This window comes from Sphingosinicella sp. YJ22, assembly GCF_011320075.1.
GTDB lineage: Bacteria > Pseudomonadota > Alphaproteobacteria > Sphingomonadales > Sphingomonadaceae > Allosphingosinicella.
This window is the reverse complement of record NZ_JAANPA010000004.1, coordinates 1-100,920: the sequence shown is the minus strand read 5'-3', so window position 1 is coordinate 100,920 and position 100,920 is coordinate 1. Positions and strand designations below refer to the sequence as shown.

Genomic DNA, 100,920 nt, shown 5'->3' with positions numbered 1-100,920 from the left:
CGCGGCGGCGGCCAGGGCCAGCTTCACGACGGCGGCCGGGTCAGGTCGACGACCATGATCCGATCGAGCCCCGATTCCGGCAGGTAGACGGCATCGCGGGTGCCGAGGATCTGGCGGACATTGGCGTTGGGGCCGCTGCCCGGATAGCTGGTCCACTGCTCGGTCGCCGGGTTGAAGGCGAGGGTGGCGTTGGCGGCGAAGTCGGTGATCCACACCTGGTCGCGCGGATCGACATAGACGGCATAGACGCGCGGCCGCTCGCCAGCGGGCCGCCAGCTGCGCCATTGCCGGGTGCGCGGATCGTAGCGGGTGAGCTGCCCGCCATTCCATTCCGAGATCCACAGGTCGCCGCGGCTGTCGGCCCAGACCCGACGAGCGCCCTGGTCGGCGGTCGGTAGCTCGATCACCGTCGCGGCTCCGGTCGCGCGGTCGACCTGGGCGAGGTGGCTGCCGGCGAGGCTGACATAATAAATCTCGCCGTCCGGAGTCGCGGCGATGCCATAGGGACCGCGGCCTTCCGGCGCGTTCCACACCCGCATCGCACCGGTGCGCGGATCGAGCCTGCCATAGACGCCGGTCTGGCCGGTGAACCAGATGACTCCGTCGCGGTCGAACGCGGCCGTGTTGAGATTGGCGTTGGGGAATTCGGCGGGCAGGCGCCAGGTCGTCACTTCGTCGGTCTGCGCATTGACCCGGACGACCGCGTTGAGGCCGCCGTCGGTGATCCAGGCATGGCCGTCCGGGCCCTGGATGACGCCGTGAGGCGCGGCGCCTTCGCCCAGCGGCACTTCGCGCACCGCGCCGGTGCGGGGATCGAGGATGCCGAGCGTGCCGCGGCGCTGCCCGGTATACCAGACGAGGCCGTTCGGTCCCGGCGCGACATCGTGCGGGCGGCTGCCCGGCGGCACGTCGAACACGCGGACGTTGGCCGGCAGGTCGGTGCGCGCCGGTGGGCGGGGCGCGGACTGCTGCGCGGGCGCCTGGGCGGGCTGGGCCTGGGCCGGGACGGTCAGAAAGGCGGCCAGGGCGGCTGTCACGGCGAAACGGCGCATCGCGATCCTCGTTTATCCGGGGCTGGACTGGCGATTGTAGCCTGGTGCGGCGGCGGCTCAAGGGGGCGGCCTACCGCTTGCCCGCTCACCCCGCCGCGCCTAAGTCAACCGAATGAGTTCGACGAACGATATCCGCCGCTCCTTTCTCGACCATTTCGGCCGCGAGGGGCACCAAATCGTGCCTTCGGCGCCGCTGGTGCCGCAAAACGACCCGACCCTGATGTTCGTCAACGCGGGCATGGTGCCGTTCAAGAACGTGTTCACCGGCCTCGAAACCCGGCCCTACACGACCGCGACGTCGAGCCAGAAGTGCGTTCGCGCCGGCGGCAAGCACAACGATCTCGACAATGTCGGCTACACCGCGCGCCACCACACATTCTTCGAGATGCTGGGGAATTTCTCCTTCGGCGACTATTTCAAGGAGCGCGCGATCAGCCTCGCCTGGGACCTGCTCACCAAGGAGTGGGGGCTTCCGGCCGACCGGCTGACCGCGACCGTCTATCACACCGACGACGATGCCTTCGAATTGTGGAAGAAGATCGCTGGGCTGCCCGAGAGCCGCATCATCCGCATCCCGACCAAGGACAATTTCTGGGCGATGGGCGACAACGGCCCGTGCGGGCCCTGCTCGGAGATCTTCTACGATCATGGCGAGCATATCCCCGGCGGCCCGCCCGGAAGCCCGGACGAGGACGGCGACCGCTTCGTCGAGATCTGGAACCTCGTGTTCATGCAATATGAGCAGGAGAACAACGAGATCGTCCGCGACCTGCCCAAGCCGTCGATCGACACCGGCATGGGCCTGGAGCGAATCGCCGCGGTGCTCCAGGGCGTCCACGACAATTACGACACGGACACGTTCAAGGCGCTGATCGCCGCGTCGTCGGAGCTGACGAAGAGCGACCCCGCCGGTCCCGGCAAGGCGAGCCACCGGGTCATCGCCGATCACCTGCGCGCGTCGGGCTTCCTCATCGCCGACGGAGTCCTGCCGGCCAATGAGGGCAGGGGATATGTCCTCCGCCGCATCATGCGCCGCGCCATGCGCCACGCCCACCTGCTCGGCGCCGCCGAGCCGCTGATGCACCGCCTCGTGCCGGAGCTCGTCTCGGAGATGGGCGGCGCCTTCCCCGAGCTGGTCCGCGCCCAGCCGCTGATCGTCGAAACCCTTCAGTCGGAAGAGACCCGCTTCCGCCAGACCCTCGCCAACGGCCTCAAGCTGCTCGACGAGGCCACGGGCGGCATGAACAAGGGCGACACCCTTCCCGGAGCGGTCGCGTTCAAGCTCTACGACACGTTCGGCTTCCCATACGACCTCACCGAGGACGCGCTTCGCGCCCAGGGCCTTGCCGTCGACCGCGCCGGCTTCGACTACGCGATGGCCGAGCAGAAGGCGCAGGCCCGCGCCGCCTGGAAGGGCTCGGGCGCCAAGGCCTCCGAGGACGTCTGGTTCGACATCGCCGAGGACCAGGGCTCGACCGAGTTCACCGGCTATGCCGGCACCGAGGGTGAGGGCGTGATCACCGCCATCGTCAAGGACGGCGCGCGCGTCGACACCGCGAACGCGGGCGATGACGTCATTCTGCTGACCAACCAGACGCCTTTCTACGGCGAGAGCGGCGGTCAGATGGGCGACGCCGGAAAGATCAGTGGAGACAATGGCTTCGAGGCGGATGTTGCAGACACGTCCAAGCCGCTCGGCCGCCTTCACGCGCATCAGGCGACGGTGAAGGCCGGCTCGGTCAAGGTCGGCGACGCGGTCAAGCTCGTCGTCGATGCTGAGCGCCGCAACCGCATCCGCGCCAACCATTCGGCGACCCACCTCGTCCATGCCGCTCTGCGCCACCGGCTCGGCGGTCACGTCACCCAGAAGGGCAGCCTCGTCGCGCCCGACCGTTTCCGCTTCGACTTCTCGCATCCGAAGGCGCTGAGCGCCGAGGATATCGAGGCGGTCGAGACCGAGGTGAACGCCCATATCCGCGAGAACCAGCAGGTCACGACGCGGCTGATGAGCCATGCCGACGCCATCGACGCCGGCGCCGTCGCCCTGTTCGGCGAGAAATATGGCGACGAGGTCCGCGTGCTCAGCATGGGTTCGGGCGACGAGGGCAATTACTCGGTCGAGTTGTGCGGCGGCACCCACGTCAACGCGCTGGGTGACATCCAGCTGTTCAAGATCGTCTCGGAAAGCGCGGTCAGCTCCGGCGTGCGCCGCATCGAGGCTCTGACCGGCGAGGCCGCGCGCCGTTGGCTGCTCGACCGCGACAACCGCCTGCGCGAAGCCGCCGCGACGCTCAAGGCCTCGCCCGACGAGGTCCCGGCCCGAGTCGCCGCGCTGATCGAGGAGCGCCGCCGGCTCGAGCGCGAGCTCGCCGAGGCCAAGAAAGCGCTCGCGATGGGTGGCGGCACTGCCAAGGAAGCCGCCGGTCCCGAGCAGGTCGCCGGCACCGCCTTCATCGGTCAGGTGCTGGACGGTATCGATCCCAAGCAGCTCCGCGGCCTGGTCGACGAAGCCAAGGGTCGCGTCGGCAGCGGCGTCGTCGCTCTCGTCGCGGTCAATGAAGGCCGAGCCAGCGTCGCCGCCGGAGTCACCGACGATCTGACGTCACGCTTCAACGCCGTCGACCTCGTCCGCGCTGCCGTCGCCGCATTGGGCGGCCAGGGCGGCGGCGGCCGCCCCGACATGGCCCAGGGCGGCGGCCCCGACGGCAGCAAGGGCGAAGAGGCCCTTGCCGCGGTTCGCGAGACGATCACGAAGGAAGCTGTGACGGCGTGAAGCCACGTATGCGGATTAAGTCCGCCTAGAGGCTCATCCGCCGGGTATATTCCTCATTCTCGCGGTGGAAAAAGGCTTCTGCCTGCTTCGCCTTGGCGGGATGTTTTCGGAACTCGTCGAGAACTCGCGCGAGGCGCTGGAGTTCGGCTCGGACCTGCGGCGCGGCGAGCGGTCCCCTTTGTGACGCAGGCTCCTCTCCGCTGAGAAAACGCGTCAGGCTGTCCAAGGAGATCGCCTCCTCCACTCCAGTGAAATGGACCGAGGAGAGGAGCCACTGGTCGCGCCTGTCGTAGATGTTGGCAATCGTTGCGATGTCGGTGACGGCCTCGCAATGGTCCGCCGCGAGGTCTCGAAGCTGCCGGGCACCACGGCCGGTAACCGCTTGCAAGACGTCATCCTCTCCATCGACGAGACGAACCAAACGCTTGGTCCACGGCCAGTGCATAAGGAGAGTCTAGATCATCGACCGAAAGAGACCTAGGCCCCAGCGCTCTTCAGAGAGGGCGGCTCCCAGCCGAAGATGCTTCGGCCGCCATAATCGTTCGAGCGCGCCCGCTCCTCGGCCATGAAGGCGTCGAGCGAGGGGCCGGTCGCGTGGCGCTCGAGCCGGCGCGCCTGTTCGTCGAGGCGGCGGATGGCGCCGAGCTTCTCGTCCTGGCCGAGCCTGGCCTGCTCGACCGCGGCCTTCAGGACGCCGATCGTCTTGTCATAGACCTTGGTCGGCACGGGGTAGGGATGGCGGTCCTTGCCGCCATGGGCGAGCGAATAGCGCGCCGGGTCGGAGAAGCGGCAGGGCGCCCCGTGGATCACCTCGGCGACCATGGCGAGCGACTTCACCGTGCGCGCGCCGACCCCGGGGACGAGCAGCAACTCCGGGAAGTCCTTCGGTCCCGCCTCGGCCGCCGCGGCGAGGGTGCCGTGCAGGCGGCGAAGGATGACGTCATCGGGCCTGACGTCATGATGATCGGGCAGATCGAGGTGCGGCAGCGCGCCCTGCGCCGGAGGCGGTGACGGCGGCCGAAGCAGCGCCATCTCCTTCGCCAGCCGATCCGGGCCGAGATCGGCCAGCAAATCGAGCTGGGCCTGGCGCGAGGCCGCGGCGCGGCGATCGGCCAGGTTGACGATCTCGCCCTGCCTCTGACCCTCGATCGCCGCGTGGGGCGCGTCGACGAAGCTGGTCAGCCCCTCCGACAGCCAGTGGTAGCGCCGCGCCTTGCGGCTGTCGCCGTTCATGCCCTGCTGGACCACCGTCCAGGCGCCGTCGTCGGTGACGATGAAGCCGTGGAGATAGAGGTCGAAGCCGTCCTGCACCGCGGCGCTGTCGACCTTGGCGACAAGCCGGCTCGCCCGCGCCAGCTCCAGCCCGTCGAAGCCGGCGCGGTCGCCGGCCGCGGTCAGCTCCGCCGGGGTCGCGCGTGAATGCTTGCCGCGCCCGCCGCAGACCTGGATCCCGAGCTCGCCGGCGCGCGGGTTGAGGCCGCGCTTGAGCGACCCGATCACGCTGGTGGTGATCCCGGACGAATGCCAGTCCATCCCCATCACCGCTCCGAACGACTGGAACCAGAAGGGGTGGGCGAGGCGGCGCAGAAGCTCGTCGCGGCCATATTCGAGGATGATCGCCTCGGCGATGACGGTGCCGAGCCGCGTCATGCGCTCGCCGAGCCAAGCGGGCACGCGCCCGCCGTGCAGCGGCAGATCGGCGCTGCCCGCCCGCCTAGCCATGTCGCGCCTGGAACATAGGAGGAACGATAGCAGGCCCGTACTTCCTCGTCACCCCCCGGCTCGATCCGGGTCCATCCTCTCTGGGCCAGCTGGAAAAACCCAGGTGGAAGCCGGATCAGGTCCGGCATGACGAAGGGGAGGGCGGCTAGGCCGACTTTTCCTGAACGGCGTCGCGAAGTCGGTGGCGCCGCAGCGTCGGTTCGTGGTCCATCTCGCCCATCTCCATGATCTGCTGGCGCATCTCGGCGCGCTTCTCATGGATCGAGGCGATGACCGGGCCCATCGCCATGCCGATGTCGACCAGCACCGCCTCGGACAGCTGCAGCGAGCTCTCCAGCGTCTCCGGGACCGCATCGGTGGCGCCGGCGCGATAGAGCTCGGCGGCGTGGGCGGCGTCGCGGGCGCGCGCCACGATGGTGAGGTCCGGCACCCAGGCGCGGGCGCGCTTGACCAGCCGAATCGACAGCACCGGATCGTCCATGGTGAGGATGAGCGCGCTGGCATGGCCGAGATTGAGCCGGTCGATGAACTCGCTGCGCGTGGCGTCCCCGAAGATGACCGGATAGCCTTCCTTCAGCGCCTGGGTGACGTTGTCGATGTCGGAATCGATCGCGACATAGGGCCGGTCGTGAACCGCCAGCATGTCGGCGACGAGGCGGCCGACGCGGCCGAAACCGATGATCACCGCGCGCGGCTGTTCGCGGCTCGGCACGTGCTTGCCGCCGTCGCTCTCCTCGGCGCGGTTGGCCCGGCGAGCGAGGTCGCGCCCGACCCGCGCCAGCAGCGGCGTCAGTGTGAGGCCGAGTGCGGTCACGATCTGCCAGAAGGACGCGACGTCGGCGGCGATCAGCCCTGCGGTCGCCGCCGCGCCGAGCACGATCAAAGTCGTCTCCGACGGCGACGCCATAAGCACCGCCGCTTCCGCGGCGACGCCCTTGGAGGTGCCCGAGATGCGCAGCAAGGTGCCGGTTACCATCGTCTTGACCAGCATCACGCCGATCAGGGCGATCAGAAGCAATTCCCAGCGCGCCGCGATCTGCATGATATCGAGGCTCATGCCGACGGTGATCAGGAACACGCCGAGGCCGAGGCCGCGGAACGGCGCGGTCATCACCTCGACCTCGCCATGATATTCGGTCTCGGCGATCAGGATGCCGGCGAGCAGCGCTCCGGCATAAGGCGACAGGCCGACGGCGGCCGTCATCAGGCTGGCGACGATGGCGACGACCAGGCTGGCCGCCAGGAACAGCTCCGGGCTCTTGGCCCGCGCCGCCTGAGCGAACAGCCGGGGCAGGAGCCAGCGCCCGATCACCAGGATGCCGACGATGACCAGCGCGCCCTTCCAGACGATGTTGAGAAGCTGGCTGACGTCGCTCCCCGACCCGTAGGGTCCGAGGAAGCCCAGCGCGAAGATGATCGGGACGAGCGCCAGGTCCTCGAACAGCAGCATGGCGAGGGCAGACCGCCCGACCGCGCTCGACGTGCCGACCAGCGGCAGCACCACCGCGGTCGACGACATGGCCAGCGCGAGGCCCAGCGCGACCGCGCCGGTCCAGGCATAGCCGACGACGAACAGGGCGCCGCCGATCAGCACGGCCGAGCCGATCAGCTCGGTAGCGCCGACCCCGAACACAAGCCGCCGCATCGTCCACAGTCTCAGGAAGGACAGCTCGAGCCCGATCGAGAACAGCAGCAGGATGATGCCGAACTCGGCGAACGGAGCGATCGCCTCGGAATTGGTGATGGTGACGTAGTTGAGCCACGGCAGCTGGCCCGCCATCGCCCCGAGGCCCGCCGGGCCGACCAGCGCGCCGACCAGGATGAAGCCGATGACCGGGCTGACCCGGAAGCGCGCGAAGGCGGGAATGACGATGCCCGCCGCGCCGAGAATGACGAGGGCGTCGCTGAGACCTGAAGTCCCGAAACCATGCGTGATGTCGGCTGCCATGGGGCTTTCTTGCAGGATGAAAGCGGCTTGTCAGCAGGCGCTTGCATCGGCGCCGTAACGAGCGCCTTAATCGGGCATGGCGGATCGGCGAACCGACCTGATCATCGTCGGTGGCGGCCCGTCCGGGATGATGGCCGGCCTGCTCTTCGCCCGGGCCGGTGTCCGCACGCTCGTGCTCGAAAAGCACGGCGACTTCCTGCGCGATTTCCGCGGCGACACCGTCCACCCGTCGACGATGGAGATACTAAGCGAGCTCGGACTGCTTGAGAGCTTCCTGGAGCGGCCGCACAACCGCCTTTACGAGGCGCGCGGGACCATCGCCGGCAAGGAATTTCGGCTCGGCGACCTGAGTCATCTCCGCACCCCGGCGCCGTTCATCGCGATGATGCCCCAGTGGGATTTTCTCGATTTCCTGCGCGATGAGGCGGAGCGCTACCCGACCTTCGCTCTCGAGATGAAAGCGCCGATCGCTTCGTTCGTTGAACAAGGGGATCGAGTCACGGGCGTCCGCCTCGCCGACGGCCGAGAGCTGGACGCTACGCTGACGATCGCGGCGGACGGCCGGTCGTCGCTGGCCAGGGAGATGCTCCCGCTGAAGAATCTCGGCGCGCCGATGGACGTCTTCTGGTTTCGAGTGCCGAAGCCGCCCGGCACCGAATTCACTCTGCGCGGAATCGTCGCGCCCCGCACCCTAATGGCGCTGATCGACCGCGGTGATTATTGGCAAGTCGCCTATATCTTCGCGAAGGGCATGGGCGCCGAGCTGCGTGCCGGCGGCATCGAGGCGCTGCGGGCGCGGATCGAGAAGGCCGCGCCGATCCTCGGGCCGCTCGACAAGGTTCTGACCGATATCGAGCAGATGCATTTGCTCACCGTGGAGCTCGATCGGCTCGAGCGGTGGCATCGGCCGGGCCTGCTCGCCATCGGTGATGCGGCGCACGCCATGTCGCCAGCGGGCGGCGTCGGAATCAACCTCGCCATCCAGGATGCGGTGGCGGCGGCGAACATCCTCGCTGGGCCGTTCGCTGCCGGAAAGGATGTCGATCCACTGCTCCGGAGGGTGCAGGACCGCCGCTTTTTACCGACGCGGCTCATTCAGGGAGCGCAGAAACGCGCTCAGGACGCGGTCATCGGTCCAGTGCTCGATCCAGCGACGAGGACTCTGCGCGTTCCGCTCGCGGTCAGGCTGCTCGATCGCTTCGCGCTGCTGCGGCGGATCCCGGGCCGGTTCATCGGCCTCGGGGTCCGCCGCGAGCACGTCCGCTCGCCCGACGCTGGGCTCAGGCGGGCTGGGCTTCCCGCGCCATCGCCGTCTCCAGGTTGACCCGGATCGCCTCGAAGAACTGCTCGGTGGTCATCCAGCTCTGCTCGGGGCCGATCAGGATGGCGAGGTCCTTGGTCATCTTGCCCGATTCGACGGTCTCGATGCAGACGCGCTCCAGGGTCTCGGCGAAGCGCGTGACCTCCGGCGTGCCGTCGAGCTTGCCCCGGAACTTGAGGCCGCCGGTCCAGGCGAAGATCGAAGCAATCGGGTTGGTCGAGGTCGCTTTGCCCTGCTGGTGCATGCGATAATGGCGGGTGACGGTGCCATGCGCCGCCTCGGCCTCGACGGTCTTGCCGTCCGGGGTCATCAGGATCGAGGTCATCAGGCCCAATGAGCCGAAGCCCTGCGCGACCTGGTCCGACTGGACGTCGCCGTCATAATTTTTGCAGGCCCACACGAACTTGCCGCTCCACTTGAGCGCGCTCGCCACCATGTCGTCGATCAGGCGGTGCTCGTAGACGATCTTCGCCTCGCCGAACTTCTCCTTGAAGCCTTCGGTGTCGAACACTTCCTGGAACAGGTCCTTGAAGCGGCCGTCATAGGCCTTGAGGATGGTGTTTTTGGTCGACAGGTAAAGCGGCCAGCCGCGGCCGAGCGCATAGTTCATGCTCGAGCGGGCGAAGTCGCGGATCGAATCGTCGAGATTGTACATGCCCATCGCGACGCCGGCCGAAGGGAACTCGAACACCTCGTGCTCGATCTCCTGGCCGTCCTCGCCGACGAACTTCATGGTGAGCTTGCCCGGGCCGGGCACCTTGAAATCGGTCGCGCGATACTGGTCGCCATAAGCGTGACGGCCGACGACGATCGGATCGGTCCAGCCGGGGATGATGCGCGGCACGTTGGAAATGACGATCGGCTCGCGGAAGATCGTGCCGCCCAGGATGTTGCGGATCGTGCCGTTGGGCGACTTCCACATCTTCTTGAGGCCGAACTCCTCGACGCGCTGCTCGTCCGGAGTGATCGTGGCGCACTTCACACCGACGCCGTGCTGCTTGATCGCATTGGCAGCGTCGATGGTGATCCGGTCGTTGGTCTCGTCGCGCTTCTCGATGCCGAGATCGAAGTAAAGCAGGTCGACGTCGAGATAGGGCAGGATCAGGCGCTCGCGAATCCACTGCCAGATGATCCGGGTCATCTCGTCCCCGTCGAGCTCGACGATCGGATTCTTCACTTTGATCTTGGCCATGTGCTCGCTTCCCCGAAATAGAAATCTGGCGCGCGTCTACGGTGACGCCTCGCGCCGATCAACCGCTGCGGCGGATCAGTCTTTCCACGCCCAGTAGAGCTGCGCGGGCGGCACATTCCACCATTCCATCGCATGTTCGATGCGCTTGAACTGCGGCGTGAGGAACTGCTTCACCTTGGGCGAATATTGATAGACCAGGAAGGCGCCGCCCGGCCGCAAGATGCGGTGGGTGGCGGCGGCGATGGCCGGGCCGATGCCCTTGGGGAGGGTCGAGAAGGGCAGTCCCGAGGTGATGTAGTCGGCCTTGTCATGCCCGTTCTCGCGGACGATCCGTTCGACGTCCGCGGCCGAGCCCAGCACCGCGACGAAACGGGGATCGTCGATGGTCTGCTTGAGATAGTCGATGAAATCCGGATTGGTGTCGATCGCGATCAGCATCCCGTCGGCGGGGAGCTTCTCCAGGATGGGCCGGCAGAAGGTGCCGACGCCGGGGCCATATTCGACGAACAATTTGCAATTGGCCCAGTCGCAGCGGCTGATCATGTGCTCGACGAGGCGGCGAGTCGAATAAGCGACGGCGCCGACCATGACCGGCCGCTTGATGAATCCGCGGATGAACATGCCCCAGGGCGACGGCGGACGAGCATTGCGGCGGCGCTCGCCGGTTGAGGGGTGAGCCATTGTGGTTCCCGTTTCAGAATCGTGGTTTTGCCGGCGCCTCCTGCTCGTCAATTCGCGCCGATTCAAGCATATGCTGTACGAGACGCCGTTCCCGGGGGCTGGGAATGGGACGCCGGGGCCGCTAGAGGCGCGCCATGCCATCGCTCGACAAGCCGCCCATCGTCACCACGAACGTGAAGTGGCGGTTCCCCGCCATCCACCGCGAATCCTACAAATTCATCGCGATCGTGGCGGTGCTCGCCCTGGTCACGCTGTTCTTCACGCCGCTTTTCATATGGCCGCTCATCGGCTGGCCGTTCCTGCTCCTGGCGCTGGCGATCGCGTCCTTTTTCCGCGATCCGATCCGGGTTACTCCGCAAGGGGAGGGGCTGGTCGTCGCTCCGGCGGACGGTCTTATCACGATGATGGAGCGGGTGCCGCTGCCGCCGCAGCTGCGCGGCGCCGAGGCGCTCGGCGAAGGCACCTTGGTGCGAATCTCGATTTTCATGAGCGTGTTCGACGTGCACATCAACCGCGCCGCCGTCGCCGGCGTTGTGCGCCACGTCAGCTATGTGCCGGGTAAGTTCCTCAACGCCGACCTCGACAAGGCCAGTGAAGAGAATGAGCGCAATTATATCGTGTTCGAGCAGGCCGACGGCCTCCGCGTCGGAATCATCCAGATCGCCGGCCTCGTCGCGCGCCGAATCGTGCCATTCGTCAAGCCGGGCGACCGGGTTGTGGCGGGCGAGCGAATCGGGCTGATCCGGTTCGGCAGCCGGGTCGACGTGTTCGTCCCGGAAAGCCATGCCCCGCGCGTCGCGCTCGGCCAGCGCACGGTCGCGGGAGAGACGGTGCTCGCCGCCCCCGGCGAAGGCGCGGTGTCGGGAATCGCGCAGTGAAACGGCCGAGACGCCGGCGGGGCGGCATTCCGCTCCGAGCGATCCTGCCCAATCTGGTGACGGCGCTCGGCCTCTGCTCGGGCCTCACCGCGATTCGCGCGGCGCTGCTCGGGGAATGGGAGGCGGCGGTCTTGCTGGTGCTGGTCGCCGCCGTGCTCGACGGAATCGACGGCGGCATCGCTCGGCTGGTGCGCGGCGAGACCCGATTCGGCGCCGAGCTCGACAGCCTTGCCGACGCCATCTCCTTCGGCGTCGCGCCGGCGCTCATCCTCTACACCTGGTCGCTGAACGGGATCGGCCGGTTCGGCTGGCTGGTCGCCTTGCTGCTCGCCTTGTTCTGCGCGCTTCGTCTCGCCCGCTTCAACGCCGGCATCGACCGCACCGACCCGCCGCATCGCCCGCATGGCTATCTGACCGGCGTGCCGGCGCCGGCCGGCGCGCTGCTGGCCCTGCTGCCGCTCTATCTGTGGTTCTGGAGCGGGCTGCCCGAGCTGCGTATGCCGGCCCTGGTGGCCGGCTGGACCACCATCGTCGCGCTGCTGCTGGTCTCCAGCCTCGCGACCTTCCGCCCGCAATTCCGCCTGCGCCAGCGAATCCGCTTCGAAGCGGTGGTGGTCATGGTCGCGCTGGCTGCGGCGCTGGTGGCGGTGCCGTGGACGACCCTGGCGCTGCTCGCGATCGGCTATCTCGTCAGCATTCCGCTCAGCGTGCGCAGCTATCTGCGCCTCCGCGCACGGCTGGCCGCGACCGGCGGGATCGGCATCGCGTCGGCCCCCGAGAGCGAGGACCCCGAACCGCCCGCCGCGCAGGACACCTTGTTGTAAGCGGGCAGAACCCTTCCTAAGGTCCGCCCATGCCGTCGCTCGACAAGCCGGATCCGCCGCCCCCCGCGAGCGTCCAATGGCGGATCCCACCGGTCCATCCCGAAGGGCGTCGGTTCCTGGTCGCCGCCGCCGCGCTCGCTCTGTTCTGCTGGTGGGTGATCGACTGGGACACGCTGGGCTGGTTCGTGGCTTTCTTCGGCCTCGGCATCGCCGCCTTCTTCCGCGACCCGGTCCGCACCACGCCTCTGCGCAAGGGCGCGATCGTCGCTCCAGCCGACGGCACGGTGACCATGATCGCGACCGTGGTGCCGCCGAGCGAGCTGCTCGACGACGGCGCGCTGGCGCCCGAGCCGGTGGTGCGAATCTCGATCTATATGAGCCTGTTCGATGCCCACATCCTCCGCTCGCCGATCGAAGGGATGGTGAAGAGCCTCGTCTATGTCCCCGGAAAGACGATCAATCCCGAGCTCGACAAGGGCAGCGAGGACAATGAGCGCCAGCATATGCTGGTCGAGGGGGTGGACGGCACACGCGTCGCCTTCACCCAGATCGCCGGGCTGATCGGCCGCCGAATCGTCTGCTGGGTCAAGGAGGGCGAGAAGGTCGTCGCTGGCCAGCGCGTCGGAATCATCCGCTTCGGCAGCCGCACCGACGTCTATCTGCCGGCCGCCACCGGCAGCCAGGTACTGCTCGGTCAGCGCACCATCGCGGGGGAGACGATCCTCGCCAGGACCGGCGTCTCGGAGCTGATCGAGGGCATCGCGCAGTAACTGACCCGACGGACGATCGCCTGAAGGTGGGGCGCCGGCCGTCGCTGCTGCCAGGGCAGGCTGGCGAGAATGAGCGCCCGATGCTCGTCGACCACCGACCAGAGCAAGGCGACGCATGCCCCCAGCACGCCTGCGAAGAACAGGATCGCCAACAGATGCATCACAGCCTATCCCCAAATTTGTCCACAGCCTGAAACAGTTCAGCCGCGTCTTTGCTCCATCATGGTTGATTCGGCCGGGCGACGCGGCTGCGACTGGGACGACCTGCGGCGCGATCAAGGCGTTGATTTTCCCCGGCGCTGCGACTAAGTGCGCGCCCATCCCACATGCGGAGCCACCATACCGGTGCCCTGGATACGTCCGGGGTGACAGGCACCGCAGAGGCAGAACCGGAAGGAGACTACCTATGGCGTCCACCGACGTCACGATGCAGCAATTGCTCGAGGCTGGCGCGCATTTCGGCCACCAGACCCACCGCTGGAACCCGAAGATGAAGCCTTACATCTTCGGCGATCGCAACGGCGTCCACATCATCGACCTGTCGCAGACCGTCGGCCTGTTCGCCCGCGCTCTCGACTTCGTCCGCTCGAGCGTCGGCGCCGGCGGCAAGGTGCTGTTCGTCGGCACCAAGCGCCAGGCCCAGGACCCGATCGCCGAGGCGGCCCGCCGCTGCGGCCAGCATTATGTCAACCACCGCTGGCTCGGCGGCATGCTGACCAACTGGAAGACCATCTCGGGCTCGATCAAGCGCTTCAAGGCGCTCGAGGAGCAGCTCGCCGGCGACACCGCGGGCCTGACCAAGAAGGAAGTCCTCCAGCTCACCCGCGAGCGCGACAAGCTCGAGCTGTCGCTCGGCGGCATCCGCGACATGGGCGGCCTTCCCGACGTGATCTTCGTGATCGACGCCAACAAGGAAGAGCTGGCGATCAAGGAAGCCAACGTGCTCGGCATCCCGGTCGTTGCCATCCTCGACACCAATGTCAGCCCGAACGGCATCGCCTTCCCGGTCCCCGGCAATGACGACGCCAGCCGCGCCATCCGCCTCTACACCGACGCGGTCGCCGACGCGGTGCTCGCCGGCAAGCAGGGCGGCGCCGCCGCCCGCGGCCAGGACGTCGGCGCGATGGACGAGCCGCCGGCCGAAGCCGCGCTAGCCGACGCCTAAACACCTGACTTCCCCTCCCGCTTGCGGGAGGGGATCGAGGGGAGGGGCTGTTTCGACAATCCCTCCTCCAGCCCCTCCCGCAAGCGGGAGGGGAGGATCATGCAAAGAGGATATGAGACATGGCTGAAGTGACCGCCGCGACCGTCAAGGAACTGCGCGAGCGCACCGGCGCGGGCATGATGGACTGCAAGAAGGCGCTCGCCGAGACCAATGGCGACATGGAAGCCGCGGTCGACTGGCTGCGCGCCAAGGGTCTTGCCGCCGCCGCCAAGAAGTCGGGCCGGGTCGCCGCCGAGGGTCTGATCGGGGTCGCCGTCGAGGGCAATCGCGGCGCCGTCGTCGAGGTCAATTCCGAGACCGACTTCGTCGCCAAGAACGACCAGTTCCAGGACTTCGTCCGTACCGTCGCGAGCCTTGCGCTGCAGGGCGCCGACGACGCCGCGAGCCTGCTCGCCGCCGCCTATCCGGGCGGCGGGACGGTCGAGGAGAAGCTGACCAGCAACATCGCCACCATCGGCGAGAACCAGTCGGTGCGCCGCACCGCGGTGCTCCAGGTCGGCCAGGGCCGGGTCGTGCCTTACGTGCACAACGCCGCCGCTCCGGGCCTCGGCAAGATCGGCGTTCTCGTCGCGCTCGAAAGCTCGGCCGACCAGGCCGAGCTCGAGACGCTCGGCAAGCAGCTCGCCATGCACATCGCCGCGGCCAACCCGCTGGCGCTGCGCGGCGAGGATCTCGACCCGGCCCTGGTCGAGCGCGAGCGCGCCATCGCCACCGAGAAGGCCAACGAGTCCGGCAAGCCCGCCGACATCGTCGCCAAGATGGTCGAGGGCGGCATCGCCAAGTTCCGCAAGGAGAATGCGCTCCTGTCGCAGCTCTTCGTGATGGACAACAAGACCAAGGTCGAGGACGTGATCGCCGCCAAGGGCAAGGAGCTTGGCGCTCCGGTCACGCTCAACGCCTATATCCGCTTCCAGCTCGGCGAGGGCATCGAGAAGCAGGAGAGCGACTTCGCCGCCGAAGTCGCCGCCGCGTCCGGCGTGGCCCAGAAGGCCGAGCCGGTCGCCTGAACCCATGGCGCCCGGCCGGCGAGGCCGGGGCAAGATGCTTGGCAGGGTGGCGTCTCCTTACTAAGGTGCGCCACCCCAGCCCGCAGACGCCGAACGGACCCGAAAACCCTATGCCGCGCCCGCGCTTCAACCGCATCCTTCTGAAGCTGTCCGGCGAGGCCCTGATGGGCGAAGGGCAGTTCGGAATCGAGCCAGAGACGGTCGGCCGCCTCGCCGAGGAAATCAAACAGGCCAAGGAAGCCGGCCACGAGCTGTGCCTGGTCATCGGCGGCGGCAACATCTTCCGCGGCCTCGCCGGCGCCGCCAAGGGCTTCGACCGCGCCACCGGCGACTATATGGGCATGCTCGCGACCGTGATGAACGCGCTCGCCATGCAGAACGCCCTCGAGAAGATCGGCGTCGACACCCGCGTCCAGTCGGCGATTCCGATGGCGACCGTGTCCGAACCCTATATCCGCCGCCGTGCCGTGCGCCACATGGAGAAGGGCCGGGTGGTGATCTTCGCCGCCGGAACCGGCAATCCCTATTTCACCACCGACACCGCCGCTGCCCTCCGCGCCGCCGAGATGAATTGCGACGCTTTGTTCAAGGGCACCAGCGTCGACGGCATCTACAGCGCCGATCCGAAGAAGGTGGCGAGCGCGCAGCGCTATGATTCAGTGACTTACAACAAGGTCCTCAGCGAGGATCTGAAGGTGATGGACGCCAGCGCCGTGGCCTTGTGCCGCGACAACAACATTCCGATCGTCGTCTTCAACATCCGCGAGCAGGGCAATCTCGCCAGCGTGCTCGACGGGGCAGGGGTGGCGACGATCGTCCAGAGCGACAAGAATGAGGGAGGACAAGATGCCGGCCTATAACAAGGACGACATTCAGCGCCGCATGCACGGCGCCGTCGAGGCGCTGAAGCACGATCTCGGGGGCCTGCGCACCGGCCGCGCCTCGACCACTCTGCTCGATCCGATCCAGGTCGACGTCTACGGTGCCAACATGCCCTTGAACCAGGTCGCCACGGTGTCGGCGCCCGAGCCGCGGCTGCTGTCGGTGCAGGTGTGGGACAAGTCGAATATCAGCGCGGTCGAGAAGGCGATCCGCAATGCCGGCCTCGGCATCAACCCGATCACCGACGGGCAGAATATCCGCCTGCCGATCCCGGACCTGACCGAGGAGCGGCGCAAGGAGCTCGCCAAGCTGTCGCACCAATATGCCGAGAAGGCCAAGATCGCGGTCCGCAACGTGCGCCGCGACGGCATGGACGCGCTGAAGACCGACGAGAAGAAGAAGGAAATCAGCGAGGACGACCACAAGCGTCTCGACGCCGAGGTCCAGAAGCTGACCGACGAGGCGGTCAAGGAGATCGACCAGGTCGTCGCCGCCAAAGAGAAAGAAATCCTCCAGAAGTGAGCGTCCGTCCGGCTTCAGCCGCCCCTCCCGCGATGGCGGGAAAGCCGCAGCCGGACGCCGCCGGGCCGCGCGACCCGCGCGTGCCGCGCCACGTCGCCATCATCATGGACGGCAACGGCCGTTGGGCGAAGGCGCGCGGGCTTCCGCGCGGCGCCGGCCACAAGCAGGGCGCCGAGGCCGCCCGCCGCGCGGTCCGCGCGGCCGGCGAGGCCGGGGTCGAGTGCCTGACCCTCTACGCCTTCTCGTCGGAGAACTGGCGCCGCCCGGAAGAAGAGATCAACGACCTCACCGGCCTGCTTCGCTTCTACATCCAGAAGGAGCTGGACGGCTTCCACAAGGAAGGCGTGCGGCTGCGCGTGCTCGGCGACCACAACGCCTTCGCGCCCGACGTCGCCAGGATGGTCGACAAGGCGATCGAGCGGACCAGGGACAATGGCCGGATGACGGTCGCGGTCGCGCTTAACTACGGCGCCCGCGGCGAACTGGTTCGGGCGATGCGGACCCTCGGCGGGCGGATCGCCGCCGGCGCGCTGGCGCCGGACGCGATCGACGAGGCGATGGTCGATTCGGTGCTCGACACCAGCGGCTTGCCGCCGCTCGACCTGCTCATCCGCACCTCGGGCGAATATCGCCTGTCCAATTTCCTGCTGTGGCAGGCGGCCTATGCCGAGCTGATCTTCACCGACACCCTGTGGCCGGATTTCGGCGCCGACCAGCTTCGCGCCGCCCTCGACGAATATGCGCGGCGCGAGCGCCGCTACGGTGGCCTGTGAGCGAGCGTCCGCCCGAGCCGAACGCGGTTCCGCCGCTCGCCGGAACGCCCGGCCACGTGCCCGATCTGCCGACCCGCTTCGTTATGGGCGTTCTGATGATCGCGGTGGCGAGCGTCGCGATCTGGTTCGGCGGCTGGCCGCTCAGGATCCTCATCACCATCGCCGCTGCGATCACCCTGGCCGAATGGGCCGACATGCACCGCGTCGCCTGGCCGTGGACCTGGCTCGGCGTCGCCTTGCTCGCGCTGCTGCTGCTCGGCGGTGGCGAATATCTCTATCCCGCCGGGGCGATCGACACGATCCGCCTCGACAGCGGCGAGGAGATGTGGGCGATCGACGACGCCACCTTCACGCCGGTCTGGTACGCGATGGCCGCGGCGCTCGCCACGGGCCTTCTGCTCGCCCTCGCGAGCCGGCGGCCGACGCTCGGATGGGGCTTCGTCTATGTCGCGGTTCCGGCGTTCGCCTTGCTGGTGATGAGCTGGGCGATCGGCTTCGGCCTCATTTTCTGGGTGATGATCGTCACCTGGGCGACCGACATCTTCGCCTATTTCGCCGGCAAGTCGATCGGCGGTCCCAAGCTGGCGCCGCGGATCAGCCCGGCCAAGACCTGGGCGGGCCTGATCGGAGGGGCGGCCGGCGCCGGGATCTGCGGCTGGCTCGCCGCCGACTTCTTCGCGCTGGGCGCGCCGTTCACCTGGCTCGGCGCGGTGATGGCGGTGATCGCGCAGAGCGGCGACCTCTACGAGAGCTGGGTCAAGCGGCGCTGCGGGGTCAAGGACAGCGGCACCATCCTGCCCGGACATGGCGGCGTGCTCGACCGGGTCGACGGGCTGATGGCGGTCAGCGTCGCGACCCTCGCCGTGCTGATGGCGGGGCTGTGGACCGGCTGAACCATGGCGAGGCGAATCACCATATTGGGTGCGACCGGGTCGGTCGGCCGCTCGACCCTCGACCTGATAGAGCGTGAAGGGGAGGGCGCGTTCGAGATCGTCGCGCTCACCGCCAACAGCGACGTCGCCGGGCTCGCCGAGCTCGCCCGCAATTTCCGCCCCGAGCGCGCGGTGATCGGCGACCCGGCCCGTTTCGACGAGCTCAAGGCAGCGCTCGCCGGCACCAATGTCGCTGTTTCGGCCGGCCGCGAGGCGATCATCGAAGCGGCCGGAGCGCAGGCCGACTGGACCATGGCGGCGATCGTCGGCACCGCCGGGCTCGCCCCGGTGATGCGCGCGCTCGAAGGCGGCGGAATCGTCGCGCTCGCCAACAAGGAGGCTTTGGTCTCTGCCGGCGCCTTGATGACCGAGGCGGCGCGGCGCTCGGGCGCGACCCTGCTGCCGGTCGATTCCGAGCACAATGCCGTATTCCAGTGCCTTCACGGCGCGCGCGCGGCCGAGATCCGCCGGATCATCCTCACCGCCAGCGGCGGCCCGTTCCGCACCTGGACCCTGGACGAGATGCGCGCCGCCACCCCCGAACAGGCGGTCGCCCACCCCAATTGGTCGATGGGCGCCAAGATCTCGGTCGATTCGGCGACCCTGATGAACAAGGGACTCGAGCTGATCGAGGCCTACCATCTGTTCCCGGTCAAGGCGGACCAGCTCGAGGCGGTCGTCCACCCGCAGTCGATCGTCCACAGCCTCGTCGAATATTGCGACGGCTCTCTGCTCGCCCAGCTCGGCCCGGCCGACATGCGGGTGCCGATCGCCTACACGCTCGCCTGGCCGCAACGCATGGCGACCCCGTGCACCGGCCTCGATCTCGCCACGATCGCCCGGCTCGACTTCGAGGCGCCGGACTTCGAGCGCTTCCCCGCGCTGGCCCTGGCAAGGCAGGCTTTGGCCGAGGGCGGGGCCAAGCCGGCGATTCTCAACGCAGCCAACGAGGTGGCCGTCGCATCCTATCTTGCGCGGTCGATCGGCTTCCTTGATATCGCCGCAATTGTAGGGGACGTCATGGCCGCCTACGATCCGCCCACGCCGGCGACGATCGAGGCGGTACTGGAGATCGATGCCGAGGCGCGCGCCGTCGCGCGCCGGGTGACTGGAAAGATCCACGTTTGAACGACCCGAGCTTTCTGCTGATCGTTGCCGCGTTCCTCGCGGTGCTGGGGCCGCTCGTGTTCATCCACGAGCTGGGCCATTATCTTGCCGGCCGCATGTTCGGCGTGGGGGCCGAAACCTTCTCGATCGGCTTCGGCAAGGAAATGTTCGGCTGGACCGACAGGCGCGGCACGCGGTGGAAGGTCGCGGTCCTGCCGCTCGGCGGCTACGTCAAGTTCAAGGGCGACATGAACGCCGCCTCGACACCGAGCGACGAGTGGCTCGCCTTGCCCGCGGCCGAGCGCAGCCAGACCTTCCAGGCCAAGCCGGTGTGGCAGCGCTTCATCATCGTCGCCGCGGGCCCGTTCACCAACTTCCTGTTCGCGATCCTCGCCTTCATGGCGATCTTCGCGGTCAACGGCTACCCGACCGCGACCGCGACGGTCGGAGCGCTGGTGCCGAACACGCCCGCCGCCGCGTCGGAGCTTCGGCCCGGCGACCAGATCGTCGCGATCAACGGCCGCGGCATCGATACCTTCGCTGATCTCAGCTCCTACGTCTCGCTGCGACCGAACACGCGGATGGAGCTGACCGTCGTCCGCGACGGCCAGGAGCTGCCGCTGGCGATCACCTCGGCCGAGAAGTCCGTCGAGGACGAATTCGGCAACAGCGCCCGCATCGGCCATCTCGGCATCGCGCCCGGCGTCGGGGCCAGCCTCGAGCGGCTGCCGCCGCATCGCCTGTTCCTCGCCGCCGTCGACCGCACCATCGGAACCGTGGAATCGATGATCGTCGCGCTGGGCCAGGTCATCACCGGCCAGCGCTCGGTCAAGGAACTGGGCGGTCCGCTCAAGATCGCCGAAGTGTCGGGCCAGCAGGCGACGCTCGGCTGGGTTGCCTTCTTCTGGTTCATGACCATCGTGTCGATTAATCTGGGATTCATCAACCTGTTGCCAATTCCTCTGCTCGACGGGGGTCACCTCCTTTTCTACCTCATCGAGGGCGTGAGGCGGAAACCGCTCGGCCCGGCGGCGCAGGAATGGGCATTCCGGACAGGGTTGATGGTGCTGCTGGCGCTGATGATCTTCATCACGTTCAACGATCTGGTCTCGTTCGGCTTCTTCCAGAGGCTGGCGGGTTGATCGGTTGGGCCGCTTCGGGCAGGGCAGCCGACGACAGGGAGAAGCCGGCCGTTCCGCCGGCGCGTAATACTAGGGCGGGAACCACGTGACGTCTCATCAAGCTTTTCCAAAAGGCCGCCACTTCTGCACCCTGCTGCTGGTCGGGACCGCGCTCGGCGGCTTCTCGGCCGCGGCCCACGCGCAGGACGGCCAGGCCCAGACCCAGCAGCCCGCGGCTCAGCAGGTTCCCACCATTCCGCTCACTCCGCCGGCGGTGGCGCCGGCCCAGCAGGTCGTGCGTTCGATCAACGTGACCGGCAACCAGCGGCTCGAGGCGGAGACGGTGATCTCCTACATCACGCTGCGTCCCGGCGAGGCTTATGACCGCAGCCGCATCGACCAGGCGCTTCGCGAGCTGTACGCGACCGAGCTGTTCGCCGACGTCCAGATCGCCGGCGTCGAGACCGGCAACATCGTCATCCAGGTCCGCGAGAACCCGGTCATCAACCGCATCATCCTGGAAGGCAACCGCCGCCTGAAGGACGACAAGATCACGCCGGAGATCCGGCTGGCGGCACGCCAGATCTTCACCCGCAGCCGCGCCCGCGCCGACGTCGCGCGCATCATCGAGCTCTATCGCCGCCAGGGCCGCTTCGCCGCACGAGTCGAACCGAAGATCGTCCAGCTGGACCAGAACCGAGTCGACGTCGTGTTCGAGATCGAGGAGGGGCCGCGTTCGCAGGTCCGCCAGATCAACATCATCGGCAACGAGGCCTATGGCGACAGCCGACTCGTGGCCGAGATGGCGACCCGCGAGGCGCGGGGCTTTCCGTTCAGCATCCTGGGCGGCGGCAACGAAACCTACGATCCCGACCGGATGGCGTTCGACCAGCAGAAGCTGCGGCAATTCTACCTGACCCAGGGCTATGCCGACTTCCGCGTCGTCTCGGCGGTGGCGGAACTGACTCCGGACCGGCGCGACTTCATCATCACCTACGTGGTCGAGGAGGGCCCGCGCTACAAGTTCGGCGAAGTCACGGTGAACAGCGAAATCCGCGACTTCAGCAGCGAGTCGCTGCAGGAAGCGCTGCCGATGCGCACCGGCGATTTCTACAATGCCCGTCAGGTCGAGGACACGGTCACCCGCCTCAATGAGCTCGCCGGCCTCTACGGCTACGCCTTCACCGACGTCAATCCGCGCTTCAGCCGCAACCCCGAAACGCTCACCATGGACGTCAATTTCCAGGTGAACGAAGCGCAGCGCACCTATGTCGACCGGATCAACATCTCCGGCAACACCAACACCGCCGACAAGGTGATCCGCCGCGAGTTCCGCCTCGCCGAGGGCGATCCGTTCAACTCGATCCGAGTCCGTCGCTCGCGCGACCGCATCAACAGCCTCGGCTACTTCCAGGAAAACCTGGAGATCGAGCAGCAGGAGCTCGGTCCCGACCGGATGGCGCTCAACGTCGAGGTCGAGGAGCGCGCCACCGGCGAGCTCCAGCTCTCCGCCGGCTTTTCGAGCATCGAGCAGATCCTGGTCAACCTGTCGGTCCAGCAGCGCAACTTCCGCGGCCTCGGCCAGCAGCTGCGTGCGGCGATCAACTATTCGAGCTATTCGCGCTCGTTCGAGCTGGGCTTCACCGAGCCCTATCTATTCGACCGCAACGTGGCGGTCGGCTTCGATCTCTACCGGCGCGATCTCAACAGCTTCAGCTTCGTCGGCAACGAGCGCCGCAGCACGTTCGACGAGGTGACCACCGGCGGCCAGGTCCGCGTCGGCATTCCGCTCACCGAGCGGATGCAGCTGGCGCTTCGCTACAGCCTCAACCTCAGCGAGATCAGCCTCGCACCGCAGCTCTACTTCACCGACCCGGACGGGACCGGCCCGCTGCCCGCGAGCTGCGACCCGCTTCTCGCCGGTCGCTACCTGTGCGACCTGCTCGGCGAGCGGGTGGTGTCGAGCCTCGGCTACACGCTGGTCTATTCGACGCTGAACAACAGCCTGCGGCCGACCAGCGGCTTTCGCGCGCTGCTCCAGCAGGACTTTGCCGGCCTCGGCGGCGATGTCCGCTATCTGCGCACCCGCGCCAGCGCGGCCCGCTACTGGAGCGTCGGCAGAGGCTTCGTGCTGTCGGCGAGCGCCGAGGGCGGCGCCATCTTCAGCTTCGAGGACGGTGCGCCCGGAGTCGACCCGATCCTGCTCACCGACCGCTTCACGCTCGGCAGCCCGCAGATGCGCGGCTTCGACATCCGCGGCATCGGCCCGCGCGTTCTGCGCCGGCCTTACGCCTTCGACGAGGATGGCGATCCCGTGGTCGACGCGGACGGCAACTTCGTCCTGGACGATAACGAGCAGCTGACCCGCGACGAGGCGATCGGCGGCCGTTATTATTATCTCGCCCATCTCGAGCTCGAGATTCCGGTCAGCAACGCGATCCGCGAGCTTGGCGTCCGCCCGTCGGTTTTCGTCGACGTCGGCGCGCTGTGGGGTGTGCGTCAGCCCAACCTGCTCGACATCACCCCCGGCTCCGAGCTGACTCTCAACTCCTGCCAGGCGGCGGACGGCACCATCATCCGGCTCCAGCCGGGCACGACGTCCTGCCCGCCCGGCTCCAACCCGTTCCGCCTGGGCGTCGAGCCGTTCCGCGAGGTGTTCGTCGGCGACACGCCGTCGCCGCGCGTTTCTGTCGGCTTCGGCGTGAACTGGAACTCGCCGTTCGGACCGTTCCGTATCGACGTCGCTTATCCCCTGCTCAGTCAGGAAGGCGACGACACGCGTATCTTCACCTTCAACGTAGGAACCGCTTTCTGATGAAGACCAAGCTTCTTGCCGCGGCCGTTATTGCCGCCGCTCTTCCCACCGGCGCGATCGCGCAGCAGCGCGTCCCGGCCGCCGTGGTCGCCGTCGTCAACACCGACCGCGTTCTTCGCGAATGCGTCGCCTGCGTGTCGGCGACTGCCGCGCTCCAGGCACAGGACACCAATTTCCAGCAGCGCCGCCAGGCCCTGCTCGGACCCCTCCAGCCCGAGGAGCAGGCCCTGCAGGCCGAAGTTACCCGGATCCAGGGGCTTAGCGGCGCCGCCCGCACCGCGGCTGAAAACGCCCTGCGCCCGCGTGTCGAGGCGTTCAACCAGCGCCGCCAGACCGCCGCTCAGGAGCTTCAGACCCTCCAGCAGAATTTCGAGAGCACCCGGGTCCATGTCGGCGCCCAGCTCAACCGTGCGCTCGAGCCGATCTACAGCCAGGTGATGACCGCCCGCGGCGCCAACCTGATCATCTCGACTGACGCGCGCCTCGGCAACGCGCCGGCGCTCGATGTCACCAACGACGTCCTCGCGCAGCTCAACCGAGCGCTCCCGGCGGTCAGCATCACGCCGATGCCGCAACAGGCTCCGGCGGCCCAGCCGGCCCAGCCGCAGCCGCAGCAGCCGCGCCCGCAGGGCCGGTGACGGAAGCGTCGAACCAGAGCGCTCCCGCTGATGCGGGGGCGCTCGACGTCCGGGCGGTGATGGCGGCTCTGCCCCATCGCTACCCGATGCTTCTCGTCGACCGAGTCGAGAGCCTGGTCCCGGATGAGCGGATCAGCGCGATCAAGGCGGTCACGATCAACGAGAGCTTCTTCCAGGGTCACTTCCCCGGCCGTCCGATCATGCCGGGCGTCCTGATCGTCGAGGCTCTGGCGCAGGCCGCGGGCGTGCTCGCGGTCCAGTCGCTCGGACTCGCGGGGTCGGGCAAGCTGGTCTATTTCATGGCCATCGACGGCGCCAAGTTCCGCACCCCGGTCGAGCCGGGCGTGCTTCTCCGCCTCGACGTCAGCTTCGTCCAGAAGCGGGCCCGCGTGTGCAAGTTCGAAGGCAAAGCCTATGTCGGCGACCTGCTCGCTGCCGAGGCCAATTTCACGGCGATGATCGCCGATCCGCCGACGGCCTGACCGGTTCGGCAGCGGCTCGCCAGTGGCTGCCGTCCCGCTCGATCCCGAACACCTCGCGAATGACGCCGCTGCCCATGACCTGATCGGGGCCGCCGTCGGCCGCGATCGCGCCCTTGCTCATCACGATCAGCCGGTCGGCGTAGCGGCGGGCGGCGTCGAGGTCGTGCATCGCGACGACGGCGGCACGATCGGCCTGCGCCACTTCCGCGCGCACCACGTCCATCAGCCGAATCTGCCACAGCGGGTCGAGATTGGCGGTCGGCTCGTCGAGCAGCAGCAGCTTCGGGCGCGGCGCGAGCGCGCGCGCGATCAGCACCCGGCTGCGCTCGCCGGTCGAGAGATGGTCCACGGTGCGAGGCTCGATTCCGTCGAGTTCGAGCAGCGCGGCATAATCGTCGATCTGCTCCGGTGAGGCACCGCCGAGCGCGATGAGGTCGCGCGGATGGAGCGGCCAGCGCAGGTCGCGGCTCGCCGGCAGGTAGGTGGCGAGGGCGGCGCGCCGTGCGGGGGACGTACGTCGCAAATCCTCCCCGTTGATCAATGTCCCGCCCGAAGAGCGGCCAATCCCGGCGAGCGCGTGGAGCAGGCTCGTCTTGCCGCTGCCGTTGGGGCCGACGAGGCAGGTGAGGGTGCCCGCCTCCAGCCGCAAATTGGTGCGCTCGAGGCGTCCCGCGAGGGCGAGGCCGAGCCCGTCGACGAGGCTCATCGCGCCATTCCCCAGCGCATCCGCGCCACCAGCCACAGGAAGAAGGGTGCGCCGACCAGGGCGGTGACGACTCCGATCGGCAAGGTGCGGCCGAGCGGGGCGAAGCGGCTGGCGAGGTCGGCGAGGATGAGCAGCAGCGCTCCGATCGCCGCCGCCGGCAGGATCGCCCGACCGGCATGGCCGCCGGTCAGCCGCCGAGCGAAGATCGGTGCGACGAGCCCGATGAAGCCGATCGCACCGCAGATCGCCACGCAGGCGCCGACGCCGAGCGCGCTGAGGCAGATGATCTGGAGCCTGAGGCGGCCTAGATCGTGGCCGAGCGACTCGGCAACCTCCTCGCCCAGCGCCAGCCGATCGAGGGGGCCGGCGAGCCGCGCCAGCCACAGAATCGCGACGGCGGCTGGGACGGCCGCGAAGCCGAGCTGGGGCAGGCTTCGGTCGATCAACGACCCCATCAGCCAGGAATAGGCGTCGTAGAAGGCGAAGGGGGAGGGGGCGAGAGCGAGCGCCAGGGTGGTCAGCGCTCCCGCGAGCGCGCTGATCGCGAGGCCGGCGAGGAGCAGGGTCGCGGTCTCGGCGCGGCGACCGGCGAGGCCGATCAGAAGCAGAAGGCTGGCAAGCGCCCCGGCAACGGCACCGATCGCCATCGCGAACGAGCTCGCCGCGCCGATGATATAGGCGGTCACAACCGCGCCCAGTGCCGCGCCGCTGGTGGTGCCGGTGAGGTCCGGCGAGGCGAGGGGATTGCCGAACAGCGCCTGGATCGCCGCGCCGGCGGAGCCGAGCATGGCGCCATAGACGAGCGCCAGCGCCGCCCGCGGCAGGCGCAGCTCGAGAAGGAAGGTCAGGCCGAGGTCGCGGTCTGCCGCGAGGAGCGCCTGCAGGCTCGACCATGGCAGCAACAACGACGCCGCGAATCCAAGCAGCGCCAGCACGCCGACCGACAGAATGACGCCATGCCTCATGCCGCGACCTCGCCGCGCAGGCGCACTATCTCGTCGACGAGAGGCGGGCCCATGCAGGTCCAGCGCCGGCCGTCGGTGGCGATCGTGCGGCTGTCCCGCGCCGCCCGCGCCAGCGGGTGGTTCAACCATGCTTGGCCTTGCGAATATTGCTCGGCGCGATAGTCGCTGCGCAGCAGCACGGCGGGCGGCCTCACCAGCAACGTCTCCAATTCGATGCGGTCGCCGGCGACGGGGCGCTGGCGAAGACCGGCGAGCGCCATCCACTGCGCTTCCAATCCTTCGGCGGCGACCGTGCGCCCGCCGCCGCCGACCCACAAGGTGTCGACGGATTGCTCGGGAGCGGATCGGCGCAGCGCCTCGATCCGCGCGATCGCCGCCGTGCCTTCCGCCTCGCGCCCGAGCGCTGCGGCGACGGTGTGGATCGACGCCATGACGTCGTCGATGCTCTGCGGGAACGGCAGGTCGACAGCCTCCACCCCCAGCCGTGCGGCGATGCCGAGGCGGTCGCCGCCTCCGCCCATGGTCAGCACGAGGTCCGGCCTCAGCGCCGCGGCCGACGCGAGCGTGCCGTCATTGGCGCGGTGCCGTCGCGCCTTGCGCCACAGGGGCGTCTCCTCCGGCTTGTGCGCCAGATGCGTGACCGAGGCGATCTGCGCCGGCGTGCCGAGCAGCAGCAGCAGCTCGTCGGTGCACAGGTTGAGCGACACCACGCGCACGGGCGGGCCGCCGCGCGGGCCCGGTGCGGGTTCGGGCGGCGGCGCGGCGCAGGCGGCGAGCGCCAGGCTAATCGCCGAAGCTAAGCCGAATGCCCGCATATACCGACCGTCCCGGAGTCGCATAGCCGACCACGTCCTGATACTGTTCGTCGAACCCGTTCTCGACCCGCGCATAGGCTTCCAGCACCTCGCTGATCCGGTAAGCAAAGCGTGCGCTGGCAAGTACATAGGCGCCGAGCTTCACAACGGGTGCGGGAAACAGGTCGAAGTCGCGGTCGGTCCGCTCGCCGACATAAGCGAGCGATCCGCCGAGCGTCAGCGGTCCGATCCGCCAGTCGCCCGCGAGGTTGGCGGTGTGCTCGGGCCGCCGCACTTCGCGCAGCGCAGCCCCCGCAGTCTCCGGCTCGCGCGTGTCCGTATAGGTATAGTTGGCCGAGACCCGCAGGCCCTCGCTCGGGCGCCATTCGCCCGACAGCTCGATTCCGCGCCGCCGGCTCTCGCCCGGCGCATTCACCACCGTGTAATTGGGGAAGATGCTGAAATCCTCGACGATCTCCTCACGGAGGTCGTTCGAGAAGGCGATCGCCTCCAGCGAGAAGGCGGGGCGCCGCCAGCGAAGTCCGCCCTCGAATCCCTCCGAGCGCTCGGGGCGCAGGTCCGAGTTGCCGATGAAGCCCGAGCCCGGGCCGAAGCCGAACAGGTCGACGAAGCTCGGCTGGGCGATGCCCTCGCCATAGCCGCCGACCAGCGCCACGCCGCCGCCGAGGTCGAGCTCGGCGTGGAGGCGAAGGGTCGTCGCGTCCCGGAACGCGCTGAAATCGTCGTGGCGAACGGCGACGTCGGTGGTGAGGAGGTCGCCCCATTCGGCCCGCCACTCGCCGACGAAGGCGGTGCGCCCGCGCTCGAGGTCGCGGTCCGAAGCGCCGCCGAACTGCAGATCGCGGGTGCCGAACGCCTCTTCCTCATGCTCGGCCGCGACGACGATGGTATGGCGCGTCGTGCTGACCTCAAAACGCCGCACCGCCTGCGCGCCAAGGCGGGTGCGTCGGCCGTAGCTGGCATTGGTCGGCGTGTCGGCGAGGCGGTTGCGGTTCTCACTGTCGAGATGCTGCCCCTCGATCTGCACCTGCCATGGCGTCACGGCGTCGCCATAACCGAGCCAGATCCGGCCCGCCTTCGTGTCGACCTCAGACACGTCGGCGGTGTCAGCCCGCTGAAAGGTGAAGGGGTCACTGGCGTCATATTCGGTTTCGTGGCGGACATAGCGGCCGACCGCGCCCGCGTTGAAATCCCCGAAGCGGACCGCGCCCCGAAGCGCGGCGGTCAGGGTCTCGAAACCATCCCGGTCGCCGGTTCCGCCACCGAGGATGTCGATGCCCTCGCCGCGAGCGAAACTGAGCGTGCTGGACAGGCCAGCGTGCTCGCCCCCGGTCGCGAAGGCGCCGGACGCGCGCAGGAAGTCGCTGCTTCCGAGCTCGACGCTGGCCGTGCCTCGCCGTGTCCCGAGCGGATCCGGGCTTTCCATTGCGATGACCCCACCCAGGGCCTCGGACCCCCACAGGGCCGATTGTGGCCCGCGCACCAACTCCATCCGGCCGAGCCCGTCTGCGCTGAAGGTCTCGAACCGCGCCTGGTTGCCCGCGGCGAGGTCGTTGAAGGCGATCCCGTCTATGAAGACGAGCGTGTGGTTGGCCTCGGCACCGCGCAGCCGCACCTGGGTCAGCGCGCCTTGGCCGCCCGACACCGACACCGACGCGCCGGGGGCGAGGCGGATGAGGTCGCTTGCCTGGGCAGAGCCGAGCGCCTCGATCCGAGCGGCATCGAACAGCGTGACGGAAGCCGGCGCATCGTCCTCCGCCACCGGCACGAGCGAGGCCGTGACGACGACCTCCTCGTCGGCGACAGGGGTTGCAGCCGCGTCCGGGACCTGCAGCGATGCAATGAGCAATGCGGAAATCATCTGTTCCTCCTTCAAGCGACACACAGGTGTCGCCTCGGAGGAACCGGCGCGGCGTCATGCCACGGCGGCGCCACGCGCTGGCGGCTGGTCCCGGCCGGACGCGGACGACGGCGAAGGCAGGTCTCCTGGCTCGCGGCTCAGACGCGCCATCATCCTTTGCGGATGACGGGCTCGCCGCTTACAGTTGCGGGCACAGCGCCGGTTTCGCACCGGCTTCCCATTTTCATCCCCGCTTGCGCGGGGACACCTTCGCGGGGAGGGCGGCTACGCCCGCCGCTCCACCTTGTCAATCGATGGGCGAGCCGCTAAAGGCGCCGCTTCCCAGACCAGTAGGCTGGTCGGAAACCAGCCGAAATCCCGGAAAGAATTCGATCCATGAAGACCGATACGCATCCCGACTACCACATGATCAAGGTGCAGATGACCGACGGCACCGTGTTCGAGACCCGCTCCACCTGGGGCAAGGAAGGCGACACGCTGCAGCTCGACATCGATCCCACCGCTCACCCGGCCTGGACCGGCGGCTCGGGCAAGATGCTCGACACGGGCGGTCAGGTCGCGCGCTTCAACAAGCGCTTCGGCGGCCTCAAGCTCACCGGCAAGAAATAAGCTCCTGCGAGCGCGAGGGGGAGGCGTGATCCCGGTCCTGACGACCGACCGCCTCGTCCTTCGCCCGCACCGGGCCGAGGATCTCGATGCCGTCGCCGCGATGACCGGCGACGCCGCGGTCATGCGCTATATCGGCGGCGTGCCGCAGCCGCGCGAGGACAGCTGGCGCCGAATGCTATGCGGCCCGGCGATGTGGATGCTGCTCGGCTACGGTTACTGGATCGTCGAGCGCCGCGCCGACGGCGCGGTGATCGGCCAATTGGGCTTCGCCGACTTCAAACGGGCGATGGAGCCGACCATCGAGGGCCTGCCCGAGCTCGGCTACCTCTTCGCTTCGACCGCCCACGGCCAGGGCTATGCCTCGGAAGGCGTCGCCGCGGCGCTGGGCTGGGCCGACGCTACGCTGTCCCACGACCAGATCGTCGCGATCATCGACGAGGCCAACGCACCGTCGATCCGGGTCGTGGAAAAGGCCGGCTTCACGCATCGCGAGCCGGCCTCCTATCGTGACGACACCATCCTGCTGTTCCGCCGGTTCAGGCGGAACGGCTGAGAACTACTGGCGCTCGCGCCACTCGCGGGCGGTGAGGCACACGCGGCGGGTCGACATGCGGCTCGACGAACCGGCCTCGACCCGGCGGCAGATCAGGCGCTCGCCATTGGCGTTGCGGCCGCCCTCGGACGCGCCCTCAGGGAGATTCTGCTGGCCGGTCTCGATATTGCTGCCGTTGCTTCCCGACGCGCCGGTGACCTGGGCAAGAGACGGGGTGGCAATCAAAAGTGACGCAACCGCAACAACCGCAAGCTTCATGACGAACTCCCCGCCCTTCAAATAAAGACGCTTTCCTACGTTTGTAATACAGCCGAGGTCAAGCGCCTCTATTCACTCGACAAAGTTATCGCCCAGAGGCGGGCTCGGCCGGTCGGACACCTGGCGCTTGCCGTCGATGACGATCGGCGAGGCGAGGCCGGGAACCCCGTCGAGGTCGAGCTTCAGCCCGCGGTGACGCACCTGCGGGTCGTCGAACACCTGGGCGATGTCGTTGATCGGCCCCGCGGGGATGCCGGCCGCTTCCAACGCTTCCGAGAATTCGGCGCGGCCGCGCGTCCCAATCGCTTGCTGAAGCAGCGGAATCAGTTCGGCGCGGTTGGTGACTCGGCCGGGATTGGTGCTGAAGCGTTGGTCGGCGGCCAGCGAATCGAGGCCGAGGAGGGCGCACAGCCGCTCGAACTGCCGGTCATTGCCGACCGCGACGATAACCTCGCCGTCGCGCGCGCTGAACGCCTGATAGGGGACGAGGTTGGCGTGGCCGTTGCCCATGCGGTGGGGGACCTTGCCCGACACCATCCAGTTCAATGCCTGGTTGCCGAGCACCGCGACCTGGGTGTCGAGCAGGGCCATGTCGATATGGGCGCCTTCGCCGCCGCGATCGCGCTCGCGGAGCGCCGCGAGGATCGCGACGGTGGAATAGACGCCGGTGAAGATGTCGGCGAAGGCGACTCCGGCTTTCTGCGGCGCTCCGTCGGGCTCGCCGGTCAGCGACATGATTCCGCCCATGCCCTGGATGATGAAGTCGTAGCCGGCGCGCGGCGCATAGGGCCCGTCCTGGCCGAAGCCGGTGATCGAGCAATAGACCACGCCCGGGTTGGCGGTTCGGACGGAGTCATAGTCGAGACCGAAGCGCTTCAATCCGCCGACCTTGAAATTCTCAATGATCACATCGGCTTCAGCCGCGAGTTTGCGAATGCGGTCGAGGTCCTGGGGATCGTCGAAATCGACCGCGACCGAGCTCTTGCCGCGATTGCAGGCGTGGAAATAGGCGGCCGCGCCGTCCTCGGCGAAGGGCGGGCCCCATTGCCTGGTGTCGTCGCCCGCGCCCGCGCGCTCGACCTTCACCACCTCGGCGCCAAGGTCGGCGAGCAGCTGCCCCGCCCACGGCCCGGCGAGGATCCGCGCAAGCTCGAGGACCTTCAATCCCGCAAGCGGCTTATCCATCAGAAGGCGGAAATGCCCGTGATCGCCCGTCCCAGGATCAGGCCGTGGACGTCGTGGGTGCCCTCATAGGTGTTGACCGTCTCGAGGTTGGCGGCGTGGCGCATCACCTGGAACTCGGCGGAGATGCCGTTGCCGCCATGCATGTCGCGGGCGATGCGGGCGATCTCGAGCGCCTTGCCGCAATTGTTGCGCTTGATCAGGCTGATCGTCTCGGGGATCAGCTCGCCGGCGTCGAAGCGGCGGCCGACGCGAAGCGCCGCCTGCAAGCCGAGGGTGATCTCGGTGACCATGTTGGCGAGCTTCAGCTGCACGAGCTGCGTGGCGGCGAGCGGACGGCCGAACTGCTTGCGGTCCAGCGTGTAGAGGCGCGCGGCGTGATAGCAGGCCTCAGCCGCGCCCATCGCGCCCCAGCCGATGCCGTAGCGGGCGCGGTTGAGGCAGCCGAACGGGCCCTTCAGCCCTTCGACGTTGGGAAGGAGATTCTCCTCGGGGATCTCGACCCCGTCCATGACCACTTCGCCGGTGATCGAGGCGCGCAGGGAGAGCTTGCCCTCGATCTTGGGCGCCGAGAGGCCCTTCATGCCCTTTTCGAGCACGAAGCCCTTGATCTTGCCGTCATGGGCGTCCGACTTCGCCCACACCACGAAGACGTCGGCGATCGGCGAGTTGGTGATCCACATCTTGGCGCCCGACAGGCGATAGCCGCCGTCGACCTTCTGCGCGCGGGTGCGCATTCCGCCCGGGTCGGAGCCGGCGTCCGGCTCAGTCAGGCCGAAGCAGCCGACCCATTCGCCGCTGGCGAGCTTGGGAAGATATTTGCGCTTCTGCTCCTCGGTGCCGTAGGCGTTGATCGGGTGCATGACGAGGCTCGACTGCACCGACATGGCCGAGCGGTAGCCGCTGTCGACCCGCTCCACTGCCCGGGCGATGAGGCCGTAGCTCACATAGTTGAGCCCGGCGCCGCCATATTCGGGCGAGATGGTCGCTCCGAGCAGTCCGAGCGCGCCCATCTCGTTCATGATCTCGCGGTCGAACTTTTCCTCGAGATAGGCCTCGGTCACCCGCGGCTGGAGCTTCTCCTGGGCATAGCTCTCCGCGGTGTCGCGGACCATGCGCTCCTCGTCGGACAGCTGTTCGTCGAGGCCGAAGGGGTCGGCCCAATCGAACGCGGTGATCTTCCCGGCGGCGTGCGTGCTCTTCATCTGCATGGCGCGCGATTAGCCCTTTGCCGCGTGCGAGGGAAGGGCGGGCGGGCTAGTCCGCGGGGCTTTCGGTCGCCCCCTCGTCGGCTTCGGCATCGCCGCCTTGCTCGCCGCGGCCAAGGGCCTGCGCGATCATCTGGCGTGCCGCGGCGGCGGCCTGCGGGTTATGCGGGTCGGCCGAAACCGGAGCGAGCAAGCTCACCACCCGTGCCGCGTCGCCGCGCTGCAGCATGAACGCGGCGGCGGCGAACCGGATCTCGGTCACCTGCGGCGCCAGCTCGTGGGCGAGGATGATAAGATTGGCGGTGTTCTCCGTATTGCCTTCGGGGCCGCCGCGAACCGCCTCGAAATAGCGGTAGAGAGTCTGGAAGTGATTGGGGTCGGCGCGGTGCGCCCGCACGAACCATTGGCGGGCGAGCAGCTCCTCTGCGGCCGGATCCTGCGCGTCCTGCGCCGCGGCCAGGTGCAGCCGCCCGCGCAGGTACATGAGTTCGGCGTCGTCCGGTATCTCGGCGATCAATCCGTCGAGCAGGCGCGCCGCCGACGCCCGGTCGCCGTGGAGCAGCTCGGCATGGGCGAGGACTCGGCGCGCGAACGGGTCGCCGGGGTGGCGCGAGGCGGCGGCGCGGATCGCTTGAAGCTGGCCGGCTTCGGCGGATTCGCGAATGCCGACGCGCAGCGCGGCATGGCTGAGGATGAGATCGTCCGCCGCCCGGGGCAACGTGGTTACGGTGACCGGCGGCGGGGCCGCGGTGCTGCCCCGGCGCATCCGCCGGAAGTTGATCGAGCCGTCGCGGATATAGTCGCGCAGCTCGCGTTCCACACGCCGCGCATCCATGCCGGTCGCCTGCTGGATCGCTGCGACGGGGTCGCTTCGCCGTGCCGCGACCAGATAGCGGCCGAGCGCCGCCTGCCTCTCGGGATTGCTGTAGAAATAATGGGTGAGCAGCCAGCTCTGGCTGTAGAACATCGACACGCCCTCGGGCGTCAGGCCGCTCGGCCTGCCGCCCAGCAGACGGTCGAGCGGCAGCCAGCCCTCGTGGACGAGCCAGGAGGTTCGGCCGCGAGAGAAGTTGCCGATGTCGATCGCGTCGCGGGTGAACCGCACCGTCGAGAAATATTCTGCGAAGCCCTCGACATACCAGGCGGGGTAAGCCCCCGGCGCCTGCTGAAGCATGAAATGGTGCGCATATTCGTGGAACAGCACTTCGTTGAGCGAGCCGGCGTTGTCCACGCTGACAAAGGCGCCGATCCCCTCGGGAGAGGCGCTGTAGAAGCCGGCGACGTTGCGGTTGAGGTCGCGGATTCGGGTCAGCGCGCGATTGTCGTCGACCAGATAGACGTGGAGCTTGGCCGGGGCGGGCGGGCCGTTGACGTTGGTGACGGTGCGCAGCAGCCGGTCGAAATCCTCGAGCAGCAGAATACGCTCGCGCAGCCGCGCTTCCGATCCCTCGCCATAGACGATGAAATTGGGGCTTTCGGCGCGACGCCACTCGGCCTGTGCCGCCGCCGGCAGCAACAGGGCCAGCATCGCTAAAGTCAAACGAATCAATCGCATAGTCGCCCCCCCCGAAGGCTCGGGAGGCTATAGCCACATGGGCGGCCAATCAACCATTGCGGGTGATCAGGTCTGCTTTACGATTGCGGATCAGGACGCGGCGAGCACGTCGCGATAGGGCACGAACATCAGCCGCTCGCCGCAGTCGAGGCGGACGCTGACATAGCCGCCGACCGGCACCCGGCCCTCGCGCAGGCGCCGGCGGAACACCCGGCGAACCTTCTCGCGGGCGACCTCATAGGCCTTGCTCGCGTCGGGGCATTCGCAGCCCTCGCGGTCGGGGAAGAAGTCGCCATTCTCGCAGAGATCGAAGAAATATCTGCGCACGCGCGAATCCTGGCTGGTCTGGCTCATTGCCAGTTGAATGATCGATTCACAGGAGGGTTCCGCGCGAACTGATCGACTGTGGCGATTACGGTATCGCCGCCAGCCGCGCCCGGTCGGCCTCGTCGATCGCCACCAGCGACGTGCCCTTGCTCTCGCGCATGATCAGCGCGGAGATCAGGCTGACCGCTCCGGCGGCGAGGATGTAGAAGGCGATCGGCTGCCACGCGTCATATTCGCGCAGCAGCCAGGCGCCGATCAGAGGCGCCCACGAGCCGGCGACGATCGCGGTGACCTGATAGCCCAGCGACACGCCCGAATAGCGCACCCGGGTCGGGAACATCTCGGTCATGATCGCCGGCTGCGGCGCGTACATCAACGCGTGGACGACGAGGCCGAGCATGATCGCGGCGAGGATGGTGACGGTGTCGCCGCTGCCGAACATGGGGAAGGCGATGAACGGCCACGCCATCGTCGCCGCAGCGCCGAGGATGTAGACCGGCTTGCGCCCGAACCGGTCGCTCGCCCGCCCGACCAGCGGGATCGTCATCACGTGCAGGATGTGGCCGAGGAACAGCAGGGTCAGGATCCGCGTCGAGTCGACGCCGACATGGGCGAGATAGGTGATCGAGAAGGTGACCACCATGTAATAGAGAATGTTCTCTCCGAACCTCAGGCCCATCGCGGTGAACACGCCGCGCGGATAGCGGCGGAACACCTCGACGAGGCCGTAGCCGGCGTCGGCTTTGCTCTCGATCTCTTCCTTGGCCGCCTTGAAGATCGGCGAATCGCTGATCTGGGTGCGGATGTAATAGCCGATCACCACGATTACGACGGACAGCCAGAAGCCGACGCGCCATCCCCAGCTCATGAACGCCTCTTCGGTCAGCGTCGCCGACAGGGTCAGAAGCACGATGGTGGCGAGCAGGTTGCCGATCGGCACCGCGGCCTGTGGAAAGCTGCCCCAGAAGCCGCGGCTGCGGTTGGGGCTGTGCTCGGTGACGAGGAGGATGGCGCCGCCCCATTCGCCGCCTAGGGCGAAGCCCTGGATGAAGCGCAGCAGGACGAGCAGGGCAGGGGCCCAATAGCCGATCGTCGCGAAGCTCGGCAGGCAGCCCATCAGGAAGGTCGAAGCGCCGATCAGCACGAGGCTGAACTGGAGCAGCGACTTGCGGCCGACCTTGTCGCCGATATGGCCGAACACGATGCCGCCGAGCGGCCGCGCGATGAACCCGACCGCGTAGGTCGCGAACGCGGCGATGATGCCGTCTAGCGGGTTGCCGGTGGCCGGGAAGAAGAGGGTCCCGAACACCAAGGTCGCGGCGGTGCCGTAGAGGAAGAATTCGTACCATTCGACGACCGTCCCGGCCATCGACGCGCCAACGACCTTGCGCAGATAGGGCAGGTCGGCCAGTTCTTCGTGCTTCATCACCGCGTCCCGTACATGCGGTCGCCGGCGTCGCCCAGCCCCGGAACGATATAGCCGTGGTCATTGAGCTGTTCGTCCATGCCCGCCGCCCAGATCGGCACGTCGGGGTGGGCGGCGCGCAGCGCCTCCACGCCCGGTCGGGCCGCGAGCATGCACACGAAGCGCATGTCGCACACGCCCGCTTCCTTCAGCCGGTCGACCGCGGCGATGGCGGTGTGGCCGGTGGCGAGCATCGGATCGACGACGATGACCAGGCGCTCGGCGCAATCCTCGGGCGTCTTGAAATAATATTCGACCGCCTGGAGCGACGTCGGGTCGCGGTACAGGCCGATATGAGCGACGCGTGCCGACGGCACGAGATCGAGCATGCCTTCAGCCATTTGCAGGCCGGCCCTCAGAATCGGTGCGAACACCAGCTTCTTGCCGGCGATGACCGGCGCGTCGGTCTCGGCGATCGGTGTCCGCACCCGCGCCAGCTCGGTCGGCAGATCTCGCGTGACCTCGTAGCAGAGCAGCGTGGCGATCTCGCGGACGAGGGCGCGGAACACCGATGTCGGCGTGTCCGCGGCGCGCAGCTTGGTGAGCTTGTGCTGCACCAGCGGGTGCGACACGATCGTGAGGCCGTCCATCGTCAAAACACCGTCCCGTCGCTGATGATGTGGAAAGGGGGTCCGCCGTCGGCGCGGCGCTGCTTGGCGATTCGCCGGCCCGCGGCCCAGCTGCCGCCCTCGAGCATGCGCGCCAAAGGAAAATCCGCTTCCTTGACGCCGAGCAGATCGCGCACCTGCGGCGCCATCCGGTCGAGCAGGGCCACGGTCATCGCGCGCCAGGCGACGATGAGCGGATCCGAGACATGATGCGCGCGTTCGGCGTCGCTTGGATCGGTGAGCTGTAGCACGCCGGTGTCAACGAACAGGCCGCCGTTGCGATATTCAGCGAGGCCGGTGAGCCCGTCGATGTCCACGACCTCGATGCCCGCGTCCTGCAACGGCTCGATCAGCGAATAAGCCAGCCATTGCGACAGCTTGTGGAGCGGCACGAGACCATCGGTGACGTCATCGCGTCGCATCGCCGGATGCCGCCAGCAGTCGCCGAGCGCGACTCCGTCCAAGACAAGCCGGTCTTGCCAGATCGGCCCCAGCGCCTCGAGCAGAAGCTGGAGGATCGCCGCCGCCGGAAGCCTCCCGCCCGCGGCGCGTGACGCCAGAACGTCATAAAGTCCGCCAGGCCGCGCCGCGCCTTCGGCCGCAAACAGATCCGGTCGGGCCAAGACCTGGGCGCCGAGCCGCCGGATCAGCGCCGCGCGCCCGTCGAGGCCGACCAGCGGATTGACGTCATCGACCTGGAAGCCGGCCGCAAGAGACGCCGCCTGGAGGTCGGCGAGCGCGCCTCCGTCGGCGCGGAGCGGGGAGGCGGCTTCCGCGGAAAAGGCGCCGGCCTCGAACATGCGCTGGCTCGCCACCGCCAGCCCCTCGGACCGCGAATAGGTGAGGCCGCGGTCCCGGTACCGCCAGTCCGGCCCCGCGCCCGCGTCGAGCAGCACCGACAGGATGACGAGGTCGAACGCCGCCCGCGCCCGCGCCGCCCGCTCGTCGCTTGGCGGCAGCTGCGGATCGCCGGCGATGAAGTGACGCCAGCGCGCGTGAAACGGGATGTCGAGCTCCGGATAGCTCTGGCGGGTCACCTCGACGGTGAGCTCGGCGGCGTCGCCGAGCCGCGACGGATCCACCCGCCAGCCGTCGACCTTGCCGTCGAGGGCGAGCTCCAGCATCTCGTGCCCCCGCTCGCGGACCGCCGCCGCACTCAGCAAGCGGCGAAGCGCTTCATGGTCGTGGGTCATGTGACGTCAGAATTTCCCGAGGTCGCGGCCGACCACCTTCTTGAGCGCCTCCTCGCTCGGCGCGCCCTCGGGCGTGAAATAGCCCGCGGCCTTCTTCGCTTCCATCTCGACGCTGGCGTCGGGGGGCACCAGCTCGGCGGGGATCGGGACTCGCTCGCCGATATCGATCCCGCCGCCGACCAACGCGTCATATTTCATGTTCGACATCGACACAAAGCGGTCGATGCGGCTGATCCCGAGCCAGTGGATGACGTCGGGCATCAGCTGCTGGAAGCGCGCGTCCTGAACTCCGGCGACGCATTCGGTCCGCTCGAAATAGGTCGCCGCCTGGTCGCCGCCGGGCTGACGCTTGCGGGCGTTGTAGACGAGGAATTTCGTCACTTCGCCGAGCGCTCGGCCTTCCTTGCGGTTGTAGACGATGAGGCCGACCCCGCCGTCCTGCGCCGCCCGCGTCGCTTCCTCGATGCCGTGGGTGAGATAGGGCCGGCAGGTGCAGATGTCGGAGCCGAACACGTCGGAGCCGTTGCACTCGTCATGGACGCGGCAGGTGAGCTTCTTCTCGCCCAACGCCTCCGGGTCGCCGAAAATATAGAGCGTCATGCCCCCGATCGGCGGCAGGAACACGCTGAGGTCCGGGCGCGTGACCAGTTCCGGATACATGCCGCCGGTCTGCTCGAACAGGCAGCGGCGAAGGTCGCCCTCCTTGACCCCGAACCGCTCGGCCACGCCCGGCAGCCACCACACCGGATCGACCGCGATCTTGGTGACCGACACGTCGCCGGCCTCGTGGACGATGTCGCCGTCGACCGCGAGCCGCCCGGCGGTGATAGCCTCCTTGATCTCGTGCAGGGTCAGCCGCGCCTTGGTGATCGCGATCGACGGGCGAAGGTCGACGCCTTGCGTGATCAGCTCGGCGAAATCGTGCGCGACGCGGTGGCCCCAGGGGTCGAGCGAGACGATCTTGCCCGGATCGGCCCATTGCGGGTGCGGGCCGATCTCGCACACCGGCGAAGTGTCGTTGAGATCGGGCCGCGCCTGCGGGTCCATCGCCCCGGACGAGATCGCGAGCGCGCGGTAGATCGAATAGGAGCCGCCATGAGCGCCGATCGCGTTGCGGTCCGCGCCGGCATTGACCGTCGCGATCACCGGCCCGCGCTCGGCCGCGCTCTCCGCGCCCCAGCGAAGCGGGAAGCGCGCCGGCCCCCGCGACCCCGGGTGCGACGTGAGCCTGATGTGACCGCGATTCCCTTCCGCCATCCCGCATTCCCCCGCCGGCGGCCTCTCATGGGCCGTCCACTACAGGGAGGTTACGGTAGCGCGCGGTTCCCCGCTAGTCTGCTATTTCACAAAAGAATCAGGAGGTTGGCGGATGGGGTGGGATTCGAACCCACGGTGGGCTTGCACCCACGGCGGTTTTCAAGACCGCTGCCTTAAACCACTCGGCCACCCATCCGTCCGTTCTGGCGCAACGCATTCAGCGAAGGGCCATGTCAAGTCTTTCATGGAACAACCAGTCCGTGACATAGTCCCGGGAAGAGGTGAGTGAATGCTGCTGAATACCCTGTCCTTCCTGCTTGCCAGCTTCACCATCGGCGGCGGCGCCGCCGATCAGGCCCAGGGCGTGCGGTCCGCCATGCTGGTCGGCCGCAGCGTTCCGGCCGCGGTTGCAAGCGGTCCTCGACCGGCGGCGGTGCCGGCCCTCGCGGCCACCGTGACCGCCGCCTCGACCACGGCGATCCAGGTCAGCGGATTGAGCGACGACGGCTTCCGGGCCTATCTGCCGCGTCTACGCCAGGCCGCGCTCGCCGAGGGCGTCCGCCCCGAGACGATCGACCGAATCTTCCCGACCCTTGCCTTCTCGCCGCGTACCGTGCAGCTCGACCGCCAGCAGCCGGGCGGCGCGCCGGGCACTGCGAGCCCGCCGTTCGCGCCCTATCTCGCGCGCCACGTCACCCCGTCGCTCGTCGCCCAGGGGCGCAGCCGCTACGCCGACAATATCGGTGCATTGAACGTCATCCGCCAGCGCTACGGAGTCGATCCCTCGGTCGTCGTCGCGATCTGGGGCAAGGAGACGTCGTTCGGCCGGATCATGGGCGATTTCGACCTTTTGAACAGCCTCGCCAGCCTCGCTTATGACGGCCGCCGCCGCGATCTGTTCACCACCGAGTTCGTCGCCACTTTGAAGATGGCCGAGCGCGGCTTCTCGCGCTCGACCCTGAAGGGCAGCTGGGCCGGCGCCACCGGTCAGTCGCAATTCCTCCCCTCGGTCTATATCCGCCTCGGAGTCGACGGCGACGGCGACGGCCGCGCCGACATCTGGAACAGCCATATCGACGCGCTCGCCTCGATCGCCAATTACCTCAGCAACGCCGGCTGGAGGCCGAACGTGCCGTGGGGCGTCGAGGCGCGGGTTCCGGCCGGCTTCGACCGCGCCGCGGTGCGCAACAATCTGCGCGCGCCGCGTTGCGCCCGCGTGTTCGACCGTCACAGCCGCTGGCTGAGCATGGCCGAATGGCGCCGCCTCGGAGTCGTCCCGACCGGCTCGGCCCGCATCGCCGACACCGAGATGGCCTCCTTGCTCGAGCCCGACGGTCCCGGCGCGCCCGCTTACCTGCTGACGCAGAACTACCGGGTCATCCTCGATTACAATTGCTCGAACTTCTACGGCCTCACCGTCGCACTGCTGGCCGACCGCATTTCGCGCTAAATCGCAGGTTTCCGCCTTGTCGCAGGCGGCGCTTCCCGGCAGGAGAGGGGACCCCTCCTTTGTCCTGGTGATGCCGTCTCGATGAAGCTCCGACTGCTCGTATCCGCCGCGTCCGTCCCGCTCCTCGCCATCGCCGCCAGCGCCCAGGCGCCGACCGCTCAGGCACCCGCCCAGGCCCAAGGTCAGGCGCCTGCGCCGGCCGCGGCGCAGGGGCCGACGAGCGCCCCGGTCGCCTATATGGTCGACCTGTCGTCGGGCGCCGTCCTGTTCGCCCGCGATGCCGAGCGGCGCATGCCGCCGGCGTCGATGGCGAAGATGATGACCACCCATGTCGCCTTCGACCTCATCGACAAGGGCGAGCTTCAGCTCAACCGCATGTGCACGGTGCGGCCGGAGACGTGGCAGCGCTGGCACGGTCCTGCCGCGGGCTCGACCATGTTCCTGTCGGCGGGGGAGCAGGTCAGCGTCGAGAATTTGCTCCACGGCATCGTGACCCTGTCGGGCAACGACGCCAGCGTCGTCCTCGCCGAATGCATCAGCGGCACCGAGGCGGGCTTCGTCGACCTGATGAACCGGCAGGCCCAGGCGCTCGGGCTGCGCAACTCGCATTGGGGCAATCCGGTCGGCTGGCCCGACGGCGGAGTCACCTACACCACCGCCCAGGACCTCGCCACGCTCGCCGTGTCGACGATCCGCGACCATCCCCAGCTCTACCGCCGCTTCTACGGCCAGACCGAGTTCACCTGGGGCCGCACCATGGGGTCCGGCCAGGCGATCACCCAGGGCAACCGCAATCCGCTGCTCGGCCGAGTCGCCGGCGCGGACGGCCTCAAGACCGGCCATACCGAGGAGGCCGGCTACGGCTTCACCGGCTCGGCCGAGCAGAATGGCCGCCGCCTGGTCATGGTCATCGCCGGCCTCGACAGCTTCAACGGCCGCTCGGCCGAGGCGGTGCGCTTCATGGACTGGGGCTTCCGCGCGTGGCAGGCGCGCCCGCTGTTCCAGCAGGGCGCGCGCGTCGGCGAGGCCCGGGTCCAGCTCGGCAGTGAGGACAGCGTCGGCCTGGTCGCGCCGCGCAACCTCGCCGCGACCATTCCCGCCGGTCTCGGCCGCAACCTGCGCGCCTCGATCGTCTATAATGGCCCGGTCAGGGCCCCGATCGCCCAGGGCCAGCATATCGCCGATCTCGTCGTTCAGGCGGATGGCGTGCCGACCATGACCATGCCGCTCGTCGCCGAGGCGGCGGTCGAGGAGGCCGGCTTCTTCGGCCGCATGTGGGCGGGCCTCAAGCATATCCTCGGCATGGGATGACTCGCGGCCGCTTCATCACGCTCGAGGGTGGGGAAGGGGTCGGCAAGTCGACGCAGGGCAGGCGCCTCGCGGCGGCGCTTAGGACGCGCGGTCTTGACGTCATCGAGACCCGCGAGCCCGGCGGAAGCCCCGGCGCCGAGGCGATCCGCACCCTGCTGCTTTCCGGCGCGGTCGACCGCTGGAGCGCGGAGGCCGAGGCCCTGCTGTTCGCCGCCGCGCGCTCCGACCATGTCCTGCGCACGATAAAGCCCGCGCTCGAGGCGGGGCAGTGGGTGCTGTGCGACCGCTTCCTCGACAGCTCGCTCTCCTATCAGGGCATGGTCGGCGGAGTAGGGGAGGACCGAATCCGTGCCCTCCATGACGTCGGCAGCGGCGGCTTTTTGCCCGACCGCACCTTGCTCCTCCACGTGCCCAACGAGGAGGCGGCGAAGCGCACCAGCCGCCGCGACGGCGCCAATCCCGATCGCTTCGGCGCCCGCGACCAGGCCTATCATGACGCCATCAACCGCGCGTTCGAAGAGCTCGCCGCCGCCGATCCCGACCGTTTCCGGCTGATCGAGGCGAGCGGAAGCGAGGATGACGTCACCGCGCGCCTCGTCGCCGCGCTCGAGGACCTGCTGTGACCGATCTCTACGGCCATGACGAGGCGGTCGCGATGTTCCGGACCGCGCTCGAAAGCGGCCGGCTCCACCATGCCTGGCTGATCACCGGCCCGCGCGGCATCGGCAAGGCGACCTTTGCCCGCAAGGCGGCGCTTCGGGTTCTCGCCCAGGGCGCCGGCCCTGTGCCGCGCCCGGGCCTCGACGTCCCCGACGATCATCCCGCCGCGAAGCTGATGGCCGCCGGCAGCCATCCCGATTTCATGACCCTCGAGCGGCTGCCCAAGGACAGCGGCACCGAGCTCGCCCGCTCGATCACCGTCGCTCAGGTGAGGGGGCTCAGCCGGCTGTTCGCGACCACCTCGTCGCTGTCGCCGTGGCGAGTCGTCCTGATCGACTCGGTCGACGACCTCGAGCCGTCCGGCGCCAATGCGCTGCTGAAGAGCCTCGAGGAGCCGCCGCCCCACAGCCTGTTCCTGCTGGTGAGCCACGCGCCCGAGCGGCTTCTGCCGACGATCCGCTCGCGCTGCCGCACCCTGCGCCTCGGCCCGCTCGGCCAGCGCGACATGGACGCCGCGCTTCGCACGATCCTCACCGACGCGACTCCGCGCGAGATCGCCGGGCTCGCCGAGGCGGCGGGCGGCGCGCCCGGCCGAGCGCTGGCCTATCAGGGCCTCGACGTCGACAAGCTCGACTCCGCGATGCGCGCGATCGCGCAGGGCGGCGATCCCACCAACGAGCATCGCGCGGCGCTCGCCCAGAGCCTCGCGCTCAAGGCCGCCCAGCCGCGCTACGAGGCCTTCCTCGCCCGAGCGCCGTCCTTCATCGCCGGCGAGGCGCGCAAGCGCCGCGGCCCGGCGCTGGCCGAGGCGCTGAAGCTCTGGGAGCAGGCCAACGACGTGTCGACGATTGCGGTGCGCCAGTCGCTCGACGCCCAGGCGACCGCCTTCGAGATGGGCGGCCTCATCGCCGGCCTCGCCGCCAAGGCTTGATCGGCACAGGCCGCGCTCTAAAGACCCCCGGCATGGGCGACCCCTTCTACATCACCACGGCGATCAACTACCCCAACGGGCGGCCGCATATCGGCCACGCCTATGAGGCGATCGCGACCGACGCCATCGCGCGCTTCCAGCGCCTCAAGGGCCGCGACGTCTTCTTCCTGACCGGCACCGACGAGCATGGCCTGAAGATGGCTCAGACCGCCCGCGACCGGGGCATCACCCCGGCCGAGCTCGCGACCGAGATGTCCGGCTATTTCAGGGAGATGGACGAGCGACTGAACATTTCGTTCGATCGCTTCATCCGCACGACCGAAGAGGATCACCACCGTTCCAGCCAGGCGATCTGGCAGGCGATGGCCGACCGCGGCGACCTCTATCTCGGCCGCTACGAGGGCTGGTACTCAGTCCGCGACGAGGCCTTTTACGACGAGGACGAGCTCAAGACCGTCGACGAGGGCCCCGACGCCGGCACCAGACTGTCGCCGCAGGGCACGCCGGTCGAATGGACGGTCGAGGAGACCTGGTTCTTCCGCCTGTCGGCCTATCAGGACAAGCTTCTTCGTCTCTACGAGGAGCGGCCCGACTTCATCCGCCCGGAGACGCGCCGCAACGAGATCCTCCGCTTCGTCGAGGGCGGCTTGTCCGACCTGTCCATCTCGCGGACCAGCTTCGACTGGGGCGTGAAGGTGCCGGGAAGCCCCGACCACGTCATGTACGTGTGGGTCGACGCGCTCACCAACTACATCACCGGCGTCGGCTATCCCGACACGGATTCAGAGACTTACCGCAAGTTCTGGCCGGCGAATCTGCACATCATCGGCAAGGACATCACGCGCTTCCACACCGTCTACTGGCCGGCCTTCCTTATGTCCGCCGGCATCGAGCTGCCGCGCCAGGTCTTCGCCCACGGCTTCATCCTCAACCGCGGCGTCAAGGAGTCGAAGTCGGCCGGCAACGTGACCGACCCGCTCGATCTCGCCGACCGCTACGGTGTCGACGCACTGCGCTATTTCCTGCTTCGCGAGGTCAGCTTCGGCCAGGACGGCAGCTACAGCGCCGAGGCGATCGTCACCCGGGTCAACGCCGACCTCGCCAACAGCTTCGGCAATCTCGCCCAGCGCACCTTGTCGTTCATCGCCAAGAATCTGGGCGGCGCGCTTCCGGAGGAAGGGAAGGGCGACCCCGCCGACGGCGAGCTGCTCGATCTCGTCCGCACCGCCCTCACCGAGGAGATGCCGGCGCATATGGAGGCGCTGGCGCTGAGCCAAGGCATCGAGGCGTGGCTTCGCGCGGTCTTCGCCTGCAACCAATATATCGACGTCCAGGCGCCGTGGGCGCTGCGCAAGACCGATCCCGAGCGCATGAACGCGGTGCTCGTCACCCTCGTCGAGGCGATCCGGATGCTCGCCATCGCGATCCAGCCGGTCATCCCCGGCTCCGCGGCGAAGCTGCTCGACCAGCTCGGCATTCCAGCGGAGAACCGCAGCCTCGCGGCGATCGCCGAACCGGCGAGCTTCACGCTGTCGCCGCCGTCGCCGCTGTTCCCGCGCCTCGACCTCGGCGCCGAGGGCTGAACGAGCCGCCGGTCCTCGCCCGAATGACGCCGGATCGCTCGGCGCGGCTGGTCGGATCCGCATGAAAAAAGGGCCCGGGGAGGGGGAAGCTGTCCCGCCCCGGGCCCTTAGCGCGGCCGCCAGCCGGGCGAAACCGCCCGCTTCCCCCCGGCGTCCGCGAAGCTCCTCGTCAGCGCGCGGCGCTGGCCAGGCTGATTCCGCGGCGCCGCGGAGCCTCGCCGGTGGCGAAGGCGAGCGCTCCGGCCGCGCTGGGCGGCGTGTCGGCGATGATGTGGACTCGGCCGCCCATGCTCGTCGTGTTGAACAGCAGCCGCGAGAACTCCATCGGCAGCCGCACGCAGCCATGGCTCGCCGGATAGCCGGGCAGGTGGCCGGCATGGAGCGCGATCCCGCCCCAGGTCAGCCGCTGCATGTTGGGCATCGGCGCGTTGTTGTAGAGGTTCGAAAAGTGGCGCCGGTTCTTCTGAAGGATGGTGAAGCTACCGGTCGGCGTGCTGTGGCCGCGCCGCCCGGTCGACACCGTCGACACGCCGATCAGCGTGCCGGCGCGATAGACATAGGCCATCTGCCGCTCGATGCTGACGACGACCTCGACCTCGCCGCTCTCCGCGCGCTCGGGCCGCCACAGGAACTGGCCCGGGCGAAGGTCCTCGGCCTCGGCCTCGAGCGCATTGGCCTCCTCGATCTCGGCGCTGACCGTCTCGGCATGGCCGATGACGCTGTCGCCGGCGGCCTCGAGGATGGTCGGCTGCGGAACCGCCGCCTCGCTGGCGACGCTCGCGGTCTGGACGATGACCGGGCGGATCGCCGCGGCGTCGGGCGCCCCGGCTTCCTGCCCGACCGCCGAGGCGACCGGCGCCGCGCAGAGCAGCAGCGCGACAATCGTGCCCCGGAAGATCTTGCTGGATGTGGTCGACATGGTCCCCTCGTTCTCCTGAATTGCGAGACTGGGATGCCATGCGCTTGAGGCGCCACGGACTCTCCGGCGACCGAGCCTCACGAAGCTGCGTCGGACCGGCGAGGGCGCTGCCCGGCGCGACGAACGCGCGAGGCCGCGACGAATTCGTCGCGCGCGCCGCCGCTTTGGCCGATCCGCCGGGCGCGGCCGGGACGAACGAGCGGCTTTCGCATCCCGGCCGCCGCGCCTATCTGGCGAACCATGTTCGTCGATAGCCACTGCCACCTCAATTATGCCGGTCTCGTCGAGGAGCAGCCGGCGGTGCTCGCCCGCGCCCGCGCCGCCGGCGTCAGCGCCATGCTCAACATCTCGACCCGCTCGAGCGAGTGGGACGCCGTCATCGCCACCGCCGAGCGCGAGGATGACGTCATGGCGTCGGTCGGGATCCACCCGCACGAGGCGGATCTCCATCCCGATGTCGAGACCGGGACGCTGGTCGCCAGGGCGGCCCACCCCAAGGTGATCGGAATCGGCGAGAGCGGCCTCGATTATTATTACGACAAGTCCGACCGCGACCGGCAGCGTCAGAGCTTCCGCGCCCACATCGCCGCGGCCCGCGAGACCGGGCTTCCGCTCATCGTCCACACCCGCGATGCCGAGGACGACACTTACGCCATCCTCGCCGACGAGATGGGGAAGGGCGCCTATCCCGCCCTTATCCACTGCTTCACCGCGAGCCGCGACTTCGCCGCCAAGGTTCTCGACCTCGGCCTCACCATCTCGATCTCCGGGATCGTCACCTTTAAGAAGGCCGAGGATCTCCAGGCCACCGCCAAGGACCTCCCCGCCGGCCGCCTTCTCATCGAGACCGACTCGCCCTTCCTCGCCCCGGTCCCCCACCGCGGCCGCACCTGCGAGCCCGCTTATGTCGCCGACACCGCCCGCTTTCTCGCAACCTTGCGCGGCGAAACCGTCGAACAGCTCGCCGAAACCACCACCGCCAACTTCTACCGCCTCTTCACCAAGGCGAAGCGGTGAGGGAAGGGGCTCCTCCAATCCTCCCTGTGAGCGAAGCTCATGGGGAGGGGGACCGCCGCCGGAGGCGGTGGTGGAGGGGCGGGGCGCGAAATAGCCCCTCCACCATGCTGCGCATGGTCCCCCTCCCCATCGCCTTCGTCGACAGGGAGGAGAGGGGGCTGTGAAGGTCCGGATCCTCGGCTGCGGCACCTCGACCGGCGTGCCGCGCATCGGCAACGACTGGGGCAGCGTCGACCCCGACGAGCCGCGCAACCGCCGAAGCCGCGTCTCGATCCTCGTCGGCGCGGATGACACCAACATCCTTGTCGACACCACGCCGGACATGCGCGCCCAGCTGCTCGACGCCGGCGTGGGCGACATCGACGCGGTGATCTGGACCCACGAGCATGCCGATCACTGCCACGGCATCGACGATCTCAGGCAGATCTTCCACAATCGTGGTTCGCCCGTTGCAGGCTATGCCGGCGAGCGCACGTTGCGCAGCCTCACCAAGCGCTTCGACTATGTCTTCGAAGGCAAATGGGGCTACCCGGCCAGCGCCGAGCCCAATCTGCTCAGCGACGGCCTCGAAATCGGCCCGGTCGCCGTCAGCGCCGTCGAGCAGCCTCACGGCAATATCACAAGCACCGGCCTGCGCTTCGAACAGAATGGCAAGAGCATCGGATATTCAACCGATTTCAACGAGTTGACTGACGAGATGGCCAAGCTGTTCGAAGGCGTCGACCTGTGGATCGTCGATGCGCTGAGGGCCCGGCCGCACCCGACCCACAGCCATCTCGAGCGAACGCTGTCCTATATCGAGCAGCTCAAGCCGGCCCACGCCGTCCTCACCCATATGGACAACAGCATGGACTACCGCTCTTTGCTGCGCGAACTTCCTCCCCATGTAGAACCTGGCTTCGACGGCATGGAGATCGCGCTGTGAATGAGGGTGGGGATCAGGCGATCCACGTTCTGTACCTGGTCGGCGTGCTGGTCCTCGTCGGCAGCGCGCTCGCCGTGCGCCGGGTGCCGATGGGCACCGCGCTCAAGATGTTTGCGGCCTGGGTGCTGATCTTCGCCGCCGGCTTCGTGATTTTCACCTTCCGCGGCGACTTCGCGGCGCTGGGCGACCGCCTTCTGCTCGCGGCGCGCGGCGGCGAGGTCGAGCAGTCCGCTCCGGGCGAGACCCGCATCCGCCTCGCCGCCGACGGCCATTTCTGGGTCAATGCCGAGGTCAATGGCGAGCGCGTCCGCTTCCTCGTCGATAGCGGCGCGACCACCACCAGCATCTCGCACGGCACCGCCCGCCGCGTCGGCATCGCGCCGAGCCGGGGTTTTCCGGCCATCGTGCGCACCGCCAATGGCACCGTTCGCGTCGATCGCGGCCGCGCCGACACGATCAGCATCGGCGACATCGAGCGCGAGAATGTCGCGGTCCACATCTCCGAGGCGTTTGGCGACATGAACGTGCTCGGCATGAATTTCCTGTCGTCGCTGAGCAGCTGGGGCGTGGAAGGGCGAACGCTGGTGCTGCGCTCGTAACCGCACCGGCATTTTACATAATGTATATTATCGCACTTACGGAGACGGCCTGATCCATGGCGACTTCCCTCACACCCGCCTCCGAACGCAGCGACGAAGCCCGGGCGATCGGCGCCCTCGACGATCTCGTCGCGATCATGGCGCGCCTTCGCGATCCCGAGAGCGGCTGCGAATGGGACATCGTCCAGAATTTCGAGACGATCGCGCCCTACACGATCGAGGAAGCCTACGAAGTCGCCGACGCCATCGCCCGCGACGACATGGCCGCCCTCAAGGACGAGCTCGGCGATCTCCAGCTCCAGGTCGTCTACCATGCCCGCATGGCCGAGGAGCGCGGCGCCTTCGCCATTCATGACGTCATCCGCGCCATCTGCGACAAGATGGTCCGCCGCCACCCGCACATCTTCGGCGGCGAGACCGAGCGCCCCGACTGGGAGGCCTTGAAGGCCGCCGAGCGCGATAAAGCCAATCACGAAAGCGTCCTCGACGGAGTCGCCCTCGCTCTGCCGGCGCTGCGCCGCGCCGAGAAGATCCAGAATCGCGCCGCGCGCCAGGGCTTCGACTGGGCCGACGCCGCCGGCCCCCGCGAGAAGATCGACGAGGAGCTCGCCGAGATCGACGCCGCCGAGACCCCGGCCGAGCGCGAAGCCGAGATCGGCGACCTCCTCTTCTCGGTCGTCAACCTCGCCCGCCATTACGGCCTCGACTCCGAAGCCGCCCTCGCCCGCGCCACCCAGCGCTTCGAAACCCGCTACCGCCTCGTCGAGCAAATGGCCGACCGCCCGCTGCGCGACCTCAGCCTCGACGACTATGAGGACCTGTGGCGGCGCGCCAAGAGGCAGCTTGCCGCGGCAGAATAGCCTTGCATTTCCAATGATGTTCTGCTAATGTTCCAAGGTAGCGATAGGCGCTCACTCTTTGAAGTCGTAGAACACAGAAGCTTAGCCGTCCGCCTTTGCGTCCAAATCTGGAACCCGTTGCAGCTCTCACAAAAGGTAGCGAACCGTTCGATCTCGTCACGATCCGTGCTGTAGTTTTTGTGAGCGTCGTCACCTTGGTGGATAACAAAATCGTCCGGCCGGAAGGTTGTGTCGCCGTTCAGTAGCAGTCTTTCCCCCGCAGCGAGGGAAGTGCTCACCTGGTCTCGAAGCGCGCGTGCTACCAGCCAAGATTCGGATTTGGTAAGGCCGATAGGGTCGCCAGTATCGCTCCACTTCTCGTGCAAGCTTTTTGCCCGCTCGTCTGGGAGAACTTGTGAGCGGCGTAGCCTCCACGATTGCCCGCCAGTTCCACGTGGTGATTGAGAAGGGGTTGTCGAAGCGCGGCTCACCGTCCGCCAGCAAGTCCCACAGCAAGAAGCTCACCCGGTGCTCGCCTCGTTGTTAAGGGGAACCATGACGACTCGCTTGAATGTCCGCAATGGGTCGCAAGCGGACGCTCGGAAAAGCCCTCGACCCTGTAAACTATGCCAGCTTCCGGCGATCGGGATGCACGCGCTTGGTGTGACTTTCGTGTGACCTTTCGTCACCGTCGCGACTGGAAACGCTCCCATTCCGCCGGGGCGATCCTGACAAGCAGGCGGGTCTCGAGGCCTTCGCTTTCCTGGTGGAGGACCTCGCCATGCTGGTGGAGCCAGGCGATCGCCTCGCCGTCGCCGGCGCCGAGCGTCACTTCCTGGAGGCGGGCGTCCTTGCGCAGATGCGCGGCGGCGCAGGCGAGGAGGTCGTCCACCCCTTCCCCGCTCAGCGCCGACAGCACCACGACGTTCTCGCGGCGCTCCGCTTCGGCGCGGATGCTGGCGGCTTCCTCGGAGCCGAGCAGGTCGATCTTGTTCCACGCCTCGATCATCCCCGTGCGGCCCTCGCCTTCATCGGCGTCGTCGCTGTCTAGGCCGCCGAGCAGTCCGAGCTCCTTGAGCACCCGCTCGACATCCTCGCGCTGGGCGTCGCTGTCGGGGTGGGAGATGTCGCGGACATGGACGATGATGTCGGCCGCGAGCACTTCCTCGAGCGTGGCCCGGAACGCCGCGACGAGCTGGGTCGGAAGATCGGAGATGAAGCCGACCGTGTCGGACAGGATCGCCTTGGGGAGGCCGGGCAGCGCGATCTCGCGCATGGTCGGGTCGAGAGTCGCGAACAGCAGATTCTCGGCGAACACCTCGGACCGGGTCAGCCGGTTGAACAGGGTCGACTTGCCGGCATTGGTGTAGCCGACCAGGGCGATCACCGGCCACGGCGCCTTCTGCCGGCGCGACCGGTGAAGCGAACGGGTACGGGTCACCGCCTCCAGCTCGCGGCGAAGCTTCGCCATGCGGTCGCGGATCAGCCGACGGTCGGCCTCGATCTGGGTTTCGCCCGGGCCGCCGAGAAAGCCGAAGCCGCCCCTCTGCCGCTCGAGGTGGGTCCATGACCGCACCAGCCGGCCCTGCTGATAGTCGAGATGGGCGAGCTCGACCTGGAGCCGCCCTTCCGCGGTTGCCGCGCGCTCGCCGAAGATCTCGAGGATGAGGCCGGTTCGGTCGATGACCTTGGCCTTGGTGGCGTCCTCCAGGTTCTTCTGCTGGATCGGGGTCACCGTGCCGTCGACGATCAGCAGCTCGGCTTCGGACTGGCGCATCGCCTCGGCGATCGCGTCGACCTGGCCCTGGCCGAACAGCGTCTTGGGCCGGGGGCTTCGGATCTTGAACGCGCGCTTCTCGCGCACGTCGATCCCGATCGCCTCGGCGAGGCCCGCCGCCTCCTCCAGCCGCGCGTCGGTGTCGCGGCTCTTGCCGGCGCCGAGCTCGGGCAAGGCGATCAGTGCTGGTGCTCCGCGGGCGACGTCCGCTTCGTCGCGGTTGAAAACGCTCAGGCGTCAGGCTCCTCGGCCTGCTCGATCAGGCTCACCGGATGTTCCGGCTGCACCGTCGAGATGGCGTGCTTGTAGACCAGCTGGGACATGCCGTCGCGCTGGAGCAGCATGCAGAACAGGTCGAAGGCCGCGATCTCGCCTTGCAGCATGACGCCATTAACGAGGAACATCGTCACCGGCTCCCCCGAGCGGCGCACCGCGGCGAGGAACACCTCCTGGAGCAGGGTCGGCTTCTTCTTCTCGACCTGCTCGTCGAACGCCTTCTGGATGTCGGAGAGGTCGATCGGCTGGGCCGGCATCACCGTCGAGATGGCATGCTTGTAGATGAGCTGGGCCTGGCCGTCGCGGCGCAGGAGCACCGAGAAATTGTCGAACCAGGTGATGATCCCCTGAAGCTTGACGCCCTTGACCAGGAACATCGTCACCGGCGTTTTCGACCGCCGCAGCGTGTTCAGGAACATGTCCTGCAGATTGTTGACCTTGTCGGCCATGTCCCGCACTCCCCGATCGGCTTCTTATGAGCTTCTGTTGTTCACCCGAGTGGCGAATTTGCGCCCGCTATAGGCGATCCCGCGGCAAATTGCAGCCCGGCGCTGGAACGGTTCCACATTCGCGGAACCGCTCCAGATTCCTTGTGGTCGCGCTTGCCGGGCCGGCCGGTGCCCATCTGCCTCGCAACCGCTCTACTCGTCGCTCTCGCCGCGCGTCTCCCCGAGGCCCAAGGCCTTCAATTTCCGGTGCAATGCCGAGCGCTCCATGCCGATGAAGGTCGCGGTGCGCGAGATGTTGCCGGAGAAGCGTCGGATCTGGACGCGAAGATATTCGCGCTCGAACGTCTCGCGCGCCTCGCGCAGCGGCGTGCCCATGATCGCCTTGACCGCCTCGCTCGGGGTCAGCTGCGCCTGGTCGCTGAGGATCTCGGGCGGCAGCATGTCGATCTCGATGCAGCCGATGCGCTCGCCCGGCGCGAGGATCACCGTCCGCTCGATCACGTTCCTGAGCTGGCGGACGTTGCCCGGCCAGTCAAAGGCCTGGAGCGCCGCGAGCGCGTCGGCCGAGATGTTGGGCGTCCCCACCCGTCGCTCGGCCGCGAACCGCGCGGCAAAGCGGGTGACCAGCTCGGGGATGTCCTCGCGCCGCTCGGCCAGCGCCGGCACGTGCACCGGAACCACGTTGAGGCGGTAATAGAGGTCCTCGCGGAAGCGCCCGGCGGCGATCTCGTCCTGGAGGTTGCGCGCGGTCGACGAGACGACCCGCATGTCGACCTTGACGATGCGCTGGCCGCCGACCCGCGAGAAGCTCTGGTCGGTCAGCACGCGCAGGATCTTGCCCTGGGTCGAGGCCGGCATGTCGGCGACCTCGTCGACGTAGAGGGTGCCGCCATGCGCCTGCTCGAGCAGGCCGGGGCGGACGAGCTCGCCGCCCTCCTCCACTCCGAACAGCTCCTCCTCGACTCGCTCCGGGGTCATCTGGGCGGCGCCGACGACGACGAACGGGCCGCGGGTGCGCGGGCTCCAATTGTGCAGAAGCCGCGCCGCCACTTCCTTGCCGACTCCGGCGGGGCCGGTGATCAACACCCGGCTTCCGGTCGCGGCGACCCGCTTCAGCGTTGCTCGAACCTGGTTGAGCGCGGTCGACGAGCCGGTCAGCTCCATCTCCTGGCCGACCTGCTGCCTCAGGCTCTCATTCTCGCGCCGAAGCCGCTCGGTCTCGGTGGCGCGGTGGACGAGGTGGACGAGATGCCCGGCCTCGAACGGCTTCTCGATGAAGTCGACCGCGCCTTGGCGGATCGCCGCGACCGCGGTGTCGAGATTGCCGTGGCCGGAGATCATCAGCACCGGCAGGGTCGGATCGCGCCGTTTGATCTCCTGGAGGAGCTGAAGGCCGTCGAGCTTGGAGCCCTGAAGCCACACGTCGAGCAGCGCCAGCGACGGCCGCCGCTCGGCGAGCGCCTGAAGAGCGCTCTGGCTGTTGGCGGCCGTTCGGGTCGTATAACCCTCGTCCTCCAGCACGCCCGAGACGAGCTCGCGAATGTCCTGCTCGTCGTCGACGATGAGAATATCAAGCGACATTGGGTTCAACCATTGACTGAATGTTCTTCCATGTTGCGGGCGCCGCCGACGCGGGCGAGCGTCTCGACATCGAAGATGAGGCGGACCAACGTGCCGCCACCGGGCGCATCGGCGAACTCGATCTGCCCGAAATGCTCTTCGACGATCTTGTTGACGATGGCGAGGCCGAGGCCGGTGCCCTTGGCCCGAGTCGTCATGTAGGGCTCGGTGATTCGGCCGCGGTCGGCTGGGAGGCCGACGCCACTATCCTCGACCTCGATAACAAGCCGGGGGCCGTCCTGGCTGACGCGCATCGCGACTCGATCGCCGCCGCCTGCCGAGTCCTCCTCATTCTTCTGCTCGATCGCCTCGACGCCGTTCTTGACGATATTGGTCAGTGCCTGCCCGAGATGACGGCGGTCGCAGACGAGCATCGGCGACGGCTCCGGAGCGTCGAGGCTGAATGCAATGCCGGGATGGGCGACCTCGTGAAGGAACAGGGCCTGGCGCGCGATGTCGGTCACCGCCTCGGCCTTGAACACCGGCTTGGGCATCCGCGCGAAGGACGAGAATTCGTCGACCATGCGGCGGAGGTCGCCGACCTGGCGGACGATGGTCCCGGTCAGCCGCTCGAAGGTCGCGGCGTCAGACGTCACTTCCGCGCCGTAGCGCCGCTGAAGCCGCTCGGCGGCGAGCTGGATCGGGGTCAGCGGATTCTTGATCTCGTGCGCGATGCGCCGGGCGACGTCCGACCAGGCGGCGCGGCGCTGGTCGATCAGCTGCTCGGTGATGTCGTCGAAGGTGAGCACATGGCCGCCCTCCACCGCGACGGTCTTCACGGCGAGCGTCCGCGGCTCGCCGCGGCTGGCGAACTGCACGATATTCTCGGCCTCAGTGTCGGAGAGGAGTTGGTCGAGCTCGGGCGCCACTTCGACGAGTTTCTGACCGACTGGGCTTAGACCGCTGGTGCGAAGCAACGCCTCGGCGGTGGGATTGGCCAGGCGAATGATGCGTTCCTGATCAATCGATACGACGCCGGCGGTGACTCCGGCAAGCACCGCTTCCATGAATGCGCGGCGGCTGTCCAACTGCTGGTTGGCGGTCACCAGCGCCCCGGTCTGCTCCTCGAGCTGCTCGGTCATGGTGTTGAACGCCTCGCCCAGCGTCCTCAGCTCGTCGTCGGCTCCGGTCTGCGGGACCCGCGCGGCGAGGTCTCCAGCGCTGATGCGCCGGGCGGCGCCGACCAGCGCCCCGACCGGTCGGACCAGGCGGTCCGCCAGCTTGAGCGCAACCCAGATGGCGATTGCCACGATCAGGATCGAGACCGCGAGGATTGCCGCGTTGAACCGGAATTGCAGTGCTCTCGCCTCGTTGGTCAGCGCTTCGAAATCGCGGCGCAGGGTGTCGCCGCGGCGGAGCTGATCCAGCATGATCGACTCGAAGCGGATGCTGGCCTCGTCCTGAGCGTTCTGTGGAACGAGACCGGCATTCTCGCCATAGACGCGCGCCGCGTAGAGATAGAAATTCTGGTTGCCGGGGAAGCGAACCAGAACCCCGATTCTATTCTGCTCTTGTATCGTCGTGGCCTGAAGCGGCTCGCGGAGCTGGGAGATCACCGCCTGATCAAGCGTCCTCTCGAGGTCGCGTTGATAGGGGTTGATGATCACGAATGTCTGGATGCCGGTGTCCGGCGTGTACCTCAGCAAAATGCCTTCCGACAGGTTCCGGTCGAGGAGCTGGGTGCTGAAGAAGGTGACGAACTGGGGATCGTCATATTCGACGATCTGTAGCGCCCCGACGAGATCGGTCGCCATCGTCACCGCTTCGCTTTCGACCCGAGTGACCTCCCCGCGATATGCCTGTTGAGTGAGTTCGACCGCGCTCTCGACGCTGCCGCGCCAACGATCGGAGAACCAGAATTCCTGGCTGCTTTGGAACAGGACCGATGCGAACACGACGACAAGCAGCGTCGGGATGGCGGCGATGATGGAGAACAATACGACGAGGCGGACGTGCAGCCGCCCCTCGCCCAGGCCCAGCCTTGCGGCGCGGCGCTTGGCGATCCGGCGGGCGAACAGCACCATGATCGCCATCGCAGGGACGAGATTGGCCACCAGCAGGGCAGCAACGATGGGCGGGTCTAGCCACTTGTCGGGCGAGGCCCGTCCCGAGATCACGAGGTAGCTGATCGTGGCCGTGGCGATCAGGACGATCAGCCCGCCGATCTCGAGCGCGGGCATTAGCCACGCCGGACGAGGGCCGGCTAGCCGGCCGCTTTCCTGCCTGGGAGCACCTTCCCGCTCATGCTCGATCATGCCCTGCGCTACGTCCACGCGGTGGCTCTAGCACAGGACTGTGGCGCAAAGAACACACATTGCGCCGTCTTCGTCGCGCGATGTGCAGGATTGGGCCTTCAGGCCGCGGCCTTGCTCAGCCAGGGCGCGTAGAAGTCGCGCAGCATCGCCTTCGCCTGGTTGGGGTCGAGGACCTTGTTGAACTCGTTGCGGAACTCGGCCGAGTTGTAGAGGCCGCGCGTGTACCAGCCGATATGCTTGCGGGCGCAATTGACGCCGATGGCCGGACCGTAAAGCTCCAGCATCGCCTCATATTGCTCCAGGATCACCGCCAGCTGCTCGTCGAGGCTCGGGTCGGCGAGTCGCTGGCCGGTCTGCGCCCAGTGCATCACCTGCTTGAGCAGCCACGGACGGCCATAGGCGCCGCGGCCGATCATCACGCCGTCGGCGCCGGACTGGTCGAGCGCCTTCTCGGCATCCTCGATCGAGCAGATGTCGCCATTGGCGATGACCGGCAGCTTCACCGCCTCCTTGACGGAACGGATGAAGCTCCAGTCGGCCTCGCCCTTATACATCTGGCAGCGGGTGCGGCCGTGCACCGTGATCATCTGAGCACCGAGATCCTCGGCGATTCGGGCGAGCTCCGGCGCGTTGAGGCTGGAGTGGTCCCAGCCCATGCGCATCTTAACGGTGACCGGCACCTTCACCGCCTTGACCGTCGCCTCGATAAGCGACGCGGCGAGCGGCAGGTCGCGCATCAGCGCCGAGCCGGCGTCGCCGTTGACCACCTTCTTGACCGGGCAGCCCATGTTGATGTCGATGATCGCGGCGCCGCGGTCCTCGTTGAGCCGGGCGGCGTCGGCCATCTCCTTGGGCGAGCAGCCGGCGAGCTGCATCGACACCGGATCCTCGCTCGGGCACCATTCCATCTTCTGAAGCGACTGGCGGGTTTCGCGGATCGCCGCCTGGCTGGCGATCATCTCGGTGACGGTGAGGCCAGCGCCGTAGCGCTTGACGACGCGGCGGAACGGCATGTCGGTGACGCCCGTCATCGGCGCCAGGATCACTGGCGTCTCGACCCGCACGGGTCCGATCTGGATGGGCTTCAACCGGGTCATGGGAGGCCGCCAGATAGTGGCTAACCCGCTGGCGGGCAAGGCGGGGCTCGGCTAGGGGCGGCGCGTGGACGAGACCCCTGCCCCTTCTCCAGTGATCGCGCTGATCGTCGCGGGCGGCCGCGGCGCGCGCGCCGGCGAGGGCTTGTCCAAGCAATACCGACTGCTCGGCGGCGTGCCGGTGCTGCGGCGGACGCTGCTCGCTTTCCTGCGTCACCCGCGTGTCAGCGACGTGCGGGTGGTGATCCATGAGGACGACCGCGCGCTCTACGAAGCGGCGTCGGCAGGGCTGGCGCTCGGGCCGCCGATCGTGGGGGGCGCGACCCGGCAGGACTCGGTGGCCAAGGGTCTCGCGGCGCTCGGCGAGGACGACGCGATCGTGCTCATCCACGACGCCGCCCGCCCGCTAGTGTCGGCGTCATTGATCGATCGCTGCCTGGACGCGCTCGACGGAGGCGCCGCAGCCGTCGTTCCGGCCCTTCCCGTGGTCGACAGTCTGCGCCGAGGCTCGGCGACGCTCGTCGATGAAGTGGACCGCGCCGAGCTGCTCCGGGTCCAGACGCCGCAATGCTTCGATCTTGCGGCCATTCGCGCGCTTCACGAGCGCTTTGCCGGCGGCGCGTTCACCGATGACGCGGCGCTGGCGATGCAGGGGGGAATAGAAGTGGCGACCGTCGTGGGCGACGAGACCAATCTAAAGTTGACCACACCCGAGGATTTCGAGCGTGCGGAGGCCCTGCTCGGCGCCCGCCGTTCGACCCGCACCGGCTTGGGCTTCGACGTCCACGCCTTCGAGGAGGGCGACCATGTGTGGATCGGCGGCATCCGAATCCCGCATGGGCGAGCCCTCAAGGGCCACAGCGACGCCGACGTCGCTCTCCACGCGCTGACCGACGCCCTGCTCGGTGCAATCGCCGCGGGCGACATCGGCGACCACTTCCCGCCGAGCGATCCGCAATGGCGCGGCGCCCCGTCCTCGCTTTTCCTCGAATATGCCCGCACTTTGGTCGAGCAAAGTGGCGGGCGGATCGAGCATGTCGACGTCACGATCATCTGCGAAGCGCCCAAGATCGGGCCACATCGCGAGGCAATCCGCGCCCGTATCGGCGATCTGTTGCGGCTCGGCCCTGGCAGGGTTAGCGTCAAGGCGACCACGACCGAGCGGCTGGGCTTCACCGGCCGCGGCGAAGGCATCGCGGCGCAGGCCGTCGCGACTGTATCCACGAACGAGATTCCATGACCGAGAAAAGCGACTTCACCCTCCCCCGCGAGCTGGTCGACATGGCCCGCAAGGTCGTCGACGCCAACCGCGCTGCCGGCCTTCGCATCGCGACGGCGGAGAGCTGCACCGGCGGCCTCGTCGCTGCGGCGCTGACCGAAATCCCGGGAAGTTCAGAGGTCTTGGAGGCGTCTTTCGTCACTTATTCGAACGAGGCCAAGCAGGACCTGCTCGGCGTCAATTCGGACGTGCTCGAGACATTCGGCGCGGTGTCGATCGCCACCGCCTGGGCGATGGCGCAGCAGGCGCTGGCCAAGACCGGCGCCGATGTCGCGGTGGCGATCACCGGCATCGCGGGGCCCGGCGGCGGCTCGGAGAAGAAGCCGGTGGGAACCGTCGTGTTCGCAAGGGCGCGCCGCGGCGCGGACCCGGACGAGGTCGTCGCCGACCTCAAGGATTTCGGCGACCTCGGCCGCGGCGGCGTTCGGCTTCAAGCGGCGCTTTGCGCGCTCGAGCTGCTGATGCCGGGCGCGGCCGGCCCGTAGAGCTGCTCGGCGCGCTCGCAAAAGGCGCCGATCATCTTCCTGAGCGCGCGGTCGAACACTTGGCCGGCGAGCATCTCGAACATCCGGCTCTTGAAGGCGAAGTCGACGCAGAAGTCGATGTTGGTTCCGCCCTGCCCGTCCGGGCTGAACTTCCAGCTGTTGTGGAGATACTTAAGCGGCCCCTCGATATAATCGATCTCGATCGACTGGGGCCGTTCCTTCTTGACCCGGCTGGTGAAGGTCTCCTTGATCGCCTTGAAGCCGACCGCGAGGTCGGCGATCGTCTCGGTCGGGCTGTCGGAGCGGATGCGCACCGCCGCGGTCCAGGGCAGGAATTCCGGATAGCGGCGGACGTCCGCGACCATGTCGAACATCTGCTCCGGCGTGTAGGGCAGGTTCCGGGTTTCCGTATGCTTGGGCATCGCGTCAGGCCGTCGCCTTCGCGAACTTGGCCTCCCGAGCGGCGCGCAGGCGCTCGAAATCGTCGCCGGCATGGTAGCTGGAACGGGTCAGCGGCGACGCGGCGACGAGCAGGAAACCCTTGGCGCGGGCGATGGCGCCATAGGCCTTGAACGCCTGCGGAGTGACGAACTCGGCGACCTTGGCGTGGCGCGGGGTCGGTTGGAGATACTGGCCCATGGTAAGGAAATCGATGTCCGCCGAACGCATGTCGTCCATCACCTGGTGGATTTCGAGCCGCTCCTCGCCGAGGCCGACCATGACGCCGGACTTGGTGAAGATGGTCGGATCATGGCGCTTCACGTTCTCGAGCAGGCGCAGCGAGGCATAATAGCGCGCGCCCGGACGAATGGTCGGGTACAGCCTCGGCACCGTCTCGAGATTGTGGTTGTAGACGTCGGGCCGCGCTTCGACGATCCGCTCGACCGCGGCCTGCGCCTTGTTGCGGAAGTCGGGCGTGAGGATCTCGATCGTGGTGGTCGGCGTGTTGCGGCGAAGCGCCTCGATCACCTTCACGAACTGCGATGCGCCGCCGTCCGGGAGGTCGTCCCGGTCGACCGAGGTGATGACGATGTGACTGAGCCCGAGCTCGGCCGCGGCGACCGCGACATTCTCAGGCTCCATCGGGTCGACCATGCGCGGCATGCCGGTCTTGACGTTGCAGAAGGCGCAGGCCCGCGTGCAGGTGTCGCCGAGGATCATCACCGTCGCGTGCTTCTTGGTCCAGCACTCGCCGATATTCGGGCAGGCCGCTTCCTCGCACACCGTCGCGAGGTTCAGCCGCCGCATCAGCTTGCGCGTCTCGGCAAAGCCTCTGCTGGTCGGCGCCTTGACCCGAATCCAGTCGGGCTTGCGCTGTTTGGGTGTGCGGATGATGGGGTCGGCCTCGCTCATGGCGGCGAAATAGCGACTGCGACGCACTCTTGCCAGCCCCGCCCTTGCGCGCCTAGCGAGCGCCCATGAAGCGTTTCACCGACCTCATCGACGGCTATCGCCGATTCCGCAACCGCGACTGGGGCGCCGAGCGCGAGCGCTGGGCGGAGCTCGCCGAGGGCCAGAGTCCCAAGGTCATGGTCATTGCCTGCTCCGACAGCCGCGTGGATCCGTCGCAGATCTTCGACGCGCGTCCCGGCGAGATGTTCGTCGTGCGCAACGTCGCCAACCTCGTTCCGCCCTACGAACCCGACCATGCCTATCACGGCGTGTCGGCGGCGCTGGAGTTTGCGGTGACCCAGCTCCAGGTCGAGGAGCTGGTGGTGATGGGCCATGGCTTCTGCGGCGGCTGCGCGGCGGCGCTGACCGGCCAGTTCGATGGCAAGGGCGCCGGCGCTGGCCAGTTCATCTCCCACTGGGTGGACATGCTCGACGAGGCGCGAGAGCGGGTTCGACGCAAATTTCCTGACTTGGGTCCGGAGGCATTCCGCACCATGGAATATGAGGGCGTGCGCATCTCGCTGCGCAACCTCATGTGCTTTCCCTGGGTCCGCGAGCGGGTCGAAGCGGGGTCGCTCCGTCTCCACGGCGCCTATTTCGCGATTGCCGACGGCGTCCTCCATGTGCTCGATACCGAAAGCGGGCAGTTCAAGCCGGCCTGAGGGAGAGCGGAGCGATGCAGGGTGCGGGCGTTGAAACCGGGGCGATCATCTCGCTCGCCATCTATTTCGCCGCGATGCTCGCGATCGGCGTCTATGCCTGGCGCCAATCCACCGCCGATGTCAGCGGCTATCTGCTCGGCGGACGGCGGCTGAGCCCGTCGGTCGCGGCGCTTTCCGCCGGCGCGGCCGACATGAGCGGCTGGCTGATCATGGGCCTTCCCGGCGCCGCTTATCTCGCCGGCCTGTCGGCGAGCTGGATCGCGATCGGCCTGTTTGCCGGCGCCCTGGCCAACTACCTGATCGTCGCTCCCCGCCTGCGCGTACACACCGAGGAAACCGGCGATGCGATCACCATTCCCGCTTATTTCTCGCAGCGCCTGGACGACCGCAGCCACGCTTTGCGGATCGTCTCCGCGCTGGTCATCATCGTCTTCTTCACCCTCTACACCTCGTCAGGCATGGTCGCCGGCGGCAAGCTGTTCGAAACCGCGTTCGGCGCCGACTATACTCTGGGACTCTGGATCACTGCCGGCGCCGTGCTGATCTACACGCTGATCGGCGGCTTTCTCGCGGTGAGCCTCACCGATTTCGTGCAGGGCATCATCATGTTCGTGGCGCTGGTCATGGTGCCGCTCGTCGCCTTCCTCGCCCTCGACGGAGGCGTCGCGGCGACGGTGACCAGCGTCAATCCGACCGCAATGGATCTGTTCGCCGGCACAACCGCGCTCGGCATCGTGTCGTCGCTGGCCTGGGGCCTCGGCTATTTCGGCCAGCCGCACATCATTACGCGCTTCATGGCGGTGCGCTCGGTCAAGGACGTTCCGACGATGCGCAACATCGGCATGAGCTGGATGGGCATCTCGCTGATCGGCGCCCTTGCGACCGGCTTCGTCGGACTCGCTTACGCCAACCGCAACGGCATGCCGGTCAACGACCCCGAGACGATCTTCATCCTGCTCGGGCAGATCCTGTTCCACCCGCTGATCACGGGCTTCCTCTATGCCGCTTTGCTGGCGGCGATCATGAGCACGATCAGCTCGCAGCTCCTGGTCTCGTCAAGCTCGCTCACCGAGGATTTCTATCGAGTCTTCCTACGCCGCGAGGCGAGCCAGCGCGAGCTGGTGACGGTGGGCCGGGCCTCGGTGCTTGCGGTGTCGCTGGCGGCGATCGCGCTGGCCTACTCGCCCGACAACACCATTCTCGGCCTGGTCGGCGACGCCTGGGCCGGCTTCGGCGCCGCGTTCGGCCCGCTGGTGATCCTGAGCCTCACCTGGCGGCGGTTGACGCTCGCCGGAGCGCTGGCGGGCGTCGTCGTTGGCGCCGGGACCGTTATCCTGTGCATTCTTCCGCTGATGCCGGATGGCCGCTCGTTTAGCGAGGCGGTGCTCTACGCCATGGTGCCTGGCTTCTTCCTCAGCTTCGCCTCGACGATCCTGATCAGTCTCGCCACCCGGCCCTCCCCTGCGGCCGTTGAGCGCTTCGACGAGGGCGAGGCGGCGCTCGCCGCGGCGCGCTGATCAGCGGAACTTAATAAGCCAGGGCGCAGCCGTCCGCGCGCATTTCGCTGGCCGCCGCGTAAACCCGCTCCTCGCCGTCCATGCGGTGCTCGACGCATTGGTAGCGTCCGAAGCCGCCGTCCGGTTCGCCGATCCTCCAGCCCAGGTCGGCCAGCGCCTGACGGGTGGCGGCCGGAACGCCGCTTTCGAGGCGCAGCAGGCCGGTCGGCCCGAGATTGGGACTATCCTCGCCCATGCGCTGCGACGAGCCTTCGTGGTGCCAGCGCGGGGAATCGCCGGCCGCCTGGACGTCCAGCCCGAAATCGACGCGGTTCATGATGATTTGGGCCTGGCCCTGCGGCTGCATGTCGCCGCCCATCACTCCGAAGGACAGCCACGGCGCACCGTCCTTCGTCGCGAAGCCCGGGATGATGGTCTGGAAGGGCCGCTTGCCCGGCGCGTAGACATTGGGGTGGCCGTCCTCGAGCGCGAAGAGCTGGCCGCGGTCCTGGAACATGAAGCCCAATGTCCGGCCCTCTGGTCCGTCGGCGACAAGGCCTGAGCCCATGCCGCGGAAGTTGGACTGGATCATCGACACGCTCATCCCCCACCGGTCGGCGGCGGTGAAATAGGTGGTGTCGCCGCGCGACGGCGCAGTGCCGGGACGGACGCTCGGGTTGATCCGGGTCGGGCTTATCAACCGGGCGCGCTCGGCAGCATAGTCCTTGGAGACCAGCCATTCGAAGGGCACGCGCGAGAAATTGGGATCGGCGTAGTAGCGGGCTCGGTCCTCATAGGCGAGGCGCTTGGCCTCGGCGGCGATGTGGATCGCGCGGGCCGACTGGAAGCCCGCCGCGCGCATGTCGAACCGCTCGATCATGTTGAGCATCTGCAGGGTCGCCGCGCCCTGCGTGTTGGCGCCGAGCGAATGGACGGTGACCCCGCGATAGTCGGTGGCGAGCGGCTCGCTCCATTCCGAGCGGTGGGCGGCGAGGTCGGCGCGGGTCATCCAGCCGCCGATTCGGCGGAAGTAGCGCTCGATCGTGTCGGCGATCGGTCCGTCATAGAAGGCGTCGCGGCCGCCCTCGGCGATCATGCGGTAGGTGCGGGCGAGGTCGCGATTGCGGAAGATCTGGCCGACTCCGGGCCCCTCCCCCCAGACAGCGCGGGCGTTGGCGGTTTCCTCCATCTCGCTCGCCCGACGCGCGAAGTTCGCCATGGCGCGGCGCATATAATAGCTGATGATTTCCGGGACCGGCGCGCCCTCTTCCGAGAGCGCGATGGCCGGCGCGAACAGGTCGCGCCATGGCAGCCGGCCGTAGCGCTGGTGGAGGGTCCACCAGCCGTCGACCGCGCCGGGCACCGAGACGGTGACCGCGCCATAAGGCGGAAGCGCGCCGTTGACCGCTCGGCTGCGGACGGTCGCGAGGCTCAGGGCCCGCGGCGAGCGGCCGGAGCCGGCGAGGCCGACGACCTTGCGCTGCGCCGGGTCCCACATCATCGCATAGACGTCGCCGCCGATGCCGCACGAGGTCGGCTCGAGGAAGCCGAGGCAGGCGTTGATCGCAATCGCCGCGTCGACCGCCGAGCCGCCGGCCTTGAGGATGTCGATGCCGGCCTGGGTCGCGAGCGGATGGGCGGTGCCCGTCGCGCCTGACCGCCCGTAAACCGCCGAGCGCGACGCGAAGCTGGCGCCGACGGGACGGTCGCCGGCACGCACGTCGGGCCGCTCGAAAATCTCGTCGCTGGGCCGCTGCGACCCCGGAACAGAGGTCGGCGACGGCTGCGCCGAACCCCGCACGGCGAGGCCGGCGGCGGCGATTGGGGCAGCGGCAAGGAAGGTGCGGCGACGCATGCGACTCTCCAGGAAAGGCCTGTGTTGGCCGAACCCTAGAGCCGCATGCGACTTTCGCAACTTACCGTCAGCGGGTCAGCTTTTTATACGCCATCCGCGTCGGCCGGTCGGCGGCGTCGCCGAGGCGGCGGCGCTTGTCTTCCTCATAGGCTTCGAAGTTTCCTTCGAACCATTCGACGTGGCTGTCGCCCTCGAAGGCGAGGATGTGGGTGGCGAGGCGGTCGAGGAAAAAGCGGTCGTGGCTGATGACCACGGCGCAGCCGGCGAAATTCTCGATCGCTTCCTCGAGCGCGCCGAGGGTCTCGACGTCGAGATCGTTGGTCGGCTCGTCGAGCAGCAGAACATTGCCGCCGCGCTTCAGCATCTTGGCCATGTGGACCCGGTTGCGCTCACCGCCCGACAGCTTGCCGACGTTCTTCTGCTGATCCTGGCCCTTGAAGTTGAACGCTCCGACATAGGCGCGGGTCGACATGTCGTGGCCGTTGACCTTCACATAGTCCAAACCGTCGGAGATCTCCTCCCAGACGTTGTTCTTACCGTCGAGATGGTCGCGGCTCTGGTCGACATAGCCGAGGTGAACGGTCGGGCCGATGTCGATGCTGCCGCTGTCCGGCTGCTCGGCGCCGGTGATGATCTTGAACAGGGTCGACTTGCCGGCGCCGTTGGGGCCGATCACGCCGACGATTCCGCCCGGCGGAAGCGAGAAGCTCAGATCCTCGAACAGCAGCTTGTCGCCATAGGCCTTGGAGATGTTGTTGACCTCGATGACCTTGCCGCCGAGGCGCTCGGGCACCTGGATGACGATCTGGGCCTTGCCGGGCGTGCGGTTCTTCTGCGCTTCGACGAGCTGGTCGAACTTGGCGATACGCGCCTTGGACTTGGTCTGGCGGCCCTTGGCGCCCTGCCGGATCCACTCGAGCTCGTCCTTGATCGCCTTCTGGCGGCCGGATTCCTCGCGATCCTCCTGCTCCATCCGCTTGGACTTCTTCTCGAGGTAGGTCGAGTAATTGCCCTCGTAAGGGAAGTATTTTCCGCGATCGAGCTCGAGGATCCAGCCGACGACGTTGTCGAGGAAGTAGCGGTCGTGGGTGATCATCAGCACCGCGCCGGCATATTCCTTGAGATGGTTCTCGAGCCACTCGACGCTCTCGGCGTCGAGATGGTTGGTCGGCTCGTCGAGGAGCAGGATCGAGGGCTTCTGGATGAGCAGGCGGGTGAGCGCGATCCGGCGCTTTTCACCGCCCGACAGATTCTCGACCGACCAGTCGCCCGGCGGGCAGCGAAGGGCCTCCATCGCGACCTCGAGCTGGTTGTCGAGGGTCCAGCCGTCGACCGCGTCGATCTTGGCCTGGAGGTCGCCCATCTCCTCCATCAGGGCGTCGAAATCGGTGTCGTCCTTGGGATCGCCCATCTCGGCCGAGATGGCGTTGAAGCGATCGACCATCGCGGCGGTCTCGCCGGCGCCCTCGCGGACATTCTCGAGCACCGTCTTGGTGGGATCGAGCTGCGGCTCCTGCGGCAGGTAGCCGACGGTGATGTTCTCGCCCGGCCAAGCCTCGCCCGAATATTCCTTGTCGATGCCGGCCATGATCTTCATCAGGGTCGACTTGCCGGCGCCGTTGGGGCCGACGATGCCGATCTTGGCGCCGAAATAGAATTGCAGGTTGATGTTGCTCAGCACCGGCTTCTGGGCGCCGGGGAAGGATTTGGTCATGTCCTTCATGACAAAGGCATATTGGGCGGCCATGGCGGCGCTGTGCTCCGATGATGTGGGGTAACGGAAAGGTTGGCGCGCTACCTAGTGGCTCGACCGGACCTTTGCAAACACTCGCGCTTCCGACGAACGACATCCCGCGCGGTTGGTCGAAAGGGCTTTGTCGCGCCGCCGCTATTGGCTAGCACCGCGCCCCATGAAGATGTTCGCCGCTGTCGCCGCCCTCGCCCTCCTCTCCTCCACCGCCATCGCCCAGACCGCCGCTCCGCCGTCCCCCGATCGGGTCGCGGAGCTGCGCGACGACGCGCTCGAAAATGACAGGCTCGCCTGGGACCTGGTCGAGGGCCTGACCACCGAGATCGGGCCGCGGCTCGCCGGCAGCGAGGCCGAGGCGCGGGCGCGGCAATGGGCGGTCGCTCGGCTGCGCGGGCTCGGCTTCAGCAACGTTCGGGTCGAGACGTTCGGCGTGCCTTACTGGGAGCGCGGGATCGAGCGGGCGGAGATCCTGTCGCCCTACCCCCAGCCGCTCGTGCTCACCGCGCTCGGCAACAGCGGCGCGACCCCAGCCGCCGGCATCGAGGCCGAGGTCGTCGGCTATGACAGCATGGAAGCCTTCCAGGCCGCGCCAGCCGAAGAGGTGCGTGGCAAGATCGTGTTCGTGAACCACGCCATGCAGGCGACCCAGGACGGCTCCCATTACGGCCCGTTCGGCGCCGCCCGCCGCGAAGGGCCGACGCTTGCCTCGCGGCGCGGCGCGGCGGCGATCCTTGTCCGCTCGATCGGCACCGACCATCACCGCAACCCGCATACCGGCGTTCAGAGCTTCGCCGAGGGCGTTCGGCCGATCCCGGCGGCGGCGCTCAGCCTGCCCGACGCCGAGCAGCTCCAGCGCGTCCTTAGGCGCGCTGCGGCGCTGCGCCAGCCGGTGCGGCTGCGCCTCGTGCTGACCCCGCGCCAGCTCGGCACGCGCCAGTCGGGCAACGTCATCGCCGAGGTGCCGGGAAGCGATCCCGCCGCCGGCACCATCCTGATCGGCGGCCATCTCGACAGCTGGGACCTCGGCACCGGCGCGTTCGACAATGCCGCAGGAGTCGCCATCACCACCGCCGCGGCGCACCGCGTCATGAGCGCCGGCCAGCCGCGCCGGACGATCCGGGTCGTGCTGTTCGGCTCCGAGGAAATCGGCGTGTTCGGCGGTGCCGACTATTTCCGCCGCCACCGCGGCGACGGCGACGTCGTGCTGGTCGGCGAGAGCGACTTCGGCGCCGACCGGGTGTGGCGGGTCAATTTCAACCTCGCGCCGGGCAACGAGGCGCTTCAGCGGCGGATCGCAGCGGCGCTGGCCCCCCTCGGAATCGCGGCGGGCCGGCAGCCGGCGGGCGGCGGCGCCGACCTCGGCGCCTGGGCGCGCGCGGGCATTGCGGCGGTCGACCTCAGCCAGGACGGCACCCGCTATTTCGACTTCCACCACACTCCCGACGACACGCTCGACAAGGTCGACCCGGCCCAGCTGAGGCAGAATGTCGCGGCCTGGACGGCGATGCTGGCGGAAGCGGCCAACGCGCCCGAGCGGATAGAGCCGGCGCCGGCGCGCTGAGGATCAGGCGAAGCCGATCGGGTCTTCGGTGCTGAGGTCGAGGCCGCGGCCGTCGCGGGTCACCGATACGCGCAGGTGGCTCGGCGGGCCCGCACCGAGCGGCAGTCTCGCTTCCAGCCCCCTTTCCGGAAGCGAGACCACCAACTCCCCCTCGTCTCCGGCGAGCGCCAGGTCGAGGAGGCGCGCGAGGCTGATCTGATAGCGCGTCGTCACGCCGCTTTCGTCGGCAAGCGTCTTGCCGTTGGCGGTCACGATGACATGGTCATCGTCGAACCCTTCCTCGAGCGAGAGCTTCAAAGTCGGCACAAGGCTTTCCCTAGCAGAAAATGGGGAGCCGGAGGACCCGGCTCCCGGAGAAGCACGGCTTACTGGCTGAGGCCCGCCGCCTTGGTGTCGAGCAGCGCGCGCAGCTTGTCGCTAAGCGGCACCGCCGTCGCCGCGTCGGCCTTTTCGGCGTCGGCGGTGAAGGACAGGAACGCCTCCGGACTGTTCGGCACCTCCTCCCGCTCGAGCGCGGCGAGCAGGGGCGCGTCGCGCAGGAAGCGGGTGTGGCCGACCGCGTTGACGAGGGCGTCGGCATCATCCTCGATCGCGCCGTCGATCAGCTTGCGTGCCGCCTGCGGATCGGCCGGATAGACCTCGACCCGCTGTTGCGGCGCCTCGCCTGCCGCTGCCTTCGCGTCGGTCTCGAGCAGCTTGTAGGTGTAGGCGAGCGGAGTCGCGAGTGCGACCGCGGCGAGCTTCGAGACCGGGTTGTCGGTCAGCTCGGCGGTCCTGGCGAGGACGTCGCTCACGCCGGACAGGGCGCGGGTGCCGTTGGTCGTCAGAACCTGGCCCACTTCCGGTGTGAACAGGTCGCTGGCGAGCATTTCCTCCTCGCGGGTGCGCGGCGCCTCGACGGTGACCATGAGCTGGTTGGAGTAGACCGCCTGCCCGTCAACCTCGAGCACCGCCTGGACGCAGTAGCGGCCGGGCTCGGCCATGTCCCAGCCATTCTTGCCGGCGCCGGCAATGACGCTGTCGTACAGTGCCTCTTCGGGCTTGAGCACCTTGTCGTCGCCTTCGCCGCAATGCCGCATGTACGGCATCCATAGCCGCGCTTCCTGGCGCTCGCCGTTGAGGATCAGGGTGAAGTCCTCGCGCTCGCTGATGCGCGCGCTCGACACCGTCCTGATCCTGCCCGAGCGGTTGACGAGAGCGATCTCGACGACCGGCGGCATCAGGTAGGGGAAACGGTCCCCCGCCTGGCTGGTGGTCAGGCGCAGCTCATAGTCCGGATTGCTGTGCTGCGCCGCCTCGCGGAAGCCGTGATTGCTGAACCATGCCTCGTTGCCCATCTGCACGAAGCGTTCGGGCGCGTGACGCATGAACAGCAATTCGCTGTCCGAGAAGCGATAGTGGAAGTTGCCGAAGAAGGCCGACTGGCCGCCCGCGACGAAGTAGGGATAGTTCATGAAACTGCGGGCTTCGGGCTCGTTGGCGAGCGGGATCCACGGCACGCCCAATGACTTCTGCCAGCTGTGGGCCAGGTTGAAGGCGTGGCCCATCTCGTGGACCGCCGTCCAGAAGCGCATCCGCGCGACCCAGGCGGCGGGGTTGGGATCGCCCGCCGGCGGAGTCGAGATGAAGGCGTGGCTGAAGATCGCCGTGCCCTGGCGGTGGTTCGGCCCGATATCGTCGAACATGATTCCGCCGAGGCTGGTGCCGCTGACATGGAGCCGGGCGAACAGCACCCACATCGCCCATTGAGGCTTGTTGGCGAAGCGCGACCAGTGGACCTGCATCCCATCGTGCATCTCCTGGTCGGTCCACAACGCGTCCCCGCCCGCCGTGGCGATCGGGACCACGCCGTTTCCCGCGCTCACCGTCGCGTCGAAGCCGGAGCGGCGGAACACCGTCTCGATGCTCAGCGCCTCGTTGGCCAGCGACGCCGGCCGGTTGGGATGGGCGTGGGTGTTGATCGTCGTCACAGCGACGGCGTCGGACACCCGGTCATATTCGAACTCGACCTTGCGCCGATACGCGGAACTGAAGCCATAGGTGCGGGTGAACGCGGCCGCGCCACCGCCCGAGAAGATCACCTCGAGCTTGCGCGTGGCGGGGAACGGACCGCCGACGACCTTCGCGCTGACGAAGGTGTGCGGGATCGCGCCGGGCGTGCCGTTCTTGTAGAAGATCACCCCTTCGTAGCGGCCCGCGGGGGTCTTCTTCACCTTGGCGATCCAGTGACCGACGGTGGTGAAGAGGTTGGCGCGGGTGCCGCTGATCGTCATCTGCGGATAGCGGCCGTCGACGTCGAACATCACCTCCTCGCGCTGGTAGAAGGAGATGGCGCTGACATCCTCGTCATAGATCTCGTCGGTCGGCATCAGGCCGCCGATCGGCGTCGGGATCCGCTCCGGAATCGGGAACGGGATCGGCCGCGGGATCGGGATCGGCGTGATCGGCAGGTCGATCTTGCGCGCATAGGTGTAGAGCCCGCTGGTGGTGAAGAAGGGCAGCGGGATGAGCGGCAGCGCGATGTCGATCGCATCCTCGAACGCCTGCTCGGGTTGCTGGTCCTGCCGCCGCGGCCGCATCTCGAGGGTCGCCTCGACTCGGTCGCTGGTGTCGATACTGCCGCCGGACGGCCCACGGCCAGTCGTCGTGGTCGCGCCGCCAGTCGTTGTGGTTTCGGTGGGACTTGTCATGGTCATCCTCCAGGTCGTTCGGCCGCAGGACCGGCTACTTCGGAAGTGCCCACAAGGAACGCGGACGCGCCCCTTCATCCGGAGAACCGGACCAACCGCTTGTCGACTTCAATTAAGCTAAGGTATAGTCGCCCCGCGCAAAGCATGGGGGCGTGAGGTGGGCCGCGACATGACGCGGCTCGTTCTGGTCTCGATTGGGGAGACCGGGAAGAATAACTTGAACGCTGCTTAGCGTCAACTGGAATCCAGATGAATTCCTCGCGTGAAATCGTCGATTTGAGCTTTTTCGCGTTAACGAAGATTACTGGCGAAGCCTTGGCCGACCTCGGCACGACGAACCCTTTCCAGCGTGCGCGGCTTTGCCTAGAGGAAGCGCAGTCGGGGAGTAGCGCAGCCTGGTAGCGCATCTGCTTTGGGAGCAGAGGGTCGCAGGTTCGAATCCTGTCTCCCCGACCATTTTCACCTCAGTTCGCGATCGCGGCGTGGCAAAAGGTTGCGCGGAGCCTCCCCCGTCCCGATTTGTTGTCGCAAGGGAATGTCCCGATGCGAGCCTTGCCTCGCCTGTCCAGGAGCCGATCCGAAATGCCCCATCAAGCTCCGGCCAGTCCCGGGGTGCCCGACCCGCGAGCCCTGCTGCGCGAGATCGCGCCTTATGCGCGGCCGATAACGCGGCGGAGCCTGTTCGAGCTGATCGTCACCGCATTGCCGTTCCTGATGCTGGTGGTCGCGATGTGGATCGCGACCGCAGCCGGCTATTGGTTCGGCCTGTTTCTCGCCCTCCCCGCCGGCGCCCTTCTCGTGCGCCTGTTCATGATCCAGCACGACTGCGGCCACGGCTCGTTCTTCCGCCGCCGCGCAGCGAATGACTGGGTCGGCCGGGCGATCGGTGTGCTGACGCTGACCCCTTATGATTATTGGCGCCGGACGCATGCGCTTCACCACGCCCGCACCGGCAACCTCGACCATCGCGGGATCGGGGACGTCGACACCCTGACGGTGCGCGAATTCCAGGCGCTCGGCCGAGGGCGGCGGCTCCTCTACCGGCTCTACCGGCATCCGCTCATCCTGTTCGGCCTCGGCCCCGCCTGGGTGTTCCTGCTCCAGCATCGCCTGCCAGTCGGGTTCATGCGCGAGGGGTGGCGGCCCTGGCTGAGCGCGATGGCCACAAATGCAGCGGCGGCGGGCCTCGCGGCTGCGATCATCTGGCACATCGGCCTGGCGGCCTTCCTCCTGATCCACCTTCCGATCACTTTGGTCGCCGCGACGATCGGCGTCTGGCTGTTCTACGTCCAGCACCAGTTCGAGGACGCGATGTGGGATCGCGACCAGGATTGGAGCTTTCACGACGCCGCTCTGCACGGCAGCTCGCACTACGACCTGCCGGGCATCCTGCGCTGGCTGACCGCCAATATCGGCGTGCACCATATCCATCATCTGTCGAGCCGGATCCCGTCCTACCGCCTCTCCGAGGTGCTGCGCGACCGACCCGAGCTTCGCCAGGTCGGCCGAATGACCTTGTGGCAGAGCTTCAAGACCGTTCCGCTGGCCTTGTGGGACGAGGAAAAAAGGCGGTTGGTCTCGTTCCGCCAGGCACGGGCGGTCGGCTAGGCGCGGCGGCGGTGGCCCGCGTTGCGGCGCCCCGCTTCGCTTGCTAGCAGGCAGCTCCTTCGTTGGAGTGTCCCATGGCCAAGCGTCTCTTCCTCTTATGCGCCTCCGCGACCGCCCTCGCATGCTCGTCCGCCGCGGCGGCCGAAGAAGGCATGTGGACGTTCGACAATTTCCCGATTGCGCAGGCCAATCGCGATCTCGGGACCAATATCGACCAGACGTGGCTGGACCGGGTGCGGCTCGCCTCGGTTCGGATCGGCGGGGCGTCGGGCGGCCTCGTCAGCCGCGAGGGACTCATCCTCACCAACGAGCATGTCGCCTCGGGCTGCGTCGAGGATCTGTCGACGCAGGAGCGCAACTTCGTCCAGACCGGCTTCACTCCGGCGAACCGCGCCGGGGAGCTGCGCTGCCCGGGTATGACCGCGGAGGTGCTGACCGACATTTCGGACGTCACCCAGCGGATGCAGGCGGCTGGCCGCGGCCTTTCCGGCGAGGCCTTCACCCGCGCCCGCGACGCCGAGCAGGCGCGGATCGAGGCGGAGGCGTGCGGCGACGACCGCAGCCGGCGGTGCCAGGTGGTCAGCCTCTATCGCGGCGGCCAGTTCAAGCTCTACACCTATCGCCGCTACAGCGACGTTCGCCTCGCCTTCGCGCCCGAGCACCGCGCCTCGGCGTTCGGCGGCGACCTCGACAATTTCAGCTTCCCGCGCTTCGCCGTCGATGCCGCCTTCGTGCGAATCTACGAGAACGACCGCCCGGTCGCGACGCCCAACCATTTCCGCTGGAACCCGGCGCCTCCGCGCGAGAACCAGCCGGTGTTCCTGTCGGGCAGCCCCGGCGCGACCCAGCGCCTGCTCACCCAGGACCAGCTGCGCACCGTCGCAGAGGTAACGCTTCCGCTCGAGCAGCTGATCAACAGCGAGCTTCGCGGCCGCCTCATCCAGTTCGCCCAGGCGAGCGAGGAGAATGCGTTCATCGCCGGCCAGGCGATCTCCAGCGTCGAGAACACCTACAAGCGCGGCTACGGCCGCCAGCAGGCGCTGATCGACGCGCGCTTCATGGCGGCGCGCCAGAGCGCGGAAGAGGATTTCCGCCGCCGCGTCGCCGCCAATGCCGAACTGGGCGCCGAGATCGGCGATCCCTGGCGCGATCTCTCCGCCCTGCAGGGCGAGGTTCGCCGGCTCTACCCGGCTTATTACCTGCTCGAGACCCGCGCCGGCGGCGGCTCGCAGCTGTTCAACTGGGCCGAGGACATCGTCCGCGGCGCCCAGGAGCGGCCCAAGCCCAATGCCGACCGCCTGCCCGAGTTCGGCGACGCCCGCCTGCCCCAGGTCGAGCAGCGTCTGTTCGCCGAGCGGCCCAGCTATCCGACGCTTGACGAGGTCCAGCTCGCCTGGTGGCTCAGCAAGACCCGCGAGATCCTCACCGCCGACGATCCGCGAATCCGCACCCTGCTCGGCAATGAATCGCCGGAAGCGCTGGCGCGGCGGCTGACCAGCGGCACTCGCCTCGGCGACCCGGCAGTTCGGCGCCAGCTGTGGGAAGGCGGCCTCGCCGCGGTGCAGGCGTCCGACGACCCGCTGATCCAGTTCCTGCTGCGCATCCAGGAGCCGACCCGCGCCGCACGCAGCGAGTATGAAGGCACCGTGCAGGCGCCGACCGACCGCGCCAGCGAAGCGCTCGCCCGCGCCCGCTTCGCCATCTACGGCACCAGCCTCTATCCAGACGCGACCGGCACTCTTCGCCTGACCTATGGCCGGGTGAAGGGCTGGACCCACCAGGGCCGCACCGTGCCCTACGCCACCACCTTCGCCGGCCTGTGGGATCGCGCGACCGGAGCCGAGCCGTTCGACCTGGCCCCGCGCCTCGCCGCCGCGCGCGAACGGATCCCGGCCGACACCGTTCTCGATGTCGCCGCGAGCACCGACACGATCGGCGGCTCGTCGGGTTCGCCCGCGGTCAACGCGGCCGGCGAGATCATCGGCGCCAATTTCGACTCCACCGTCCTCACCCAGCGCAACGCCTACGGCTACGACCCGGAGGTCAACCGCTCGGTGCTGGTCACCACCGCCGCGGTGACCGCGGCGCTGCAGCATGCCTATGGCATGAACCACCTGCTGCAGGAGCTCGGCGTGTCGGGGCAGCGTCCAGCGCGTCGGCGCTAACCCGGCGCCCTCCAGAAAGGCGGGTCCCGGCTCAAGGCCGGGATGACGAGGGCGTGTGCACGCAGCCAAAGCTCCCCGTGCGCGTACGCACGCGTGTACGCGCGCGAGGCTTGGCAGCGGCCCCGTCACCCGCTAGATCGGTCATCCATCCGACACATCACCTGAAAGCCTGATCCTTTGTCCGACGAGACGGTCCTCGCCGACCCTTCCGATATTTCCCCGATCTCCATCGTCGAGGAGATGAAGACCTCCTATCTCGACTATGCGATGTCGGTGATCGTGGCGCGTGCGCTGCCCGACGTTCGCGACGGGCTGAAGCCGGTCCACCGCCGAATCCTCTACGGCGCGCATGAGGCCGGCTTCGTCGCCGGGCGGCCGTACCGCAAGTCGGCCCGCCTCGTCGGTGACGTGATGGGTAAATATCACCCGCATGGCGACAGCTCGATCTACGACGCGCTGGCGCGAATGACCCAGGACTGGTCGATGCGCGTGCCGCTGATCGACGGCCAGGGCAATTTCGGATCGATGGATCCCGATCCGCCGGCGGCGATGCGTTACACCGAGGCGCGCCTCGCCAAGGTCGCCAATGCCCTGCTCGACGACATCGACAAGGACACGGTCGACTTCCAGCCCAATTACGACGCGTCGGAGAGCGAGCCGCAGGTCCTGCCGGCGCGCTTCCCGAACATCCTCGTCAACGGCGCCGGCGGAATCGCGGTCGGCATGGCGACCAACATCCCGCCCCACAACCTCGGCGAGGCGTTGGCGGCCTGCAAAGCCTATATCGAGAACCCGGCGATCACCATCGAGGAGCTGATCGAGCACATCCCGGCGCCGGACTTCCCGACCGGCCCGCTGATCCTCGGCCAGGCCGGCGCGCGCAGCGCCTATCACACCGGCCGCGGCTCGATCATCATGCGCTCGCGCCACGAGGTCGAGGAAGGCCGCGGCGACCGCCGCTCGATCGTCCTTACCGCGATTCCCTTCCAGGTCGGCAAGAACGGCTTGGTCGAGAAGATCGCCGAGGCGGCCAAGGAGAAGCGCATCGAGGGCGTTTCCGACATCCGCGACGAAAGCTCGCGCGAAGGCGTGCGCATCGTCATCGACCTCAAGCGCGACGCGACCCCCGAGGTCGTTCTCAACCAGCTGTGGCGCCACACTCCGGCGCAGTCGAGCTTCCCCGCCAACATGCTCGCGATCCGCGGCGGCCGCCCCGAGACGCTGACGCTTCGCGACATGATCGAATCCTTCGTTCGGTTCCGCGAGGAAGTGATCACCCGCCGCTCCAAGTTCGAGCTCGCCAAGGCCCGCGACCGTGCCCACATCTTGCTCGGCCTGGTCATCGCGGTGACCAATCTCGACGAGGTCGTGCGCATGATCCGCGGCTCTGCCTCGCCGGCCGAGGCGCGTGCGTCGCTGCTCGCCCGCGACTGGCCGATCGCCGAGATCGCGCCCTACATCGCCCTGGTCGAGGCGGTCGAGCATGAGGTCGGCGGCGACACCTACCGACTGTCCGATGCCCAGGTCCGCGCGATCCTCGAGCTCAGGCTCCACCGCCTCACCGCGCTCGGCCGCGACGAGATCGGCGGCGAGCTTCGCCAGCTCGCCGATTCGATCGGCGAGCTGCTCGAAATCCTCGGCAACCGCGTGCGCCTGTTCGAGGTGATGGTCGAGGAATTCGACGAGATCATCGACCAGTACGCGACTCCGCGCCTCACCCAGATCGCTCCGGCGGCCGACGGGATCGACGACGAGGACCTGATCGAGCGCGAGGACATGGTCGTGACCGTGACCATGCAGGGCTATATCAAGCGCACCACCCTCGCCACTTTCCGCGCCCAGAATCGCGGCGGCAAGGGCCGCGCCGGCATGGCCACCAAGGACGAGGACGCGGTCACCGAGCTGTTCGTCACCTCGACGCACACGCCGGTCCTGTTCTTCTCGACCCTTGGCAGGGTCTATCGGATGAAGGTGTGGAGGCTGCCGGAGGGCGGCCCCGCGACCCGCGGGCGGCCGATGATCAACCTTCTTCCGCTCGCCGCCGGCGAGACCATCTCGACCGTTCTTCCGCTCCCCGAGGACGAGAACGAGTGGGGCAAGCTCCACGTCATGTTCGCGACAGCCAAGGGCTCGGTCCGCCGCAATTCGATGGACGCGTTCACCAACGTGCCGTCGAACGGCAAGATCGCGATGAAGTTCGAGGGCGAGGACGAGGACGACCGCCTGATCGGCGTCGCGCTACTCGACGAGGCCGACGACGTCCTCCTCGCCACGCGCCAGGGCAAGGCGATCCGCTTCCCGGGCGACGACGTCCGCGAGTTCCAGAGCCGCGCCTCCACCGGCGTCCGCGGCATGCGGCTGGCCGAGGGCGACGAGGTCATCTCGCTGTCTATCCTGCACAAGGCCGGGATCAAGGATCAGGACGAGCGCGAGGACTATCTGCGCCACGCCCCGTGGAAGGGCGAGGACGCCGACCGCGCGCCGCGCCGGATGGACGATGCGCGCTACGACGAGCTGAAGACGCGTGAGCAGTTCATCCTCACCGTCTGCGCCAACGGCTATGGCAAACTGTCGTCGGCCTACGAATATCGCCGAACCGGCCGCGGCGGCCAGGGCATCACCAATATCGACAATATCGGCCGCAACGGTCCCGTCGTGGCCAGCTTCCCGGCGAGCAAGGGGCACCAGCTGATGCTCGTCACCGACCAGGCCAAGATGATCCGCATGTCGCTCGGCGACCTGCGAGTCATCGGCCGAGGCTCCGCCGGCGTTCGCCTGTTTAACGTCGCCGAGGACGAGCATGTCGTCTCCGCCGCGCGCATCGAGGAGAGCGAGGACGAGGACGAGCTCGTGGTCGATGTCGAGGACACCCAGCTCAGCGCGAGCGACGCGGCGATCGGCGGCGAGGGCGACGAAGCCTAAGCCGCGCTTGCATCTTCACCTGCCCCCTTCCTAGAAGGCGCGCATGGTGAAGAGCCTGCTCACGCGCCTGCTGCTCGCCCTCGTCGGCCTGCTCGCCTTCGCCACGCCGGCGTCGGCGCAGGACGACGTCGCGGCGGTGAGCCGCGGCGTGGTGCGTGTCGTTGTCGTCCAGGTCGAGGACGGCGAGATCATCGATTTCGGCCACGGCAGCGGCTTCGCGGTCGCGCCCAACCGAATCGTCACCAACGCGCATGTCGTCGACCTCGCGGTCCAGGATCCGGACAATGTCGTGATCGGCGTGGTGCCGTCCGAGGGCAGCCAGTCCTACGGCGCGCGGATCGTCGCGGTCGATCGCGCGCGCGACCTCGCCCTCATCGAGATGCAGCAGGGATCGGTGCCCCCCGTCGCCCTCTTCACCGGCGCGATCGGGCCGGGTGCCGGAGTCGCCGCGCTCGGCTATCCCGGCAATGTCGATCTCGCCACGGCGCAGTCGATGCAGGATTATATCCGCCCCCTTCCCCCAACCCGCTCGTCGGGCAATTATTCGGACTTGCGGCGCGGCGACATCGGCCCGATCATCGTCCACACCGCCGCGATCGCCCGCGGCCATAGCGGCGGCCCGCTGGTCGACCTGTGCGGCCGCGTGGTCGGCGTCAACCGCATGATCACGCGCAACGACATGGGCGACTCCAGCTTCGCTTTCGCCATTCCGGTCGCTTCCCTCACCGCCTTCCTGCGCCAGGCGCGCCAGCCCTTCCGTTCCGTCGACGTGGCCTGCGTCAGCGCCGCCGACCAGGCCCGCAGCGAAGCCGAGCGCGAGGAGGCGGCGCGGCGCGCCCGCGAGGCCGACGAGGCCACCCGGCTGCGCGACGCTGACGCCCGCCACGAGCGGGCCGTCGCCGAGCTCCAGCAAGCGCGCGAGAACCGCGCCGGCCTCGCCATCGGGCTGCTCGTCCTCGCCATCGCCGGGCTCGGCGCCGGCGGAATATTGCTGTTCAAGGACCAGCACCGCCCGGCCCTGATCGCCGGCGGCGTCGGCGTGGCGCTGCTGCTTGGCGCGGCGATCGTCTTCTTCACCCGTCCCGGTCTCGACAGTCTCGAGGACGAGGTCCGCGTCACGAGCAGCGTGACGCCCGACCCCGACCGCTATGTCGGAACCAACATCTGCACCCTCGACCGCGAGCGCAGCCGTGTCACCGTGTCCGGCGAACCGGAAGTCGAACTCGGCTGGGAGGAAGGCGGCTGCGTCAACAACGGCACCCAATATGCCCGCTACGGCGGCGTGTGGCGCCGGGTACTGGTGCCGAACAGCGAGCAGACCGTGAGCGTGACCGAGTTCAACCCGGCGACCGGCGACTATGTGGTGAGCCGCTACCTGCTGTCTGCCAATGCGATGAACGAGGCGCGGGAGCGGCGCCGGCGGGTCGAGCAGCGCAGCTGTACGCGCAACCAGGAGGATCTCGCAATCCTCGCCGACCGCCAGCGCGATCTCGAGGAATCGCTTCCCGCCCAGCCCAACGAGCGCCTCGTCTACCACTGCGCCCCGGAAGGGCGGAGCGGCTGACCGCCCTCGCGTTCGATCAGCCTCGCCTTCCTGTCGATGCCATAGGCGTAGCCGCCGGCGCTGCCGTCGCCGCGGCGGGCGCGGTGGCACGGGATGAGGATGGCGACATTGTTGGCGCCGCACGCCGTTCCCGCGGCGCGCACGGCAGCAGGCTTGCCCGCCTTCGCCGCGAGCGCGGCATAGCTCAGCGATTCGCCCGGCGGGATGCGGGCGAGTTCGCGCCACACGGCTTCCTGGAATGCGGTCCCCTGCACGTCGAGGGGCAGGTCGTGCGGCCGCTCGGGCGCCTCGACCGCGGCCACCGTGCGCGCCACCAGGTCGCGAAGCCCCTCCCCGCCCGGCTCGATCGTCGCGTTGGGGAAGCGGCCGCGCAGGTCGCCGTCGTCCTCGTCGAACGACAGGCGGCAAATCCCCTTGCCGGTGGCGGCGACCAGCATTCGGCCGAGCCAGGTGTCGGCGATCGCCCAGCGGATCGTCTCGCCGCGACCGCCGTCGCGCCACGCCGACGGGGTCATGCCGAGCCGCGCCTTGGCGTCGGCATAGAAGCGCGCCGGCCCCGAATAGCCGGCATCATAGATGGCATCGGTGATTCGGGCGGTGGTGCCGAGCGCCTCGGCGGCGCGCCGCGAGCGCAGGCCGCGCGCATAGGCCGCCGGCGTGACGCCGGTCGCGCGTTTGAACAAGCGGTGGAAATGGTGCGGCGAGTAGCCGGCCGACGCCGCCAGCTCCTCCAGAGACGGCACTTCATCGGCCTCGGCGAGCAGCCTGAGCGCCGCCTCCATCGCCCGGGCCTCGCGCGTCACGTCGTCGGGCTTGCAGCGCAGGCATGGGCGCAATCCCGTCGCCGCCGCCTCGGCGCCGGTGGCGAAGAAGCGGACATTCTCGCGCTTCGGGTGGCGCGCCGCGCAGGACGGACGGCAATAGATTCCGGTGGTGAGCACGCCGGTGACGAATGTCCCGTCCGACTTGCGATCGCGGGCAAGCACGGCGCGCCAGGCGCGGTCCGGGTCGATCGTCGGGGCGTCGTTCACAGGCTGAAACTGGTCCTGACGGAGGGCCGTGGCAAGCATGGCTCAGTTCCTTTCGATGCGCGCGAGGAAGCAGCCGAGCGCCTGGGTATGCGCGTGGATCTCCGTGACCTCGGGCCGGGCAAGGAGGGAGCGGATCCGCGCATCGCCCTCGCCGGCGGCCGCGAGCACGGCCTGGACCATCATCCCGTCGCGGTCGAAGGCGCGCAGGCTGATATTGCGGCTGGCGAGCACCGGCGGCAGCACGTCCTCGAATGCCGGCGCAGCCGCCGCCGCCTCGCGGACGTAGATGGCGTGGCTGGCGCGGAAAGGCGTGTCGGCATCTTGGCTCACATGATTGACCAGGATCAGCGTCTCGCCCTCCTGCGCGTCTTCCAGCGATATGCGGCACGGTTCGCCCGAGCCGGCCGCGACGACTCGGGCGGCGCGCCGCTGGCGCAACGCCTCGTCGCCCAATTGGAACAAAGACCGGAACGGCGCGGGATCCAAGCCCTGGATGCGGTAGGTCATGAGTCTCTCCTCCGTGGATGGAGGACCAATGACTCACTTGAAGGACGTCTGCGTCCCGGGCCTTGCTTTCAAAGTCCGGGGGCGCCGGCGAAGAGATCGCGCAGCGGGGTCATCTCCTCCAGCCGCCAATTCTCCGGCAACAGCACTACGCTGCGCATCGGCGGCAGGTGCCACAGGACATATTGCATCGCCTGCCAGGCCGCCTGCTCGTCGGGAAAGTCGCTGCGCCTCCTGCCGATCACGAGCTGGCGGTGCGGGCGCAGCGTCATGTCGGTCATCAGCAGCACGCGCGGATTGGCGAGGCCCCAGGCCTGAGTCAGATATTTGTGGAGCGCCTTGGCCGCATAAGGCGGCAGGAACTGGTCGGACGGGGTCGCGAGCAGCACCTGGCGCGACGCTTCCTTCGCGGCGCCGAAACCGAGCCAGCCGCGCTTCTGCGGCGCTGGCGGCGGCGGCAGCGCGCTCTCGGCGATGTCGATCGGGTCGCCGTCGGGCGAATCGTAACGGATCAGGCTGTCGAGCACGCCCAGCGAGAAGACGAACTGCGCCGCGTCGGGCGGATCGGCGGCGCTCGCGAACAAGGCCGCGCCCCAGCCGGCGGCGAGGCAATCGCCCGCGCGGTTGGCGAGACAGTGCGAATCGAAGGCCGCGCCGTCCTTCGGCAGGTTGAGGCGCAGATAAGGTAGCCCGTCCGGTCCGGCATAGACGCCGGCGGCCCCGACTCCCGCGAACCAGGCGACGTCGTAGAAGCGGCCGAGCCAGTCGGAATCGCGCATCTCGCGATCGGCTTCGAACAGCCGCGCGAGCTCGACGGTGAGGCCGGGATCGAACATCGCCGCGCGATTCCGATGGAAGCGCTGGATTTGAACCGATGCCGTCGCCATAGCAGCATCTCCCCTGATGCGGTCATTCTATCCCGCCAGGCGCGGCAGGCGACGGCTCAGTGACGAAGGTTGCAGCCGCTGCGACAAGGCTGCGGTTGCATCCCTGCGGCGCTCCTGCTAGCAGCCCGCGCGAGCCATTCGGGGGCGCGGCAAGCGCCCCTTTTCGCATGGCACACATTCCTTGTTCGGAGCATCGACGCGCGTGGATAATTCCAGCGGCATTCAGGCAAGTTTGGCGGGTCGCTACGCCCTCGCGCTGTTCGAGCTGGCGCGTGACGAGAAGAAGATCGAGGCGGTCGGGCAGAGCCTGGCCGGCCTCAAGCAGGCGCTCGCCGAATCCAACGAGCTCGCCGAGCTCACCACCTCGCCGCTGATCGGCCGCGAGGACAAGGCGCGCGCCATCGGCGCCGTCGCCGAGCAGATGGGCCTCGACCCGCTCACCCGCAACTTCCTCGGCGTGCTCGCCCAGAACGGTCGGCTGTCCAAGCTCGGCCAGGTGATCCGCGCCTTCAACCTGCTCGCGGCGTCGCACCGCGGCGAGATCACCGCCGAGGTCACCTCGGCGCGGCCGCTCGACGACGACCAGGTCGCCCAGATCAAGCAGCATCTCCGCACCCGGATGGGCCGCGACATCGCCGTCGATCTCAACGTCGACCCCACCATCCTCGGCGGCATGGTCGTGAAGATCGGCTCGCAGATGATCGACAGCTCGATCCGCACCAAACTCAACACCCTCGCGCACGCGATGAAAGGCTAAGGCACGACAATGGATATCCGCGCCGCAGAAATCTCGAAGGTCATCAAGGACCAGATCGCCAGCTTCGGCACCGAAGCGCAGGTGTCTGAAGTCGGCACCGTGCTGTCGGTCGGCGACGGCATCGCCCGTGTCCACGGTCTCGACAACGTCCAGGCCGGCGAGATGGTCGCGTTCGAGAACGGCATCCAGGGCATGGCCCTCAACCTCGAGGCCGACAATGTCGGCATCGTGATCTTCGGCTCCGACTCCGAGATCAAGGAAGGCTCGACCGTCCGCCGCACCCAGACCATCGTCGACGTTCCGGTCGGCAAAGGCCTGCTCGGCCGCGTGGTCGACGGTCTCGGCAACCCGATCGACGGCAAGGGCCCGATCGAGGGCGCCGAGCGTCGCCGAGTCGAAGTGAAGGCGCCGGGCATCATTCCGCGCAAGTCGGTTCACGAGCCGATGCAGACCGGCCTCAAGGCGCTCGACGCGCTGGTGCCCGTCGGCCGCGGCCAGCGCGAGCTGATCATCGGCGACCGCCAGACCGGCAAGTCGGCCGTCGCGCTCGACACCTTCATCAACCAGCGTGAGCTCAACAAGGGCGGCGACGAGAGCAAGAAGCTCTACTGCATCTACGTCGCGGTCGGCCAGAAGCGTTCGACCGTCGCCCAGATCGTCCGCGCGCTCGAAGAGAATGGCGCGATGGAATATTCCATCGTCGTCGCCGCGACCGCGTCCGAGCCGGCTCCGCTGCAGTTCCTCGCGCCCTACACCGGCTGCACGATGGGCGAGTATTTCCGCGACAACGGCATGCACGCCGTCATCGTCTATGACGACCTGTCCAAGCAGGCGGTGGCCTACCGCCAGATGTCGCTGCTTCTGCGTCGTCCACCGGGCCGCGAAGCCTATCCGGGCGACGTCTTCTATCTCCACAGCCGCCTGCTCGAGCGCGCCGCGAAGATGAACGAGGACAATGGCTCGGGCTCGCTGACCGCCCTGCCGATCATCGAGACCCAGGCTGGCGACGTGTCGGCCTACATTCCGACCAACGTGATCTCGATCACCGACGGCCAGATCTTCCTCGAGACCGAGCTGTTCTACCAGGGCATCCGCCCCGCGATTAACGTCGGCCTGTCGGTCAGCCGCGTCGGCTCGGCCGCGCAGACCAAGGCGATGAAGAAGGTCGCCGGTTCGATCAAGCTCGAGCTCGCCCAGTATCGCGAGATGGCGGCCTTCGCCCAGTTCGGCTCCGACCTCGACGCCTCGACCCAGAAGCTCCTGAACCGCGGCGCGCGCCTGACCGAGCTGCTCAAGCAGCCGCAATTCTCGCCGATGCCGATGGAAGAGCAGGTCGTGTCGATCTTCGCCGGCGTGAACGGCTATCTCGATGCGATCCCGACCGACCAGGTCACCCGCTTCGAGAGCCAGCTGCTCAACCATGTCCGAAGCGAGCACGGCCAGGTGCTGACGACGATCCGCGACACCGGCGCGCTCTCCGACGAGACGACCGCGTCGCTCAAGGACATCGTCGGCAATTTCGCGAAGTCGTTCGCGTAAGGACCGGATAGATGGCCAGCCTCAAGGCACTCAAAGGGCGGATCGCGTCGGTCAAGTCGACGCAGAAGATCACCAAGGCGATGAAGACCGTCGCCGCGGCGAAACTGCGCCGCGCGACGGACCAGGCCGTGGCCGGCCGCCCCTATGCCGAGCGGCTGGAGGCGGTGATGGCGAGCCTGGCGTCCAAGATCGTCGTCGGCCCGCAGAGCCCGAAGCTCCTCGCCGGCACCGGCAAGGACCAGGTCCACCTCATCGTCGTGGCGACCGGCGAGCGCGGTCTCGCCGGCGGTTTCAACGCCAACATCGTCAAGCTCGCGCGCCGCAAGGCGGAAGAGCTGATTGCGGAAGGCAAGACCGTCCGCTTCTACCTGGCCGGCCGCAAGGGCCGGGTGCTCAAGCGCTTCTACCCGCAGGGCATCCACCACGACCAGGACATGAGCGGCATGCGCAGCCCGGCGTTCGACCATGCCCAGGCGGTCGCCCAGGATCTCATCGCCCGCTACGAGGCCGGCGAGTTCGACGTGGCTCACCTCGTCTACTCGACCTTCCGCTCGGCTCTGGTCCAGGAGCCGACCGAGCGCCAGATCATTCCCGTCAAGGTGCCGGAAGGCGCCGAGGGCGGCGCCAGCTCGGCGGTGGAATATGAGCCGGACGAGGAAGAGATCCTCGCCACGCTCCTTCCCCGCAACGTCGCGATTCAGATCTATCGCGCTTTGCTCGAGAACCAGGCCGGCTTCTACGGCGCGCAGATGACCGCGATGGACAATGCGACGCGCAACGCCGGCGACATGATCAACCGCCTGTCGATCGAATATAACCGCTCGCGCCAGGCCGCGATCACCAAGGAACTCATCGAGATCATCTCGGGCGCCGAGGCGCTCTAACCACTTCGACGAAGCAGGAAAAAGACATGCTTGAGCCCCAAGTCGCTGAGATGCAGCGCTCCGCCTCCACCAAGACCGGTGGCACCAACAATGTCGGCCGTATCGCGCAGGTGATCGGCGCCGTCGTCGACGTCGCGTTCGAAGGCGAGCTGCCGGCGATCCTGTCGGCGCTCGAGACCGACAATAACGGCTCGCGCCTCGTCCTCGAGGTCGCCCAGCACCTCGGCGAAAGCACCGTCCGCACCATCGCGATGGACTCGACCGAAGGCCTCACCCGCGGCCAGACCGTGACCGACACCGGCTCGCAGATCCGCGTTCCCGTCGGCCCGAAGACGCTCGGCCGAATCATGAATGTCGTCGGCGAGCCGATCGACGAGCGCGGGCCGATCGGCGCGACCGAGACCGCCCCGATCCACGCCGAGGCCCCGAAGTTCGTCGACCAGTCGACCGAGACCTCGATCCTCGTCACCGGCATCAAGGTCATCGACCTCCTCGCCCCCTACGCCAAGGGCGGCAAGATCGGCCTGTTCGGCGGCGCCGGCGTCGGCAAGACCGTGCTCATCCAGGAGCTGATCAACAACATCGCCAAGGGCCACGGCGGGACCTCGGTGTTCGCCGGAGTCGGCGAGCGCACCCGCGAGGGCAACGACCTCTATCACGAATTCCTCGACGCGGGCGTCATCGCCAAGGACGCGGACGGCAACGCCGTGTCCGAGGGTTCGAAGGTGGCGCTGGTGTTCGGCCAGATGAACGAGCCGCCGGGAGCCCGCGCCCGAGTCGCCCTCTCCGGCCTCACCCAGGCGGAATATTTCCGCGACGTCGAGGGCCAGGACGTGCTGTTCTTCGTCGACAACATCTTCCGCTTCACCCAGGCGGGCTCGGAAGTGTCGGCGCTGCTCGGCCGCATTCCGTCGGCGGTGGGCTACCAGCCGACGCTGTCGACCGACATGGGCCAGCTTCAGGAGCGCATCACCTCGACCAACAAGGGCTCGATCACCTCGGTGCAGGCGATCTACGTGCCCGCGGACGATCTTACCGACCCGGCTCCGGCGACCTCCTTCGCCCACTTGGACGCCACCACCGTGCTGTCGCGCGCCATCTCCGAACTCGGCATCTACCCGGCGGTGGATCCGCTCGACTCGACCAGCCGCGTGCTCGAGCCGCGCACCGTCGGCCAGGAGCATTACGAGACCGCCCGCGCCGTCCAGTCGATCCTGCAGCGCTACAAGTCGCTCCAGGACATCATCGCGATCCTCGGCATGGACGAGCTTTCGGAAGAGGATAAGCTCACCGTCAGCCGCGCCCGCAAGATCCAGCGCTTCCTGTCGCAGCCGTTCCACGTCGCCGAAGTGTTCACCGGCATCCCCGGCAAGTTCGTGCAGATCGAGGACACCGTCCGCTCGTTCAAGGCGGTGGTGAACGGCGAGTACGACCACCTCCCCGAGGCGGCCTTCTACATGGTCGGCGGCATCGAAGAGGCGGTCGCCAAGGCCGAGAAGCTGGCGCAGGAATCCTGATGGCTCTTCACTTCGAACTGGTCACCCCGGAGCGCCTCGTGCGCTCCGACGAGGTGCACATGGTCGTGGTTCCGGGCACCGAAGGCGACTTCGGTGTCCTGGAGGGCCATGCGCCCTTCATGTCGACCATGCGCAACGGCGACCTGCTCATCCACCGCACCGCCGGCGCCGAGCCGGACCGGATCGCGATCGAGGGCGGCTTTGCCGAAGTGAACGAGCGCGGGCTCACGGTCCTCGCCGAGCGGGCCGACATTCCCGCCTAAATCCGGTCAGGGCTGGCGCCTGAAGGTCCAGCTCATCGGCCTGCTGCCGTCAGCGAGCGATACCGTCGCGAACAGCGTGTCGCCGTCGCGCCGGTAAACGATCCGCTGCGGGTAGTCGTGCGCCCGATTCTCGAAGGCGACGATGTTGTGGCGGGACTCCACCATCGCGAAACGCACGGGAGGCGCGCCCGACGGCGAGCCGTAAAAGGCCGGTCCCTGTTCGTCGGCGGCAACCCGCATGAACTCGAAGCCGCTGGTGCGACCTCCGCTGACCGTCCGGTTGACGCCGAGCAATGTGTGGCCCTCGGCGCCACTCCACAGCTCTTCGGTCCAGCCCTGCTCCTGCGCGTCGGTGCGCCAGTGGCCGCTCAGCCAGCCGAGTTGCGAAATGTCCGGATTGAACGACTGCAGCGCCAATGCGGCCGCGGCGGCAAGAACTGCGATCATGGTTCAGCCTCCCCTCGCCTGCTTATAGCATGATCAGGCTTCGCTGTCGGTGGTCCTGTCGGGGCGCTGGCGCGCCCACAGCCACAGGCCGCCGGCGATGATCAGCAGTGCCCCCGCCGCCTTGGGCAGGGTCGGGACGTCGCCGAACAGGAGCAGGCCGGCGCCGGTCGCGACGAGCAGCTGGACATAGGTCATCGGCGCGATCGTCGCCGCCGAGGCGAGCTCGGTCGCGCGGAAGATGCACCAGTGGCCGAGCGTCGCCGTCACCGCCACCACGGCGCAGCGCAGCACCACGCTCCACTCCGGCGTCGTGATCGCCAGGCCCGGCTCGCCGCTGAGATGGCCGGCGACCGCGAGCACGAGCAGCACCGGCACGGCCATCACCGCGACCAGCATCTGCATGATCATCGCCGGTGCGAGGCCGGCGGCGCGGCGGTTGAGGATGATGAGGCAGGACATCGCCACCGCGGCGAGCAGCGGGAAGAAGGCTTCGGCGCCGAGCGCCAGCACGTTGGGCCGAAGGATCAGAAGCACGCCTGCCGAGGCAAGCAGGATCGACACCAGCACCGCCGGCGCGGGCCGCTCGCGCAGGAAGATGAAGGACAGGATCACCGTCCACACCGGGCTGGTGAAGACGATCGCGGTCGCATCGGCGAGCGGCATCACCATCACGCCCATGAAGAAGCCGAAGGTCGCCACCGCCACCGCCGCGCCCCGTCCCGCCTGAAGCCAGGGCTTGGGCAGGCGAAAGACGGCGCGGCCGTAGGCGAGCCGGACATAGACGGCAAGGCCGATCGCGCCGATCGAATAGCGCAGCAGGGCGATGCCGCTCCCCGACCATTGCCCGGCCATCGTCTTGACGACCGCGTCGCCGACCGAGAGCAGGAAGAATCCGGCGAGCGCGACGAGCAACGCCTTGCGCGGCGCGGACGGGTGGGCGGCGGGAGCGTTCACGCTGGCTCCCGTGGGCAGCGGTTAGCCAATTGTCAAAGTTTCCGCCCTATTCACCCTCTCAGCCGGGGAAATCCAATGACTTGGGCGAGGTAGGCCAGGATATGAGTGCTTTTGGACGTCGCAGCGGGGCCAGCGGGCCGGGCGGTGGCCGCCCATCCTTCGGTGTCGCCAAGCCGATGAAGGGCCCGGCGCCGATCACTCCGGACAGCGCCGGCGGCTCCCAATTCCCCCCGATCGAGAGCCTGCCGACTGCAGAGGACGAGTCGCCCCAGGTCATCGACCGCGGCGACGCGATGGCCCGCCTCGACGACCGCCAGGCGCAGAGCGGCGAGCAGGGCAATTCGCGCGGTGAAGGCTTCGAGGCCTCGATCCACCGCATCAAGGAACAGGTGCTTCCGCGCCTGCTCGAGCGAGTCGACCCGGAAGCGGCGGCGACCCTCAGCAAGGACGAGCTCGCCGAGGAATTCCGGCCGATCATCGGCGAGGTGCTCGCCGAGCTGAAGATCAACCTCAACCGGCGCGAACAGTTCGCGCTGGAGAAGGTGCTCGTCGACGAGCTGCTCGGCCTCGGGCCGCTCGAGGAACTGCTCAACGACCCCGAAGTCTCGGACATCATGGTCAACGGTCCGAGCCAGACCTATATCGAGCGCAAGGGCAAGCTCCAGCTCGCGCAGATCCAGTTCCGCGACGAGGACCATCTCCTCCAGATCGCCCAGCGCATCGTCAACAAGGTCGGCCGCCGGGTCGACCAGACCACGCCGCTTGCCGACGCCCGTCTCCAGGACGGAAGCCGCGTCAACGTCATCATCCCGCCGCTGTCGCTTCGCGGCACCGCCATCTCGATCCGTAAATTCTCCGAGAAGCCGATCACCCTCGACATGATGAAGGGTTGGGGGTCGATGTCGGACAAGATGGCGACCCTGCTCAAGATCGCGGGCGCCTCGCGAATGAACGTGATCGTCTCCGGCGGTACCGGCTCGGGCAAGACGACGATGCTCAACGCCCTGTCGAAGCTGATCGACCCGGGCGAGCGCGTCATCACCATCGAGGACGCGGCCGAGCTTCGGCTTCAGCAGCCGCACTGGCTGCCGCTCGAAACCCGCCCGCCCAACCTCGAAGGCCAGGGCGCGATCAGCATCCGAGACCTCGTCATCAACGCGCTGCGTATGCGCCCCGACCGCATCATCCTCGGCGAGATCCGCGGCCCGGAATGCTTCGACATGCTCGCGGCGATGAACACGGGCCACGACGGATCGATGTGCACGCTCCACTCCAACAGCCCGCGCGAGGCGCTGGCGCGTATGGAGAACATGGTGATGATGTCGGACATCAAGGTGCCGAAGGAAGCGATCTCGCGTCAGATCGCCGACTCGGTCGACCTCATCGTCCAGGTGAAGCGACTGCGCGACGGTTCGCGCCGCACCACCAACATCACCGAGGTGATCGGCATGGAGGGCGACGTCATCGTCACCCAGGAGCTGTTCAAGTTCGAATATCTGGACGAGACTCCGGACGGCAAGATCATCGGCGAATACCGCTCGATGGGCTTGCGCCCGTACACGCTCGAAAAGGCCAAGATGTTCGGCTTCGACCAGCCTTACCTCGAGGCCTGCCTCTAGGCCCCTTCCCGCCCGGGGGTGTCAGTCCCCCAGCTTGAAGCCCAGAATCGCGAGCGCCAGCACGGCGAACATCGCGGCGACCTGGATGCCGCGCCACGGCACCCAGCCCACGTCGTCGAGGCTGGCTCGCCGGTTGCGCCTGCGGTCCGCCAGCCCCGCCACCACCGCCAGCACGAGAGCGACGCCCGCCGCTCCCCAAGACCATTGTTGCGCCGTCATTCCCGATCCTTCATCACGCGGGACAACATCTGGTGCGTCCCCGCCCGGGGCGCAATCCGATCCGGGGAGGAATGATGATGCGCTTGAAACTCACCTTTGCCATCGCCCTGCTGGCCGGCGGCGGCGCGGCCTTCGCGGCGCAGCATCATGGCAGCCACCAGGCGCATGCTGATGTCGGCGCGCACCAGCCCTGGCACGGGGCGCTGCACGGCGCCGTCGCCGCGCCGACCCGCAACCCGGCCAACGTCGCGCGCGACCGCTACCGCAACCCGTTCGACACGCTCGCCTTCTTCGGCGTCCAGCCCAACCAGACCGTGGTCGAGATCTGGCCGGGCGGCGGCTGGTACACCGAGATCCTGGCGCCCTACGTTCACCAGGGCGGCGGCACCTATTACGCCGCGGCGCTCGGCGAGCCGCGTGCGGTCAATCGCATGATGAGCGAGAATGCGGCGCTCTACGGCAATATCCGCCTCGCCGACTTCCCCGCCTTCGCGGCCGACGACACGCGCGTCCCGGACGGCACCGCCGACGTCGTGCTCACCTTCCGCAACGTCCATAACTGGCGGATGGGCTATCAGCGCGACCGCCAGGACTACAGCGTCGAGGCGTTCCGCCAAATGTTCGCCATGCTGAAGCCGGGCGGCACGCTCGGCATCGTCGACCACCGCCTGCCGGAGAGCGCCGACGCTGAGCGCGAGCGGTCGAGCGGCTACATCAAGACCTCGACCGTGCGCCGCCTCGCCGAGGAGGCCGGCTTCGAGTTCGTCCGTTCCAGCGAGATGAACGCCAATCCGCGCGACACGGCCGACTGGCCGAACGGGGTGTGGACGCTGCCGCCGTCGCTCCGCCTCGGCGAGCAGGACCGCGACCGCTACCTCGCCATCGGCGAGAGCGACCGCATGACCCTGATGTTCCGACGGCCGCGTTAAGCCGTCTCAGCCGCCCAGCTTGTCGAGCTTCTTCTGCATCTCGGCGAGCTGGGCGCGAAGCTCGGCGAGCTCGCTCTTGGGAGCCTCCGGCGCGGGCGTTTCCTTGGCCGCCGGGCGCATTCCGGACGCGGCCGCGGTGAACATCTCCATGTTGCGCCGAGTCATCTCGGCGAGCGGGTTGGCGGCCAGCGCCCCGCTCATCGCGTCGCGGAACTGGCTCTGGTTGCGCTGCAGTGTGTCCAGCGACGCCTCGAGATATTGCGGCACGAACGACTGCATCTGGTCGCCGTACATGCCGATCAGCTGCCTCAGGAAATTGACCGGCAGCAGGGTCGTCCCGCGCGCTTCCTCATCCATGATGATCTGGGTGAGGACGCTGTGGGTGATGTCCTCGCCGCTCTTCGCGTCGATGACTTTGAAGTCGCGCTTCTGACGGACCATTTGCGCGAGTCGGTCGAGCGTGATGTATGAGGAGCTCTCGGTGTCGTAGAGACGCCGGTTCGCATATTTCTTGATGACGACGACATTCTCGTCATTGGACTGGGGCGTCGCCATGCCGGGATCCTTCAACAGCGCAGGCCGCGCCCTACCACCTTCCTTTGCCGCGCTGCAACACAGGCCGCGGCCCCTCCCCCTGTTCCTCGATCTTGTGCGCAGCAAGACCGCAGCAGAGCCGGCGCGACTGGCGCGCGTGCTGGCCGGGCTCCGCAAGTATCAGGAGGCGCCGAGGCCGGCGCCGACGCCGGGCGCGCCGGTGCTCGCCGAGCGACGCGGCGCGGCCCTGCGCGACTATGGCGGCGACGGCCCCGACCTCCTGTTCGTGCCGTCGCTGATCAATCCGCCGACCGTGCTCGATCTCGGCGACCGTTCGCTGCTGCGCTGGCTCGCGGGCCAGGGACGACGTGTGCTGCTGCTCGACTGGGGCTGGCCCGACGAGGCACGGCACGGTCTGTCCGTCGCCGGCCATATCGAGGAAATACTGCTCCCGCTGATGACGACGCTGGGCGAACCGCCCGACCTCGCCGGCTATTGCCTCGGCGGCACCATGGCCGCGGCGGGCGCGCAGCTCGGCGGCGCGCGCAGCCTCGTCACCATCGCCGCGCCGTGGCGCTTCCATGGCTTCCCGCAAGCCGAACGCGAACGGCTCGCCGGGCTGTGGAACGGCAGCAAGGCGGTCGCCGAGCGGCTCGGCGTGCTGCCGATGGAAGCGTTGCAGGTCGCGTTCTGGAGCCTCGATCCCGACCGAACGGTGCGCAAGTTCGAGGAGTTCGCGGGATTGGAGGGTGAGGCCGCCGCAAGCTTCGTCGCGCTCGAGGATTGGGCCAATGACGGTCCGCCCATGGGCCACGCCGCCGCGCGCGAGATGTTCGAGGACCTGTTCGGAGCCGACCTCCCCGGCTCGGGCCGCTGGCGGATCGGCGGAGAGACCACCGACCCCGCCTCGCTCCCCTGCCCGTTGCTCAACATCGTCTCGACCAGCGACCGCATCGTTCCCCACGCCTCGGCCATAACCGCCGGCGAGCGGATCGACCTCGCCCGCGGCCATGTCGGGATGATCGTCGGGTCGAAGGCCAAGGAAGAGCTGTGGCGGCCCCTCGCCTCATGGCTTTCGCGGGTCAGCCCGAATTGATAGAGCGCGGCCAATCTCAGGAGACATGACCATGACCGACGTTGTCATCACCGCCGCCAAGCGCACGCCGGTTGGCGCGTTCCTCGGCGCCTTTGCGTCCACGCCCGCGCACGAACTCGGCCGCACCGCGATCGAGGCCGCGCTGGCCCAGGCCGGAGTCTCGCCCGATGACGTGTCGGAAGTGATCATGGGCCAGGTGCTGACCGCCGCCCAGGGCCAGAATCCGGCGCGCCAGGCGTCGATGGCCGCGGGCGTGCCGAAGGAAGTCCCGGCCTGGGGCGTCAACCAGGTGTGCGGATCGGGCCTGCGCGCCGTCGCGCTCGCCAGCCAGGCCATCCAGACTGGCGACGCCACGGTCGTCGTCGCCGGCGGCCAGGAGAGCATGAGCCTTTCGGCCCACGCCCAGCATATTCGCGGCGGCACCAAGATGGGCGACCTGTCGATGGTCGACACGATGATCAAGGACGGCCTGACCGACGTGTTCAACGGCTATCACATGGGCATCACCGCCGAGAATCTGGCCGAGCAGTATCAGATCACCCGCAGCGACCAGGACAGCTTCGCGGTCGCCAGCCAAAACAAGGCCGAGAAGGCGCGGGCCTCGGGCCGTTTCAAGGACGAGATCGCCCCGGTGACGATCAAGGGCCGCAAGGGCGACACCGTCGTCGAGGACGACGAATATATCCGCGCCGGCGCCACCGTCGACGGCGTCTCCGGTCTGCGTCCCGCCTTCAAGAAGGAGGGCACCGTGACCGCGGCCAATGCGAGCGGCCTCAATGACGGCGCCGCCGCTCTCGTCCTGATGAGCCGGGAGGAGGCCGAGCGCCGCGGCGCGCCGATCCTCGCGCGGGTGGCGAGCTGGGCCTCGGCCGGCGTCGACCCGTCGATCATGGGCATCGGCCCGGTTCCCGCAAGCAAGCGCGCGCTGGAGAAGGCCGGCTGGAGCATCGCCGACCTCGACCTCATCGAGGCCAATGAGGCGTTCGCGGCGCAGGCGCTGGCGGTCGGCAGGGAGCTCGGCTGGGACTCCGACAAGGTCAACGTCAACGGCGGCGCCATCGCCATCGGACACCCGATCGGCGCGTCGGGCGCGCGAGTGCTGACCACCCTGATCTACGAGATGCAGAAGCGCGACGCCAAGAAGGGCCTCGCGACCTTGTGCATCGGCGGCGGCATGGGCATCGCCCTGTGCGTGGAGCGCGACTGATGGCCACGAACCCACCCACCATCGCCGCCGCCATGCGCCGCGGCCGCCGAAGCGTGGTCGAGCATCTGACCAGCGTCCGAGCGACCAATGCCGACAGCGCCGTGACGTACCAGCCGCAGGATCATTCGCTGCGCAAGGGTCTCAGTTACCTCATGGCCCAGGGTGTGGTGCAGCTGACCGAGGACGGCCGCTACTGGCTCGATCAGGGTGCGGCCGAGGAGTGGCGGCGCAACTCCCGCGCTCAGGCGGCGCTCATCGCCGGCGGCGCCGTCGCGGCGCTGGGCGTTGCCCTGTGGCTCCGCCGCTCGCGCAAGAACCGCGACTAGCGGCTCGCGCTTAGCTCCACACGCGCGCGTAGCGGCTGCCGAGCGTCGTCAGCAGCTCATATTGGCTGAGCCCGGATTGCTCCGCGGCGCGCGGCAGCTCGAAGTCGATCTCGATCCAGTCGCCCTCGGCGATGTCGGGCGCGGCGTCGACTCGGATCGCTGTGAGGTCCATCGACACTCGCCCCACCACCGGCAGGGTCCGGCCGTCATGGACCGCGGCGCCGGTGCCGGAAAATCCGCGCAAATAGCCGTCGGCATAGCCGATGTTGAGGATGGCGAGCTCGCACGGCTCCGGCGCGGTGAAGGTCGCGTTGTAGCCGACCGCATCGCCGGCCTCGACCCGCTTGTGCTGGATCACGCGCGCTTCGACATGGACGACCTGGCGGATGTGACCCGCCGCTTCGGCGCGCGGGATGCCACCGTACAGGGCCAGGCCGGGACGCGTGAGATCATAGGAATTGTCGGGACCCAGGCAGATGCCGGCGCTGTTCGACAGGCTGCGCCGTTTCGCCGGAACCGTCGCCGACACCTCCTCGAACCGCCGCCGCTGCTCATCATTCATCGCCACGTCTTCGTCGGCGCAGGCGAAATGGCTGTGCAGGGTTTCGATGTGGAGCCCGTCGAGCGCCCCGGCGGCGATCTCCGCCGGCAGCAGCCCGAGGCGGTTGATGCCGGTGTCGACCATCACGTCGCACGGCCGCCCGATCTCCCGCCAGCGCCGCGCCTGTGCCGCCGTGTTGATCACGGGGCGCGCCGACGACGCCAGGGCCGCGGGCAGATCCTCCTCGAAGAAGCCGTGCAGGACGCTCAGCGACGCGTCACCGATCACGTCTGCGACACGTTCGGCCTCGGCCCAGGTCGCCACGAAGAAATCGCGGCAGCCGGCGGCCGCAAGCCGCGTCACCACCTCGCGCGCGCCGAGGCCATAGCCGTCCGCCTTGGCGGCCGCGCCGCATGCCGCCCCGCCGCCCCGCTGCTTCAGCCACAGCCAGTTGGAAACGAGGGCGGCGCCGTCGAGACGCAGGCGGAGCGGTGGGGCCACGGACATGCTCGCGCCGTAGCCCGCCGCCGCCCCTCAATTCAATGTTCGGCTTTTCCGGTGGGCCCAGCCGTCTCCGGAAGCCAGAAATAGCTGACCACCAGCGCCATCAGCACCACGCCCCAGGTGTACCACAGGCCGGAATAGGGATCGCCGGTGCGGGCGATGATGTAGCTCGCGATGAACGGCAGGAAGCCGCCGAAATAGCCGGTGCCGAAATGGTAGGGGATCGACATCGAGCTGTAGCGAATGCGCGGCGGAAACATCTCCGAAAGCAAGGCCGCCACCGGCCCGTAGGTCGCGCCGGACAGCGCGGTCATGGCGAGGATCGCGAGCGCGATTAGCGCGATGCCGCCGGGCGATGGCACGACTGGGTCGAAATCATAGCCCGCGCTCTCGAGCAGCGGCCGGACCTCGGCGGTGTCGCGGAGAATGTGGGGCGCGGAGCCGACCGTCACCGCCAGCGCCTGCGGGCCCGAGGTCGCCATCGCCAGCGCCGGCTCGGGCGGGTTGGCGAAGCTGTAGCGGACGCCGAGCCGCGCAAGCTCGCCGATCACCCGGCCGCAAAATTCGCGCTGGGTCTGGGCAAAGGGATCGAAGTCGCAGCTGTCGCGCTGGATCGTGACCGGCGCCCGCCCGGCCGCGGCGGCGAGGTTGGGGTTGGCGGCGCTGCCCATCAGCCAGAAAATCGGGAACAACAGCACCAGGGTCAGGGCATAGCCGATCAGGATCGGCTTGCGGCGTCCGATCCGGTCGGACAGCCTGCCGAACAGGATGAACCAGACGAGCCCGGACAGCGCCGCCAGTCCGACGATGATCTCGGCGGTCGCCCCGTCGACCCGCATCGGCCCCTTGAGGAACGAAAGCGTCGAGAACATCGCCGTGTACCAGATGACCGTGAGACCGGCGGCGATGCCGAACAGGGCGACGAACAGCCGCTTGAGGTTGCCGGGGTAGCGGAAGCTCTCGACGAACGGATTGCCCTTGGTCTCGCCGGCTTCCTTGATTGCCTTGAACACCGGGCTCTCGGACAGCTTCAGGCGCATCCACAGGGAGATGGCGAGGAGGATGAGCGAGATGAGGAACGGCACCCGCCAGCCCCACTCATTCCACGCCGCGTCGGACATTCCTGCCTGGCACAGCAGCACGATGGCGAGGCTCAGCACGAAGCCGCCGGCGACCGAGGCCTGGATGAAGCTGGTATAATAGCCGGCGCGGCCGGGCGGCGAATGCTCGGCGACGTAGATGGCGGCTCCGCCATATTCGCCGCCCAGGGCGAGGCCCTGAAGAATGCGCAGGAAGATGAGCAGCAACGGCGCGGCGATGCCGATCGACGCCGCGGAGGGAATGAGGCCGACGCCGGCGGTCGCCACGCCCATCAAGGTGATGGTGATGAGGAAGGTGTATTTGCGCCCGAGCTTGTCGCCGAGATAGCCGAACAGGATCGCGCCCAACGGCCGGAAGCCGAAGCCGACCGCGAAGCCGGCCCAGGCGAGCAGGGTCTGCAGTGTCTCGTTGCCGCCGGGAAAGAAGACGCGGCCGATGATGCCGAACGTCGCCAATGTCCCGTAGATGAAGAAGTCGTACCATTCGAACACGGTGCCGGCGGACGACGCGCCGATGACGAGGCGGATCTTGCGCGGCTCGATCACCCCCGGCTCGCCTGCTCCCGGCACCGCCTCTTCATCCGCCCTCGACGCCATGCACTGCTCCCCCTGTTTGGGGCGGAACCTAGAAGCTGGCGCAGGCGCTGGAAAGCGTTGCCGTACGCGCAACGCCCATTTGCACGGACAAGGCGTTCCGCGACTGTCGGAGAGACCCTAGATCAGGCTCATCATGACCACACAGCCCGCCCTGTTCATCTCCCACGGCGCTCCCGACCTGGCGCTGCGTGACGAGCCCGCGACCCGCTTCCTGAGCGAGCTTGGCGGCACGCTGACGCGTCCCGACGCCATCGTCATCGCCTCCGCGCATGACGAGGCAGAGGGCGTCGTCGTGCGTGCCCCTGCCCGCTTCAGCACCTGGCACGATTTCGGCAATTTCGACCGTCGCCTGTTCGAGATGCGCTACGAGCCGGAAGGCGCCAGCGTCCTCGCGGACCAAGCGTTCCGACTGCTGAGCGAAGCAGGCCTGCAACCCTCGCGAAGCGAGGCGGCGCAGCTCGACCACGGCGCCTGGGTGCCGCTGTCGCTGCTCTTCCCCGACGCCGACATCCCGCTCGTCACGGTGTCGATCGACCCACGCCGCGGCCCCGAATGGCACGAGGCGGTCGGGCGGGCACTGGCGCCGCTGCGGGAACGCAATGTTCTCGTGATCGGCTCGGGGAGCATCTCGCACAATCTGCGAGAGGTGTTCTCCGGAGGCCGCGAGGACCGGGACTGGGTGGACGGCTTCACCACCTGGCTCGCCGAGCGCACCGAGGCCGGCGACCGCGACGCCTTGCTCGCGGTGATGCGCGAGGGGCCCGAGGCGTTGCGCAACCATCCCACCGACGAGCACCTCCTCCCCTTCTTCGTCGCGCTCGGCGCCGGCGGCGGTGCGGGCCGGCGCCTGCACCACAGCTACACCTACGCCGTGCTTGCGATGGACGCTTATGCCTTTGGCGAGAAGGTCACGGCCGACGTCTAGACGTTGAGGTGCTCGAGCACGACCGGGAGCAATGTCTCGGCTGCCTGCTCGGCTTCGCCCGGACCAGTGCCGAACACACCGTCGAGCGCCAGGCGGGCAAAGCCGTGGACGATTGACCAGCAGGCGATCGACGGCGCCGCCGAGATGTCGTCATGCGCCGTCACGTCCTCGCCGCGCACCAGGCGGTCGAGGATCGTGAAGGCGCGGCTCGACGCCTCGCGATAGTCGGAATTGTCCCGATCGGTCAGCGCATAGCGCCACATCAGGTCGAACTTGGCCGGCTCGGCGAGTGCGAAGCGGACATAGGCGCGGCCTTGCGACCGGATCCGCTCGGTCCGGTCCTGGCCGACATCCCCGGCCTCCAAAGCATCCCCGAATTTCCGGAACGCCTCGGTGGCGAGCGCCGTCAGCAGGCCCTTCGTATCGCCGAAATGATGGGCGGGCGCCGCGGGCGAGACCCCGGCCCGCCGCGCCGTCTCGCGCAGCGAGAAGCCGTCGACTCCACGGTCGGCGAGCACCGACTCCGCCGCTTTCAGCAAAGCGGGCCGGAGCGCCCCGTGATGATAGCCGCGTTCATCGGTCTTGACACTGTTTAGATCATCGGTCATTGGGCATCTTTACGCCGTCAAGATTGGAGTTTCAAGCGATGCTCGATCCTTCCACCACGTTCGACCTCGCCGGACCCGTTGTTCTGGGCAGCTGGGCAGGCCTGATCTTCGCGCTGTTCGTCAAGCCGGCGCGCCCGGTTGCCCTGACGTTCACTCAGTTTGTGGTGCCGGGCCTCCTCGCAATCGCCTACGTCCTGCTGATCTGGGTCGGAATGGGCGCCGAAGGCGGCGGCTTCGGCTCGATCGGCGAGATCCGCGCACTGTTCGCCGACGACAGTGCGCTCGTCGCAGGCTGGTTTCACTATCTCGCCTTCGACCTGTTCGTCGGCAGCTGGATCGTCCGGGACCACACGGACAGCGGGGTACCAGCCCTGCTCGTCATTCCCTGCCTCCCCCTCGCCTTCCTGTTCGGGCCCTCCGGCCTGCTTCTCTACCTCGCCCTGCGCCTGGCCTTCCGCGGCCGCGCTCCCGCCCTTTCCCCGGAGACCCAGTCATGACCAGCCTTGCCCTTTCCGCGCGGTCGAGCTTCGGCATCCTCTCCGAACTGATCCGCCGCCACCGCACACTCGCCGGCTATGGCCTCGCGCTGCTGGTGCTGACGCCGCCCGTACTGATGATGATCGCGGCCGATCCGCGCCTGCTGCCGACCGGCATCAGCCCCTGGCTCAAGCCCGGCAAGTTCCTGGTGTCGATCGGCCTGTTCGCGCTCACCGCCGCCTGGTTCTTCGGCTATGTCCGCCCGGAGCGGCGCGACACGCGGCTGCTGCGCTGGACGGTCGGAGCGCTGATCCTGTCGGCCTCGTTCGAACTGTTCTGGATCACCTGGCAGGCTGCGCACGGCGTCGACTCGCATTTCAACAACAGCACGCCGCTGAATTCGGTGATGTTCAGCCTGATGGGCCTGTTCGCGCTCATCCTGACCGCGACGACCCTGCCACTCGCCTGGGAGATCGCCCGCCGGCCTGCCGAGGGGCTTCCCGGCGACTATGTCGCGGCCGTGGTAGCCGGCCTCGTGCTGACCTGGCTGCTCGGAACCGGCGCCGGCCTGGTGATTGCCTTTGGCGGCGGCCCCACGGTCGGCGCGGAGGGGCTCGGCCTGCCGGTTCTGGGCTGGAACCGGCTCGGCGGCGACGTTCGCGTCGCCCACTTCCTCGGAATTCATGCCGAGCAGCTGATCCCTGCAGCCGCGGCGCTGATCGGCGGCTTCACCTTGACCGTCCGCCGCCGGATGATTGTCGCGGGCGTGATCGCCTATGTCGCCGTGACGCTGGCGGTGCTTGACCAGGCGCTCGCCGGGCGCCCGCTGATCCCGGCCTAATCGAAGCCGGCGGCCGCCGCCTGTTCCCAATTGCGGCCGTCGAAGCTCTTCACCGTCACCGTGAGCGCGCCCGCATCGTCGAGCGCGTTCAGGTTCACGCTCCACGCACCGGGATGCGAGCGCGGCTGGTAGAAACTCTTGATGCCGCAGATGCGGCAGAACAGATGCTCCGCCGCGCCGGTGCCGAAGCGGTAGCTGGTCAGGCTCTCCACCCCGCTGACCAGCCGGAAATAGGGGTGCGGCACGATCAGGTGCCTGAAGCCGGTCATGCTGCACACCGAGCAATTGCAGTCGAGCACCTCGACCGCTTCCGGCACCTCGGCTTCGAACCGTACCGCGCGGCAATGACACCCACCCTCGATCTTCATGAGCCGCCCATTGCGCGCTTGCGGCGGGGGATCAAGTGCGGCCAGACCGGAGCGATGGATGTGCCGCTCGAGCATTGCTTCCCGCCGGTGGTGCGGCCCGACACACGGCTGCTCGTCCTCGGAAGTCTGCCTGGAGCGATGTCGCTCGCCGCGGGGCGCTATTACGCCAATCCGCGCAACCAGTTCTGGCGCCTGATGGAGTCGGTGATCGATCGCCCGCTCGCAGACGCAGACTACGACCAGCGGCTCGCTTTGCTTCTCGATGCCGGCGTCGGCCTGTGGGACACGGTCGCTGCGGCGCAGCGGCCCGGCAGCCTGGATGCGGACATCCGCCTCCATGCGGCAAGCGACCTGCAGGCACTCGTCGCGACGGTGCCGCGCCTACGCGCGATGGCGTTCAACGGCGGCACGTCAGCGAGGGTCGGCCGCCGCCAGATCGGCGACACCAAGCTCGCCTTGGTCGACCTGCCATCGAGCAGCCCCGCCTACACGCTTCCGTTCGATGAGAAGCGGGCGCGTTGGCTCGCGCTGCGCCGCTATCTTTGATGGCGTCCTGCGGGTTCCCGTCGGTGGACTCGGGCCCGCGGAAAAGGTAATAAATATGAGTAAGTTCAGGGGACCCCTCAGATGCCGCAATATCGCTTCGTGCTCACCGGCGCCGGTGAAGGCGATTCCCGCGCCGAGGAATATGGCATCTTCAACGATCAGGGCGCGCTGCAATTCGCCCGCCGCTACGCGCACAGCGCCCCGGTGGAGATCTGGGATGAGCAGCGGCTGGTCGGCCGCGTCGAGCCCGCTCAGCCTGCCTTGGCCGAATAGCTCCGCAGGAACGCCACCGCTTCCCGCGCCAGCTCCGGCTGCCCGATGACGAGGTCGGGCACCCGCACATCCCTTTGATTGTAGGCTATCGGCGATCCGTCCGCGCGCGAGGCGTGGAGCCCCGCCGCGAGCGCGACCGCGACGGGCGCGCAATTGTCCCATTCGTGCTGGCCGCCGGCGTGGAAATAGAGCTCGGCCTCGCCCGCGACCACCGCCGCCGCCTTGGCTCCCGCCGAACCCATCGGTCGCAGCTCGGCGCCGAGATGCGCCGCCAGCGGACCGGCTTGTTCGGGCTGTCGCGTGCGGCTCACCAGGATCACCGGCTTGGCGCGCGGTCTCCCCGTGGCCATGGCTTCTCCGGTCAAGAGCAGGCGTCCCAACGCCGGAACCGCGACCGCGCCCACTTGCGGCTTGCCGTCGATCGTCAGCGCGACATGGACCGCCCAGTCGTCGCGGCCGCTCATATATTCCCGGGTCCCGTCGAGCGGGTCGATGATCCACACGCGACGGTGATGGAGCCGATCAGGCCGGTCGATGCACTCCTCGGACAGGACGCCGTCCTCGGGCCTGGCTTTCCCGAGCGCGTCGAGGATCAGCGCATTGGCCTCGCGGTCCCCCGCAATGCCAAGTTCCGCCCCCTGCAACCCACCGTCGCGTAGCACGAGCAGCAACCGGCCGGCGTCCTCGGCGAGCTGCGCCGCCAATTGATGATCGTCCATCGGCCCGATAAAGCGCCGCACGCCGCGCCGGTAAACAGAAGATTACGCAGGCGATACGGTTTAACGCGGCGTTAACCATCCACGTTTACCACCGCCGTTAATGTTTTGGGGGAGCATTCAAATGAGCATTCTACTGGCCATGCTGCTGTCGCAGTCGAAAATCCTGCCGGAGATCGACCGCCGCGCACTCGACATCCAGGCCCGTGCGGAGGCCGCGCAGCCGCGCCGCACGGCCCAGCCGGCCCGGCGCCCGGCCGTCGCAACGACGACGCAGCGCTCGCCGGTGCGGCGCGCCTCGGGCGGCAACGGGCTCGACCTGTCGACGATCACCACCATCTGCCGCGCTG

General features: G+C 68.1%; 96 protein-coding genes, 2 tRNA genes and 1 riboswitch. Of the genes, 53 read left to right on the top strand and 45 right to left on the bottom strand.

All coding sequences use genetic code 11. The features are described 5' to 3' along the window. Positions 1-23: 23 nt before the first annotated feature. Entirely contained in the window at positions 24-1,052 is a 1,029-nt protein-coding gene (locus G7B71_RS03015) for a lyase (RefSeq protein WP_243406072.1), read from the bottom strand. Positions 1,053-1,164: 112 nt separating this feature from the next. Here G7B71_RS03015 and alaS point away from each other — a divergent pair, with 112 nt between their 5' ends. After that, on the top strand, positions 1,165-3,825 hold the full coding sequence (alaS, locus tag G7B71_RS03010; protein ID WP_166037733.1) for an alanine--tRNA ligase: 2,661 nt from the start codon (positions 1,165-1,167) through the stop codon (positions 3,823-3,825). Between the two features lie 25 nt (positions 3,826-3,850). On the opposite strand, the gene G7B71_RS03005 is transcribed toward alaS, so the two are convergent. From G7B71_RS03005 to G7B71_RS02995, 3 genes are all read right to left on the bottom strand, one after another. Next, positions 3,851-4,270, bottom strand: a complete 420-nt coding sequence (locus G7B71_RS03005) for a hypothetical protein (RefSeq protein WP_166037731.1) — start codon at positions 4,268-4,270, stop codon at positions 3,851-3,853. Between the two features lie 32 nt (positions 4,271-4,302). Continuing rightward, positions 4,303-5,547 carry a DUF763 domain-containing protein gene (locus tag G7B71_RS03000; protein WP_166037729.1) on the bottom strand — a complete coding sequence of 415 codons (1,245 nt, stop codon included), beginning with the start codon at positions 5,545-5,547 and terminating at the stop codon, positions 4,303-4,305. Between the two features lie 145 nt (positions 5,548-5,692). Beyond that, positions 5,693-7,495 (bottom strand): cation:proton antiporter, encoded by a 1,803-nt coding sequence (locus tag G7B71_RS02995; RefSeq protein ID WP_166037727.1) that lies wholly within the window; start codon positions 7,493-7,495, stop codon positions 5,693-5,695. A gap of 76 nt (positions 7,496-7,571) precedes the next feature. On the opposite strand from G7B71_RS02995, the gene G7B71_RS02990 reads away from it, so the two are divergent. Beyond that, entirely contained in the window at positions 7,572-8,819 is a 1,248-nt protein-coding gene (locus G7B71_RS02990; protein ID WP_166037725.1) for an FAD-dependent oxidoreductase, read from the top strand. Here G7B71_RS02990 and G7B71_RS02985 read toward each other — a convergent pair. Both G7B71_RS02985 and G7B71_RS02980 read right to left on the bottom strand, forming a co-directional pair. After that, positions 8,776-10,008 (bottom strand): NADP-dependent isocitrate dehydrogenase, encoded by a 1,233-nt coding sequence (locus G7B71_RS02985; protein WP_166037723.1) that lies wholly within the window; start codon positions 10,006-10,008, stop codon positions 8,776-8,778. The two genes, G7B71_RS02990 and G7B71_RS02985, sit on opposite strands and share 44 nt — an antisense overlap. Positions 10,009-10,083: 75 nt before the next feature. Continuing rightward, on the bottom strand, positions 10,084-10,689 hold the full coding sequence (locus G7B71_RS02980) for a methyltransferase domain-containing protein (RefSeq protein WP_166037721.1): 606 nt from the start codon (positions 10,687-10,689) through the stop codon (positions 10,084-10,086). A 134-nt stretch (positions 10,690-10,823) separates the two neighbouring features. On the opposite strand from G7B71_RS02980, the gene G7B71_RS02975 reads away from it, so the two are divergent. From G7B71_RS02975 to G7B71_RS02965, 3 genes are read left to right on the top strand one after another with little or no spacing between them, the layout of a single operon-like run. Then, on the top strand, positions 10,824-11,567 hold the full coding sequence (locus G7B71_RS02975) for a phosphatidylserine decarboxylase (protein ID WP_166037719.1): 744 nt from the start codon (positions 10,824-10,826) through the stop codon (positions 11,565-11,567). Beyond that, positions 11,564-12,391, top strand: a complete 828-nt coding sequence (locus G7B71_RS02970; protein ID WP_166037717.1) for a CDP-alcohol phosphatidyltransferase family protein — start codon at positions 11,564-11,566, stop codon at positions 12,389-12,391. Before G7B71_RS02975 ends, G7B71_RS02970 begins: the two co-directional genes overlap by 4 nt. Before the next feature lie 29 nt (positions 12,392-12,420). Beyond that, positions 12,421-13,161, top strand: coding sequence for a phosphatidylserine decarboxylase (locus G7B71_RS02965; RefSeq protein WP_166037715.1), 741 nt, complete (start codon positions 12,421-12,423; stop codon positions 13,159-13,161). On the opposite strand, the gene G7B71_RS02960 is transcribed toward G7B71_RS02965, so the two are convergent. Next, positions 13,086-13,325: a hypothetical protein gene (locus tag G7B71_RS02960; RefSeq protein ID WP_166037713.1), complete on the bottom strand. Its 240-nt coding sequence runs from the start codon at positions 13,323-13,325 to the stop codon at positions 13,086-13,088. The genes G7B71_RS02965 and G7B71_RS02960 overlap by 76 nt on opposite strands. A 242-nt stretch (positions 13,326-13,567) precedes the next feature. Between G7B71_RS02960 and rpsB the strand changes: the two genes are divergently transcribed. From rpsB to fabZ, 11 genes are all read left to right on the top strand, one after another. Beyond that, the gene (gene rpsB, locus G7B71_RS02955; RefSeq protein WP_166037712.1) at positions 13,568-14,326 is read left to right on the top strand and encodes a 30S ribosomal protein S2; all 759 of its coding nucleotides are present in this window, start codon (positions 13,568-13,570) and stop codon (positions 14,324-14,326) included. A 119-nt stretch (positions 14,327-14,445) separates the two neighbouring features. Then, positions 14,446-15,393 (top strand): translation elongation factor Ts, encoded by a 948-nt coding sequence (tsf, locus tag G7B71_RS02950; protein WP_166037710.1) that lies wholly within the window; start codon positions 14,446-14,448, stop codon positions 15,391-15,393. A 110-nt stretch (positions 15,394-15,503) separates the two neighbouring features. Further along, entirely contained in the window at positions 15,504-16,253 is a 750-nt protein-coding gene (gene pyrH / locus G7B71_RS02945) for a UMP kinase (RefSeq protein WP_166037708.1), read from the top strand. Next, complete coding sequence (gene frr, locus G7B71_RS02940; RefSeq protein ID WP_166037706.1) at positions 16,240-16,797, top strand: ribosome recycling factor; 558 nt, start codon at positions 16,240-16,242, stop codon at positions 16,795-16,797. Before pyrH ends, frr begins: the two co-directional genes overlap by 14 nt. A 32-nt stretch (positions 16,798-16,829) precedes the next feature. After that, positions 16,830-17,570, top strand: a complete 741-nt coding sequence (locus tag G7B71_RS02935; protein WP_166037704.1) for an isoprenyl transferase — start codon at positions 16,830-16,832, stop codon at positions 17,568-17,570. Beyond that, entirely contained in the window at positions 17,567-18,463 is an 897-nt protein-coding gene (locus tag G7B71_RS02930; RefSeq protein ID WP_166037702.1) for a phosphatidate cytidylyltransferase, read from the top strand. The genes G7B71_RS02935 and G7B71_RS02930 overlap by 4 nt, the downstream gene beginning before the upstream one ends. A gap of 3 nt (positions 18,464-18,466) precedes the next feature. Then, positions 18,467-19,630 (top strand): 1-deoxy-D-xylulose-5-phosphate reductoisomerase, encoded by a 1,164-nt coding sequence (locus tag G7B71_RS02925; RefSeq protein ID WP_166037699.1) that lies wholly within the window; start codon positions 18,467-18,469, stop codon positions 19,628-19,630. Next, positions 19,627-20,751, top strand: a complete 1,125-nt coding sequence (rseP, locus tag G7B71_RS02920; RefSeq protein WP_166037697.1) for an RIP metalloprotease RseP — start codon at positions 19,627-19,629, stop codon at positions 20,749-20,751. The genes G7B71_RS02925 and rseP overlap by 4 nt, the downstream gene beginning before the upstream one ends. Positions 20,752-20,836: 85 nt before the next feature. Continuing rightward, positions 20,837-23,545 (top strand): outer membrane protein assembly factor BamA, encoded by a 2,709-nt coding sequence (bamA, locus tag G7B71_RS02915; RefSeq protein ID WP_243406071.1) that lies wholly within the window; start codon positions 20,837-20,839, stop codon positions 23,543-23,545. Continuing rightward, the gene (locus G7B71_RS02910; protein WP_166037695.1) at positions 23,545-24,183 is read left to right on the top strand and encodes an OmpH family outer membrane protein; all 639 of its coding nucleotides are present in this window, start codon (positions 23,545-23,547) and stop codon (positions 24,181-24,183) included. The genes bamA and G7B71_RS02910 overlap by 1 nt, the downstream gene beginning before the upstream one ends. A 59-nt stretch (positions 24,184-24,242) precedes the next feature. After that, positions 24,243-24,665 (top strand): 3-hydroxyacyl-ACP dehydratase FabZ, encoded by a 423-nt coding sequence (gene fabZ / locus G7B71_RS02905; protein WP_243406073.1) that lies wholly within the window; start codon positions 24,243-24,245, stop codon positions 24,663-24,665. Here fabZ and G7B71_RS02900 read toward each other — a convergent pair. Genes G7B71_RS02900 through G7B71_RS02885 form a run of 4 tightly spaced genes read right to left on the bottom strand, consistent with a single transcriptional unit; the run spans position 24,631 to position 29,012 of the window. Then, positions 24,631-25,371: an ABC transporter ATP-binding protein gene (locus tag G7B71_RS02900; protein ID WP_166037691.1), complete on the bottom strand. Its 741-nt coding sequence runs from the start codon at positions 25,369-25,371 to the stop codon at positions 24,631-24,633. The two genes, fabZ and G7B71_RS02900, sit on opposite strands and share 35 nt — an antisense overlap. Further along, positions 25,368-26,336, bottom strand: coding sequence for an iron ABC transporter permease (locus G7B71_RS02895; RefSeq protein ID WP_166037689.1), 969 nt, complete (start codon positions 26,334-26,336; stop codon positions 25,368-25,370). Before G7B71_RS02895 ends, G7B71_RS02900 begins: the two co-directional genes overlap by 4 nt. Next, positions 26,333-27,151 (bottom strand): ABC transporter substrate-binding protein, encoded by an 819-nt coding sequence (locus tag G7B71_RS02890; protein WP_166037688.1) that lies wholly within the window; start codon positions 27,149-27,151, stop codon positions 26,333-26,335. The genes G7B71_RS02895 and G7B71_RS02890 overlap by 4 nt, the downstream gene beginning before the upstream one ends. Next, on the bottom strand, positions 27,120-29,012 hold the full coding sequence (locus G7B71_RS02885) for a TonB-dependent receptor (protein ID WP_166037686.1): 1,893 nt from the start codon (positions 29,010-29,012) through the stop codon (positions 27,120-27,122). Before G7B71_RS02885 ends, G7B71_RS02890 begins: the two co-directional genes overlap by 32 nt. 97 nt (positions 29,013-29,109) lie before the next feature. Further along, positions 29,110-29,278: riboswitch (cobalamin riboswitch) on the bottom strand. A gap of 109 nt (positions 29,279-29,387) precedes the next feature. Here G7B71_RS02885 and rpmE point away from each other — a divergent pair. Together rpmE and G7B71_RS02875 are read left to right on the top strand one after the other, a co-directional pair. Further along, complete coding sequence (gene rpmE / locus G7B71_RS02880; protein WP_166037684.1) at positions 29,388-29,621, top strand: 50S ribosomal protein L31; 234 nt, start codon at positions 29,388-29,390, stop codon at positions 29,619-29,621. Between the two features lie 25 nt (positions 29,622-29,646). Continuing rightward, entirely contained in the window at positions 29,647-30,174 is a 528-nt protein-coding gene (locus G7B71_RS02875; protein ID WP_166037682.1) for a GNAT family N-acetyltransferase, read from the top strand. 3 nt (positions 30,175-30,177) lie between these two features. Here the strand turns inward: G7B71_RS02875 and G7B71_RS02870 are convergent, their stop codons facing one another. From G7B71_RS02870 to G7B71_RS02825, 10 genes are all read right to left on the bottom strand, one after another. Next, on the bottom strand, positions 30,178-30,432 hold the full coding sequence (locus tag G7B71_RS02870) for a DUF3421 domain-containing protein (protein ID WP_166037680.1): 255 nt from the start codon (positions 30,430-30,432) through the stop codon (positions 30,178-30,180). Positions 30,433-30,504: 72 nt separating this feature from the next. Next, complete coding sequence (locus G7B71_RS02865; RefSeq protein WP_166037678.1) at positions 30,505-31,617, bottom strand: CaiB/BaiF CoA-transferase family protein; 1,113 nt, start codon at positions 31,615-31,617, stop codon at positions 30,505-30,507. Then, entirely contained in the window at positions 31,617-32,825 is a 1,209-nt protein-coding gene (locus G7B71_RS02860; RefSeq protein WP_243406070.1) for an acyl-CoA dehydrogenase, read from the bottom strand. The genes G7B71_RS02865 and G7B71_RS02860 overlap by 1 nt, the downstream gene beginning before the upstream one ends. Positions 32,826-32,871: 46 nt before the next feature. Beyond that, positions 32,872-34,350, bottom strand: coding sequence for a tetratricopeptide repeat protein (locus G7B71_RS02855; RefSeq protein WP_166037676.1), 1,479 nt, complete (start codon positions 34,348-34,350; stop codon positions 32,872-32,874). Positions 34,351-34,467: 117 nt separating this feature from the next. Continuing rightward, entirely contained in the window at positions 34,468-34,704 is a 237-nt protein-coding gene (locus tag G7B71_RS02850; RefSeq protein ID WP_166037674.1) for a hypothetical protein, read from the bottom strand. 85 nt (positions 34,705-34,789) lie between these two features. Next, complete coding sequence (locus G7B71_RS02845; protein ID WP_166037672.1) at positions 34,790-36,130, bottom strand: MFS transporter; 1,341 nt, start codon at positions 36,128-36,130, stop codon at positions 34,790-34,792. Next, the gene (gene upp / locus G7B71_RS02840) at positions 36,130-36,759 is read right to left on the bottom strand and encodes a uracil phosphoribosyltransferase (protein WP_166037670.1); all 630 of its coding nucleotides are present in this window, start codon (positions 36,757-36,759) and stop codon (positions 36,130-36,132) included. The genes G7B71_RS02845 and upp overlap by 1 nt, the downstream gene beginning before the upstream one ends. Before the next feature lie 2 nt (positions 36,760-36,761). Continuing rightward, on the bottom strand, positions 36,762-37,970 hold the full coding sequence (locus G7B71_RS02835; protein ID WP_166037668.1) for a DUF1688 family protein: 1,209 nt from the start codon (positions 37,968-37,970) through the stop codon (positions 36,762-36,764). Between the two features lie 6 nt (positions 37,971-37,976). Then, positions 37,977-39,227 carry a GTP cyclohydrolase II gene (locus G7B71_RS02830; protein WP_166037666.1) on the bottom strand — a complete coding sequence of 417 codons (1,251 nt, stop codon included), beginning with the start codon at positions 39,225-39,227 and terminating at the stop codon, positions 37,977-37,979. Between the two features lie 106 nt (positions 39,228-39,333). Further along, positions 39,334-39,423 (bottom strand) — tRNA-Ser (locus G7B71_RS02825). A gap of 93 nt (positions 39,424-39,516) precedes the next feature. Here G7B71_RS02825 and G7B71_RS02820 point away from each other — a divergent pair. From G7B71_RS02820 to metG, 5 genes are all read left to right on the top strand, one after another. Then, positions 39,517-40,677 (top strand): lytic murein transglycosylase, encoded by a 1,161-nt coding sequence (locus G7B71_RS02820; RefSeq protein WP_243406069.1) that lies wholly within the window; start codon positions 39,517-39,519, stop codon positions 40,675-40,677. 81 nt (positions 40,678-40,758) lie between these two features. Next, positions 40,759-41,988 carry a D-alanyl-D-alanine carboxypeptidase family protein gene (locus G7B71_RS02815; protein ID WP_166037664.1) on the top strand — a complete coding sequence of 410 codons (1,230 nt, stop codon included), beginning with the start codon at positions 40,759-40,761 and terminating at the stop codon, positions 41,986-41,988. Further along, positions 41,985-42,611 carry a dTMP kinase gene (tmk, locus tag G7B71_RS02810; protein ID WP_166037661.1) on the top strand — a complete coding sequence of 209 codons (627 nt, stop codon included), beginning with the start codon at positions 41,985-41,987 and terminating at the stop codon, positions 42,609-42,611. Before G7B71_RS02815 ends, tmk begins: the two co-directional genes overlap by 4 nt. After that, positions 42,608-43,579 carry a DNA polymerase III subunit delta' gene (locus tag G7B71_RS02805; RefSeq protein WP_166037659.1) on the top strand — a complete coding sequence of 324 codons (972 nt, stop codon included), beginning with the start codon at positions 42,608-42,610 and terminating at the stop codon, positions 43,577-43,579. The genes tmk and G7B71_RS02805 overlap by 4 nt, the downstream gene beginning before the upstream one ends. 32 nt (positions 43,580-43,611) lie before the next feature. Further along, entirely contained in the window at positions 43,612-45,162 is a 1,551-nt protein-coding gene (gene metG / locus G7B71_RS02800) for a methionine--tRNA ligase (RefSeq protein WP_166037657.1), read from the top strand. 169 nt (positions 45,163-45,331) lie between these two features. Here the strand turns inward: metG and G7B71_RS15765 are convergent, their stop codons facing one another. Further along, positions 45,332-46,081, bottom strand: a complete 750-nt coding sequence (locus G7B71_RS15765; RefSeq protein WP_166037655.1) for a L,D-transpeptidase family protein — start codon at positions 46,079-46,081, stop codon at positions 45,332-45,334. Between the two features lie 240 nt (positions 46,082-46,321). Between G7B71_RS15765 and G7B71_RS02790 the strand changes: the two genes are divergently transcribed. The 4 genes from G7B71_RS02790 to mazG all read left to right on the top strand — a co-directional run bounded on the left by G7B71_RS02790 (position 46,322) and on the right by mazG (position 49,482). Continuing rightward, the gene (locus G7B71_RS02790) at positions 46,322-47,098 is read left to right on the top strand and encodes a TatD family hydrolase (protein WP_166037653.1); all 777 of its coding nucleotides are present in this window, start codon (positions 46,322-46,324) and stop codon (positions 47,096-47,098) included. Between the two features lie 160 nt (positions 47,099-47,258). Continuing rightward, positions 47,259-48,023 (top strand): MBL fold metallo-hydrolase, encoded by a 765-nt coding sequence (locus G7B71_RS02785; RefSeq protein WP_166037651.1) that lies wholly within the window; start codon positions 47,259-47,261, stop codon positions 48,021-48,023. Further along, entirely contained in the window at positions 48,020-48,622 is a 603-nt protein-coding gene (locus G7B71_RS02780) for a TIGR02281 family clan AA aspartic protease (RefSeq protein ID WP_243406068.1), read from the top strand. Before G7B71_RS02785 ends, G7B71_RS02780 begins: the two co-directional genes overlap by 4 nt. 56 nt (positions 48,623-48,678) lie before the next feature. After that, positions 48,679-49,482: a nucleoside triphosphate pyrophosphohydrolase gene (gene mazG / locus G7B71_RS02775; RefSeq protein WP_166037649.1), complete on the top strand. Its 804-nt coding sequence runs from the start codon at positions 48,679-48,681 to the stop codon at positions 49,480-49,482. A 664-nt stretch (positions 49,483-50,146) separates the two neighbouring features. Here the strand turns inward: mazG and hflX are convergent. The 5 genes from hflX to dusB form a co-directional block, all read right to left on the bottom strand. Beyond that, a complete protein-coding gene (gene hflX, locus G7B71_RS02770) occupies positions 50,147-51,472 on the bottom strand; it encodes a GTPase HflX (RefSeq protein ID WP_166037746.1) in 1,326 nt (441 codons plus the stop codon). Then, the gene (gene hfq / locus G7B71_RS02765; protein ID WP_166037647.1) at positions 51,469-51,963 is read right to left on the bottom strand and encodes an RNA chaperone Hfq; all 495 of its coding nucleotides are present in this window, start codon (positions 51,961-51,963) and stop codon (positions 51,469-51,471) included. The genes hflX and hfq overlap by 4 nt, the downstream gene beginning before the upstream one ends. A 192-nt stretch (positions 51,964-52,155) precedes the next feature. Beyond that, positions 52,156-53,544 (bottom strand): sigma-54 dependent transcriptional regulator, encoded by a 1,389-nt coding sequence (locus G7B71_RS02760; RefSeq protein ID WP_166037644.1) that lies wholly within the window; start codon positions 53,542-53,544, stop codon positions 52,156-52,158. Between the two features lie 5 nt (positions 53,545-53,549). Next, positions 53,550-55,763, bottom strand: a complete 2,214-nt coding sequence (locus G7B71_RS02755) for an ATP-binding protein (RefSeq protein WP_166037642.1) — start codon at positions 55,761-55,763, stop codon at positions 53,550-53,552. Positions 55,764-55,936: 173 nt separating this feature from the next. Next, the gene (dusB, locus tag G7B71_RS02750; protein ID WP_166037640.1) at positions 55,937-56,935 is read right to left on the bottom strand and encodes a tRNA dihydrouridine synthase DusB; all 999 of its coding nucleotides are present in this window, start codon (positions 56,933-56,935) and stop codon (positions 55,937-55,939) included. Positions 56,936-56,999: 64 nt separating this feature from the next. On the opposite strand from dusB, the gene G7B71_RS02745 reads away from it, so the two are divergent. Together G7B71_RS02745 and G7B71_RS02740 are read left to right on the top strand one after the other, a co-directional pair. Further along, complete coding sequence (locus G7B71_RS02745) at positions 57,000-58,172, top strand: bifunctional 2-C-methyl-D-erythritol 4-phosphate cytidylyltransferase/2-C-methyl-D-erythritol 2,4-cyclodiphosphate synthase (protein WP_243406067.1); 1,173 nt, start codon at positions 57,000-57,002, stop codon at positions 58,170-58,172. Further along, the gene (locus G7B71_RS02740) at positions 58,169-58,696 is read left to right on the top strand and encodes a CinA family protein (protein WP_166037638.1); all 528 of its coding nucleotides are present in this window, start codon (positions 58,169-58,171) and stop codon (positions 58,694-58,696) included. Before G7B71_RS02745 ends, G7B71_RS02740 begins: the two co-directional genes overlap by 4 nt. Here the strand turns inward: G7B71_RS02740 and G7B71_RS02735 are convergent. Both G7B71_RS02735 and lipA read right to left on the bottom strand, forming a co-directional pair. Next, positions 58,642-59,118 carry a type II toxin-antitoxin system RatA family toxin gene (locus G7B71_RS02735; RefSeq protein ID WP_166037636.1) on the bottom strand — a complete coding sequence of 159 codons (477 nt, stop codon included), beginning with the start codon at positions 59,116-59,118 and terminating at the stop codon, positions 58,642-58,644. The two genes, G7B71_RS02740 and G7B71_RS02735, sit on opposite strands and share 55 nt — an antisense overlap. A gap of 4 nt (positions 59,119-59,122) precedes the next feature. Continuing rightward, positions 59,123-60,049 carry a lipoyl synthase gene (gene lipA / locus G7B71_RS02730; protein WP_166037742.1) on the bottom strand — a complete coding sequence of 309 codons (927 nt, stop codon included), beginning with the start codon at positions 60,047-60,049 and terminating at the stop codon, positions 59,123-59,125. A 65-nt stretch (positions 60,050-60,114) separates the two neighbouring features. Here lipA and G7B71_RS02725 point away from each other — a divergent pair, with 65 nt between their 5' ends. Beyond that, positions 60,115-60,750, top strand: a complete 636-nt coding sequence (locus G7B71_RS02725) for a carbonic anhydrase (RefSeq protein ID WP_166037635.1) — start codon at positions 60,115-60,117, stop codon at positions 60,748-60,750. Positions 60,751-60,764: 14 nt separating this feature from the next. Further along, on the top strand, positions 60,765-62,267 hold the full coding sequence (putP, locus tag G7B71_RS02720; RefSeq protein ID WP_166037633.1) for a sodium/proline symporter PutP: 1,503 nt from the start codon (positions 60,765-60,767) through the stop codon (positions 62,265-62,267). Positions 62,268-62,277: 10 nt separating this feature from the next. Here putP and G7B71_RS02715 read toward each other — a convergent pair whose 3' ends face one another. Next, positions 62,278-64,101 carry a gamma-glutamyltransferase family protein gene (locus tag G7B71_RS02715; RefSeq protein WP_166037631.1) on the bottom strand — a complete coding sequence of 608 codons (1,824 nt, stop codon included), beginning with the start codon at positions 64,099-64,101 and terminating at the stop codon, positions 62,278-62,280. Between the two features lie 67 nt (positions 64,102-64,168). Beyond that, the gene (ettA, locus tag G7B71_RS02710) at positions 64,169-65,848 is read right to left on the bottom strand and encodes an energy-dependent translational throttle protein EttA (RefSeq protein WP_166037629.1); all 1,680 of its coding nucleotides are present in this window, start codon (positions 65,846-65,848) and stop codon (positions 64,169-64,171) included. A gap of 163 nt (positions 65,849-66,011) precedes the next feature. Between ettA and G7B71_RS02705 the strand changes: the two genes are divergently transcribed. Beyond that, entirely contained in the window at positions 66,012-67,412 is a 1,401-nt protein-coding gene (locus tag G7B71_RS02705; RefSeq protein WP_166037627.1) for a M20/M25/M40 family metallo-hydrolase, read from the top strand. A gap of 3 nt (positions 67,413-67,415) precedes the next feature. On the opposite strand, the gene G7B71_RS02700 is transcribed toward G7B71_RS02705, so the two are convergent. After that, entirely contained in the window at positions 67,416-67,718 is a 303-nt protein-coding gene (locus G7B71_RS02700) for a hypothetical protein (RefSeq protein WP_166037625.1), read from the bottom strand. A 59-nt stretch (positions 67,719-67,777) separates the two neighbouring features. Further along, entirely contained in the window at positions 67,778-70,102 is a 2,325-nt protein-coding gene (locus tag G7B71_RS02695) for a hypothetical protein (RefSeq protein WP_166037623.1), read from the bottom strand. A gap of 379 nt (positions 70,103-70,481) precedes the next feature. On the opposite strand from G7B71_RS02695, the gene G7B71_RS02690 reads away from it, so the two are divergent. From G7B71_RS02690 to G7B71_RS02670, 5 genes are all read left to right on the top strand, one after another. Beyond that, a tRNA-Pro gene (locus tag G7B71_RS02690) sits at positions 70,482-70,558 on the top strand. Positions 70,559-70,684: 126 nt separating this feature from the next. Then, positions 70,685-71,710: a fatty acid desaturase gene (locus G7B71_RS02685; RefSeq protein WP_166037621.1), complete on the top strand. Its 1,026-nt coding sequence runs from the start codon at positions 70,685-70,687 to the stop codon at positions 71,708-71,710. Positions 71,711-71,784: 74 nt separating this feature from the next. Further along, positions 71,785-73,875: a S46 family peptidase gene (locus G7B71_RS02680; protein ID WP_166037619.1), complete on the top strand. Its 2,091-nt coding sequence runs from the start codon at positions 71,785-71,787 to the stop codon at positions 73,873-73,875. 177 nt (positions 73,876-74,052) lie between these two features. After that, positions 74,053-76,797, top strand: a complete 2,745-nt coding sequence (gene gyrA, locus G7B71_RS02675; protein WP_166037617.1) for a DNA gyrase subunit A — start codon at positions 74,053-74,055, stop codon at positions 76,795-76,797. 43 nt (positions 76,798-76,840) lie between these two features. After that, complete coding sequence (locus tag G7B71_RS02670; RefSeq protein ID WP_243406066.1) at positions 76,841-78,361, top strand: serine protease; 1,521 nt, start codon at positions 76,841-76,843, stop codon at positions 78,359-78,361. On the opposite strand, the gene ada is transcribed toward G7B71_RS02670, so the two are convergent. The 3 genes from ada to G7B71_RS02655 all read right to left on the bottom strand — a co-directional run bounded on the left by ada (position 78,328) and on the right by G7B71_RS02655 (position 80,783). After that, entirely contained in the window at positions 78,328-79,431 is a 1,104-nt protein-coding gene (gene ada / locus G7B71_RS02665) for a bifunctional DNA-binding transcriptional regulator/O6-methylguanine-DNA methyltransferase Ada (RefSeq protein ID WP_166037615.1), read from the bottom strand. The two genes, G7B71_RS02670 and ada, sit on opposite strands and share 34 nt — an antisense overlap. 3 nt (positions 79,432-79,434) lie before the next feature. Then, on the bottom strand, positions 79,435-79,899 hold the full coding sequence (locus G7B71_RS02660; protein WP_166037613.1) for a DUF1203 domain-containing protein: 465 nt from the start codon (positions 79,897-79,899) through the stop codon (positions 79,435-79,437). 68 nt (positions 79,900-79,967) lie between these two features. Continuing rightward, positions 79,968-80,783, bottom strand: a complete 816-nt coding sequence (locus G7B71_RS02655; protein ID WP_166037611.1) for a hypothetical protein — start codon at positions 80,781-80,783, stop codon at positions 79,968-79,970. 202 nt (positions 80,784-80,985) lie between these two features. On the opposite strand from G7B71_RS02655, the gene G7B71_RS02650 reads away from it, so the two are divergent. From G7B71_RS02650 to G7B71_RS02630, 5 genes are read left to right on the top strand one after another with little or no spacing between them, the layout of a single operon-like run. Then, positions 80,986-81,540 carry a F0F1 ATP synthase subunit delta gene (locus tag G7B71_RS02650; RefSeq protein WP_166037609.1) on the top strand — a complete coding sequence of 185 codons (555 nt, stop codon included), beginning with the start codon at positions 80,986-80,988 and terminating at the stop codon, positions 81,538-81,540. A gap of 9 nt (positions 81,541-81,549) precedes the next feature. After that, positions 81,550-83,079: a F0F1 ATP synthase subunit alpha gene (gene atpA / locus G7B71_RS02645; protein WP_166037607.1), complete on the top strand. Its 1,530-nt coding sequence runs from the start codon at positions 81,550-81,552 to the stop codon at positions 83,077-83,079. An 11-nt stretch (positions 83,080-83,090) separates the two neighbouring features. Then, positions 83,091-83,963 (top strand): F0F1 ATP synthase subunit gamma, encoded by an 873-nt coding sequence (locus G7B71_RS02640; protein ID WP_166037606.1) that lies wholly within the window; start codon positions 83,091-83,093, stop codon positions 83,961-83,963. A gap of 50 nt (positions 83,964-84,013) precedes the next feature. Beyond that, entirely contained in the window at positions 84,014-85,480 is a 1,467-nt protein-coding gene (gene atpD / locus G7B71_RS02635; protein WP_166037738.1) for a F0F1 ATP synthase subunit beta, read from the top strand. After that, on the top strand, positions 85,480-85,743 hold the full coding sequence (locus G7B71_RS02630) for an ATP synthase F1 subunit epsilon (protein WP_166037604.1): 264 nt from the start codon (positions 85,480-85,482) through the stop codon (positions 85,741-85,743). The genes atpD and G7B71_RS02630 overlap by 1 nt, the downstream gene beginning before the upstream one ends. A gap of 6 nt (positions 85,744-85,749) precedes the next feature. Here G7B71_RS02630 and G7B71_RS02625 read toward each other — a convergent pair whose 3' ends face one another. Both G7B71_RS02625 and G7B71_RS02620 read right to left on the bottom strand, forming a co-directional pair. Then, on the bottom strand, positions 85,750-86,190 hold the full coding sequence (locus G7B71_RS02625; RefSeq protein WP_166037602.1) for a DUF6265 family protein: 441 nt from the start codon (positions 86,188-86,190) through the stop codon (positions 85,750-85,752). A gap of 33 nt (positions 86,191-86,223) precedes the next feature. Further along, a complete protein-coding gene (locus G7B71_RS02620) occupies positions 86,224-87,144 on the bottom strand; it encodes a DMT family transporter (protein ID WP_166037600.1) in 921 nt (306 codons plus the stop codon). 101 nt (positions 87,145-87,245) lie between these two features. Here G7B71_RS02620 and G7B71_RS02615 point away from each other — a divergent pair, with 101 nt between their 5' ends. Next, positions 87,246-88,763 (top strand): CpaF family protein, encoded by a 1,518-nt coding sequence (locus tag G7B71_RS02615; RefSeq protein WP_166037598.1) that lies wholly within the window; start codon positions 87,246-87,248, stop codon positions 88,761-88,763. Between the two features lie 21 nt (positions 88,764-88,784). Here the strand turns inward: G7B71_RS02615 and G7B71_RS02610 are convergent, their stop codons facing one another. Continuing rightward, the gene (locus G7B71_RS02610; RefSeq protein WP_166037596.1) at positions 88,785-88,982 is read right to left on the bottom strand and encodes a hypothetical protein; all 198 of its coding nucleotides are present in this window, start codon (positions 88,980-88,982) and stop codon (positions 88,785-88,787) included. Between the two features lie 77 nt (positions 88,983-89,059). Here G7B71_RS02610 and G7B71_RS02605 point away from each other — a divergent pair, with 77 nt between their 5' ends. Then, positions 89,060-89,911 (top strand): class I SAM-dependent methyltransferase, encoded by an 852-nt coding sequence (locus G7B71_RS02605; protein ID WP_166037736.1) that lies wholly within the window; start codon positions 89,060-89,062, stop codon positions 89,909-89,911. Positions 89,912-89,917: 6 nt separating this feature from the next. On the opposite strand, the gene phaR is transcribed toward G7B71_RS02605, so the two are convergent. Next, positions 89,918-90,466 carry a polyhydroxyalkanoate synthesis repressor PhaR gene (gene phaR / locus G7B71_RS02600; RefSeq protein WP_166037595.1) on the bottom strand — a complete coding sequence of 183 codons (549 nt, stop codon included), beginning with the start codon at positions 90,464-90,466 and terminating at the stop codon, positions 89,918-89,920. A 94-nt stretch (positions 90,467-90,560) separates the two neighbouring features. Here phaR and G7B71_RS02595 point away from each other — a divergent pair, with 94 nt between their 5' ends. Genes G7B71_RS02595 through G7B71_RS02585 form a run of 3 tightly spaced genes read left to right on the top strand, consistent with a single transcriptional unit; the run spans position 90,561 to position 93,074 of the window. After that, positions 90,561-91,541 (top strand): alpha/beta hydrolase, encoded by a 981-nt coding sequence (locus tag G7B71_RS02595; RefSeq protein ID WP_243406065.1) that lies wholly within the window; start codon positions 90,561-90,563, stop codon positions 91,539-91,541. A 31-nt stretch (positions 91,542-91,572) separates the two neighbouring features. Beyond that, on the top strand, positions 91,573-92,748 hold the full coding sequence (locus G7B71_RS02590; RefSeq protein WP_166037591.1) for an acetyl-CoA C-acetyltransferase: 1,176 nt from the start codon (positions 91,573-91,575) through the stop codon (positions 92,746-92,748). Then, positions 92,748-93,074: a hypothetical protein gene (locus G7B71_RS02585; protein ID WP_166037589.1), complete on the top strand. Its 327-nt coding sequence runs from the start codon at positions 92,748-92,750 to the stop codon at positions 93,072-93,074. The genes G7B71_RS02590 and G7B71_RS02585 overlap by 1 nt, the downstream gene beginning before the upstream one ends. A 10-nt stretch (positions 93,075-93,084) precedes the next feature. On the opposite strand, the gene alr is transcribed toward G7B71_RS02585, so the two are convergent. Beyond that, positions 93,085-94,122 (bottom strand): alanine racemase, encoded by a 1,038-nt coding sequence (alr, locus tag G7B71_RS02580; protein WP_166037587.1) that lies wholly within the window; start codon positions 94,120-94,122, stop codon positions 93,085-93,087. A gap of 32 nt (positions 94,123-94,154) precedes the next feature. Beyond that, positions 94,155-95,816: an MFS transporter gene (locus G7B71_RS02575; RefSeq protein WP_166037585.1), complete on the bottom strand. Its 1,662-nt coding sequence runs from the start codon at positions 95,814-95,816 to the stop codon at positions 94,155-94,157. A gap of 133 nt (positions 95,817-95,949) precedes the next feature. On the opposite strand from G7B71_RS02575, the gene G7B71_RS02570 reads away from it, so the two are divergent. Next, a complete protein-coding gene (locus tag G7B71_RS02570; protein ID WP_166037582.1) occupies positions 95,950-96,741 on the top strand; it encodes a class III extradiol ring-cleavage dioxygenase in 792 nt (263 codons plus the stop codon). Here the strand turns inward: G7B71_RS02570 and G7B71_RS02565 are convergent. Further along, the gene (locus G7B71_RS02565) at positions 96,738-97,349 is read right to left on the bottom strand and encodes a TetR/AcrR family transcriptional regulator (protein ID WP_166037581.1); all 612 of its coding nucleotides are present in this window, start codon (positions 97,347-97,349) and stop codon (positions 96,738-96,740) included. The two genes, G7B71_RS02570 and G7B71_RS02565, sit on opposite strands and share 4 nt — an antisense overlap. A 38-nt stretch (positions 97,350-97,387) precedes the next feature. Here G7B71_RS02565 and G7B71_RS02560 point away from each other — a divergent pair, with 38 nt between their 5' ends. Further along, complete coding sequence (locus G7B71_RS02560) at positions 97,388-97,846, top strand: ABA4-like family protein (protein WP_166037579.1); 459 nt, start codon at positions 97,388-97,390, stop codon at positions 97,844-97,846. Continuing rightward, entirely contained in the window at positions 97,843-98,667 is an 825-nt protein-coding gene (locus G7B71_RS02555; protein WP_166037577.1) for a hypothetical protein, read from the top strand. Before G7B71_RS02560 ends, G7B71_RS02555 begins: the two co-directional genes overlap by 4 nt. Here G7B71_RS02555 and G7B71_RS02550 read toward each other — a convergent pair. Continuing rightward, positions 98,664-99,035: a GFA family protein gene (locus tag G7B71_RS02550; protein ID WP_166037575.1), complete on the bottom strand. Its 372-nt coding sequence runs from the start codon at positions 99,033-99,035 to the stop codon at positions 98,664-98,666. The two genes, G7B71_RS02555 and G7B71_RS02550, sit on opposite strands and share 4 nt — an antisense overlap. Positions 99,036-99,089: 54 nt before the next feature. Here G7B71_RS02550 and G7B71_RS02545 point away from each other — a divergent pair, with 54 nt between their 5' ends. Both G7B71_RS02545 and G7B71_RS02540 read left to right on the top strand, forming a co-directional pair. Continuing rightward, a complete protein-coding gene (locus tag G7B71_RS02545; RefSeq protein ID WP_166037572.1) occupies positions 99,090-99,581 on the top strand; it encodes a DNA-deoxyinosine glycosylase in 492 nt (163 codons plus the stop codon). A gap of 81 nt (positions 99,582-99,662) precedes the next feature. Further along, positions 99,663-99,854: a hypothetical protein gene (locus G7B71_RS02540; RefSeq protein WP_166037570.1), complete on the top strand. Its 192-nt coding sequence runs from the start codon at positions 99,663-99,665 to the stop codon at positions 99,852-99,854. Here G7B71_RS02540 and G7B71_RS02535 read toward each other — a convergent pair. Next, entirely contained in the window at positions 99,833-100,573 is a 741-nt protein-coding gene (locus tag G7B71_RS02535; protein WP_166037568.1) for a 3'(2'),5'-bisphosphate nucleotidase CysQ, read from the bottom strand. The two genes, G7B71_RS02540 and G7B71_RS02535, sit on opposite strands and share 22 nt — an antisense overlap. Positions 100,574-100,694: 121 nt before the next feature. Here G7B71_RS02535 and G7B71_RS02530 point away from each other — a divergent pair. Further along, a partial coding sequence (locus tag G7B71_RS02530) for a hypothetical protein (protein ID WP_166037566.1) occupies positions 100,695-100,920 on the top strand: 226 nt, incomplete at its 3' end.

Excerpts from the sequence above, each read along its gene's own strand:
- G7B71_RS03015 (WP_243406072.1), bottom strand. The coding sequence starts at position 1,052 with ATGCGCCGTTTCGCCGTGACAGCCGCCCTGGCCGCCTTTCTGACCGTC.
- alaS (WP_166037733.1), top strand. The coding sequence starts at position 1,165 with ATGAGTTCGACGAACGATATCCGCCGCTCCTTTCTCGACCATTTCGGC.
- G7B71_RS03005 (WP_166037731.1), bottom strand. The coding sequence starts at position 4,270 with ATGCACTGGCCGTGGACCAAGCGTTTGGTTCGTCTCGTCGATGGAGAG.
- G7B71_RS03000 (WP_166037729.1), bottom strand. The coding sequence starts at position 5,547 with ATGGCTAGGCGGGCGGGCAGCGCCGATCTGCCGCTGCACGGCGGGCGC.
- G7B71_RS02995 (WP_166037727.1), bottom strand. The coding sequence starts at position 7,495 with ATGGCAGCCGACATCACGCATGGTTTCGGGACTTCAGGTCTCAGCGAC.
- G7B71_RS02990 (WP_166037725.1), top strand. The coding sequence starts at position 7,572 with ATGGCGGATCGGCGAACCGACCTGATCATCGTCGGTGGCGGCCCGTCC.
- G7B71_RS02985 (WP_166037723.1), bottom strand. The coding sequence starts at position 10,008 with ATGGCCAAGATCAAAGTGAAGAATCCGATCGTCGAGCTCGACGGGGAC.
- G7B71_RS02980 (WP_166037721.1), bottom strand. The coding sequence starts at position 10,689 with ATGGCTCACCCCTCAACCGGCGAGCGCCGCCGCAATGCTCGTCCGCCG.
- G7B71_RS02975 (WP_166037719.1), top strand. The coding sequence starts at position 10,824 with ATGCCATCGCTCGACAAGCCGCCCATCGTCACCACGAACGTGAAGTGG.
- G7B71_RS02965 (WP_166037715.1), top strand. The coding sequence starts at position 12,421 with ATGCCGTCGCTCGACAAGCCGGATCCGCCGCCCCCCGCGAGCGTCCAA.
- rpsB (WP_166037712.1), top strand. The coding sequence starts at position 13,568 with ATGGCGTCCACCGACGTCACGATGCAGCAATTGCTCGAGGCTGGCGCG.
- tsf (WP_166037710.1), top strand. The coding sequence starts at position 14,446 with ATGGCTGAAGTGACCGCCGCGACCGTCAAGGAACTGCGCGAGCGCACC.
- pyrH (WP_166037708.1), top strand. The coding sequence starts at position 15,504 with ATGCCGCGCCCGCGCTTCAACCGCATCCTTCTGAAGCTGTCCGGCGAG.
- frr (WP_166037706.1), top strand. The coding sequence starts at position 16,240 with ATGCCGGCCTATAACAAGGACGACATTCAGCGCCGCATGCACGGCGCC.
- G7B71_RS02935 (WP_166037704.1), top strand. The coding sequence starts at position 16,830 with ATGGCGGGAAAGCCGCAGCCGGACGCCGCCGGGCCGCGCGACCCGCGC.
- G7B71_RS02925 (WP_166037699.1), top strand. The coding sequence starts at position 18,467 with ATGGCGAGGCGAATCACCATATTGGGTGCGACCGGGTCGGTCGGCCGC.
- G7B71_RS02910 (WP_166037695.1), top strand. The coding sequence starts at position 23,545 with ATGAAGACCAAGCTTCTTGCCGCGGCCGTTATTGCCGCCGCTCTTCCC.
- fabZ (WP_243406073.1), top strand. The coding sequence starts at position 24,243 with ATGGCGGCTCTGCCCCATCGCTACCCGATGCTTCTCGTCGACCGAGTC.
- G7B71_RS02900 (WP_166037691.1), bottom strand. The coding sequence starts at position 25,371 with ATGAGCCTCGTCGACGGGCTCGGCCTCGCCCTCGCGGGACGCCTCGAG.
- G7B71_RS02895 (WP_166037689.1), bottom strand. The coding sequence starts at position 26,336 with ATGAGGCATGGCGTCATTCTGTCGGTCGGCGTGCTGGCGCTGCTTGGA.
- G7B71_RS02890 (WP_166037688.1), bottom strand. The coding sequence starts at position 27,151 with ATGCGGGCATTCGGCTTAGCTTCGGCGATTAGCCTGGCGCTCGCCGCC.
- G7B71_RS02885 (WP_166037686.1), bottom strand. The coding sequence starts at position 29,012 with ATGATTTCCGCATTGCTCATTGCATCGCTGCAGGTCCCGGACGCGGCT.
- rpmE (WP_166037684.1), top strand. The coding sequence starts at position 29,388 with ATGAAGACCGATACGCATCCCGACTACCACATGATCAAGGTGCAGATG.
- G7B71_RS02870 (WP_166037680.1), bottom strand. The coding sequence starts at position 30,432 with ATGAAGCTTGCGGTTGTTGCGGTTGCGTCACTTTTGATTGCCACCCCG.
- G7B71_RS02865 (WP_166037678.1), bottom strand. The coding sequence starts at position 31,617 with ATGGATAAGCCGCTTGCGGGATTGAAGGTCCTCGAGCTTGCGCGGATC.
- G7B71_RS02860 (WP_243406070.1), bottom strand. The coding sequence starts at position 32,825 with ATGCAGATGAAGAGCACGCACGCCGCCGGGAAGATCACCGCGTTCGAT.
- G7B71_RS02855 (WP_166037676.1), bottom strand. The coding sequence starts at position 34,350 with ATGCTGGCCCTGTTGCTGCCGGCGGCGGCACAGGCCGAGTGGCGTCGC.
- G7B71_RS02845 (WP_166037672.1), bottom strand. The coding sequence starts at position 36,130 with ATGAAGCACGAAGAACTGGCCGACCTGCCCTATCTGCGCAAGGTCGTT.
- upp (WP_166037670.1), bottom strand. The coding sequence starts at position 36,759 with ATGGACGGCCTCACGATCGTGTCGCACCCGCTGGTGCAGCACAAGCTC.
- G7B71_RS02835 (WP_166037668.1), bottom strand. The coding sequence starts at position 37,970 with ATGACCCACGACCATGAAGCGCTTCGCCGCTTGCTGAGTGCGGCGGCG.
- G7B71_RS02830 (WP_166037666.1), bottom strand. The coding sequence starts at position 39,227 with ATGGCGGAAGGGAATCGCGGTCACATCAGGCTCACGTCGCACCCGGGG.
- G7B71_RS02820 (WP_243406069.1), top strand. The coding sequence starts at position 39,517 with ATGCTGCTGAATACCCTGTCCTTCCTGCTTGCCAGCTTCACCATCGGC.
- G7B71_RS02815 (WP_166037664.1), top strand. The coding sequence starts at position 40,759 with ATGAAGCTCCGACTGCTCGTATCCGCCGCGTCCGTCCCGCTCCTCGCC.
- tmk (WP_166037661.1), top strand. The coding sequence starts at position 41,985 with ATGACTCGCGGCCGCTTCATCACGCTCGAGGGTGGGGAAGGGGTCGGC.
- metG (WP_166037657.1), top strand. The coding sequence starts at position 43,612 with ATGGGCGACCCCTTCTACATCACCACGGCGATCAACTACCCCAACGGG.
- G7B71_RS15765 (WP_166037655.1), bottom strand. The coding sequence starts at position 46,081 with ATGTCGACCACATCCAGCAAGATCTTCCGGGGCACGATTGTCGCGCTG.
- G7B71_RS02790 (WP_166037653.1), top strand. The coding sequence starts at position 46,322 with ATGTTCGTCGATAGCCACTGCCACCTCAATTATGCCGGTCTCGTCGAG.
- mazG (WP_166037649.1), top strand. The coding sequence starts at position 48,679 with ATGGCGACTTCCCTCACACCCGCCTCCGAACGCAGCGACGAAGCCCGG.
- hfq (WP_166037647.1), bottom strand. The coding sequence starts at position 51,963 with ATGGCCGACAAGGTCAACAATCTGCAGGACATGTTCCTGAACACGCTG.
- G7B71_RS02760 (WP_166037644.1), bottom strand. The coding sequence starts at position 53,544 with ATGTCGCTTGATATTCTCATCGTCGACGACGAGCAGGACATTCGCGAG.
- G7B71_RS02755 (WP_166037642.1), bottom strand. The coding sequence starts at position 55,763 with ATGCCCGCGCTCGAGATCGGCGGGCTGATCGTCCTGATCGCCACGGCC.
- dusB (WP_166037640.1), bottom strand. The coding sequence starts at position 56,935 with ATGACCCGGTTGAAGCCCATCCAGATCGGACCCGTGCGGGTCGAGACG.
- G7B71_RS02740 (WP_166037638.1), top strand. The coding sequence starts at position 58,169 with ATGACCGAGAAAAGCGACTTCACCCTCCCCCGCGAGCTGGTCGACATG.
- G7B71_RS02735 (WP_166037636.1), bottom strand. The coding sequence starts at position 59,118 with ATGCCCAAGCATACGGAAACCCGGAACCTGCCCTACACGCCGGAGCAG.
- lipA (WP_166037742.1), bottom strand. The coding sequence starts at position 60,049 with ATGAGCGAGGCCGACCCCATCATCCGCACACCCAAACAGCGCAAGCCC.
- G7B71_RS02725 (WP_166037635.1), top strand. The coding sequence starts at position 60,115 with ATGAAGCGTTTCACCGACCTCATCGACGGCTATCGCCGATTCCGCAAC.
- putP (WP_166037633.1), top strand. The coding sequence starts at position 60,765 with ATGCAGGGTGCGGGCGTTGAAACCGGGGCGATCATCTCGCTCGCCATC.
- G7B71_RS02715 (WP_166037631.1), bottom strand. The coding sequence starts at position 64,101 with ATGCGTCGCCGCACCTTCCTTGCCGCTGCCCCAATCGCCGCCGCCGGC.
- ettA (WP_166037629.1), bottom strand. The coding sequence starts at position 65,848 with ATGGCCGCCCAATATGCCTTTGTCATGAAGGACATGACCAAATCCTTC.
- G7B71_RS02705 (WP_166037627.1), top strand. The coding sequence starts at position 66,012 with ATGAAGATGTTCGCCGCTGTCGCCGCCCTCGCCCTCCTCTCCTCCACC.
- G7B71_RS02695 (WP_166037623.1), bottom strand. The coding sequence starts at position 70,102 with ATGACAAGTCCCACCGAAACCACAACGACTGGCGGCGCGACCACGACG.
- G7B71_RS02685 (WP_166037621.1), top strand. The coding sequence starts at position 70,685 with ATGCCCCATCAAGCTCCGGCCAGTCCCGGGGTGCCCGACCCGCGAGCC.
- G7B71_RS02680 (WP_166037619.1), top strand. The coding sequence starts at position 71,785 with ATGGCCAAGCGTCTCTTCCTCTTATGCGCCTCCGCGACCGCCCTCGCA.
- G7B71_RS02670 (WP_243406066.1), top strand. The coding sequence starts at position 76,841 with ATGGTGAAGAGCCTGCTCACGCGCCTGCTGCTCGCCCTCGTCGGCCTG.
- ada (WP_166037615.1), bottom strand. The coding sequence starts at position 79,431 with ATGCTTGCCACGGCCCTCCGTCAGGACCAGTTTCAGCCTGTGAACGAC.
- G7B71_RS02660 (WP_166037613.1), bottom strand. The coding sequence starts at position 79,899 with ATGACCTACCGCATCCAGGGCTTGGATCCCGCGCCGTTCCGGTCTTTG.
- G7B71_RS02655 (WP_166037611.1), bottom strand. The coding sequence starts at position 80,783 with ATGGCGACGGCATCGGTTCAAATCCAGCGCTTCCATCGGAATCGCGCG.
- atpA (WP_166037607.1), top strand. The coding sequence starts at position 81,550 with ATGGATATCCGCGCCGCAGAAATCTCGAAGGTCATCAAGGACCAGATC.
- G7B71_RS02640 (WP_166037606.1), top strand. The coding sequence starts at position 83,091 with ATGGCCAGCCTCAAGGCACTCAAAGGGCGGATCGCGTCGGTCAAGTCG.
- atpD (WP_166037738.1), top strand. The coding sequence starts at position 84,014 with ATGCAGCGCTCCGCCTCCACCAAGACCGGTGGCACCAACAATGTCGGC.
- G7B71_RS02630 (WP_166037604.1), top strand. The coding sequence starts at position 85,480 with ATGGCTCTTCACTTCGAACTGGTCACCCCGGAGCGCCTCGTGCGCTCC.
- G7B71_RS02625 (WP_166037602.1), bottom strand. The coding sequence starts at position 86,190 with ATGATCGCAGTTCTTGCCGCCGCGGCCGCATTGGCGCTGCAGTCGTTC.
- G7B71_RS02615 (WP_166037598.1), top strand. The coding sequence starts at position 87,246 with ATGAGTGCTTTTGGACGTCGCAGCGGGGCCAGCGGGCCGGGCGGTGGC.
- G7B71_RS02610 (WP_166037596.1), bottom strand. The coding sequence starts at position 88,982 with ATGACGGCGCAACAATGGTCTTGGGGAGCGGCGGGCGTCGCTCTCGTG.
- G7B71_RS02605 (WP_166037736.1), top strand. The coding sequence starts at position 89,060 with ATGCGCTTGAAACTCACCTTTGCCATCGCCCTGCTGGCCGGCGGCGGC.
- phaR (WP_166037595.1), bottom strand. The coding sequence starts at position 90,466 with ATGGCGACGCCCCAGTCCAATGACGAGAATGTCGTCGTCATCAAGAAA.
- G7B71_RS02590 (WP_166037591.1), top strand. The coding sequence starts at position 91,573 with ATGACCGACGTTGTCATCACCGCCGCCAAGCGCACGCCGGTTGGCGCG.
- G7B71_RS02585 (WP_166037589.1), top strand. The coding sequence starts at position 92,748 with ATGGCCACGAACCCACCCACCATCGCCGCCGCCATGCGCCGCGGCCGC.
- alr (WP_166037587.1), bottom strand. The coding sequence starts at position 94,122 with ATGTCCGTGGCCCCACCGCTCCGCCTGCGTCTCGACGGCGCCGCCCTC.
- G7B71_RS02575 (WP_166037585.1), bottom strand. The coding sequence starts at position 95,816 with ATGGCGTCGAGGGCGGATGAAGAGGCGGTGCCGGGAGCAGGCGAGCCG.
- G7B71_RS02570 (WP_166037582.1), top strand. The coding sequence starts at position 95,950 with ATGACCACACAGCCCGCCCTGTTCATCTCCCACGGCGCTCCCGACCTG.
- G7B71_RS02565 (WP_166037581.1), bottom strand. The coding sequence starts at position 97,349 with ATGACCGATGATCTAAACAGTGTCAAGACCGATGAACGCGGCTATCAT.
- G7B71_RS02560 (WP_166037579.1), top strand. The coding sequence starts at position 97,388 with ATGCTCGATCCTTCCACCACGTTCGACCTCGCCGGACCCGTTGTTCTG.
- G7B71_RS02555 (WP_166037577.1), top strand. The coding sequence starts at position 97,843 with ATGACCAGCCTTGCCCTTTCCGCGCGGTCGAGCTTCGGCATCCTCTCC.
- G7B71_RS02550 (WP_166037575.1), bottom strand. The coding sequence starts at position 99,035 with ATGAAGATCGAGGGTGGGTGTCATTGCCGCGCGGTACGGTTCGAAGCC.
- G7B71_RS02545 (WP_166037572.1), top strand. The coding sequence starts at position 99,090 with ATGGATGTGCCGCTCGAGCATTGCTTCCCGCCGGTGGTGCGGCCCGAC.
- G7B71_RS02540 (WP_166037570.1), top strand. The coding sequence starts at position 99,663 with ATGCCGCAATATCGCTTCGTGCTCACCGGCGCCGGTGAAGGCGATTCC.
- G7B71_RS02535 (WP_166037568.1), bottom strand. The coding sequence starts at position 100,573 with ATGGACGATCATCAATTGGCGGCGCAGCTCGCCGAGGACGCCGGCCGG.